Origin of the sequence: Nocardia bovistercoris, from assembly GCF_015674855.1 — a bacterium.
GTDB classification, from domain to species: Bacteria; Actinomycetota; Actinomycetes; order Mycobacteriales; family Mycobacteriaceae; genus Nocardia; species Nocardia bovistercoris.
On record NZ_JADMLG010000014.1, the window covers coordinates 1 to 112811 of the forward strand.

Here is a 112811-nt window from a genome sequence, read left to right on the forward strand (position 1 = left end):
GATGGGGTTGATAGGCCAGAACTGGAAGTCCGGTAACGGGTGTAGGTGACTGGTACTAATAGGCCGAGGGCTTACCAAGACAAAGAATGTGCGTCCACTGTGTGGTATCTGAAACAACACACGATCACCCCTTTCCCCGACCGGGGGGAGTGCGGGTCCGAGGAGTAGATCCGAGGTCCTGTACCGTTCCTGGTGTCGTGGTGGTGGGGTGGTGGTTGGTTTCACAGTGTTACGGCGGCTATAGCGGTAGGGAAACGCCCGGTCCCATTCCGAACCCGGAAGCTAAGCCTGCCAGCGCCGATGGTACTGCACTCGACAGGGTGTGGGAGAGTAGGACACCGCCGGAACATCATTCGAGTGTGGCCCCCGACCTTCTGGTCGGGGGCCACACCCATTTCAAGACCATTTCCGCCGCTCCCAGCGCGATTCGTCGATGCTGGTCGGTTCTCGTTCCCTTCCCTTCGCCCGCTGTTTCCGGGACGAATCGAGCAGTGCGCTCTCCCACGGCAGATCCTTCGCCTACCCACGATTCAGCCGCGTCGCGATGGGTATCGCGGCAGATGTTGTGTTCCGCGCGTCCCGAGTGTGATCGGAGTCCGGACTACCGGCCCGCTCCTTCGGGAGGCGGTGGCAGTGGGAAGGAGGCACAGTGGAGTGATGTCGCCGTGGGAGGAACGGCACCCGTCCACGGTCTCGGACTGGGACGACGCCCGTCGCAGGGCCCGACTGCGGGATACCCGCCGCGGGCCCGATCGCACGGCGTGGCGCCGGACCGGGACGATACTGGTGCGGGCGGCCGCGCTGCTCGTCGTCGTGCTCGTCGTCTTCGTCCAGTACTGGTCGATCGACGTGGCGCCCGAACGCGCTCGGTTGGCCAGAACCGAGCCGTCGGTGCTGCCTGTCGCGACACCGGCGGACGACAGGAACTGGGACACCGTCGTCGTCGACATGGTCGGGCTCGGCGGGCTCAATGCCAGTGACACCGCCGCGTCGTTGCCGTCGCTGCGCCGGATGGGTGTGGTGTGGGCGATCAGGTACGACAATCGCGGTATCGACACCAAGGTGATCGCGGAGTTGATCACCCGCGCGGCCGTGATGTCGGGCATGAAGAACGTGATCCTGGTCGGGCACAGCATGGGCGGGGTGATCGCCCTGGAGGTGGGCAAGCATATTCACACCGACGGTGACCGGCGACTGGTCGCGGTGCTGTTGGACTGCACGCCGATGGATTTGAACGCGGTCAGGACCGAGAGTCGCGGACGCGGCGAGGACATGGTGCGGTGGATGCGCTGGCTGCCGGGAGCGCGGGAGAGTCGCGGGCTGCGGATCGTGGTCGAGTCCTACGCGCGCAGAGAGCAATTCATGGATGTCTCGGAGTGGGGGCTGCCCGGTGTGCGCGGCGATCGGCTCGAGGGGGTGGTCGAGGAGGTCGTGCGGGAGAAGATCCTGTCCGAGGACGTGGCAAGCAACGGGTTGATCGAGGCGCAGTTCCTCGCGATCGTCGCGGGCGGCGCGGTCAACGATCTGCGCGCGCTGTCGGAGCCGGTGCACGGAAAGCCGCGTCCGGCCATCGTTTTCCTGCGTCCGCGCGATCCGTCGGCCGACAATGTCGTTGACGTCGCCTATTCGCACCGGGTGCTGGTCGATCAGGTCGGTGGCGAGGACGGTTCGCTGCTCGTGGCCTTCCCGCGCAATACCGGGCACGCCAATCCGCGGCAGCGACCTGCCGAATACAACCGGGTGATCACCGAGCAGGTATTGCCGTTCGTCCAGCGCTATCAGAACCAAGCGAGGGCGACGGGAACCTCCGCAGCACCGCGCTGAGCGGAAGCTTTCGCGGCTTCGAGCAACCCCACAGTTCGAATCAGCGGAAATCAAACGGTATTACGGACCGGGCGGTTTTGATTCAATCGCGCCTATGTATCGACCACGCTCTTTCCCGGGCGGCCTCCGCGGCCGCGCTATCGCCGCGTTGCTCACCGTGGCCACCGTCGCGAGCCTCGGGCTCGCCGGGTGCGCGAGCAATGACGACCCGGTCGGTACCGGATCCGCCGATGCCCCGCTGCCGACCGAGGTCCCGGCGGGCACCACCCTGACCGTGGCCGACCAGTCCGAACGGCTCCAGCAGGCGCTGCGGCTGTCCGGCGAGCTGGACAAACTGCCGTTCAAGGTCGAATTCGCCAATTTCATCGGCGGACCGGCGATTCTCGAGGCGTTCCGCGCCGAGGCCGCCGACGTGGCACCGGTCGGCGACGTACCGCCCATCCACGCGCTGGCGGCCAAGCAGGACGTGCCGATCATCGCCGCCTACCAGACCGCGCCCGAGGCGATGAAACTCGCGGTGGCGCCGGGGCGTTCGATCACCCGATTGGCGGATCTGAAGGGCAAGAAGATCGCCTACGCCGAGGGCACCGCCCAGCAGGCCGCGGTGCTGCGCGCGCTGGACAAGGCGGGCTTGAAGACCGGCGACGTGGAACTGATCCGCTTGCAGCTCGCGGAGTTCCTCGACGCCGTGCGCACCGGACAGGTCGACGTCGCACCGCTGCTCGAGCCGAACGTCACGCGGTTCCTGCGCACTCAGGGAACCACGCTGATCCCGGATGCCGAGACCACGGGGATCTATCCCGGCCTGGCGTATCTGTACGCGCGGCGCGCGGTGGTGCAGGACCCGGCCAAGGCCGCGGCGACCCGGCTGCTCGTGGCGGCCTACGTGCGCGCGTACCAGTGGGTGAACACGCATCCGCAGGAGTTCGCGCAGCGGTACTACGTGGACAACCAGAAGGTGAGTCCGGAGGACGCCAAGCGGATCGTGGAATCCTTCGGCGTCTTCACCTTCCCGCATCTGGATCAGGCGCTGGTGGATCGTCAGCAGTCCACCATCGATCTGATCGACGCGGCCGGTGAACTGCCCCGCAAGATCAAGGCCACCGACGGATTCGACCTGCGCTTCGACGCGGTCATCACGCAGACGGTGACCGAGATAGGCGCCTCGTTCGAACGGAAGAAGAGCTGATGGCCATTCGCACCGTCGAGGCGGGATTCCTCGGCAGACTGCCCGTGTTGCGCCGCGCGGAGGCTGATCCGGTGCTCGCGCAGCGCAAACCGGGCCGTCGTCGGCTCGGGCCCGGGCGTCCGATCCCGTTCGGCATCGGGATCGGTCCCGTGCTGCTGGTGCTGGCCTGGGTGATCGGGTCGGCCACGGGCAGTATCGACGCCGAGACGTTGCCCGCGCCGTGGACGGTGGCCGAGACCGCAGGCGACCTGATCGCCGACGGTCGCCTGCAATCGAATCTGCTCACCTCGCTGCAGCGGGCCGGGCTCGGGCTCGGCATCGGTGTGCTCGTCGGTCTGGTGCTCGCCCTGGTCGCGGGCCTGAGCCGGATCGGTGAGGCGCTGGTGGACGGGCCGATCCAGATCAAGCGCGCGATTCCGACGCTGGCGCTGATCCCGCTGTTCATCGTGTGGTTCGGCATCGGCGAGGAGATGAAACTCATCGTCATCACCACCAGCGTTGCGATCCCGATCTACATCAACACCCACGCCCAACTGCGCAGCGTGGACGCCCGCTATGTGGAATTGGCGCAGACCGTTGGACTTTCGCGTTGGGAGTTCGTCCGGCGGGTGGCGCTGCCCGGTTCGCTGCCCGGCTTCTTCACCGGCCTGCGGCTTGCGGTGACCATCGCGTGGCTGGCGCTTGTCGTGGTCGAGCAGGTCAACGCCACCAGCGGCATCGGCTATCTCATGACGCAGGCGCGCACCTACGGCCAGATCGATGTGATCGTGGTCGGCCTGGTGATCTACGGCCTGCTCGGACTGTTCGGCGATATCGCCGTTCGGGTGTCGGAGAGGAGGGCGCTGTCGTGGCGACAGACGTTGGGAGGCTGAGCGATTCCGGCAGCGTCGTGCGGCTGCGCAAGCTGAGCCGCGGCTTCGGTGAGCGGGTGGTGTTGCGTGACATCGACATCGATATCGCGCGCGGCGAGTTCGTCGCGCTGCTCGGGCGCAGTGGTTCCGGTAAGAGCACGCTGCTGCGGGCGCTGGCCGAACTCGACCACGACGTACCGGGTTCCGGTGAACTGACGGTGCCCGCCGAACGCGCCGTGGTGTTCCAGGATTCGCGGTTGCTGCCGTGGTCGCGGGTGCTGGAGAACGTGACGCTCGGGCTGCGCGGTTCCGACGCGGACGCCAGGGGGCGCACCGCGTTGGCCGAGGTCGGTCTCGCGGGGCGGGAGCGGGCCTGGCCCAAGGAGTTGTCCGGTGGTGAACAGCAGCGGGTCGCGTTGGCGCGCTCGCTGGTCAGGGAACCGCGACTGCTGCTCGCCGACGAACCCTTCGGCGCACTCGACGCGCTGACGCGGATCAAGATGCATGCCCTGTTGCAGGTGTTGTGCGCCGAACACAAGCCCGCCGTCCTGCTGGTCACCCACGATGTCGACGAGGCCGTGCTGCTCGCCGACCGGGTGCTGGTCCTCGACGAGGGCCGCATCACCCTCGACCGGCGCGTCGACCTGCCGCGCCCGCGCCGCCACGGCGACCCCGAATTCGTCCGGCTGCGCGAAGCGCTGCTGGCCGGGCTCGGCGTCGACACCGTGCCATCGAACTCTCGCGAGGAAGCGAAGACCGCCTCATGACCGAGCTACGTCAGCTCAGCCTCAATGCCTTCATCTACCCCTCCGGACACCACGAGGCCGCCTGGCGGCACCCGTGGAGCAGGCCGGACCGGATCTACGATGTGCGCTACTACCAGGAGATCGGGCGCACCGCGGAAGCCGCGAAACTGGACGCGGTGTTCTTCGCCGACGGTCCGGCGCTGCGCACCGAGGTCAAGCACAACGCCGCCTCCGGACTCGAGCCGATTACGCTGCTGACCGCGATCGCCACCGCCACAACCCATCTCGGGTTGATCGCGACCGCGTCCACCACCTATTACGAGCCGTACAACCTGGCGCGGCTGTTCTCCACGCTCGACCACATCTCGGGCGGACGCGCGGGCTGGAACATCGTCACCACCGGAACCGATCTGGCGGCGGCGAACTTCGGGCTCGACAGCCACCCCGACCACGCCGAACGTTACGCCAGGGCACGGGAATTCGTGGACGCGGTGGTCGCGCTGTGGGACAGCTGGGAGGACGACGCGATCGTGCTCGACCGCGAGTCCGGCGTGTACGCGGACACCGACAAGATCCACCGGATCGATTTCGCCGGTGCGTATTTGAAGGTGCGCGGGCCGTTCAACGCGCCGCGCACGCCGCAGGGGCGGCCGGTGCTCGTGCAGGCGGGCGCCTCCAACGAGGGGCGGGCGTTCGCGGGCAAGTACGCCGAGGCGATCTTCACCGCGCATCAGCGGCTCGAGGACGCGCAGGCGTTCTATGCCGACATCAAAGCCAAGGCGCGGGAATTCGGTCGCACGCCCGACCAGGTCAAGATCCTGCCCGGCATCAGTCCGTTCATCGCCGACACCGAGGCGGGCGCCAAGCGGCTCGAACGCGAGTTCAACGAGCTCACGGTGCCGGAATACGGGCTGAAGCAGCTCGAGGGACTGGCGAACACGAGTCTGCGGCATCTGGATCTCGACGAGCCGATTCCACTCGAATTGTTCAGTGACGCGGGCGATGTCACCGACAACGACCGCAGTCGCCGTCAGGTGGTCGCCGGTATCGTGCAGCGTGAGCGGCCCACCGTGCGCGGACTGCTGCACCGGCTCGCGGGTGCGCGCGGGCATCGGGTGTTCGCGGGGACCCCGGAGCAGGTGGCCGACACCATCGAGGAATGGTTCCGCGACGGCGCCGCCGACGGATTCAATGTCATGCCGCCCTACTATCCCGGCGGGCTCGAGGTGTTCGCCGAGTCGGTGGTGCCGATTCTGCAGCGGCGCGGCATCTTCCGCACCGAATACACCGGGACCACCCTGCGCGACCATTTCGGTCTCACCCGCCCGGAGAGCGGTTTCGCGCAGCAGCCCGCGCTGGCTCGGTGAGTGCCGGAGCGTGCTGTAATGCCATGGTCGGTGACCGGTCTTCCGTGCCGGGATCGGTCACCGACCGTGTGGTGAGCAGCCGATGAGCGGGTCCGCCCGCGTCGATCCCGAACTGTCGGAACCGTTTCCGCTGCGCAGGCTGACGTGGACGGTGTTCGTGCCGATGGCGGTCTACAGCACCGGGTACGGCGCGGCGGCGCCGATGTACGTGCTGCGCGCGCTCGACCTGGGCGTTTCGGCGGCCGCGGCGGGCATCATCGTGGCGCTCACCGGGTTGGGGATGGTGCTCGCGGATCTGCCCGCCGGTTCGATCGTGGCGCGCATCGGGGAACGCGGGGCGGTCGCGGCGGGGTCGCTGGTCGGCGTGGTCGGTGTGGTGGCGGCCGCTTGCGCGCCGAATATCGGGATGTTCGCGGTCGGGATGGTGTTGATCGGGGTGTCCGGGGCTGTGTGGGGGCTGGCGCGGCAGTCGTATCTGGTTGCGGTGGTGCCGCGTGCGCGACGCGGTCGCGCGTTGTCGTTGATGGCGGGGGCCTCGCGGTTCGGTACGTTCTGCGGTCCGTTTCTCGGGGCGGGGCCGGTGCACGCGGTCGGGCCGAACGGTGCGCTGTGGTTGCAGCTCGGTGCGACGGTGGTGTCGGCGGCCGCCATGATGTCGATCGCTACGCCCGACGGGGAGCGTGCCGATGCCTCGGAACGGTCCATGTCGGTGGTGATCGCCGAGAACCGCAGGGTGCTGGGGACTTTGGGGGCGGCGGCGTTGGTGACCGGTGCGGCTCGGGCGGCTCGGGTGACGTTGCTGCCGTTGTGGGCCGCGCATGTCGGGGTCGGTGCGGCTACCACCAGTCTGATCTTCGGCGTGGCCGGTGCGGTGGACGTGGTGATGTCGTATCCGGCGGGGGTGTGGATCGATCGGTATGGCAGGCGGGCGACCGGTGTTCCCGCGATGGTCCTGTTCGCGGTCGGGTACGGGCTGCTGCCGCTGACCTCGACCGCGGTGACGGTCGGTGCGGCGGCGGTGGTGCTCGGTGTCGCCAACGGACTCAGCAACGGGTTGATCATGACCGTTGGGGCCGATGTGGCGCCGGTGGGGAAGCGGGCCGAATTTCTCGGGGCGTGGCGGTTGGCCCACGATCTCGGCTATCTCTTCGGGCCGGTCGCCGTGGGGGTTGTCGGGGCGGTGGCACTCGGAGGCGCGGCGGTTGTGGTGGCGGTGGTGTCGGTTGCGGGGGCGGAGGCGATGCGGCGGTGGTTCCCCGGGGTGCCCGCGGGTGGGGATGTGGTGTCGCGGAAGTTGTGATGGTGGTCGTGTTCGAGTGGACGGGTCAGCGGGCGTGGGTGCCGAGGAGGTGGCGGATGCCGCCTACGAACAGGTTCAGGGCGAAGTCGAATCGGGCTGTGGGGTTGGTGGTTTCGTCCAGGGGGGAGGTGGTCTCGGGGAGGGCGCCCGCGGAGTCCATTTGGATGCGGGACTGTTCGTCCACGGTGTGGCCCAGTACGTAGTAGAGGAGGGTGTAGGCGGTGGATTCGGCTTCCTGGCGCGGCATTCCGGCGCGGAGTACGGCGCTGACCATGCGTTCGCGGCCTTTGCTCGTGGTCAGGCGGGAGGCGTAGGTGGCCGAGACGAGTTCGGCGCCGTCTCGGTAGGCCAGTAGGCAGTCGCGGAGGCGGTGGGCCAGTTCGGTGAGCTGGTCGGGCCAGTCGGCGGTGGTGACCGGGTCGTCCATGGGGGTGAGGATTCGGTCGGCCACGGCGCCGAGGAGGGCCTGTTTGTTGGGGAAGTGCCAGTAGAGGGCGCCGGGTTGGACCTGGAGTGAGGCGGCGAGGCGCCGCATCGTCAGGTCGGCCAGTCCGTATCCGTCGAGTATGGCGATCGCGCCATCGACGACGTCCGCTCTGTGCAACTGCACGAGTCGCCTCCCGGTGTTTGACTCCCTGTCCGGCGCTACCCTAGCCTGAACACCGTTCAAGTTGCACGGCCACCTCGGCCGGACGAAGGGATTCGCACCGTGACGCAGGCATCCGTGACCCCCGCGCGGCCCACCTCGGCCGACGCCGACATTCTCGCCGTCGCCCGTGAGCAGGTGCTCGAGGGCGGCGAAGGGCTGAGCCAGGAGCAGACCCTAGAGGTGCTGCGCCTCGGGGACGACCGGCTCGAGGAACTGCTCGCGCTCGCCCACGAGGTCCGGATGCGGTGGTGCGGTCCCGAGGTCGAGGTCGAGGGCATCATCTCGCTCAAGACGGGCGGTTGCCCGGAGGACTGCCATTTCTGCTCGCAGTCGGGGCTCTTCCAGTCGCCGGTGCGCGCCGCTTGGCTCGACATTCCGAGCCTGGTCGAGGCCGCCAAGCAGACCGCGAAGACCGGCGCGACCGAGTTCTGCATCGTCGCCGCCGTGCGCGGTCCCGACGAGCGGCTGATGGCGCAGGTCGCCGCGGGTGTCGAGGCGATTCGCAACGAGGTCGACATCCAGGTCGCCTGCTCGCTCGGCATGCTCACGCAGGAGCAGGTCGAACAGCTCGCCGCGATGGGTGTGCACCGGTACAACCACAACCTGGAGACCGCCGAGTCGTACTTCCCGAACGTGGTCACCACCCACACCTGGGCCGAACGCTGGGACACCCTGCGCATGGTGCGCGAGGCCGGTATGGAGGTCTGCTGCGGCGGCATCCTCGGGATGGGCGAAACGCTGGAGCAGCGCGCGGAATTCGCCGCGAACCTGGCCGCGCTCGACCCGGACGAGGTGCCGCTGAACTTCCTCAACCCGCGCCCAGGCACCCCCTTCGGCGACCTCGAGGTCCTGCCCGCCGCCGACGCGCTGCGCGCGGTCGCCGCCTTCCGACTCGCGTTGCCGCGCACCATGTTGCGGTTCGCGGGCGGTCGTGAGATCACCCTCGGCGATCTGGGCGCGCGGCAGGGCATCCTCGGCGGCATCAACGCCGTCATCGTCGGCAACTACCTCACCACCCTCGGGCGGCCCGCCGAAGCCGACCTCGATCTGCTCGGCGAGCTGAAGATGCCGATCAAGGCGCTCAACGAAACGCTGTGAGCGAAGACCATGAGTAATGTCATGGATATGGACGCGCGCTACAACCCGTTCACCGGCGAACCGGTGGTGCCGGGACACGACGAGGCGATCCCGGCCGCCGCGGCACTCGGCCTCGAGCCGCCGCGCTACTGCGAGCAGTGCGGGCGTCGCATGGTGGTGCAGGTGAGCCCGGACGGTTGGTGGGCGCGCTGCTCCCGACACGGGCTGCTCGAGTCGGCGAAGCTGGAACGCCGCTAGTGGGGGCCGCCGAGCGGAGCGGACTGCGGCGCGAGGTGGGGGCGGCACTGCTGGTCGTCGCCGGGGTCGTGTGCACCGGCGTCATCGGCGGAGTGCTCTGGGGGGTCATCGCCCCCGCCGAACAATTGCTGGTCACCCAGCCGGGACGCGGTTCCGCGCTCACCGGCGAGAGCGTGCACCAGTTCGACGCGCTGGCCATCTTCGCCTGCCTCGGCGCGGCCATCGGCGTGGTCTCGGCGGCGGGCGCGTGGCGGTTGCGTACCGCGCGTGGTCCGCTGTTGCAGGTCGGCTTGCTCGTCGGATCGCTGCTCGGCGCGTTCGCGATGCGGCTGTTCGGGGAGGCGGTGGCCGAATGGCAGCATCCGCGACCCGACGACCCGCCGGTGGGGCAGATCATCACGATCGCACCGGTGCTCGGCAGCGCGCTCGCCCTGATCGTACAGCCGCTCATCGCCTCGATCGTGGTGCTTTTCCTGGCCGCGTTGAGTCCGCGCGAGGATCTCGGCACCGGTTACACCGGCGCCTTCGGTGCGCGCGGTCCGGTGCCGCGCTACGGACCGAACGCGCCCGATGGCGCCCCGGGCGGTTTGATCCAGTACGGCCCCTACGAAAGCGATCCGCTGCCGCAGAGCCGTTCCGTGCGCTGAGCCGACGGCCGGGTGATTCCGGTCCGGATATCCGGATGGTGTTCTCGGCGCGCCGCCGCGGATCGGGTCGGCTCAGCAGATCGGTTTCTCCGCCGACGACAGGATCCTGACGGGCACGGGCCCCGACGACGCGATGACGCTGTGGGATGTCGCTTACGACCCCGCCGTGCGACTGAACGCCGAGATCGCGTGCGGGTGCTGCGCGCGGCGAAAAGTCCTGACCGGGCCGCGATGACGGTCGACCGACGACCGACGGGTCGGTGGTCGCTCCGATCGGAGTGACTCGCGGATGGTCGTTCGTTGATGCGCGCGTTGCGAGGGAGGTGGGACGACGTGCAGGCGTGGGGTCGGCCGCCCTGGGTTCGCGAGCGGGGCCCGCGCTCGAAATTCGATGGAATGCTCGCGCGTCGCGAGTTACCGTCGAACGAGGAATTGGAGGCGAGGGAGGGCCGGTGACGAAATCCACGAGAGACGTGCCGGTGGCCGAGAACGCCGGTGAGCGTCCGGATCTGGCGGCGTGGCGGTGGCGTCAGGCGCTGCGGCAGAGCAGTGCCGCGCAGCCGGTGCGCAACAAGCGCAAGTACCGTCGCGGTGCGAAGCATCGCAAGCGGGCGCACGAATCCTGAACGCGGACAGCGGAATTACGCTGCGGCCCTGGGCATCGCGGTGCGCGGGGCCGCATTCGGAACGGTTCAGGTCGGTGGGCGCAGCGCCGCGAATTCGTCGGTGACGCGGATGCCGGTGTCGCTGAAGCGGTAGAGGGCGGCGGGGCGTCCGCCCGCGCGGCCCGGCGCGGCGGTCTCGCCGGTGGGGGTGATCACCTTGCGGCGTGAGAGCACCCGTTGCAGGTTGGTGGTGTCCACGTCGTAACCGAGTGCGGCGCAATAGATCGCCCGCAGTGTGGACATGGTGAAGGTGCCGGGGGCGAGTGCGAAGGCGATATTCGTGTAGGACAGTTTCGCGGCCAGTCGGGTGCGCGCGTGGTTCGCGACGACGCCGTGGTCGAAGGACATGGTCGGCAGCGCCGAGACCGGATGCCAGGTGGTGTCGTCGGGCAGTTTCGGGTCGGCGGTGAGGGGAACGAGGCCGAGGTAGGCCGAGGCGATGCGGCGCGGCGCGGGCACGCGGTCGGGCGCGCTGAACACCGCGAGCTGTTCGAGGTGGGCAAGTTCGCGCACGTCCACCTTCTCGGCGAGTTGGCGGCGCGCGGAGTCGTCGAGGTCCTCGGTGTCGCGCAGGCGGCCCCCGGGTAGGGACCAGGTGTCCTTCTGCGGGTCGAGCGCGCGTTCCCACAGCAGTACCGCCAGTTCGGTGCGCGCGCTGGACCGAGGTGCGGGCGAGCCCGTCTCCGCGGGGTCGGCGACGCTGCTACCTGCGCAGATGTCGGTGCGGAAGCGGCGAACCTGGAACACGGCGGTGAGCGTTTCGTGGATGGTGCTACTATGGGCCACGTTTTCGATTGTAAGTCGAAAACCTGGTTGGGTGCGAATCGGCGAGGTTGCCGATCGCACGAGAGAGGAGCCATCATGGCGACGACAGGTGCGAACACAGCGCCCGCGCTGATGGAACACGTGATCGACGGACCGTTCGGATACGGGGGCGTCGAGGCTTCGCCCGAATGGGCGAACGAGGTCGAGCGGCTCGCGCGGCAGCGCGGCGCCACGATCCTGGCGCACAACTATCAGCTGCCCGAGATCCAGGACGTGGCCGACCACGTCGGCGACTCGCTGGCGCTCTCGCGCATCGCGGCCGAGGCGCCCGAGGACACCATCGTGTTCTGCGGCGTGCACTTCATGGCCGAGACGGCGAAGATCCTCAGCCCGGACAAGACCGTCCTGATCCCGGACCAGCGGGCGGGCTGCTCGCTGGCCGATTCCATCAGCGCCGACGAACTGCGCGCGTGGAAGGCCGAATTCCCGAACGCGGTCGTGGTCTCGTACGTGAACACCACCGCCGAGGTGAAGGCGCTCACCGACATCTGCTGTACGTCCTCGAACGCCGTCGACGTGGTCGCTTCCATCGACCCCGACCGCGAGGTGCTGTTCCTGCCCGACCAGTTTCTCGGCGCGCACGTCAAGCGCGTCACCGGCCGGGAGAACATGCACATCTGGGCGGGCGAATGCCACGTGCACGCGGGCATCAACGGCGACGAACTGACCGAACAGGCCCGCGCCCACCCCGACGCCGAACTGTTCGTGCACCCCGAATGCGGTTGCGCGACATCGGCGCTCTACCTCGCGGGCGAGGGCGCGTTCCCGGCCGAGCGGGTGCACATCCTGTCCACCGGCGGCATGATCGACGCCGCGCGCGCCGCCACCTCGACGCAGGTGCTCGTGGCGACCGAGATCGGCATGCTGCACCAGTTGCGCAAGGCCGCGCCCGGCATCGACTTCAAGGCCGTCAACGATCGCGCGTCCTGCAAGTACATGAAGATGATCACCCCGGCCGCCCTGCTGCGCTGCCTCACCGACGGCGCCGACGAGGTGCACGTGGACCGGGAGACCGCCGCGCGCGGTCGCAGTTCCGTGCAGCGCATGATCGAGATCGGCAATCCCGGTGGAGGCGAGTGATACCCGTCGCGCGGTAGGCGAGGCGAGGAGTGTGACGCCGTGACGGTCCCGGTGTCGATCGAATGGGAGACCGCGGCCGATCTGGTGGTGATCGGCGGCGGCGTCGCGGGACTGACCGCGGCGCGCACCGCGTCCCTGCGCGGCGCGCGGGTGCTCGTGCTGAGCAAGGGCGGACCCACCGACACCGCGACCCAGTACGCGCAGGGCGGTATCGCGGTCGTGGCGCCGGGCGGGGATTCCGTCGAATCCCACGTCATGGACACCGTGGCGGCGGGCGCCGGACTGTGCGAGGTCGAGGCGGTGCGCTCGGTGGTGGCGGGCGGTCGGCAGGCCGTGGCCGCGCTGACCGATCTCGGCGCGGTGTTCGACCTCGGGCGCGACGGCCAGATCTCGCGGACCCGCGAGGGCGGGCACAGCACCCGGCGCATCATCCACGCGGGCGGCGACGCCACCGGCGCTGAGGTGCAGCGCGCGCTCAACGCGGCCGGGCTGCCGGTGCTGTTCGGGGCGGCGGCCTGCGAGGTCGTCACCGGACCGGGTGGCGTGCGCGGGGTGATCGCGGTGTCGGAACAGGGGTTCGGCGTCGTGCACACCCCGGCGGTGCTGTTGGCCACCGGCGGTCTCGGACAGCTCTACGCGCTCAGCACCAATCCGCCGGGCGCGACCGCCGACGGCGTCGCGTTGGCGCTGTGGGCGGGCGCCGCGGTCGCCGACCTGGAATTCGTGCAATTCCATCCGACCGTGCTCTACACCCCCGGCGGCACCGGGCGGCGTCCGCTCATCAGCGAGGCGGTGCGCGGCGAGGGCGCGATACTCGTCGACGCCGATGGCCGGTCGGTGACGGCGGGCGTGCATCCGCGCGGCGACCTCGCACCGCGCGACGTGGTGTCGCGGGCCATCGCGGCGCGCATGCGCGAACTCGGGTCCGACCACGTGTATCTCGACGCGCGCGCCCTCGACGGGTTCGCCCGCCGCTTCCCGACCATCACCGCTTCTTGCCTTGCGGCCGGACTCGACCCGCGCGTCGACCTGATCCCGGTCGCCCCGGCCGCGCACTACCAGTGCGGCGGCGTGGTCACCGATCCGCACGGACGCACCGGCGTGCCCGGCCTGTACGCGGCGGGCGAGGTGGCGCGCACCGGACTGCACGGCGCGAACCGGCTCGCTTCCAACAGTCTGCTGGAAGGACTCGTGATCGGGGAGCGGGTCGGCGCTGCGGTCGCCGAACGGGCCGAGGTGGAGGCCGAGGTCACCGAGGTGCGCGTGCGCAGCATGCCGCGCGTCGCCCGCGCGGCTCTGCAACAGGTGATGACCGCGCACGCCGGGGTGGTCAGGGACCGCGACGGACTCGACGAGGCGACGCAGCGGCTGGAACGCGCCGTGCTGCGCAGCATGTCCACCCGGTTCGCGCAGTCCGTCCGCGACCGCGAGACCGCCGTCGTGCCGCTCGCGCCGGAGATCCGCGCCGCCCAGCGCATCGCCGACCTCGAGGACGGCGCGCTCACCCTGACCGCGCGCGTCATGCTGCTCGCCGCGAGCGTGCGCACCGAGAGTCGCGGCTGCCATACCCGTTCCGATCACCCCGAGGCCGATCCCGCACTGCGTCACAGCATCCCGATCCGCCTCGACAGCGACGGACATCCCGACGTGCGGCCCATGGCGGGCGCGCCGGAAGGTCCGCTGCTGGCCACCCGCCTCGCCGCCGATCCCGACGGCCCCCACCTCTCGGTGGCCGTGCCGTGATCGCGGGCGAACCCGTGAGGAGTGCACCATGACACTGGATTCCACCTTGCGTCCCGAAGAGGTCGGCGCGCTGATCCGCACCGCGCTGGAGGAGGACCTGCGCTACGGCCCCGACGTGACCACCATGGCGACGGTGCCCGCCGACGCGGTGGTCAAGGCGTCGGTGGTCACGCGCGCGCCCGGCGTGGTCGCCGGACTCGACATCGGGCTGCTCGTCTTGGACGAGGTGATCGGCGCGGGGAACTACGAGGTCACCGCGCGTGTCGCCGACGGCGCCCGCCTCGAGCCCGGCGACACCGCGCTCGCCGTGCTCGCGCCGACCCGCGACCTGCTGACCGCCGAACGGACCATGCTGAACCTGATCTGCCACCTGTCCGGAATCGCCACCGCGACCGCGGCCTGGGTCGACGCGGTCGACGGCACCCGGTGCCGGATCCGCGACAGCCGCAAGACCCTGCCCGGCCTGCGCGCCCTGCAGAAGTACGCGGTGCGGGTCGGCGGCGGCGTCAACCACCGCATGGGGCTCGGCGACGCCGCGCTCATCAAGGACAACCACGTGGTCGCCGCCGGGTCGGTGGTCGCGGCGCTGCGTGCGGTGCGCGCGCTCGCCCCCGATATCGCCTGCGAGGTCGAGGTCGACAGCCTGGAACAGCTCGACGCCGTCCTCGCCGAAGGAGCCGAACTCGTTCTACTGGACAATTTCCCGCTCTGGCAGACCCAGGCCGCGGTGCAGCGCCGCAACACCGTCGCCCCCGACACCGAACTCGAATCCTCGGGCGGACTGCGCCTCGCCGACGCCGCCGACTACGCCCGAACCGGCGTCGACTACCTCGCGGTCGGCGCGCTCACCCACTCGGTCCGCGTACTCGACCTCGGCCTGGACATGTGACGAAGCGCGGCTGATTCGGTATGGCTGGTGGCTCGAGCCATTGGTGCACAGGGCCGCTGGTGACCAGAGTCGCTTGTGTTTCGGGGCCGCAGGTTGTTGCCGCGGGGCTGGTGATCGGACCCCGGCTGGTGTCGTTCGTGCCGCTGTTGCTCGGCTAGCTGGTGGTGCGTGCGAGTCGCCCGCGCTCGAGTGGGCGGGCCGTTCGTGATTCGGGGCGGCGCGGTGCATCGTGTCACGCACCGTGGTGGGAGCTGAATCCTAAGCGGTCAGTTCGCGTTCCAGTGGGGTGCGGAAGCGGGGGATCGCGCGGACGGCGCCGTACCAGTCGGTGATGCGGGCCGCTTCGGCTTCGACCGCGGCGGTCGCCTCCGCGCCCGCGTCCTCGAGCAGGCGGTAGACCAGTTCACCGTCCTTGCGTTGCGCCCAGCCGCCGATGATGCGACCCTCCCACCACACGCTCGGGCCGATATTGCCGTTGCGGTCGAACAGTTGTGGGGCGTGCGGGCCGAGGTACCAGTCGCGGGACTGCCAGCCCATGGGGGTCGGGTCGAGGGCGGGTAGCAGGGCGGCGCCGGGGGCGGGCGGTTCGACCGGGTCGAGATCGTCGGCGAGGATCAGGCCAGGGGTGCCGTCGAGGTCGACCTGCGCGACTTCGAGTCCCGACAGTGCGGCCCGCACCTGGGCGAGCGTCCATCCGGTCCACCATTTGATGTCGGTGATCGGCGCCGGACCGAATGCGCGCAGCCAGCGGCGCACCAGTTCCGCGCGCGCGTGTTCCGGCGCGAGCTCGGCCACGCCGTCGGGCAGCCAGGATTCGACCGGCGCCCAACTGTATTGGCTGCTGGTCCAGCTGCCGTTCGGTCGTCCGCGCACGATCCGGCCCTGGCAGCCGAGCGTCACCAGCACCCAGGTGGTGATGTTGCCCGGACGCGAATAGCTCTTCTCCGGTGCGGGATTCACCTGTGTGCGCAGGCGCGGCACAGCCTTGCTCAACTGTGCGCCGGTGGCCGCGCCGCGCGCCAGCAGCGCCGCGTGCGTCTGCTCCTCGACCTCGGCCAACCAGCTCGCGACGTCACCGTCGACCACGCCGGCCTGTTCGATGAACCGGCCGTAGGTGCGTCGCTGTTTGACCGCGAGATCGTGGCCGCACGACGCTTGCAACGCGGGCACCAGATCCAGCGGCGCGACGAACATGGTGCGACGCATGGCGAGCATCCGCAGCAGCGAACGCTCCTCGTACAGCGCGTGTTCCACATCGGCGGGGCGTGCGGTGTGCGAACGCGCGGCGACGGACAGGAATACCGTCGCCGGATCGGTGGCGTGCAGGACGACGAGCGAGCGCACCACATCGGCCACCGCGTCGGGTCGCGTTGCGGCGGCCAGCCGGTGCCGGATGGCGAGCCTGGCCCGCCGTTCGGCGGCGTCGATCGAACGCACAGTCGAATACTAGCCGGGCGCGCGGGTCGGGAGCGCGCGGATCTCTACAGGCCGAACTGGCGTGGATCGAGCCCGAGGGTCTGGCACGCCTCGCGCACCGCGGCCACCTCGGCCTGATCGAAATTCCCGTCCGCGTTGCCGATCATGATGCCGATCTGCACGACCGCCTCGGCCTCGGTCGGCTTGTTCGCGACCTTGGCGATCTGCTGCAGCACGTGCGCGCGGCCGAAGGCCGGGTCGGCGGTGATCCTGGCGCAGTTGTCCTCGAAAAGGGTGCGCAGTTCGTCGGCCGGGAAGTTGCCGAGCGCCGGTTCGCTGCCGACCAGTCCGGCGACCCGCATCCGCTCGTTCGGGTCGATCGCGCCGTCGGCGGCCGCCACCAGCGCGCACATCCCCATCGCCGCGTCGCGGAAGGCGCCGCCGCGCAGGTCGTTCTTCTTGGCCAGTAGTTGTTTACGCCACTGCGTCGCCTTGTCGACGACATCCATCAGCCTGCCGAAGGTGTGCGCGTTGGACACCAGCTTGTTCAAGAAGGCCATCGACTTGCTCCCCGGAGAGTGGGTCGCGCGCGTGCGACCCGAACGATATCGGTACGCGGGCAGGCGAAACGTCCGACCGGCGCGCCTCATTATCGACCGGAAACCGCCCGGTGTTAATCCCTCGGGCAATCGGGTTCCGTCGCGGCGCCGCGATCAGGCGGACGCACCGGATCGCCGGGAGGCGCCGATCGCCACCGTGACCGCTCGCACACGCTCGCACCCGACCCGCGTGTTCGCGACGCGCGGCCCGGTCGCGGCGTCGAGACGGTCCGCGCGGCGGTGACCGAGATGTCGGTGTCCGGGAAGGTGACGAAACGGTCACGGGGATGGTGTCGGTCGTGTCACGATGGTGCGAAGACACAGGTCGGTCACCCGTGTCGTGAGGACGCGCCCGCCCTGACCGAAAATCTTCGAGCTGACGCGTGGGTTGGGCTTCGCGCCCGCTACACTCGTCGGCGGGCCGCGTAAGCGGTCAATATGCGGGATGTCACGATTTCGAGAAGGTTCGGAGTAGGCGCCATCGATACCGGTCAGTTGATCGCGGAGCATTACCGCCTGGTCGAGCGGATTGGTAGCGGCGGCACAGGCGTGGTTTGGCGTGCCGTCGATGAACGTCTGCAACGCTCGGTGGCGGTCAAGCAGATCCATATCCAGCCGAGCCTGCCCGAGGCCGAGCGCGACGTCGTGCGCCAGCGCGCGATCCGCGAGGCCCGCAACGCGGCGCGGTTCCAGCACCCGAACGCCATCGTCGTCTTCGACATCACCGAACACGACGGCGACCCGTGTCTGGTGATGGAGTTCATGAAGTCCAAGAGCCTGGCCGCGGTGCTCTCGGCCCAGGGCACCCTGCCGCTCACCCAGGTCTCGCGCATCGGCGAACAGGTCGCCTCCGCGCTGATCGCCGCGCACCAGGCGGGCATCGTGCACCGCGACGTCAAACCGGGCAACGTGCTGCTCGACGACAACGGCACCGTCAAGATCACCGACTTCGGCATCTCCCGCGCCACCGGCGACGTGACCCTCACCGAGACCGGCCTGATCTGCGGCACCGCCGCCTACCTCGCGCCCGAGGTAGCGCGCGGCGCCGATCCGACGCCCGCCGCCGACGTGTTCGCCCTCGGCGCCACCCTGTTCCACGCGCTGGAGGGCGAACCGCCCTACGGCGCCAGCCCCAACCCGCTCGCGGTGCTCTACGCGGCGGCCAACGGGCAGGTCAGCGAACCGCGCAACGCGGGCGCGGCCACCGACTTCCTGCTGCGGCTGCTGAGTCCGAACCCCGAGGAACGCCCGACCATGCGCGAGTCGCGCGAGCACCTCTCGGCGCTCGCCGATTCGGGCGCCGCGCCGGTGCCAGCGGGTTTCGTGCCCGCCAGCGAGGCGTACGCGCGGCGTCAGGTCGGTGCGTCCGCGGGACCGGCCGCGCCGCCCGACGCAGCCACTCGCGCGCTGCGTTCGCCCGCCCCGCACGCGAACGGCCAGCGCAACGGCCGCCCGCCCGCGCCGCCGAACCGCAACGGTCACGCGGATTCGATGTCCGCGCACCCGAATACCGCCGCGCACCCGCGCACCCAGGCCCAGCCGCGCCCCAAGCCCGCAGCCTCGGGCAAGTCCTCGGGGAAGCGCAGCGCCGTGCTCATCGGCGGCGTGGTCGGCACAGCCGTGGTCTTGGTGGCGCTGCTGATCGGCGCGCTGAGCCAGTCGGATCCGGAACCGCCCGCGCCGCAGGCGACTCCGCCCTCGGCGACAACGACCACCGGCGCGCCGACCACAACGCAGGCCGCGCAGTTGGGCAAGACGCCGAGCAGCGGTTCGGTCGAATGGGGTCCGGCGGGCGAGCTGATCGTCGACTTCTACAGCAGCCCGAGCGGTTCATGGTCGCTGCTGACCCCGGCGGCGCAGCAGGTCTACGGCGGCGAGCAGGCGTTCCGCCAGTACTGGGGTTCGCGCACCATCGACACCTTCGCCGGGATCAACGGCACCAACCGCGGCGCCTTCCCCGACGGCTCGGTGGATATGCGCTTGTCGCAGCTCACCGTTGACGGCTCGACCACTTCGCTGGTGCTGCACGTGGTGAACAGCGGCGGTCGGCTGCTGATCGACAGCGACACCCGCCCGAACGCCACCTGAGAACTGCCACACGGGGATCGACACCGGACCGACGGCGAGGTAGCCGGTGTCGACCGTGCGGCGCGGCGTGCTCAGGCCATCGCGAAACGTAGCAGCGCCTGCTTGTCGCCCTGCTTGATCTTGCCCTTGCGGTTGAGCACCTCGAGCTGCCAGGCGTTGCCGTTGCGAAAGGCCCGCGCGACCGCGTTGGCGTTCTCGTTGCCGAGCAACGACGGCCAGATGTCGGCGACCTGCTGGGACGAGCCGCCGGTGGCGTCGTAGACCTTGAACGAGATGTTGTTGGCCTTGTCGAAGGAACTGCCCTTCTTGAACGCGGCGGCGACGAAGATGATCGCGTCGATGCCGCCTGGCACGTCGGCGAAGGTGACCGTGACGGTCTCGTCGTCGCCGGAGGCCGCGCCGGTCTGCTCGTCGCCGGAGTGCAGCACCGAGCTGTTGCCGAGCGGATCGAGTGAGTCGAGGCCCGCGAAGCGCACCGGTTCGGCGCCCTGCATGAGGATGGCGATCAGATCCAGGTCGACCCCCTTCTTCTTGCGCGCCCACCCGAGCGCTCCGCCACTGGTGCCAGCCGACGGATCCCAGCTCACCCCGACACTCATCTTGCTGATGCCCGCGAGATCCGCGGCGCCGTCTTCTCTTTTGAGCGTGATCATGGCAACAGACTACCGGCGCCGCCGAATTGCCGTGGGGGACAGTATTTTCCCAGTTCAGAGGCATGATTCGCGGAATTTCTGCGCCGCGAGGACGCGGTGCGCGCATCGGTTTCGACGGCGTCGGATCGGGCCGAGCGGGCCGGGCGGGCGGCGGGCGGACGCGGCGCGGGAAATCCGGTGGCGGCGACCGTTTAGGCTGGATGTCGCGCGACCGGCACGATTACCGGCTCCGCGCGCCATCGAAGAAGGGGAGTCCGTGAGCACCACGTCCGTCGCACTGCTCGACTACGGTTCCGGCAACCTGCATTCGGCCGAACGCGCGCTGGTCCGCGCGGGCGCCGCGGTCGAGGTCACGGCGGATCCCCGCGTCGCGCTGGCCGCCGACGGACTCGTCGTGCCCGGCGTCGGCGCCTTCGAGGCGTGCATGGCCGGGCTGCGCGCGGTGCGCGGCGAACGCATCATCGGCCAGCGGCTGGCGGGCGGGCGGCCGGTGCTCGGCATCTGCGTCGGCATGCAGATCCTGTTCGAACGCGGCGTCGAGTTCGGCGTTGAGACCGACGGCTGCGCCGAATGGCCGGGCACCGTGGAGCGGCTTTCCGCGCCGGTGCTGCCGCACATGGGCTGGAACACCGTCTCCGCCCCCACCGACAGCACCCTGTTCGCGGGCATGGACCGCGACACTCGCTTCTACTTCGTGCACTCCTACGCCGCGCAGACCTGGGATCTGCCTCCCGGCGAACACTTCGCGAACCCCCGGCTCACCTGGGCCGAACACGGCGTGCCGTTCCTGGCCGCGGTGGAGAACGGCGCGCTGTCGGCCACCCAGTTCCACCCGGAGAAATCCGGCGACGCGGGCGCGCACCTGCTGCGCAACTGGATCGCCTCGCTGTGATCGCGCGGCGGGTATCGGCGCAGGCCCGAGGCGGGATCGCGGGAGCCCAACCACTAGGATTCCGTGCGTGAGTCTTGTGCTGCTGCCCGCCGTCGATGTCGCCAATGGTGAGGCCGTGCGCCTCGTACAGGGAGAGGCGGGCAGCGAAACCAGTTACGGTTCGCCCCGTGAGGCGGCGTTGACCTGGCAGCGGGCCGGGGCCGAATGGGTGCATCTGGTCGATCTGGACGCCGCTTTCGGGCGCGGGTCGAACCGGGAGCTGCTGGCCGAGGTGGTCGGCGAACTCGATGTCGCGGTCGAACTGTCCGGCGGCATCCGCGACGACGAATCCCTGCGCGCCGCGCTGGCCACCGGCTGCGCGCGCGTCAACCTCGGCACCGCGGCGCTGGAGGATCCGGTGTGGTGCGCCAAGGCCATCGCCGAACACGGCGACCGCATCGCCGTCGGGCTCGACGTGCGACTCGTCGACGGTGAATACCGGCTGCGCGGACGCGGCTGGGTCAGCGACGGCGGCGACCTGTGGGAGGTGCTCGAGCGCCTGGAACGCGACGGCTGCGCCCGCTACGTGGTGACCGACGTGACCAAGGACGGCACCCTGCAGGGCCCGAATCTGGAACTGCTGCGCGAGGTCTGCGCCGCCACCGACGCGCCGGTGATCGCCTCCGGCGGGGTTTCCACCGTGGACGACCTGATCGCCATCGCCGGACTGGTCGACGAGGGCGTCGAGGGCTCGATCGTCGGCAAGGCGCTCTACGCGGGCAGGTTCACCCTGCCCGAGGCGCTGGCCGCGGTCCGCTGACCGGCCCGTGCGTCGGACCCCCGAGCGTTGCTCGCCGTGGTGAGTTCGGCGCCGCCACCGGGTTCGCGCTCGGGCGGTGATGAATCTGTCGGGCGCGGACCGGCATTCAGGTTCTGGGTCGGGGCACTCCACCGCACCGGACGGGCACTGGGAATTGTTGGACATGATCTGCATGGTCGGCATGGCGTGAACCGCGCTTGCGGCCGAAAAACGAAGGGGTGAGTTGCCGATGACACTGGCGGTGCGCGTGATTCCGTGCCTCGACGTGGACGCGGGTCGGGTGGTCAAGGGCGTCAATTTCGAGAACCTGCGCGACGCGGGCGATCCCGTCGAACTGGCCGCGCTCTACGACGCCCAGGGCGCCGACGAACTGACCTTCCTCGACGTCACGGCCTCCACCGGCGACCGGGGCACCATGATCGACGTGGTCACCAGGACCGCCGAGCAGATCTTCATCCCGCTCACCGTCGGCGGCGGGGTGCGCACCGTCGAGGACGTCGACCGGTTGCTGCGCGCGGGCGCGGACAAGGTTTCGGTGAACACGGCGGCCATCGCGCGCCCCGAGGTGCTGCGCGAGATGAGCGTGCGGTTCGGTTCGCAGTGCATCGTGCTCTCGGTGGACGCGCGCACCGTGCCGGACGGGCAGCCCGACACCGACTCGGGCTGGGAGGTCACCACGCACGGCGGCAAGCGCGGCACCGGCATCGACGCCGTCGAATGGGCGGTGCGCGGCGCTGAACTCGGCGTCGGGGAGATCCTGTTGAACTCCATGGACGCCGACGGCACCAAGACCGGCTTCGACCTGCCGATGATCCGCGCGGTGCGCGCCGCGGTCACGGTGCCGGTGATCGCCAGCGGCGGCGCGGGTGCGCTCGACCACTTCGCGCCCGCCGTGCACGCGGGCGCCGACGCGGTGCTCGCGGCCAGCGTCTTCCACTTCGGCGACCTGACCATCGGCGAGGTCAAGGAGTCGCTGCGGTCGGAGAAGGTCGTGGTCCGATGAGCCTCGATCCCGCCATCGCCGCGCGCCTCAAGCGCAACGAGGCCGGTCTGGTGGCCGCGGTCGCGCAGGAGCGCGGCACCGGTGACGTGCTGATGGTCGCGTGGATGGACGACGAGGCGTTGGCCCGCACCCTCACGACCCGCAAGGCCACCTATTTCTCGCGTTCGCGCGGGGAGTACTGGGTCAAGGGCGAGACCTCGGGGCATACCCAGTACGTGCACGAGGTGCGGCTCGACTGCGACGGCGACACGGTGTTGCTCGTGGTGGATCAGCGCGGCGCGGCGTGTCACACGGGAACCCACACCTGTTTCGACACCGACCTGCTGCTCGGCGAACCTGCCTGATCCGGCGGTCAGGTCTGCGGCGGGTCGGTGGCGCCGTCCCGGGTGAGGGTATCGGTCAGTCGGGTGGCGAGGATCTCGGTCAGATCGGCCAGGCTGACCTTCTGATCGGCGTCGAGGCCGTCGAAGATGAATCGGCGCATCGCGTCCAGGTATCCGGGGGCGGCTTCGACGACCTTGAGATATCCGTCGTCGGTGAGCACCGCTTGGACGCCGCGTTTGCCCTGCGTGGTGACCCGCTGCGCGAGTCCGAGGCGTTCGAGTTTGGACACCACGTGCGACAGCCGCGATAGCGAAGCATTTGCTTTGTGGGCGAGGTCACTCATCTGTAATCGATGGCCCGGCTCCTCCGAGAGCAGGGTCAACACCCAGTACTCGAAATGGGTGACACCGGATTCCCGCTGCAACCTGGTATCCAACGCACTCGGCAGGCGCGTCATCAGTGCCACTATCGAGCGCCACGCCCGGTGTTCGACGGGATCGAGCCACTTCGTCACTACATGCCTTCTTTCGAGCCGAGTGACGGGGGTTTCATTCACGGTCACCCGCGAAGTCGAGTTTGCCACGACTTCGCTCGACCGTCATGGAGTTGCCGTATCTCGTGAGTTCATTCACAAGCGTGTTAACGACCGCCGAATGTGCTGGTAGCGGCCCATCCGCCGGCCGCGCCGAGGTGGCCGCTCGGCCCACCGCGCGGCGGGCGAGACCGCCGACGCCCCCGCGAGCGAAGGCTGGGATGATGGGTCCCATGTCTGGCGCGTCGACCCACAGCACAACGACCCGCGAACAATTCCACGCACTGGCTCGCGAGCACCGGGTGGTCCCGGTGACGCGCAAGGTGCTGGCGGATTCGGAGACCCCGCTCTCGGCGTATCGCAAACTCGGCGCCGACCGGGCGGGCACCTTCCTGTTCGAATCCGCCGAGAACGGCCGCTCCTGGTCGCGATGGTCGTTCATCGGCGCGGGCAGCCCATCGGCCCTGACCGTCGTCGACGGCGCCGCCACCTGGCTTGGCGCCATCCCCGCCGACGCGCCGTCGGGCGGCGACCCGCTGGTCGCGCTACGCGAAACCCTGGAACTGCTGCGCACCGAACGCCTGCCGGGACTGCCGCCGCTCACCGGCGGCATGGTCGGCTACCTCGGCTACGACGCGGTGCGCCGCATCGAGCGCCTGCCCGAACTGGCCGCCGACGACCTGCGCCTGCCCGAGATGGTGCTGCTGCTGGCCACCGACCTCGCCGCCTTCGACCACCACGAAGGCGCGATCACACTGATCGCCAACGCGGTCAACTGGAACGGCACCGACGAACGCGTCGACGAGGCATACGACGACGCCGTCGCCCGGCTCGACCGCATGACCGAGGCGCTGGCCGCGCCCGCGCCGTCCACGGTGTCGGTCTTCGACCGGCCCGAACCCGACTACCGGCGCGGGCGGACCACCGAGGAGTTCGGCGCGGGCGTGCGGCGGCTCATCAAGGAGATCGAAGCGGGCGAGGCGTTCCAGGTCGTGCTGTCGCAGCGCTTCGAAATGGACTACGACGGGTCGCCGGTCGACCTGTACCGGATGCTGCGCGCGTCGAACCCCAGCCCGTACATGTACCTCATGCACATCCCCGACGGCGCGGGCGACACCGCCTTCTCCATCGTCGGTTCCAGCCCGGAATCCCTGGTCACCGTGAAGGACGGGATCGCGACCACCCATCCCATCGCGGGCACGAGGTGGCGCGGCGCCACCGAGGAGGACGACCTGCTGCTGGAGAAGGGCCTGCTGGCCGACGAGAAGGAGAACGCCGAACATCTGATGCTGGTCGACCTCGGCCGCAACGATCTCGGCCGGGTGTGCGAACCGGGCACCGTGCGGGTCACCGAATACCGCCACATCGAGCGCTACAGCCACGTCATGCACCTGGTGTCCACGGTGTCGGGCAGGCTGGCCGCCGGGCGCATCGCCCTCGACGCCGTGCGCGCCTGCTTCCCGGCGGGCACCCTGTCCGGCGCGCCCAAGGTCCGCGCCATGGAACTGATCGAGGAACTGGAACCGACCCGCCGCGGCGTCTACGGCGGCGTCGTCGGCTACCTCGACTTCGCGGGCGACGCCGACACCGCCATCGCCATCCGCACCGCCCTGCTCAAGGACGGCATCGCCTACGTCCAGGCGGGCGCGGGCGTGGTCGCCGACTCCGATCCCGACTACGAGGACGTGGAATCCAGGAACAAGGCGATGGCGGTCCTCAAGGCCGTCGCCGCCGCGCGCACGGTCCGGGCCTACGGCGCGGGCGCCACGGGAGACCAGGGGCGCGTGGTCGCCGGGACCGGACAGCGCGGCGCCGTGCGTGACGGGCGCGGTGACACCGTCGACAACGTGCTCGGGGACGGGCACGGGAGCGTTGTCGATGACGGGCGTGGGAGCGCGGACGGCGCGCGATGACCGCGTCCGAGCCCGAGCGGACCCCTGTGCCCGAGCCGACATCCGCGTCCGAACGCGAGTTCGCGCCCGCGAGCGAGTCCGACACCGCATCGGCGGCCGAACCACGCAACCGCCGGTATCCGGTGGGCGCGATCGTGCTGCTCGGCCTGGCCGCCGCGGCCATGTGGGGCGCGTCGCGGCTGACCTGGGTGACGGTCACCTCCACCGACGGCCTCACCCAGCCGAGGACCGACGAACTCGCGGGCGGCGTCTGGTTCGGCGCGCTCACCCCGCTGGCCCTGGTGCTCGTGGCGGCGGTCGCGGCGGTGCTGGCGACCCGAGGTTGGCTGCGGCGGCTGATCGGCGTTCTCATCGGATTGGTCGCCGCCGTCACCGCCGTGCCCGCTTTCGCGCTGGTGACCGGCTCCGGAGCCACCGAGGAACGTGCCGCAACGCTGGCGGAGCTGCCGGGACGCGCCACCGTCACCGAGGTCGTCGCCGCGCCCTTCCCCGCGTGGTTGACCTTGTTCGCGGCGGCGGCGGTCTTCGTCGCGGCCGTCGCGCTGGCCCGCATGCCCGAGCAGACCGCCCGGCTGTCCGGGAAATACGAGAATCCGGCCTTCCGCCGCGCGGCCGCCACCGAACAGGTGAGCCGCCGCAAGAGCGACGCCGAGACCGGCGACGGTCTGAGCGAGCGTGTGCTCTGGGACGCACTCGACGCGGGCGCCGACCCGACCGAGGACACCGCGCCCGCCGCGCCCGACGAGCGGGCCTCCGAAACCTCGCGCCGCGGCCGAAATGCGTCGTGACGCGGTGGCTCGCCAGCTGTTTCGGGCTGCGACGCCGCGCCGCGCCGCGAACGTATCGTGTGCGATCGACACACGAATGTCGCGTCAGCGCAACCCCGGCGCGATCGGAAAACAGCACGCCATTTATTCTTTGTCAGCATCGGTGAGACAGCGCCTGGGGGGATTCTCAGGCAGCAAGTCCGTCTCCCCAGAAAGGATTCGAGCCAGATGACGGTACTCGACTCGATTCTCGACGGGGTCCGCGCGGATGTGGCCGCTCGGGAAGCCGTCCTGGACTTCCAGTCCATCAAGGCCGCCGCGACCCGTGCACCCGCACCCCTCGACGCGCGTGCCGCACTCCTCGAAGACGGCATCGGCGTCATCGCCGAGGTCAAGCGGGCGAGTCCGTCCAAGGGCGCCCTCGCCGACATTCCCGATCCGGCCAGCCTCGCCAAGGCTTACGAGGACGGCGGCGCGCGGATCATCAGCGTGCTCACCGAGGGACGTCGTTTCGGCGGCTCGCTCGACGACCTCGACGCGGTGCGCGCTTCGGTGCACATCCCGATCCTGCGCAAGGATTTCGTCATCGGCCCATATCAGATCCACGAGGCGCGCGCGCACGGCGCCGACGTCATCCTGCTGATCGTGGCCGCGCTGGAACAGGACGTGCTCTCCGGGCTGATCGACCGCACCGAATCGCTCGGCATGACGGCCCTGGTCGAGGTGCACACCGAGGAGGAGGCCGATCGGGCGCTGGAAGCGGGCGCGTCGGTCATCGGCGTGAACGCGCGCAATCTCAAGACGCTCGAGGTCGACCGCGACGTGTTCGCCCGCATCGCGCCCGGACTGCCTACCGAGGTCATCCGCATCGCCGAATCCGGTGTGCGCGGCACCGCCGACCTGCTCGCCTACGCGGGTGCGGGCGCGGATGCCGTCCTGGTCGGCGAGGGCCTGGTGACGAGCGGCGATCCGCGCGCGGCGGTGCTGCAGCTGGTCACAGCGGGCACCCACCCGTCCTGCCCGAAGCCAGCCCGCCGGGGCCGGTGATGACGGCGGACGCGCTGCCAAAGGCCAGCCGCGGCGTACACGAGCGCAGCGCGCACGAACCCGACGCGGGCGGCCACTGGGGCGTCTACGGCGGCAGGCATGTGCCGGAGGCGCTGATGGCGGTGATCGAGGAGGTCACCGCCGAGTACGACAAATGCCGCCTCGACCCGGCCTTCCTCGACGAATTGGACCGGCTGCAACGCGATTACACCGGGCGCCCGTCGCCGGTGTTCGAATGCACGAGGCTGTCCGAGCACGCGGGCGGCGCGCGGGTGCTGCTCAAGCGCGAGGACCTCAACCACACCGGGTCGCACAAGATCAACAATGTGCTCGGCCAGGCGCTGCTCGCCAAGCGCATGGGTAAGACGCGCGTCATCGCCGAGACCGGCGCGGGCCAGCACGGCGTAGCCACCGCGACCGCCTGCGCGCTGCTCGGCCTCGACTGCGTGATCTACATGGGCGCGGTCGACACCGCCCGCCAAGCCCTCAACGTGGCGCGGATGCGGCTGCTCGGCTCCGAGGTGATCTCGGTGACCACCGGCTCGCAGACCCTCAAGGACGCGATCAATGAGGCGCTGCGTGACTGGGTCACCAACGCCGAGGACACCTACTACTGCTTCGGCACCGCCGCGGGACCGCATCCGTTCCCGATGATGGTGCGCGACTTCCAGCGGATCGTCGGCCTCGAGGCGCGCGCCCAGGTGCGCGCGCTCACCGGTCGGCTCCCCGACGCGGTGGCAGCCTGCGTCGGCGGCGGCTCCAACGCCATCGGCATCTTCCACCCCTTCCTCGACGACGCCGACGTGCGCCTGATCGGGTACGAGGCGGCGGGCGACGGCGTCGACACCGGCAGACACGCCGCCACCTTCACCGGCGGCACGCCCGGCGCCTTCCAGGGCGCGTACTCGTACCTGCTGCAGGACGAGGACGGCCAGACCATCGAATCGCACTCGATCTCGGCCGGTCTGGACTATCCCGGCGTCGGCCCCGAGCACGCCTTCCTCAAGGACATCGGCCGCGCCGAATACCGGCCGATCACCGACACCGAGGCGATGGACGCGCTGCTGCTGCTGAGCCGCACCGAGGGCATCATCCCGGCCATCGAATCCGCGCACGCCGTCGCGGGCGCGCTGAAACTGGGGCGCGAACTCGGTCCCGGCGCGATCATCCTGGTCAACCTGTCCGGTCGCGGCGACAAGGACATGGACACCGCAGCCCGCTGGTTCGGGCTGTTCGACGACGAGTCCGAGGAGTCCGCGCCATGAGTCAGCAGTCCCGTCTCGGCGCCACCTTCGCCGCCGCGCGCGCCGAGGACCGCGCCGCGCTCATCGGCTACCTGCCCGCGGGCTACCCGGATCTGGCGGGCTCGATCGAGGTGTGCCGCACCATGGTCGAATCCGGTTGTGACATCGTGGAAGTCGGCGTCGCCTACTCCGATCCGGTGATGGACGGCCCGACCATCCAGGCCGCCGCCGAACAGGCGCTGCGCGGCGGGGTACGGGTGCGCGACGTGTTCTCGGTGGTCGAGGCGATCACCGGCGCGGGCGGCCAAGCCGTGGTCATGAGCTACTGGAATCCCGTGCTGCGCTACGGAATCGACCGTTTCGCCCGCGATCTGGCGGCGGCGGGCGGCGCCGGGATCATCACCCCGAACCTCATCCCGGAGGAAGCCGACGACTGGTTCGTCGCCTCCGCCGCACACGATCTGGATCGCATCTTCCTCGTCGCGCCGTCCTCCACCGAGGAGCGCCTGGTGAAGACTTTGGCGTCCTCGCGCGGATTCATCTACGCGGCCTCGACCATGGGCGTCACCGGCGCGCGCGACGTGGTCTCCTCGGCCGCTCCCGCGCTCTGCGCACGGGTCCGCGCCCACTCCGACATCCCGATCGGCGTCGGACTCGGCGTGCGCTCCGGCGCTCAGGCCGCCGAGATCGCCTCCTACGCCGACGGAGTCATCGTCGGGTCGGCACTGGTGAGCGCCGCCGCCGAAGGACTCGACGCGGTGCGCGCGCTCACCGAGGAACTCGCCGCAGGCGTGCGCTCCGCAGCCGTGCGCTCCTGATCCGGCGTCGGACCGGCAGTGCGCGGCTATCCCGACTCCGGGTCGGGCCGTGCGCTGCTGCTGCGGCTCCCGGTCGGTCACGCCTGGCGCAAGCCGCCGACCGACCCCAACGGTGACATCGCCGGTACTCGCGACCCGCGGGTGCGCCGCGGCGATCTGACCGAGCGACCGTCTATGCGGCTGTCGGTGTGTCGTCGACCTGGGTACGCGCACGTCGCCTGATCCCAGGGTGCGTCCGGATCGCACCTCGAATCGGTCCCGTGCACTGCTGATCCGGTTCCGGTCGGACGGTGCTTTCGGCCCGCCGCTCGGATCGTGGCTGCGCCCGCGCGGCGGGAGGGCGGCGCGTGCGCCCGCGCGGACTCCGCTACCGTGGCGACCGTGACTTTACGAGTCCTGGCAGACAGTGCGGTGGCCGGCGATGTGCTCGCCTACATTCCCAGTCCTTCGCAGGGGGTGTGGCAGCTCGGGCCGTTCCCGTTGCGGGCCTATGCGCTGTGCATCATCATCGGCATCGTCGTCGCCATCTGGTGGGGTGAGCGGCGCTGGCAGGATCGGGGCGGGCGGCAGGGCACCGTACTCGACGTCGCCATGTTCGCGGTGCCGTTCGGACTCGTCGGCGGCAGGCTGTATCACGTCGCCACCGACTGGCAGAAGTATTTCGGCGCCGACGGGCACGCGATCGACGCGCTGAAGATCTATCAGGGCGGACTCGGCATCTGGGGCGCGGTATTCCTCGGCGGCGTCGGCGCGTGGATCGGCTGCCGCATCTACAAGGTCCCGCTGCCCGCCTTCGGCGACGCCATCGCGCCGCCGATCCTGTTGGCGCAGGCCATCGGTCGTCTCGGCAACTACTTCAACCAGGAGCTGTACGGGCGCGAGACCGAACTGCCGTGGGGGCTCGAGATCTACCTGCGGTTCGACGACGACGGCAAACTCGACATGATGAACGGCGTCTCCACCGGCGTCGTGGAGAAGGTCGTGCAGCCGACCTTCCTGTACGAGCTGGTGTGGAATCTGCTCGTCGTGGTGCTGCTGGTGCAGATCGACCGCCGCTTCCGCATCGGGCACGGCCGCCTGTTCGCGCTCTACGTCGCCGGGTACTGCCTCGGCCGTTTCGTGGTCGAACTGCTGCGCGACGACGAGGCGACCAAGATAGCGGGTATCCGAATCAACTCGTTCACCTCGGCCGTGGTGTTCCTGATCGCCGTCGCCTACGTCATCTTCGCCACCAAGGGCCGCGAGGCTCCGGAGACATTGCAGCCCGGCGCCGTGCGGCGCCCGTGGCCGTGGCAGTTCGGCCGATTGCGCGCGGCGGCGGAAGCCGGGGCGGTCGCGGTCGCGGCGAAGTCGGATGCCGACGAATCCACCGACACCGACGATTCCGAGAAGTCCGAGACGAGCGAAAAGTCGGAGACAGGCGAAAAGTCGGAGGCGGGTGAGAAGGTCGAGGCGGGTGAAAAGTCGGAAGTGGCCGAGAAGTCCGACACGACCGACACAGCCGAGAAGTCCGAGACGGCCGAGAAGTCGGGGGAGGGCGAGAAGTCCGAGTCCGCGGAAGCCGGCGCCGAGAAGTCCGATCCGAGCATTGCGGGAGACGAGGGCGATTCGGACCCGAGCACGGCGACCGCGAAATCGGAGAATTCCGCCGAACCGGACGCCGCCGCCTCGCCGTCGAAATCCGGCGGCGCGAAGGACACCGAGGCAACCGACCCGAAAACCGGCGATTCGACCACGTTCGATTCGACCACTCCCGAATCGAACGCCGCGGAATCGAAAGCGACCGATGGCGAGCCGAAGGACTCCGCCGCGGTGCGGGCGACCGATTCGGAATCGACGGACCCCGCGCCGAAGGGCGACGCGGCCGCCGCCGAGAAATCGACCGAAACCGACACCGCTGAGGTGTCCGCAGCGTCCGCAAAGTCCGGACCCGAGTCGGACGAGCCGCGTGCCGAAATCGAAAAGCCCAGCTCGTCGGCCGATTCCGGGGCCCGCGCCGATAAGTCCTGACGCGCGACTCCCGATTCGGAATCGTTGTCGGGCGAAATCCTCGGCCGCCGATCGGCAACGCCCGCGCGGCGGTGCGCGATAACGATTGGGAAGATCGATTCGGCGTTCGCCGGATACGGTATCGACCGAGGTCGGCGTCGGGCAGCGCGAGACAGTAGAGTCTGGCGATGTCACCGGCGGCCGGCCGAATTCGACCATCGCGGCAACCGCAGGCGACACGCCACGAGGCGGGGGAGCCCGCACAAATGAGGAGGACATTTCGTGACCGACCCCTACCAGCAGAACCCCGGCGGCGGACCCCAGTACGGCCCGCCCGGTACGGGTCCCGATCTGAACAAGCCGGGCGCCGCGCCGGGCCAGCCGTACGGCCAGACTTCCGACCCGTACGCCCAGCAGCAGCCCTACGGCCAGCCGTCCGATCCGTACGGCCAGCAGCAGTACGGCCAGCAGCCGGGTGGCTACCCGCCTGCGCAGTACGGTGCGCCGCAGCCGACCGGCTACAACCCCGGCGATCCCGACGCGCCGTACGGCCGTGACATGTACGGCGCGCCGTTCTCGGACAAGCAGAAGCTGACGGCGGGTCTGCTGCAGATCTTCCTCGGCGCCTTCGGCGTCGGTCGCTTCTACCTCGGCTACACCGGCCTCGGCATCGCCCAGATCGCCGTGGTGTGGCTGACCTGCGGTATCGGTGGCATCTGGCCGCTGATCGACGGCATCATGATGCTGACCGGCAAGGTTCCCGACGCCACGGGTCGCCCGCTGCGGGACTGAGCTGCACGAGAAGAACCGGACAGGGCGCTCCGCATCGGCGGGGCGCCCTGTCGCGTTCCGACCTCACGGCCCGGCCTGCGACGCATGTGCATTTTCTTCACCCAGGTTTCACCGAGGCCTGCGGGGGGCCCGCTACCCCAACGGGATTAGGCTTTACCCGTGATGCGACGGACGAAGATTGTGTGCACACTCGGCCCGGCCACTGCCACCGAGGACCGTATCCGCGAACTCGTCGAGAGCGGCATGGACGTGGCCCGGCTGAACTTCAGCCACGGCGAGCACGCCGACCATGCCGAGAACTACAAGAAGGTGCGTCAGGCTTCCGACCACCTCGGTAGGGCGGTCGGCATCCTAGCCGACCTACAGGGCCCCAAGATCCGGCTCGGCCGGTTCATCGAGGGCCGCACCGTCTGGGCGACCGGCGAAGAGGTCCGCATCACCGTCGACGACGTCGACGGAACCCACGACCGCGTCTCCACCACGTACAAGGAATTGGCCAAGGATGCCAAGCCGGGCGACCGGCTGCTCGTCGACGACGGCAAGGTCGGTCTGAGCGTCACCGGCGTCGAGGGCAACGATGTGATCTGCCGGGTCACCGAGGGCGGCCCGGTCTCCAACAACAAGGGTGTCTCGCTGCCGGGCATGGACGTCTCGGTGCCCGCGCTGTCGGAGAAGGACATCGAGGATCTGGAATTCGCCCTGAAGCTGGGCGTCGATTTCATCGCGCTGTCGTTCGTGCGTTCGCCTTCGGATGTCGAACTCGTGCACGACGTGATGGATCGGGTCGGGCGCCGGGTGCCGGTGATCGGCAAGTTGGAGAAGCCCGAGGCCATCGACAATCTGGAGGCCGTCGTGCTTGCCTTCGACGCCGTCATGGTCGCGCGCGGCGACCTCGGCGTCGAATTGCCGCTGGAGCAGGTGCCGATCGTGCAGAAGCGCGCCATCCAGATGGCGCGGGAGAACGCCAAGCCGGTCATCGTGGCCACCCAGATGCTCGAGTCGATGATCGAGAATTCGCGACCGACCCGCGCGGAGGCCTCGGATGTGGCCAACGCGGTCCTCGACGGCGCGGACGCGGTGATGCTGTCCGGCGAGACCTCGGTCGGCGCGTACCCGATCGAGACGGTGCGCACCATGGCGCGCATCGTGCACGCGGTGGAGACCGAATCCACCAGCGTGCCACCGCTGACCCACGTGCCGCGCACCAAGCGTGGCGTGATCTCCTACGCGGCGCGCGACATCGGCGAGCGGCTCAACGCGAAGGCGCTCGTTGCCTTCACCCAGTCCGGTGACACGGTGCGGCGGCTGGCCCGCCTGCACACGCCGCTGCCGCTGCTCGCCTTCACCCCGTTGCCCGAGGTGCGCAGCCAGTTGGCGCTGACCTGGGGCACGGAGACCTTCATCGTGCCGATGGTGGAGAGCACCGACGCGATGATCCACCAGGTCGATGTGGCGCTGCTGTCGATGGGGCGATACGCGAAGGGCGATCTGGTGGTGATCGTTGCGGGCTCGCCGCCGGGTACTGTCGGTTCCACCAACCTGATCCACGTGCACCGCATCGGCGAGGAGGACCATTAAATGTCTGCTGCCCTAGGTGGCTCCGTCGATTTCGACCCGACTCCGGGTTCCGATCTCGACGTCCTGCTCGGCCTGCTCGATCTGGAGCAGATGGATGAGGACGTCTTCGTCGGACAGCATCCGGAGAAGGTATGGAGCCGTACCTTCGGCGGCCAACTCGTCGCGCAAGCGATCATCGCGGCCGGTCGTACCGCGGGCGACCGGCCGCTGCACGTCGTCAACGCGCATTTCGTGCGCGGCGGCGATGTGAAGCAGCCGATCGAATACCGTGTCGATCGGCACCGCGACGGCCGCTCCCTGGCGAATCGAACGGTCACCGCCTACCAGGACGGCCAGGAGCTTTTCGTGATGCTCGCGGCCTTCCAGGAGTGGGGTAAGGGCCTCGAGCACGCGCACGACAAGCCCGAGGTGCCCGATCCCGAGTTGCTGCCTCGCGTCGAGGAGCATTTCGCGGGTTTCGAGGACAAGTTGGCGATGTTCGTGAAGGCGCCGCATCCGATCGATATGCGGTACACGAACGATCCGGCCTGGATCATGAAGGGCACCGGCGAACAGCTCAACCACAATCGGGTCTGGATGAAGGCCGACGGCGTGCTGCCCGACGATCCGCTGATCCACGTGGCGACCCTTGGCTATTCGTCGGACACCACGATCCTGGATTCGATCATCACCACGCACGGCCTGTCGTGGGGGCACGATCGCATCGTCGCGGCGACGGTGAACCATTCCATCTGGTTCCACCGCCCGTTCCGCTTCGACGATTGGGCGCTCTACGCCACCGAATCACCGGTGGCGGCGAATTCGCGCGGTCTGGCGACCGGCCGGTTCTACTCGCGCAACGGCGAATTGCTGGCCACCACGGTGCAGGAAGGCATGATCCGGCACTTCCCGCCGCGCCGCTGAGGCTGCTGGGGTCGCGACGGCCCCGCTGTCGGATCCGGCGGCGGGGCCCGTGCGTATCGGGTTCGGTTACAGGCTTTCCCGCTCGGTCTCGAAGTCGAAGCTGTCACGCCGCCGCACCCGGATGGTGCGCGGTATCTCCAGGTCCGTCGCGCCGCCCGCCGTTTCCATCATGAGGCGGCGTTCCAGCGCGGCCAGTCCCGGCGCGGTGAGATCACGCGGCGCGCCGACCAGGCTGAGGGCGATCTCGTAGGTGCGTCTCGCGCCCGGTTCCTGTCCGGGATGGTCGACGCGCCACTGGGTTTCGAGCAGGATGTGGGCGGGGTCGTCGGGGTCGACGGGCAGGGTGAAACGCCACGCGAAGACCTCGCGGTCCTGGAGGTGGTCATCGACGACGCCGCGCACGGTCTCCACGATGTGGTCGAGGGTTTCCGGTGTCACATACACATGGAGCGAGCAATCCGAAATGCGTTTCGGCATGTCTGATTCCTGTCGTGTGTCGGACCAGCAAACGGCGGAAGTCTGTCCGCGGGGAGTGTAGACCCTCGATGTGGTCCGGCGACACAGCCGGGGGCGAAATGTCGTGCGCGTCCCAATTCAGTGGTTCCGCCCGATTCACCTGATCCGCTGGGCGGCCAGGAAGGAGGCCATCGGCGCGGGCGCCGCTCCCGGCTGCACCACGAGCCCGCGGCGTTCGTCCTGGATCGGCCGAACCGGCGCCAACGGCGCCAGCGCGAGCAGCAACGGCACCAGCGCTTCGGCGATCCGATCGCCGACCTCGCAGAAAGCGGCCTCCGACAGCCCGATCGGGTCGGCGATGTTCTCCCGGCCGACCAGAGAGAGGTCGTTGCGCGCCCGGTGCAGTTCGGCGATGGTGCGCGCGCCGGTGACCTTGGCGATGCGCCGCGCCTCGAGCAGGGCGAAGGTGCGCGGCCACGCACCGAAGGCCATGGCCGCGGCCTGATCCCGGATCTGCTCGGTCATGGCGAGCACCAAGTCGGCGCGGTCGATCATCTCCGGTTTGAGTTTGCGGGCGCGGAACCCTTCCGGATCGCCGCCGAGGCCGGTGATGGCCTTGGCGGCCAGCGGTTCCACCGGAAAGCCGACCAGCGCGCGCGTTCCCGCGCTCTCGGCCGTCAACCCCGGGAGACCGTGTTCGGCGGCGACGGCGCGCGTGAGTCGCTCGGCGATCACCGAACGGCAGACATTGCCGTTACAGACGAACAGGACGTGCATGCGCCTACCGTAATCGCCCCGTTATCGGTCCAGAAGTCGGCCGAACGCGAATCACAGGTGCGCACCGATCATTTCATTCGCTGGTCAGCAGCCGTACACATACCGCACCCCGCTATTAGCGTTACCGCCCGCCCACGGTCATCATCACCCGCCCCGCAACCACCCGTATCAATACCTACCCACGAGTTGCCGAGTTCAATCCACACACCCGGCGCGAGTCCATATCGTGGCACCGCTCACATCGATTTGCTTCGGTAATAAGTGGATTCGTCGACCATCGGCTCGACTTCCGTCTCGTCGCCGCGTCCGGTCCTCGGCGCGGACCACGCCCGGAAATCACTGCGGCGCACTCGAACTCGGGTCGACGCCTTCGGAGATCGACGAACTCGCCGATTCGTGAGCCCCGACACCGCGCGTACGTTCTGCGATTCGATTCGCGGGCCGCCCGCGAACCGGTTTGCCGCGCCAGATCCGCGGTGCCGTCGACGCGCCGAATTCGGTGGTGCATCAGCTCTTCGGCGACGATGAGCAACTGCCGCGGCGACCGCCTCCCCCGGGCGGACCGGTCGAACTCACGACGACCAGCGTGATTCCCGCGGTCAGCGAGCTGCTGGCCGAAGGCCTGCGCGAGTGTCCACCGCACCGCGACCCGTATTGCCCAGGCTGTCGTGGCCGGTCAGCGTAAAGAGAACCCACCTCGACACGACGATCTCCGCAAAGAATTCGGCACGTATCGGTTTCCCGGCCCACTCGAATAGCCAAAATGTGACTTCGGACCCCGACTCCCTGTTCGAAAAAGCTACCTCCGCTATTTCGAGGTAGAACTCTGTAGAGCCACTGCCCGCCCGAAGCCTGAAAACGCCCGCCCACACGATCGCAAGCCCCCGAACATACTCACCGTCCGGGACGTCCGTAGCGAAGCACGCATAGCTCAGGCAGGCGCACCCCACGAGCCCGGAAGAAGTCGGGGGCGACAAAGCCCGAAACGCAACCCTCCAGACGACACCAAACCTCTGGAAGAAGTCGGGGCAACAAAGCCAAAACGCGACATCTCGGGCACCACGCGACCACTGGGCGGATACCGAAGGCGACAAAGCCAAACGCGACATCCAGACACGACGCAACTACCGGAGCGTGACGCAACTACCGGAGTGCGACGCAACCACCGGAGCGTGACGCAACCACCGGAGCGTGACGCAACCACCGGAGCGTGACGCAACCACCGGAGCGTGACGCAACCACCGGAGCGTGACGCAACCACCGGAGCGTGACGCAACCACCGGAACGTGACGCAACCACCGGAGCGCGACGCAACCACCGGAGCGCGACGCAACCACCGGAGCGCGACGCAACCACCGGAAGGGGGGTCCGGGGGGCGAAGCCCCGCCGGGTGGGGCCTGGGGGCTTCGCCCCCAGAAGACTGACCAGCGAAAAAGGCCCACGCATTTTGTGGGCATGACTGGCCCAGAGCTGGTGCCGAGTGTGGGACTCGAACCCACACGTCCTTTCGGACAACGGTTTTTGAGACCGTCGCGTCTGCCAGTTCCGCCAACTCGGCGCACCGGTGGTGAACTATAGCGGGTGGGTGGCCTCGGAAGCGAACCGTCGGGGGTTGATGGTGACGTTCGTGTCTTTGCGCAGGGTATATGCGTTGGTGGTGGACCTGAAAGGTACTCTCTACATCACTCGAATGCGTTCTGGGTGGGGGCGAGGGCGAGGGGTGGGTCTCGAGGGGCCCGGTCCGTGCCGTTGCTCCTTTTCCGCGTTTCGGGGACAGGCATCGGAATAGAGGGGTCTACGTATGAGTGAGCGCAGCGAGCGAATCGTGTGCCGGCCCGCCGGCCGCATGCCCGAGCCGGGTGTCGGCGGGGTGTCGGCATGAGCGCGGCAGTCACCCCTTCGGGGGCCGCCAAGCGTGAGGCCGCGGCGAAGCGGGTCGTCGTCGCGGAGGACGAGGCTCTCATTCGGATGGATCTGGTGGAGATGCTGACCGAGGAGGGGTATCAGGTCGTCGGCGAGGCGGGCGACGGTCAGCAGGCGGTGGATCTCGCGGTGGAGCACCGCCCGGATCTGGTGATCATGGATGTGAAGATGCCGCGCCGCGACGGTATCGACGCGGCGGCCGAGATCGCGTCGAAACGGGTTGCGCCGGTGGTGATCCTGACCGCGTTCAGTCAGCGTGACCTGGTGGAGCGTGCTCGCGACGCGGGTGCGATGGCGTATCTGGTGAAGCCGTTCACCAAGTCGGATCTGGTGCCCGCGATCGAGTTGGCGGCGAGCCGTTTCCACGAGATCACGGCGTTGGAGAACGAGGTCGCGAACCTTTCGGACCGGTTGGAGACGCGCAAGTTGGTCGAGCGCGCCAAGGGTGTGTTGATGCAGACGCAGGGCCTATCGGAGCCACAGGCCTTCAAATGGATACAGCGGACGGCGATGGATCGCCGGACGACGATGAAGGCGGTTGCCGAAGTGGTGCTGGAGAATCTGACGCCGAAGTGACTTCGGCGCATCCGGGCTGATTCTGCCTCGTGGAGCGGGATTCGCGGCGCGCGGCGGGCGAATTTACCGGTCGGAAACACAATCGTGAAACAGAATGGGATACCGCACCGTTTGCTGTACGCGAATGTGATGCGAATCCAACGTGCCGACGCTATGTTCTGTCCGGGTCGGCGTGGTCGGCCTCCTCGGACGAGCCGAGGGAGCACGGGACGTAGAGGTGAGACGTTGATTGGTTCGACATGGCGCAGTCGTTCGACGCGTGGCGTGGTGGTGATCGGCGCCGCCGCCGCGCTGGTGTTGTCGGGGTGCAGTGATAAGTCGACCGACAGCGGCGGCGGTGCGGGCGGCGCGAGCCTGTCCATCCAGCCGGTGGTGCAGCTCGACACCGAGGGCAAGGAGGTCGCGGCGGGCGATTCGTCGGGCGCGGCGGATCCGGCCGGTGACGGCAAGGCCACCTGCGCACCGCTGACCTTGGGTATGGCGGGCCCGCTCACCGGCGGCAACGCCGCACTCGGCATCAATGTCGTGATGGGCGTGAAGCTGGCTCTCGACCAGCACAACAAGGCCAATCCGGGCTGCCAGGTGAAGGTCAAGGAGTTCGACACCGAGGGCAAGGCGCAGAACGCGTCGAGCGTGGTGCCCGCGATCATCGCCGACCCGAATATCGTGGCGTTGATCGGTCCGACGTTCTCGGGTGAGACGAAGGCCACCGGCGGTCAGCTCAATCAGGCCGGTCTGCCGTTCCTCACCGCGTCGGCGACCAATCCGACGCTGACCCAGAACGGCTGGAAGACCTTCTTCCGCGGTCTCGGCAACGACAATTCGCAGGGTCCCGCGGTCGCGAGCTATCTGACCGGCAAGCTGGGCTACAAGAAGATCTGCGTCGTGGTCGACAACACCGACTACGGCAAGGGCCTCGCCGACGCGTTCACCGCGGCGGCGGGTTCGGCGGTCGACGCGGGCTGCGGCGTGACGGTCAAGGAAGGCGACAAGGACTTCTCGGCCGCGGTGTCGGCGTTGGCCGCGGCCAAGCCGGACGCGATCTTCTACTCGGGCTACTACGCCGAGTCCGCGCCGTTCGTCCAGCAGTTGCGCACCGGCGGCGTCACCGCGACCTTCGCTTCCGCCGACGGCAGCAACGATCCGGAATTCGTCCGGCAGGCGGGCAACTCGGCGAAGGACGCGTACCTGTCGTGCCCGTGCAGCCCGGCGCCCGCGAAGTTCACCGAGGAGTACAAGGCGTTCAACGGCCAAGCGCCGGGCGTGTACTCGGTGGAGGGCTACGACCTCACCACCATCGTGTTGAAGGCCATCGCTGCGGGTAAGGTGACTCGCGCCGACATCGCCGAGTACGTTCGCACCTACGACGGCGCGGGTGTCGCGCGTCAGTACAAGTGGAACGAAAACGGGGAACTGGCGAACATCCAGATCTGGATGTACCAGGTCAAGTAGTTCACCGACGAGCGTTGGCGGCGTGTGCGGGTCTCCTCGGGGCCCGCACACGCCGTTTCACCGACACGAGAGATACGAATGACTGCAACCGCACTGGTCGGTGTGGACCTGCTCGCCAACGGGTCGATCGACTTCAACATCTCCGGGGTGGTGGACCAGTTCTGGCGCCTCACCGTGGACGGTCTCACCTACGGCTCGATCTATGCCCTTGTGGCCGTGGGGTACACCTTGGTCTACGGCGTGCTGCGTCTGATCAATTTCGCGCACTCGGAAATATTCATGTTGGGTATGTTCGGCACCTACGTGGGGTTGGAGATTCTCGGTTTCGCACCGAGCGGCGACGTGTATTCCCAGGGCGTGGTGATGACGGTGGTCTTCCTCGGTCTCGCCATGCTGTTCGGCATGGCGGTCTCGGGTGCCGCCGCGGTCGGCCTGGAACGGGTGGCCTATCGCCCGCTGCGCAAGCGCGGCGCGAAACCGTTGGCGTTCTTGATCACCGCGATCGGCATGTCGTTCGTGATCCAGGAGTTCGTGCACTACATCCTGCCCAAGATCAAGCCTGGGCTCGGCGGCACCAACGCGCAGACCGGTATTCGGCTGGTCGACCCGAAGGTGCAGTTCAGCTTCCTCGGCGCGGATGTGACCAATGTCGCGATCGTCATCGTGGTCTCGGCGGTGGTGCTTGCGCTGGCGACCGAGTTGTTGATCAACCGCACCAAATTCGGTCGCGGCATCCGCGCGGTCGCACAGGACCCGGACACCGCGACCCTGATGGGTGTCTCGCGGGAGCGGGTCATCATGTTGACCTTCCTCATCGGCGGTGTCCTCGCGGGCGCCGCCGCGCTGCTCTACACGCTGCGGGTACCGACCGGCATCATCTATTCCGGCGGATTCATCCTCGGCATCAAGGCTTTCAGCGCCGCCGTGCTCGGCGGCATCGGCAATCTGCGCGGGGCGCTGCTCGGCGGTCTGATCCTCGGCGTGGCCGAACAGTACGGGCAGATCCTGTTCGGCACGGAATGGCGTGACGTGGTCGCCTTCGTGCTGCTGGTGACCGTGCTGATGTTCCGGCCGACCGGCATTCTGGGGGAGAGCCTCGGGAGGGCACGAGCATGACCGAAACGACGAGCCCCTTGCCGAACGTCGGTTCGGATCCGGCGCCGAAGCAGAACTTCGGCGACTCCGTGCGCGACTGGTGGGGCGGTCTGTCGCGGCCGGGCCAGTGGGCGGTCGGCATTCCGGTGATCATCGCGCTGGCGCTGCTCCCGCTGTTCCCGCCGCCGATCCTGGATACCCCCGGTGTGAGTTTCGGCAATGTGATGGCGCTGTTCTCGATGTACGCGCTGATCGCGATCGGACTCAATGTCGTGGTCGGGCAGGCGGGTCTGCTCGACCTGGGCTATGTCGGCTTCTTCGCGGTCGGCGCGTACACCGTCGGTCTGCTGACCAGCAAGGACAGCCCCTGGAACCAGACCGACGGCTGGCTCGGCTCTAGTTGGGCGTGGTGGGCGTGCGTGCCGCTGGCGATCGTGTTCACGGCGCTGTCGGGTCTGATCCTCGGCACGCCGACGCTGCGGTTGCGCGGTGACTACCTGGCGATCGTGACGCTCGGCTTCGGTGAGATCGTGCGGCACCTGTCGGACAACCTCGGCGAGCTGACCAACGGCAGCCTCGGGCTCTCGGCCATCGCCTATCCGGATGTCGCGGATTCGGCGTCGCATCCGGGCGGGGTGTTCTCGCCGGGCAATCTGGGCGATTCCGACAGCTGGAATCCGTTCGAACGGGCCAGTTACGGCACCTGGTGGTACTGGCTGGGCATGGTGTTGGTGATCATCGTGCTGCTGCTGATCGGCAATCTGGAGCGCAGCCGGGTCGGGCGCGCGTGGGTCGCGATCCGCGAGGACGAGGACGCCGCCGAGATCATGGGCGTGCCGACCTTCAAGTTCAAACTGTGGGCGTTCACGATCGGGGCCGCGGTTGGCGGCGTATCCGGCGCGATGTTCGCGGGCAACGTCACCTACATCAATCCGCGCCAGTTCGACATCATCACCTCGATGCTGTTCCTGTGCGCGGTGGTGCTCGGCGGCAAGGGCAACAAGCTCGGTGTGATCGTCGGCGCGTTCCTCATCGCGTATCTGCCGCTGCGGTTGCAGTCGACGCAGTTGGTGTCCGACGAGGTCACCGGGTATGTACTGCTGGTCATCGACGTGGCGGCCTTCGTCGGCCTGCTGGCCGCGTGGCGGTTGAAGGTGCAGTTCATGGGGCCGTGGCCGCGCCGCGGCGTGATCGTCGGGACGGTGTTCACCGGTGTGATGGGACTGTTGCTGCTCGGCAGCGTGCTGCTGTTCCGCAAGGGCGGCGCGCAGTCCCTCGGTGACCTGAAATATCTGTACTTCGGTATCGCACTGGTGGTGATGATGATTCTGCGGCCGCAAGGTCTGTTCCCGGCTCGGCAGAAACTGCTGGCCTACGGCAGGCAGGTGTACCAGGCGGTGCGCCGTCCGGTCGCGCAGCCGGTGGGAGCGGACCGATGACCGGGCCGGGCGCGGGCGACGCGCTGTTCGACAACGAGGACATGGCCGCCGGGTACGCCGAGCAGGAGCGCATCGAGAGCGCGGGCATGGTGGACGTGACGCAGGTGCTGCCCGTCCTCGCCGATTCGGAGGCGGTGGCCGAGGTGGTCGCGGCGCATCGCGACATCGCCACCGAGGTCGGCGCGCCGCTGCTGCGCACCGAGGGCCTCACCGTCCGATTCGGCGGCCTGACCGCGCTGGACTCGGTGGATTTCGAGATCCGCCGCGGTGAGATCCTCGGGCTCATCGGGCCCAACGGCGCGGGCAAGACCACCTGCTTCAACGCCATCACCGGTGTGTACCAACCGGCGGCGGGCACCGTCTACTTCGACGGCAAACCGCTGACCAAGACCTCGCGCAACGAGATCACCCGGCTCGGCATCGCGCGCACCTTCCAGAACATCCGCCTGTTCGGCGAGATGACCGCGCTGGAGAACGTGGTGGTCGGCACCGACGCCAGGCACCGGACCTCGGTGCTCGGCGCGGTCCTGCGCACCAGCCGCCACCGCCGCGAGGAGCGCGACGCCATCGAACGCGGCATGGCGCTGCTCGAATTCGTCGGCATCGCACCGCACGCGGTGGAGAAGGCGCGCAATCTGTCCTACGGCGATCAGCGCCGCCTCGAGATCGCGCGCGCGTTGGCGACCGAGCCGAAACTGCTGTGCCTGGACGAACCCGCCGCCGGATTCAATCCGAGCGAGAAGGCGGCGCTGATGGATCTGATCCGCAAGATCCGCGACGACGGCTTCACCGTGCTGCTCATCGAACACGACATGCGGCTGGTCATGGGGGTGACCGACCGCATCGTCGTGCTGGAGTTCGGCCGCAAGATCGCCGACGGGCTGCCCGAGGCGATTCGCGAGGATCCGAGCGTGGTCGCGGCCTATCTCGGCGTGCCCGACGAACAGGTCGGCGCGGCGGCCGCGCAGGCAGGCATCGAGATCGCGCCGGAGAAGCCGGGTTCGCCGATGTTCGTCGCGCCCGAGCAGCCGACCGAGAAGCTGCCGCTGCCGCGCCTTGATGGCCTGCCGCCGCTGAGCGAGGTGCGGGCCCGCGCCCGTCCCGAGGCGCCGACCCCGCCTTCCGGCCGCGACTTCTCGGCGGCGCCCGCGCTGCTCGAGGTCGACGGCATGGTCGTCAACTACGGCAGAATTCAAGCGCTGCACGGGATTTCGCTGCGGGTGGCGGAAGGGGAGCTGGTCACGCTGCTCGGCGCGAACGGCGCGGGCAAGACAACGACCATGCGCGCGCTGTCGGGTCTGCTGCCGCTCACCAAGGGCCGCATCATGTTCGAGGGCCGCGACATCACCAAACTCAAGGCGCACGAACGGGTGGGCGACGGGCTGATCCAGGCTCCGGAGGGCCGAGGGGTGTTCCCCGGCATGACGGTGCAGGAGAACCTGGACATGGGCTGCTACGGGCGGACCTTTCCCGGCAAGGGCGAGTACTCGCAGACCTTGGAGTGGGTGTTCGAGCTCTTCCCTCGGCTGAGCGAGCGGCGCAAACAGGTCGGCGGCACCATGTCCGGCGGTGAGCAGCAGATGTTGGCCATCGGGCGGGCGCTGATGGCCAGGCCCCGGCTGCTGCTGTTGGACGAACCGTCGATGGGTCTGGCGCCCATGGTGATCCAGCAGATCTTCCGCATCATCACCGAGATCAACCAGCAGGGCACCACCGTGCTGCTGGTCGAGCAGAACGCGCAGCAGGCGCTTGCCCGCAGTGACCGCGCCTACATTTTGGAGACCGGCGAGGTCACCAAATTCGGCGCGGGCTCGGCGCTGCTCGACGATCCCGCGGTGAAGTCGGCCTACCTCGGCGTCGGCTGAGCGACGGCGGTCCGGCCTGGTTCGCCCGGTCGACCGCTGTTCGCGGGCGTGCGGCGCTTGGACCGGGCCCGGCCCGCGGGTGTCGGCTGATCACACTGTCGGTGGGTGTCCCTAGACTCTGGTGCGTGAGTTCACCCACGACAGCGCAGCGCCACAGCACCGGCACCGGCGAATCGGCCGGCGCCGACCGTCCGACTCTGCTCCTGTTGGACGGGCATTCGATTGCCTACCGGGCGTTCTTCGCGCTACCGGCGGAGAACTTCAAAACGGTCACGGGGCAGACCACCAACGCGGTGTACGGGTTCACCGCGATGTTGATCAACCTGCTGCGCGACGAACAGCCGACCCATATCGCCACGGCCTTCGACGTGTCACGCAAGACCTTCCGCACCGAGGCGTATCCGGAGTACAAGGCCAATCGCGCCCAGACGCCCGACGAGTTCCGCGGTCAGGTCGAACTCACCAAGGACGTGCTCGGCGCGCTCGGCATCCCGGTGATGGCCATCGACGGCTACGAGGCCGACGACGTGATCGCCACCGTCACCACCCAGGCCGTGCCGCAGGGCTTCCGCGTGCTCATCGTCACCGGTGACAGGGACGCCATCCAGTTGGTGAACGACGATGTCACAGTGCTGTACCCGCGCAAGGGCGTCTCGGATCTCACCAGGTTCACCCCCGATGAGGTGATGGCCAAATACGGCCTCACCCCGGCGCAGTACCCGGATTACGCCGCGCTGCGCGGTGATCCGAGCGACAACCTGCCCGGCATTCCCGGGGTCGGGGAGAAGACCGCCGCCAAATGGGTGCGCGAATTCGGCGATCTGGCCACGCTGGTCGACAAGGTCGACGAGGTGAAGGGCAAGGTCGGTGACGCGCTGCGCGCAAATCTGAGCGGCGTGGTGCTCAACCGGCAGCTCACCGAGATGGTCAGGGACGTCCCGGTGCCATACACCCCCGAGCAACTGGCAAAACAGCCGTGGGACCGCAACCGGATCCACCAGCTGTTCGACGACCTGGAATTCCGGGTGCTGCGCGATCGGCTGTTCGAGACGCTCGCGCCGCCGGAACCCGAGGCCGAGGTCGGTTTCGAGATCAGCGGCGGCGCGCTGGAGGTCGGCGCGGTCGCCGACTGGCTCGCCACGCACGCGAAAGCCGGTGCGCGCCACGGTGTCTCGGTGGTCGGCACAGGCACGCCAGGCAACGGCGACGTGCGCGCGATTGCCATCGCGGCGGCCGACGGCGAGGGCGGCTACATCGATGTCACCGTGCTCACCCCCGAGGACGAGGCGGCGCTCGGCGCATGGCTGGCCGATGCCGAGATCCCGAAGGCGTTGCACGAGGCCAAGGCCGCGATGCACGCGCTGCGCGGGCGCGGCTGGAGTCTGCGCGGTCTCACCAGCGACACCGCGCTCGCGGCGTATCTGGTGCGTCCCGGCCAGCGCACCTTCAACCTCGATGATCTGTCGCTGCGCTACCTGCATCGGGAACTGCGCGTGGAGACCGAGGAGGCGCCGCAGCTCTCGCTGCTCGACGAGGAGGACGCCGTCGACGTCGAGGTGGCGCGCGCTGAGTTGTTGCGCGCCAGGGCGGTGGTCGACCTCGCCGAGGCGCTGGACGGCGAACTGCGCGACATCGAGTCGCTGCCGCTGCTCTCGGATATGGAGTTGCCGCTGCTCGGCGTGCTCGCCACGCTCGAGGAGGCGGGTATCGCGGTCGACGTCGCCCAGTTGGAATCCCTGCAGCGCCGGTTCGCCGACAAGGTTTCCGAGGCCGCCGAAGCCGCCTACGGGGTGATCGGCAAGCAGATCAATCTCGGTTCGCCCAAACAGTTGCAGGTCGTCCTGTTCAACGAACTGGACATGCCGAAGACCAAGCGCACCAAGACCGGCTACACCACCGACGCCGACGCGCTGGAATCGCTGTACGAGAAGACCGAACACCCGTTCCTGCGGCATCTGCTCGAACACCGCGACGCCACCCGGCTCAAGGTCACGGTGGACGGCCTGCTCAAGTCGGTGGCCGAGGACGGGCGCATCCACACCACGTTCAACCAGACCATCGCCGCCACCGGGCGGTTGTCCTCCACCGAGCCGAACCTGCAGAACATCCCGATCCGCACCGACACCGGCCGCGAGATCCGCGACACCTTCGTGGTCGGTTCCGGCTTCGCCGAGTTGATGACGGCCGACTACAGCCAGATCGAGATGCGCATCATGGCGCACCTGTCCGGTGACGAGGGCCTGATCGAGGCGTTCAACTCCGGCGAGGACCTGCACAGTTTCGTCGCGTCCAAGGCGTTCGACATCCCGATCACCGAGGTGAGCCCCGAGGTGCGCAGGCGGATCAAGGCGATGTCCTACGGCCTGGCCTACGGCTTGAGTTCCTTCGGCCTCGCGGCGCAGCTCAAGATCAGCACCGCGGAGGCGAAGGAGCAGATGGACGTCTACTTCGCCCGCTTCGGCCGCATCCGCGACTACCTGTACGAGGTGGTCGAGCAGGCACGCAAGGTCGGCTACACCGAAACCCTGTTCGGCCGCCGCCGCTACCTGCCCGATCTGGACGCGGGCAATCGGCAGCGCCGCGAGGCCGCCGAGCGGATGGCGTTGAACGCGCCCATCCAGGGCACCGCCGCCGACATCATCAAGGTCGCGATGATCGAGGTGGGCCGGGCCATCGACGCGGCGGGTCTGCGGTCGCGCATGCTGTTGCAGATCCACGACGAACTCGTCTTCGAGGTCGCCGAGGGGGAACGGGAGCAGTTGGAGCGGTTGGCGCGGGAACGGATGGCCTCGGCCATCGAACTGTCGGTCCCGTTGGACGTGTCGGTCGGCACCGGGCGCAGCTGGGATTCCGCCGCGCACTGAGTGCGGGTGTGCGGGCCGCCGCCTCCGCGCGAGGCAGCGGCCCGTGTCCCGGATTTCCCGCGGGCGCAGGAGGTGAAACCGTAGGAATCACGGTGAGCGGAACCGCGTTGCTCGGGCGTAGCCGCCGTAGGGTGAAGCCCGTCCTATCAACGTTCGTGCATAGATCGTGGAGGGAAATCCACCCATGACCGTCACCGATGAGCTGCTGAAGAACAACGCGGAATACGCGAGCACCTTCCAGGGACCGCTGCCGCTACCGCCGTCGAAGGGGATCGCGGTGGTCGCGTGTATGGACGCCAGGATCAATGTGTACGCGGTGCTCGGTCTCGGCGATGGCGAGGCGCACGTGATCCGCAACGCGGGCGGGGTCATCACCGCCGACGAGATCAGGTCGCTGGCGATCAGCCAGCGACTGCTCGGCACGCGTGAGATCGTCCTCATCCATCACACCGACTGCGGCATGCTCACCTTCACCGACGACGATTTCAAGGCCTCGATCCAGCAGGAGACCGGCATCAAGCCGGAATGGGCCGCCGAGGCGTTCGCGGACCTGGAGGCCGACGTGCGGCAGTCGATCTCCCGCATCGCCGCGAGCCCGTATGTGCCGCACAAGGATTCGATCCGCGGTTTCGTCTTCGACGTGGCGACCGGGAAGTTGAACGAAGTCCTGGTCTGAACGCGTTCGACATACTTCGCGCCCGGTCCCGCGCTCCGGTGGGCCGGGCGCTGTCGTGTGTCGTCGAGGTGCGTGGCTTCAGCGGTCGAGGGCGGTTTCTCGCGCGGGGTTCGATTCGGGCCCGCGTCCGGGTTCCGGTCTGGGGCGCAGGCCGAGCATGACGTGGGTGAGGGTCTCGTCGAGCCATTCGTCCGCGGCGCTCGGCGCTACCAGGCCGGAACCGAGGAAGGTGGCCAGACCCTGGAGTGCCGCGACCCAGGTCAGCGCCAGGCGGCGCGGGTCGCCCGCGATGACCTCGCCGCGCCGCTGCGCCGCCGTGATGAGTTCCACGGGTGTGGCGATGGCTCGATCGGCCGCGTACGCCATGGCGTCGCCCGCCGCCGGGCTGTTGTGCCTGCGCGCGAACATGAGGGCGAGCAGGGCCGGATTCTCGGTGGCGAAGCGCAGGTAGGCGCCCGCGAGCGCGCGCATGGGTCCGGCGAAGCACGCGTCCTCGCCCGGATCCGCGAGGGCGGGCAGGTGTTCGTCGGACGCGAGTTCGGTGGCGGTGGCGAGCTTTTCGAAAGCGGTGGATTTCTCCAAGGCGGTGGATTTTTCCAAGGCGGCGGCGAGGCGTTCGAATCCCGCCACCGCCAGCGCGTCGATGAGTGCCTGTTTGTCCCGGAAGTGCCGGGTGGGCGCGGCGTGGCTGACTCCGATGTCGCGCGCGAGCCGACGCAGCGACAGGCCGTCCACGCCCGATTCGCGCAGCGTCGCCTCGGCGCGCTGGAGTAGTTCGGCGCGCAGGTCGCCGTGGTGGTAGGAGCGTGTTCGGGTGAACGACATGGTAGGAGCAGGATAACAAAATGTAGGCATTGACTACTTTGTTGTCACTGCCTACATTCGGTGCATGACGGTTCGGACCCTCACCGCCCCGGTCGCCCTGCTCGCGGTGTTCGCGGCGCTGCTCGCCACCATGTATCTCGGCTACGCCGCCAATACCGAGCGCAATCTGCACGACTTCCCCGTCGCGCTGGTGGATCAGGACCTCGGCGACGTGATCGACGGCGCCCCCGCCGATTTCGGCGCCGAGATCACCGACGCGCTGCGGCGCGGCATCCCCGCCGACAAGGTCGACCTGCGGGTGGTCGGGATCGCCGAAGCCCGTGCGCAATTGCGTACCGGGCAGGTGTACGGCGCGATCGTCATTCCGTCGGACTTCACCAAACGGCTGGTCATCCTCGGCACGGGCGCGGTGGTTCCGGGCGCGATCGAACGGCCGGTCGTCACCGTGCACACCAATCCGCGCGTCGGGCCGTATACCACCGGGATCATGCAGCGCATCGCCGACCGGGCGCTGACGCAGGTGTCGGCGTCGGTGGGTGCGCGGCTCACCGAACGTGTCGATGCCACGCTGGCCGCGGGCGCGCCCGCGGGGACGGTGGCGGGCGACCAGGTCAGCGGGGCGGCGCGGCTGTTGATCGCCGATCCCATCCGGGTGGTGCAGGCACCGTACCGACCGCTGTCCGACGGCGCGGGACAGGGGCTGGTCGCGTTCTTCTACACGCTCATCCTGCTGCTGGCCGGATTCACCGGAGCGATGATCATCAACACCTTGATCGACGCCGCGCTCGGTTTCACGCCCGCCGAATACGGCCCGTGGTTCGTCCACCCGCCGGACAGCGGGCTGAGCAGATTCCAGACCCTGCTCGTCAAGTGGGGTGTGATAACCGTTGCCGCCCCGCTGCTTTCGGCGATCTTCCTCGGCGTCGCCCGGCTGATCGGCGTGCCGCTACCTGGTGCGCTGCTGCTCTGGCTGTACGGGACGCTGGCCATCGTGGCGGTCGGAGTCACGGCGCTGTCGGTGCTGGCGACCTTCGGGACCGCGGGGCTGATGGTCAATCTGGTGCTGTTCGTGGTGCTCGGCCTGCCGTCATCGGCCGCGACGGTGCCGCTGGAGGCCGTGCCCGGATATATCGCCGTGCTCGCCGAATTCGAGCCGATGCACCAGATCTACCTGGCCGTGCGCGCGATCCTCTTCTTCGACGGACACGCCGACGCTGGACTCGCGGCCGGACTGCGGATGACGGCGGTGGGGCTCGCGATCGGCCTGGTTCTCGGTGCGGTCGCGACCTCGGTCTACGACCGAGTCGGGTTGCGCCGCAGTGCTTCCGGCCGGGAATCGGTCTCGGAACCGGCCGCCGAGAAGGTGGCCGTCGCCGCGGGCTGAGGTGTCGGGCTGAGGTGCGGTGCGCGCGTCCGTTCGGTGGACGAGGCGCGCGGAGCCGGTCGCGAGGTCGATGTCGTCGCGGGGCGGTGCGCCGTCGGCGAGGTCCTCCCGGTGCATGAGCACGGTTCTGCGGTGTTCGAACTCGTGGTGTTTGGAGCCCTGGAACAGGGCGGTGACTTCTTCGAAGCCGATCGCGGAGACCGGGCGGCCGGTGGGTTCGGACCACGGGAGCAAACGGTTGCCGGTGATGCGACGCCAGATGACTTCGAGGAAAGCCAGGACGACGAGCAGGCACGCGAGACCCGGAAGCGTCATGGCCATGACCACACCCATGTGAGCCACGGTACTCGTCGGAGCCGCGGGTTCGCCGCCCGCGGAGGCGTACCGGCTGAGCTGCGGCGATGGTATTCGCGATTAGCGGAAAACGGGCATCGGATGAGGTTGCTATCGGGCGGCGATATGCCTATTCTCGATCGCGTGCCGAATCCCGCCCACCGCCGCAACGCCGCGCGCACCGTCGCAGACCGCGACAGCGCGTCGTTATGCACGCTAACCGCGAGCACGGTGCGGGCGCGACTTCTCGTAGTAGCCCGCCGTAGCGGGGTCTGATTCGGACCAGCCCCCTCGCTGCGGGCTGTTGATTGTTCATGCTGGTCCCCCTCCACCGACATATTCGGGAAGACCTCTACTGCAATGACGATCCTGACTCTCGACTCACAGACTTTCATCGCCGCCGCCCCCAAGGGTCTGCGCGCGGAGACGACCGGGATGACCCCGGCGGAGTTCTACGACCGGTACTGCGCGCAGTCCGGTCCCGTCCGGCTCACCGACTGGGCCTCGGGACAGGGCTCGGAACGTACCGCCACCTTGGAATTCGCCGACCATCTCCGGTCGGTCGCCGCCACCGGTAGCCCGGTGGCGGCGATGACCTCGGCGTTGTACGACGAGGGCTATCCGATCGAGATCCTGCAATTCCATCAGCGCGCCACCGCCGACGGCACCGCCACCTTCGTGCGGTGCGAGTTCAACGGCAGGCGCGGTTGGGGTGCGGCGATGGCCGCCGATGGCGCGGAATCCACTGTCCGCGCGATGATTTCGAGTATCAACCGACTCGGCTCCTGAGCCGGGTCCCGAACCCCACCCCACCGACACGTAGACCGGGCCCGCGAACCGCCGAGGTTCGCGGGCCCGGTCTGGGGTGTACGCGGGACGAACGACGTGCGGGGTTACTCGGCGCTCGCCTGCTGTTCGGCGAGCTGCTTGCGGACCTCGTCCATGTCGAGCGCCTTCACCTGGCTCACCAGGTCCTCCAGCGCGGCGGGCGGCAGTGCGCCCGGCTGCGCGAAGACCAGCACGCCCTCGCGGAACGCCATGATGGTCGGGATGGAGCGGATGTTGGCCGCCGCCGCGAGACCCTGCTCGGCCTCGGTGTCCACCTTGCCGTGCACGACGTCGGGATGGGTTTCCGAGGATGCCTCGAAGGTGGGTGCGAAGTTCCGGCAGGGGCCGCACCAGGAAGCCCAGAAGTCCACGAGTACCACGTCGTTTCCGGTGACTACCTCATCGAAGTTCTTTTGGGTCAGCGTCTGGGTGGCCATGACGTCCTCTCGTCTCGGGTGTCGCAGGCTGTAACGCCGTGCGCACTCTTTATCTTCCACGCCGACCTCGACGGCGGACGCGGGTTGCGCGATGACGGCGGTGATCCGGCTCATATCGCGTTCGCACCGCGATCGGCGGTCATCCGGCCGTTCCAGGCGGGTACCCGAATACCGCGCGCGGAAATCCTCGGGCCGATTCGACGGTGTGCGGCCGGGTATGTCGACCGTCGACAACCGATTCCGAGTACATGGGAGGAAAGAACGTGCCCGAACATGCGAGTGGACCCCGTGCAGCCGTCGAAGGCGTCGTCGAGGACATCAAGGGGCGGGTGAAGAAGGCGGCGGGCGCCGTGACCGGTGACCGTAACCTCGAGGAGGAGGGGCAGGCCCAGGTCGACAAGGCCGAATCGCAGCGCGTCGCCGCGCGCAAGGAGGCCGAAGCCGAGGCCGCCCGCACGGCCGCCGACGTCAACGAGGCGCGACAGGCCGCCAAGCAGAAGGGCGACTGACCTGCCGCGAGGAGTATCGGCCCCGGCGCGGAACCGACCGCCGGGGCCGACCGTCCTTCGTCGCGGAACTGTCGATGGTATGGCGACGTGGTTCCGTATCGCGGCGCTACTGTTGTGACGTGGGTCGCCCAGGTCACGAATCGCAGTCCGAGCAGATCGTCGGCGTGGTGCTCGAACTGCTCGAGTCGCAGGGGTATGACGCGGTTCAGCTCAGGGAAGTGGCGCGCCGCGCGCATGTCTCGCTGGCCACTGTCTACAAGTGGTTTCCCACCCGCAACGAGTTGATCGTCGCGGCGGTGGAGCGCTGGATGGCGGTCAACAGTTACGCGGCGGTGGCCGCGCCCGCTCCCGAGGAGACACTGCGGGAGGGGTTGACGCGTCTGCTCCACACGGTGTTCGAGCCGTGGGAGAACAATCCGCGCATGCTCGAGGCGTATTACCGCGCGCGCGGCGGCGCGGGTGGGCAGCGCTTGGATGTGCAGGGCGTCGAGGCGATTCTGCCGTTCGCGAATCCGTTGATCGAGGGCGCTGATCCATGTTATGTCACCGATATCGGGCTCGTGCTGTCCAATATGACCTACGCGCTGATCGGCCGGTTCGTGGACAAGAGTCTGGACATCACCGAGATCCTGCCGACGCTCGACCGCGTGATCTACCGCTTGACCAGTGACAATGCGCAGGATGCCACGGCCGCGCGCGGTGCGGCGGCCCGTGGCGCCTCGTTCGATCCCGCGCTGGCCGCGCCGTTCGATCGCCGCTGACCCGACCGAGGTCGCACTGTTGCGTTCGCTGTTTCGTGACCTGATCGACGTCGTGTCGAGATCACCGCAATCTTCTTGCATGTGATGTGTATCACATAGAAGCCTTCCGCGTTCCGCGACTACCGGACAGTAACGGAGTTACCGTTCGGGAGGCAGGCTTCGTGAGGCCGGCCCGGAGCTCCACCCCCAGTCCCTGAGCACCGGGCGCACCCTCGGCCTCGGCGGCCCCACCCGATGCGTCACCGACGCGCCCGACCCATGTCGTTCCGATGCGGCATGCGCGTCGCCGCGCGCGTCCGGAATCGGTGGCCGTCCTGTCGCGAAGGGCGCACGAGAACGGATGGTTGTGATGGCTGAACAATTCCCGGAATCCATCGATCGACGTGGCGGTTCGCGCTCGCCAGAGGCGTGGTGGGCCGGTGTCCGTAAACATCCACTGCGCTACCGGGTCCTGGTCGTCGCGCCGTCGGCGCTGGACGCGGTCCGCGGCCTCGGCGGCTGGATGTTCGACATGACCGCGGCGGGCTGGGAGGTGACCGTGCTCGCGCACGAGCACCGCGACCCGCGGGCCCTGGCGATTCTCGGCGTCGACGGTCTCGACCTGGACCGGGCGTTGGCCATGCCGGTCGGTGACGCGAGCCCGGATCTCGTCGCCGTGGCGCACGAGATGTATCGCGGTGATGTCGTCACGCGGGAGCGGGTGCTGCACGGCTGTGGATGTCACCGTGCCGAGACGATGGTGTGGGGCCGTGATCTGCCGATGGCCGCGGCCGATTCGCTCGACGCCACCCGGCATCGGGTGAGTGCCGCCGGGCGGGCTTTCAAGGCGTGCGCACTGCGGGCGGCGGGCATCGCCGCCGATGCGTCGGCCGTCACCGAGACGCTGTGGGTCGAGCGGTCCGCGCTGCGCGGCCGTCGCGGGCGGGTCGCTTCGATGCGCGTCGATCAAGCTGTGCTGGAATCGAATTCGGCGACCGTCGCGCTGCTGCGTTGACCGGTGACCGCATGGACACCGCACGACGGCACGGAGGAGCATCGGGTATCGGCCTGTCGCGCTCCGTGCTCTCGCGCTCGATGCGGGCAGCGGGCGCGGCACGGCAGAATGACGTGATGGACGATTCCCGGAGGTGGCGATGACGTCGGTGACCCGCATTCCGCGGGCGCCGCGCGAGCCGGACGGCGACCGCCGCGCCGGTTTCGAACAGCGCGTGCTGCACGCGGTCGAGGAACTGTTGGCCGACGGCACCCCGTACACCGAGATCGCGGTGCAGAAGATCGCGGCCGCGTCGGGGGCCGCGAGGTCGACGTTCTATCGGTACTTCCCCGACAAGAGCAGTCTGCTGATCCGCATGGCGGAACTGGCCACCGCCGACCTGTTCGCGACCGCCGAGCGCTGGTGGGCGGCCGAACACGGCGACCGCGACGGTGTGGTCCGCGCGATCTCCGCCATGATCGCGAGTTTCCGCGAACACCGCCATCTGCTGCTCGCGCTGAGCGAGGTCGCCGCCTACGACAAGGAGGTCGGCGCCTACTGGCGCAAACGTCTCGCGGTCTTCGCCGATCTGGTGCGCCGTAGGCTCGAGGTCGATCGTGAACGCGGCGCCATCGGGTCCGCGGTCGACCCGGCGACCACCGCTATCGTGCTGACCGCGATGGTGGAGCGGTCCATCACCGCGGTGTTCGCCGATTCCGGGTCCGCCATCGCCGACGACGTCTTGGCCGCCGCGCTCGGGCGGGTCACCTGGCTCGCGGTGTACGGTGACGCGCCCGGCGGGGACGGCGCGGTGTAGACAATTTTCTCAATCTGTTTACTCGGGATCGGAACGCGTTCTAGATTGGGGCCATGGCTGCAACGGTCACCGAACTCCTGCTCGCGCGTTCCGACGACGACACCCTCGCGATCACCCACCGAGGCCGTACGTGGACCTGGCGCGAGCACATCGCCGAATCGCGCCGCGTGGCCGCGGCGATCCTTTCCATCGCCGACCCGGCTCGTCCGCCGCATATCGGCGCCCTGCTCGGCAACGGGCCCGACATGCTCACCGCGATCGCTGCGGGCGCGCTCGGCGGGTACGTCACGGTCGGCGTCAACAACACCCGGCGCGGCACGGCACTCGCCGACGATGTCCGCCGGGCCGACGTCCAGATCCTGATCACCGACGCCGAGCACCGCCCCCTGCTCGACGGACTCGACCTCGACGGCGTCACCGTCCTCGAAACCGGCACGGCGGCGTGGACCGAAATGGTCGGCGGCGCGGGCGAGCTGACCCCGCACCGCGTACCCGAGGCCACCGACACCTTCATGCTCATCTTCACCTCGGGGACCAGTGGCAATCCGAAACCGGTGCAGCTGGCGCACATGATGGTGCCCTTCGCGGGCCCGCCGCTCGTCGACCGGTTCGGCATCGGATCCGACGACGTGTGCTACCTGTCGATGCCGCTGTTCCACTCCGCCGCGATCCTCGGCGGCTACTGCGTCGCACTGGCCTGCGGCGCTGCCATGGCGCCCGCCAAGTTCTCGGCCTCGACCTTCCTCGACGACATCCGGGCCTACGGCGCCACCTACATGAACTATGTCGGCAAACCGCTGGCCTACATCCTGGCCACCGAGCAGCGGCCCGACGACGCCGACAACCCGCTGCGCGTCGCCTTCGGCAACGAGGCCACCGACCGCGACATCGATGAGTTCAGCCGCCGCTTCGGCGCCACGGTGTGGGACGGCTTCGGCTCCACCGAACTCGCCATCATCATCACCAGGGAGCCCGGCACCCCGCCGGGATCCATCGGCAAGGGCTATCCCGGTGTCGCCGTGTACAACTCGACGACCGTGACGGAATGCCCGCTCGCGGTGTTCGACGCCAACGGCGCGCTCGCCAACCCGGACGAGGCCATCGGCGAACTCGTCAACGCCGACGGCACCGGTCTCTTCATGGGCTACTACGGTGACTCGGCGGCCACCGAGGAACGCACCAGAGGCGGCATCTACTGGTCGGGAGACCTGGCGTACAAGGACGCCGACGGGTGGATCTACCTGGCCGGACGCACCGCCGACTGGATGCGCGTCGACGGCGAGAACCTCGCGGCGGGGCCGATCGAACGCATTCTGCAGCGCCTGCCCGAGGTGAGCCGGGTCGCGGTGTACGCGGTGCCCGACGAACGGGTCGGCGACCGGGTGATGGCCGCGATCGTGTTGCGCGACAACGAAACACTCGACCCGGCGCGTTTCGCGGCCTTCCTCGCCGAGCAGCCCGACCTCTCGCCGAAGGCGTGGCCGAGTTTCGTGCGCGTCGCGCACGACCTGCCGACCACGGCCACCAACAAGATCCTCAAGCGCGATCTTGTGCGCGAGGGTGTGGTCGCGGGCGACGGCGTGCTGTGGTTCCGCGCGCCGCGCACCACCGCCTACGAGATCGTCGACGCGCACGCCGACAGCGCGGGCGCCCGTGCCTGAGTAGCCGTCCGCACGCCGAGGTCGCGGGCAGGCAGCGCGCGACCGACGAATCAGCGGGCTCGCCTACCGAGCCCACGACACAGGAGAGATCGCTTGAGTATCGAACCCGGCGCGCCCGCGACGGTATCGGACGAAATCCCCACCGACCCGGCTCATCTCAGCCCCGAATGGCTCACCGCGGTGTTGCGCGCGCACGGCGGCGACGTCGTGGTGGAGCGGGTCACCGCGACGCCGGTCGGGTCGGGGCAGATGGCGGGGTCCTATCGGCTGCGCCTGGACTATCGCGGCGCGAGCGACCTGCCGTCGACCATGATCGCGAAACTGGCCGTCGGCCCCGAGGAGCACCGCAGTTTCGGGTCCGGCGCGTTCCGCAACGAGGTGCGCTTCTACCGGGATCTGGCCGGGACCCTGCGGGTTCCGGTGCCGGGCTGCCACGCCGCGGTGGTCTCGGAGTCCGGCAGCGAATTCGTGCTGCTGCTCGACGATCTCGCGCCCGCGGTGCAGGGCGATCAGATAGCGGGATGCGATGCGGAGCGGGCGCGCGCGGTGGCCGTGGCGGCCGCCGGGCTGCACGCGCCGCGCTGGTGCGACGAGTCGCTGCTCGAGGTGCCTGGCATGGCCTTGCCGACCGACGAGGACCGGGCGCTGATGGAATCGGTGCTCGAGCCGATGGCCGAGGCGTTCCTCGCGCGTTTCGGCGACCGGATCGGCGACCGGGAGCGCGCCGCGGTCGGCTGGCTGGTCGAGCGAGCCGGGCCGTGGCTGGTCACGCCGCCGCGCCGCTACTCGCTGCTGCACGGCGACCTGCGCATCGACAATGTCATGTTCGCCCCCGACGGGAGCGTCACCGTCCTCGACTGGCAGACCATCACGCCGGGACAACCGTTGCGCGACATCGCCTTCCTGCTCGCGACGAGCTTGACGGTGGCCGACCGGCGTGCGGCCGAACGCGAGATCGTGGCCGACTACCATCGCGCGCTGGCCGAACACGGCGTCACCGACTACAGCGCCGAACAGTGCTGGGAAGACTACGTCGCGTCGCTGATCCAGGCCCCGCTGATCATCGTGTTCGGCGCGGGCGCCGCCGCACCCACCGAACGCGGTGACCGGATGTTCCTGACCATGCTCGAACGCGCCGCCACCGCGATCGACGACCTGGTACCCGGCGCGCTGAGCTGAATCCGGCGACACGGCTCGAGTGGAACGGGACGCCTTCCCTTGCGGTAGGCGTCCCGTTCCGGTTCTCGAATGTGCGAGTCGGCGGGATCGGCCCGGGGACGTGCGCGCCGATCGCGGGCACGTGCCGTTCCGAGTGGTGTCGTGCGGTCGCGAGGTGGACGTCGCCGACGACGACATGGTGATCCGAGTGGCGGCGTGCGGTCGCCAGGTCCACGTCGGCGTAATTCGAGGCGCGCATAGGGGAGATGCCGCCGACCATCCGAGGTGGTCTCCGGCGCGGCGGCGAGTCCGGTGGCGGGAGCGGCGGTCATCGCCGTGGGCGCAGCCGGATTCGCCGCCGCGTGGTGGCCTACGTGTCGAGGAGGTGGCGGCGCAGGAAGTGGATCTGGTGGGCGACGGCCGGTTCGAACCACGGGTTGCCCGCGAAGAGGTCGAAGTGGTCGCAGGGGTAGTGCCTGACCTCGGCGCGCGCCTTGAACGCGGCCTTGGCGGCGGCGTGCGGTGGTGCGGCGCGGTCGAAGTCGGCGATCTGCACCAGGACCGGCGCGGTGACGCGGTCGGCGTGCCGAACCGCGTTGTAGCCGCCGAGTTCGAGTCCCACCGCGGCGTCGACCTCGTTGCGCCAGGTCGGGCCCGCAAGCGCCGTGTAGCTCTCGTAGTAGCCTTCCGAGGTCAGCGCCGCGTTCTCGCCGGGCCTGCCGACCAGCGCCATCATCGTCGGCTTGCCGCCGAAGCGCCCGGCCAGCGCGCTGCGCACACCGGTGGCCGCCGACCGCGCGACCGCGCCGAAGCCGATCTGCGCCAACGCGTTACGGCCCGCCGACAGCCCGTCGACCATGGGCACCATGGCGATCACCGCGCGGATGTCGCCGCGATCGGCGGCGACGTTGAGGGCATGTCCGCCGGACTGCGAGATGCCCCACAGCACAACCCGTTTCGGGTCGACTCCGGTCTGCTTCCCGGCCGCGACGATGGCGGCGCGGTAGTCCTGCGCCTGCGCCGTCATCGAAACCCGTTGGCGCGGTTCGCCCGCCGAGGCGCCGAAGCCGCGGTAGTCGAAGGCGAAGACCGCGAGGCCCGCCTCGGCAAGGGCACGGGCGAAGGGTTCGAGCCCGGAATCCTTGGTGCCGCCGAAGCCGTGCGCCATCACCACCACCGGGCAGCCGCGTTCGCCCGCGAAGGGGCTGTCCGCGACGGCTTCGAAGAACCATGCGTCGCACGTGGTTCCGTTCGAATCGAACGAGATCTGTCGGTAGTCGGTGCTCACCTGTGTGCTTCCGTCGTCGCTCATGGTCACGCTCCCGTCGCCGCCGCGTCGGAGACCGGCGCGCGGTCGCCGACCTCGGCCCAGCGCGGCGGACCGTCGGCGGCCGCGCGGCGCGCGCCTTCGGGGATCTCGCGGGTGCGCATATCGTGCTCGTAGAGGAAGTAGTCCACCTGCTGGGTGTGGCGGGGCCGGTCGAGCATGTGTCCGGTGTAGAACCTCTGGTCGTCCACGATCACCTGGCGCATGTCCGCGGCCGATGGCAGGCGGTAGTGGCCGATGGCGTAGGCGCCGATCAGCCTGGCCTGGCATTCCACGAACGGGAACAGGGTGGGCGTCGACTGCGCGAATCCGGCGAAGACCAGGTCGTCGATGCCGGGGTAGAACATGCGCTTGTAGAGGTCGATCCGGTTGTCGGGCGCGCTGATGAAGTCAGGGTCGAAGAACGGGAAGGTGATGTTGTAGCCGGTGGCGTAGATGATGACGTCGAAGTCGTCGCTGCTGCCGTCGGTGAAGTGCACGGTCTTGCCGTCCAGGCGCGCGATGTCGGGCTTGGGAAGCACGTCGCCGGAGCCGAGGCGCAGCGGCAGTTCCACCGACTGGGTGGGGTGCGCTTCGAAGAATTTGTGGTTGGGCGTCGGCAGGCCGAAGTTCTCGGGGCGTCCCGCGGTCAACGGCTGACCCCACTGGGCGAGTTTGCGCTGCCAGGAGTACGGGATGTGCGGGCTCGTGCGGTAGTACTTGTCGGCGGGGCGGCCCGCGATGTACTTGGGCACGATCCAGGCGCCGGAGCGGGTGGACAGGCTCAGGCTGTTGCCGAGCGCCTTGGAGGACAGTTCGACGGCGATGTCGGCGGCGCTGTTGCCGAGTCCGACGACCAGGATGCGCTTGTCGGAGAAGTCCATCGGGGTGCGCGGGTCGATGTAGTGGTGCGCGTGCAGCGAGGTGCCGGCGAATTCGCCGGGAAAGTTCGGGTAGCGCGGATCCCAGTGGTGCCCGTTGGCTACCACGAGCAGGTCGAAGTAGCGGGTTCCGGTGCGCTGGGTGCGCAGTTCCCAGCCGCCGTCGGGCAGCCTGCGCGCGTGTTCGACGCCGTTGGTGAATTCGATGCGGTCGCCGAGTCCGAAGGCGCCGCAGTAGTCGTCGAGGTACTGCTTGATCTGGGTGTGGTGCGGGAAGTCCGGGTAGTGCTCGGGCATCGGGAAGTCGCGGAAGGACAGCTGATGCTTGGAGGTGTCGATGTGCAGCGACCGGTACGCGCTGGAGTGGCCGTTCGGATTGCCGAAGGCCCAGTTGCCGCCCACCCGGTCCGAGGACTCGAAGCAGACGTAGGGCACGCCGTAGTCGCCGAGCATCTTGCCCGCGGTCAGGCCGCTGATGCCCGCACCGATCACCGCGGTCCGCGGTTGGTACATGTCCCGTCCTTTCACCCTTGTAGACACATTACGAATACTGTCTACTAGTAGTCACATTCTCAGATCTGTCCACACATTGCTAGGGTTTTCCGGAAACCCGCCCGATGTTTCCCCGTGGGACGGCTGGAACCGAAAGCGAGACCCGTGACCGAGACACCGACGGTCGGCGTCGTGGATCGCCTGCTCGATGCCGCGCAGAAGCTGTTGGCGAGCAAGGGGATTCGTGCGACAACGGTCAGCGAGGTGGCCGAGGAGGCCGGGGTTTCGCGCGCCTGGCTCTACCGCCATTTCCCGGACAAGTCGGCACTGCTCGGCGCCGCCATCGTGCGGCTGAACGAGGCGTTCTGGGGTGACGCGAGGGCCGAACTGGAGCTGATCGACACCTTCGGCGCGCAGCTCGCGGCCGGGGTGCGCATCGGTCGCGGGGCCTACGACGATCCCGGGGCGCTCCTGCTGCGCTTACGCCTGGCCGAACCCGAGGAATTCGCGGTGTGCGCGGGCGCGGGCGTGTCGGGGTTGGTGCCGGATCTCGCCCTGTTCTGGCGGCCGTACGTGGACGCGGCGGCCGAGCGCGGCGAGATCCACCCCGGCCACGACCGGGCCGAGGTCTCGGAGTGGGTGGCGCGCGTGCTCATAAGTCTCGGCACGGTGCCAGGCGACACCGTCGATCCCGACGACGCCGCCGCGGTGGCACGGCATCTGCGCCGCTTCGTACTGCCCGGCCTCATGGCCGATCCCGCCCGTTCCTGATCGGTACCGGCCGGAATTCGGCCACCTACCGGAATTGGCTCATTTGAGCGCGAGCAGCGCGGCGCGCTCCAGGCGGTCGGCGATATCGGAATACGATTCGTAGCCCATTCCCGCGCGCACCAGCGCCCCCGCGTACAGCAATTCCAGGGATTCGATGACATCCGGATCGGGTTCCGGCTCGAGCGCGCGGGCGATGCGTTCGCGGATCTCGGTGCCGATACGCATGCGCAGATGTTGCACATCGGGGTCACGGCCGAGTAGCGCGCTCGTCACCGCGCCCGACAATTCCTGTTCGTCGGCGACGAGCATGGCGATGCCGCGCAACTCCTCGAGCACCCGCACGGTGGAATCCGGATCCTGGCTCACCGGCGACTGCGCCGAACGCAATCGCCGCCAGAATATTTCCGCGACCAGATGTTCCTTCGAGGAGAAATAGGTGTACGCGGTGGCGGTGCCGACGCCCGCCGCGGTGGCGACCATCCGTATCGTCATCCCGGCGAAACCCTCACGGGACAGCACCTGCACCGCTGCTCTGGTGAGCTTGTCGACGGTGTCGGCCTGTTTTCCCGTCAAGCGTCGACGCGTTGCCTCGACGGTCTTGGAATCACCTCTGGACATGTGTCTGGATCTTACTGTTCCGGAACTACGGGAGCAACAGCTCCGTTTCGTTTTCGCCGGCGGAAGGGCAGTCGAGAGCCGGTGTACAGTGCGCTCATGGTATCGAGTTCCGCACCCTCTTCCGATATCGCGCGATGGGCCGAGGTGGCCGAGCAAGCGCGCGGCTTCATGCCCGCCGACGAGGCGAAAGCCCTGCACGATGCCGTGTCGAAATATGCGAACGGCGGCCCCGTCGTCGAGATCGGAACATATTGCGGAAAATCCGCGATATGGCTCGGCGCGGCCGCGCGTGAACGTAATTCCACGGTCTACACTATCGATCATCATCGCGGTTCGGAAGAACATCAGGTCGGTTGGGAATATCACGACACTTCCCTCGTCGACGAGGTCACCGGACGTTTCGACACCCTGACCGAATTCCGCCGCACGATTGTCCGCGCCGGACTCGACGGCACCGTCGTCGCGATCGTCGGCGATTCCGTGCAGGCCGCCGCCGTCTGGGGCGCGCCGCTGGATCTGCTGTTCATCGACGGCGGGCACACCGAGATCGCCGCCGAGCGCGACTACGAGAGCTGGGCGAAATGGGTCGCCGTCGGCTCGGCGCTGGCCATCCACGACGTGTTCCCCGACCCGAACGACGGCGGCCAAGCGCCCTACGGCATCTACCGCCGGGCGCTGGACAGCGGCGAATTCCGCGAGGTCTCGTGCACCGGGTCGCTGCGGTTGCTGGAACGCGTGAGCGCACCGGCCGAATGACCGGCGCGGCGCCGGATCACACCATCACGTATCCGGCGCCCGACGCGGCCACATCGCGGAAGATCCCGCTCGCGGGCGTCGCGCCCGACAGCGCGTCCGCGGCCAGCACCACCGCGGCGCCGGTCCAGGTGGTGCGTTCCTCGGGCCAGCGCTTGCCGTCGGCGAAGACGAGTCCGGTCCAGTACGAGCCGTCCCGTTCGCGCAGGTGCTGCATGGCCGCGAACAGGTCGACCGCGCGGTCTCGGTCGCCGAGGGTGTCCAGCGCCATCACCAGTTCGCAGGTCTCCGCGCCGGTGACCCACGGCCGGTCGGCGACACAGCGGATGCCGATGTTGCCGACCACGAACTCGCTCCAGCGCGCGGCGATGCGCTCGTGTCCGGCCGCGCCGGTGAGCGCGCCGCACAGCACCGGGTAGTACCAGTCCATCGAGTACCGGTCCTTGGCGGAGAACAGTTCCGGCCGGTGCCGCAGCGCGATCGCGAGCCGGGTGCGCGCGGCCTCCCATTCCGGGCGCCGCTCGCCGAGCCGCTCGCCGAGCGACACCGCGCAGCTGATGCTGTGGTGCATGCTCGCGCATCCGGTCACCAGCGCCTCGGCGAACACCTCGCCGCTCTCGGTGCGCGCCCAGAAGATCTGGCCTTGTTCGTCCTGCATGCCGACGACGAAATCGATCGCGGCGCGCACCGTCGGCCACATCTCGCGCGCGAAAGCCTCGTCGCCGGTGCACAGCAGGTGATGCCAGATCCCGGTGGCGATGTAGGCGCAGAAGTTGGTCTCGGTGTCGGCGTCCTCGATCACGCCGTCGCGGAACTGGCGCGGCCACGACCCGTCGGCGCGCTGGGTCGCGGCCGACCAGCGGTAGGCCGCCTTCGCCTCGTCGTCGAGTCCGGTGGCGCTCAGTGCCATCGCGGATTCCACGTGATCCCACGGGTCGGTGTGCCCGCCGCGGAACCACGGGATCGCGCCCGAGGATTCCTGGTCGGCGGCGATGGATTCGCCGGTCTGGCGAGCCTGGCGCCTACTCAGCGCGCCCGCTACGAACGGAATCCCCCGTGCCGCGGCCTCACGCGGCGGCACGTCGCACCGCGGGCTTGGTGAAGTACAGCGCGACACTCTTGCCGACCAGCGGGTCGAGCATCGCCTCGGCGAGCCGGGTGGCCCGCGGTCTGCCCATCATGTCCCAAACCAGCAGTCGGTGATATGCCTTCACCAACGGGTTGTTCTCGTTGCGCACGCCGACGGCGCACTTGATCCACCAGTAGGGCGCGTGCAGTGCGTGCGCGTGGTGGCGGTGGGTGAAACGCATGCCGCGCGAACCGATCTTGGCGCGCAGTTCGTCGGCGCGGTAGATGCGGACGTGGCCGCCCTCGTTGCTGTGGTACTCGGTCGACAGCGCCCAGCACACCCGCTCGGGCAGCCAACGCGGCACGGTCACCGCGAGCTGGCCGCCCGGCCGCAGGATCCGCACCAGTTCCGCGATGGCGGCGTCGTCGTGCGGGATGTGCTCGAGGATCTCCGAGGCGATCACCACGTCGAAGCTCTCGTCGTCGAAGGGCAGGGCGAGCGCGTCGCCGCGCACCGTCTCCGCCTTGGTGCCCGCGGGCGCCTCGTCCGCCTCGGCCATCGCCTTCAGCATCACCTCGACGTTGGCCAACTCCTCGGCGTCCTGGTCGAAGGCGACGGTGTCCGCGCCGCGCCGGAACGCTTCGAAGGAGTGCCGACCCGCGCCGCAGCCGACGTCGATGACGCGGGTGCCCGGCCCGATTCCGAGCCGATCGAAGTCGACGGTCAGCATGCGGGACCTCCTGCGTGGTCGTGGGGACGCGAGACAGCGGATGGACCGTCGCGTCGTTCGACGGCCCGCTGGTATACCTCGGCGGTCCTGGCCGCCACCGATTCCCAGCTGAAGACGTTGACGGCCCGCTCGCGGCAGGCCGCCCGCATCCGCGCGCGCTGCTGCGGTGCGTCCAGCAACGCGCCGATGGCGTGCGCGAGCGCCGCGGTGTCGCCGGGGGTGATCAGCTCCGCGCAGACCCCGGATTCGCCGACCACCTCGGGCAGCGCGCCGGTGCGGCTCACCACCAGCGGCGTCCCGCTCGCCATCGCCTCGACGGCGGGCAGCGAGAAACCCTCGTACAGCGACGGGATGCAGGCGATCTCCGCCGAGCGCAGCAGTTCGGCCAGTTCCCGGTCGGTGAGTCCGGAGCGGACGGTCACGATGTCGGAGAGGCCGAGTTCGGCGATGGCCTTCTCGGTCGCGCCGTTCGGCTCGAGCTTGGCGACCAGTTGCAGTTCGACGGTGTGGGTTGTCCGCAGCCTGACCAGAGCTTCGAGCAGGTGGTTGATGCCCTTGAGCGGCTTGTCCGCGCTGGCGACCGCGACGATCCGGCCCGCGCGACGCGGCGCGGAGCCCGGTGCGAACAGGGTGGTGTCGACGCCGAGCGGCACGACCTCGAGCTGCGCGGGGTCGACGTCGAAGTCGGTGACGATGTCGGCGGCCGAGGACGACGACACGGTCAGCAGGTCGGGGATCTGCTTGGCCACCCGCTGCTGCATGCCGAGGAAGCCGTACCAGCGCCGCACCAGTGGTTTGCGCCGCCAGATCGCGGCGGCCAGGTCGACCTCGCGGTCCTTGGTGATGGGGTGGTGGATGGTGGCGACCAGCGGCAGGAAGCGCTGGATGTCGAGCAGTCCGCTGCCGAGGCACTGGTTGTCGTGCACGACGTCGAACTCGCTCGCGCGTTCGCGCAGCAGTCGCGCGGCGCGCAGGCTGAACGTGCGCGGCTCCGGGAAGCCCGCGGTCCACATGGTCGCCAGTTCCAGCAGGTCGATCCGGTCGTGGAGTTCACTCGGGCGCGGCGTGCGGAACGGGTCGCTCTCGCGGTAGAGGTCAAGACTCGGCACCTGCGTCAGGCGGACCCGTTCGTCGAGGTCCTCCGGATAGGGCGGGCCGGAGAAGATCTCGACCGAATGCCCCAGCTCGACCAGCCCGGCGCTGAGCCTGCGGATGTACACGCCCTGGCCGCCGCAGTGCGGCTTGCTTCGGTAGGACAACAAAGCAATTCGCACTAGCGGCTTCCTCCATCCACGGACCATTCGATAGTGCGTAGTTTGCCCGATACACGATCAACTTTCGCGCTCACCCCGGCCGGGCCCGGTGCGTCGCCGCGGTGCGGACGGCTCGCGATGGCCGTCCGCACACCGGTTTCGTTCATGATCGGAAGATCTGTCCGCCGTCGACGTTGAAGATCTGTCCGGTGACCCAGCTCGCGTCGTCGGAGAGCAGGTAGAGGCAGGCGCCGACGAGGTCCTGCGGGGTGCCCATGCGCTTGAGTGGCAGGCGCTTGACCATGTCGTCGACCATATTGCCCGGTGTCACCGACTTGGTCGCGTCGGTATTGATCGGCCCGGGCGCGATGGCGTTGACGCGGATGTTGGATCCGCCGAGTTCGGTCGCCAATTGCTGGGTGAGGCCGTTGACGCCGACCTTGGCCAGGCCGTAGAAGCCCGAGTACAGCCACGCCGCCGTCGAGGACTGGTTGACGATAGACCCGCCCTTCTTGGTCATGTGCGGCCACACCGCGCGGGTCACGTTCAGCGCGCCGTCCATGTTCACACTCATGAACTTCTTGTAGTAGTCCCACGGCACGGTCAACAGCAGGTCGAGCTTCATGGTGCCGTAGATGGCGGCGTTGTTGACCAGGTGGTCGATGCCGCCGAATTCCTTGACCGTGAACTCGGCCAGCGCGATGGCGGAATCGGGGTCGGCGACGTCGACCGAGGCGAAGACGGCGGTGCCGCCGTCGGCCACGATCTTCTCCGCGACGGCGTTGCCGAGTTCGGCGTTCAGGTCGGCGACCACGACCTTGGCGCCTTCCGCGGCCAGCGCCTGCGCGTAGGCCGCGCCGATGCCTTGGGCGGCGCCGGTGACGATGACGGATCTTCCGGTGAAACGGGACACGTGAGGTACTCCTGCTGGATCGGTGCGATGTGGGGGAGCGGGCCGAAGCCCGCTCGCGTCGGTCAGCGCGCGGTGGAGATGAGCTTGGACTCGAGGTACTCCTCGAATCCGGCGATGCCCATCTCGCGACCGATGCCGGACTGCTTGTAGCCGCCGAACGGTGCGTCGGCCGAGTACCAGATGCCGCCGTTGACGCTCAGCGTGCCGGTGCGAACGCCCGAGGTGACGTGGTCGATGCGGGCCTGGTCGGTGCCCCATACCGCGCCGGACAGGCCGTAGGGGGAGTCGTTGGCCAGGCGGATGGCGTCGTCGTCGCCGTCGTGCGGGATCACCACGAGCACGGGGCCGAAGATCTCCTCGCGGGCCACGGTCGAGTCGTTGCCGAGGTCGGCGATCAGGGTCGGCTCGATGAAGTAGCCGCGGTCGCGGTCCGGTGCGCGGCCGCCGCCGGTGACGATGCGCCCGCCCTCGGCCCTGGCCAGGTTCAGGTAGTGCTCGATACGGCCGCGCTGGCGATCGGAGATGACCGGGCCGCAGATGGTGCCCGAGTTGGTCGGGTCGCCGGGGCGGATCGAGCCCATGGTCTTGGCGGCGGCGTTGACGGCCTCGTCGTAGTGCGCGCGCGGGACCAGCAGGCGGGTGGTGAGGGCGCAGCCCTGGCCCGCGTGCACGCAGACCGAGAACGCGGCGTAGTTGGCCGCGGCCACCACGTCGGCGTCGTCGATGATGATGAACGCCGATTTGCCGCCGAGTTCGAGGAAGGTCTTCTTCAGCGTCGGCGCGGCATTGGTCATGACGGTGCGACCGGTCGCGGTGGAGCCGGTGAAGCTGATCATGTCCACGCGCGGGTCGGTGGTCAGTTGGGTGCCGAGCGAGTGGTCGGAGGAGGTCACGATGTTGACCACGCCCGGCGGGATGTCGGTGTGCTCGGCGATGACCGCGCCGACCACGGCGGCGACCCACGGGGTGTCGGGGGCGGGCTTGAGGACGATGGTGTTGCCCGCGGCCAGCGCCGGGCCGAGTTTGGCGAAGTTGATCTGGTGCGGGAAGTTCCACGGCGTGATCGCGCCGACCACGCCGATCGCCTCGCGGCGCAGGACGCGGGCGCTGGCGATGCCCATGGGCGAGGCGGTGCCGAGATCGGTCTCCCAGGAGTAGGTCTCGGCGAGGTTCGCGGAGAACTCCAGATCGTCGACCGGTCCCTGGAACTGCGGGCCGTGGGTGAGCATGACGGGCGCGCCGACCTCGGCGACGGTGATGTCGCGGATCTCGTCGGCGTGTTCGGTGAGCGCGGTGCGCAGCTGCCGGATGCAGTGCGCGCGCAGAGCGTGGTCGCGTGACCAGTCGGTGTCGTCGAAGGCGGTGCGCGCGGCGCCGATGGCGGCGTCGAGGTCGGCGGCGTCGGCGTCGGCGGCCTGGCCGAGCGTCTCCTCGGTCGCCGGATTCACCGTCGCGAAGGTGCCGCCGCGTCCCTGGCGCAGTTCGCCGCCGATCAGCAGGGGCGAGCCGTCGGCATCAAGAAGACTCATGGACTACTCCCATAGTGTCTGGACAGGTGTACGGAATATAGTCCGGAAGTTTGACCGTGTGCAAGAACATGTTCTTGTCCGGAAAGTTGTTCGGTGATCGACCGCAAGGGCCATCGGTCCCGTTTGTCGCACGTCCCTCGGGTGTTCTCGAGATTCGCGGGTAGATTCCGTTGTACTGAATCAGCGTCGGTGGTACCGTCCAGACACATGTCCAGCTACGTGTCTCCCGAACGCGCCCCCGCGCCGTTGGCGGGAGAGAACGTGTTATCGAAAACGGGGTGTGCGCGATGACAGCCGCTTCTCTCGAGCCGTTGACGTTCGACCCGTACGACTACCTCTTCCACGAGGATCCGTACCCGACCTACGAGCGGCTGCGCACCGAGGCGCCGCTGTACCACAATCCCGACCTCGGCTTCTACGCGCTGTCCAGGCACGCCGACGTCCTCGGCGCGTTCCGCGACAGCGTACGGCTGTCGAACGCGAACGGCGTCTCACTCGACCCCGCCGCATGGGGTCCGCACGCGCACAAGACGATGTCCTTCCTCGCCATGGACGACCCGCGCCACATGCGCATGCGCAAACTGGTCTTCAAGGGCTTCACCCCGCGCCGCGTCGCCGAGATGGAAGACCGCATCAGGGAACTGACCCTCGAATACCTCGAGCCCGCGCTGGAGCGCGGCACCTTCGACTGGATCGAGGAGTTCGCGGGCAAACTGCCCATGGACGTCATCTCCGAGCTCATGGGCGTGCCCGTGGCCGACCGCGCCGAGATCCGCAGGCTCGCCGACCTGGTCGTGCACCGCGAGGACGGCGTCCTGGACGTACCCGACGCGGCCGTGCACGCCTCCCTCGAACTGATCGTCTACTACTCCGAGATGGTCGCCCAGCGCCGCGAGAACCGCACCGAGGACCTCACCTCCGCGCTGCTCGACGCCGAGATCGAAGGCGACAAGCTCACCGAGGAAGAGATCATCGGGTTCATGTTCCTGATGGTCGTCGCGGGCAACGAGACCACGACCAAACTGCTCGGCAACGCGCTGTACTGGGCCGCGAAGAACCCGGCCGAGTACGCCAAGGTCGTCGCCGATCCCGAACTCGTGCCGAGCTGGGTCGAGGAGACCCTGCGCTACGACACCTCGAGCCAGATGGTCGCGCGCACCGCCACCGTGGACCTGCCGTACCACGACGGTGTGATCCCGGCGGGCGCCAAGGTGCTGCTGCTGATCGGCTCGGCCAACCGCGACTCCGACGCGTTCACCGACGGCGACAGCTTCCGCATCGAACGCAACGAGGGCAGCGGCCTGGCCAGCTTCGGCGCGGGCGTGCACTTCTGCCTCGGCGCGCACCTCGCGCGCCTCGAAGCGGTTGTCGCCCTGCACGAATTCGCCGCGCGCGTCGGCTCTTTCACCGTCGACGACGGCGGGATCGAGCGCGTGCACTCCAGCAATGTCCGCGGCTTCGCCGCACTTCCGATCACGGTGGAGGCCCGCTGATGCCACGTTTCGAACCCAATCCGCAGCGTCGCCCGGTCATCGTGGCGGGCGCGTCCTCCGGCATCGGCGAGGCCAGCGCCGAGGCGCTGGCCGCACTCGGCCACCCCGTGGCGCTCGGCGCGCGCCGTGTCGAGAAGTGCGAGGCGATCGCCGAACGCATCCGCGCCGCGGGCGGTACGGCCTTCGTGTACCCCCTCGACGTCACCAGCACCGAATCGGTGGACGCGTTCGTGCACGCGGCCGAGGAGGCCAACGGCCCCACCGAGATCCTCGTCTCCGGCGCGGGCGACATCGAGTTCGCGCTCATCGACGAGATGGATCCCGAACGGTTCCTGCACCAGGTGCAGGTGCACCTGGTCGGCCAGCACCGCATGACCCACCGGGTGATCGCGGGCATGCTGGAACGCCGTCGCGGCGACATCGTGATCATCAGCTCGGATTGCGCACCGATACCGCGTCCGCGCACCGGCGCCTACAGCGCATCCAAGGCGGGCGTCGAGGCGTTCGGCCAGCAGTTGCGCATGGAACTCGAGGGCACCGGCATCCGCGCGTCGCTGGTGCGGCCCGGCCCGACCCAGACCGCCATGGGCAGCACCGCGCACGCCGAGGTCGTCGGCCCGCTGCTCGACGACTGGGTGCGCTGGGGCTTCGCCCGGCATCCGTACCTGCTGCGCGCCAGTGATATGGCCGCCGCGGTGGTGGCGGTGGCGACCGCGCCGCGCGGGGTGCACATGGCTTTGGTCGAGGTGCAGCCGGAGGCCCCGCTGCGGGAGCGCCCGGCGGCCGAGCCGCCCGTCGACACTGCGGCCGAGCCGCCCGTCGACACTGCGGCCGAGCTGCCTGTCCAGGCCGCGGCCGAACCCGCGGAGGCGGGAGCGGTGTCATGAGGATCGTGCTCGACGCGGACCTGTGCCAGGGGCACGCGGTCTGCCAGGCCGAGGCCCCGAACGTCTTCAAGGTGCCCAAACGCGGTCACGTCGAGATCCTCGATGCCACCCCCGGTGCGGAAGAGCGCGAAGCCGTCGAGAACGCGGTGCGCTACTGCCCGACCCAAGCTCTGTCGCTCGTCGAAGACGACGAGGACCTCCCCTCCCCGAAAGGTACGAACTGATGCCCGATTTCGACCGCGCCGAACTCGACGAGATGGTCCGCCGCTGGGTGGCGGAGAACCAGGCCTGCGAGGAGAAGGGCGACTGGAAGCCGCTCGCGGAGCTCTACGCCGAGGACGCGACCTACGGCTGGAACTACGGTCCCACCCAGGAATTCATGGCCGTCGGCCGTGACGAGATCCGCGACATCGCGCTCGGCCAGGAGATGGAGGGTCTGGAAGGCTGGACCTACCCGTACCAGGAGTTCGTCGTCGACGAGCGCAGCGGCAATGTCATCGGGCTGTGGAAGCAGGTCGCCGACGCCACGCGCGAGGACGGCAGCCACTACCAGGTCGACGGCATCGGCGGCAGCTGGTTCCGCTACGGCGGCAACTTCCAGTGGTCCTGGCAGCGTGACTTCTTCGACTTCGGCAACGTCTCGGCGCTGTTCATGGAGATGATCACCGCCAACGCGCTGACCCCGGGCATGATGAAGCGGATCGAGCGCTCCGGCGCGGGCCCGCTGCCCGGCTGGTACAAGATCAATACGGCGCCCGTCGCGTTGTGGTGAGTTCGATGTCCTCGCAGCCGAGTAGATTCGAGGAGTTCGACCGGGACCAGCTCGCTGTGCTCGTGCCCGAACTCCTGCTGTGCGGTCACCTGATCGACCGGTCCGGGATGGCCCATTCGATCGGCGCGTTCGGCCGCGAAGGCATGGCCGAGATCGCCATCGAGGAATGGCAGCTGGCCAGCCCCGTCTACACCCGCCGGATGCAGCGGGCCCTCGACTTCGTCGGCGACAGCGTCGAGACGATCTTCAAGGGTCTGCAACTCGACATCGGCGCGCCGCCGCAGTTCATGGACTTCCGGTACCGGGTCGACGACCACGACAACGGCGAGTTCTGGCTCGACCACTGCGGCGCGCTCGCCGACGTGGAGCCGATGGGCGAGGACTTCGTGGTCTCCATGTGCCACGACATCGAGGACCCGACCTTCGACGCGACCGCGCTGGCGACCAATCCGCACGCGCAGGTCCGCCCGATCCACCGCCCGCCGCGCAAACCGGCCGACCGGGTTCCGGTGTGCGCGTGGACGGTCAAGATCCACCCGTCCCACGTGCCGCCCGCGGTGCCGAGGAACGCGGCGCTGCTCGCGGATTCGCTCGCGGCGAATGTCGAACTGGCCGAGGTGGATCGAAGCGACGAAGGTATGGGCGACTACAACGGGCCGCTGCTGAGCGATCTGCGCTTCCCCGACTTCTCCCGTTCCGCGCTGATCCGCATGGCCGAAGAGGTCTGCCTGCAACAGCATCTGCTGACGCTCGGCTTCATGGTCGCGGTGCACGAGCGGGCCGACGCCGAGGCGGCGCTGGCCATCGGCCGCAAACAGTTCACCGGCATCGCCGGACTGACCTCGCAGCGGCTGCGTGACGCTCTCGGACTCGGTGACGACCCCGCCGCGCTGGCCACCGTGCTGCGGATACATCCGGCGCTGAACCCGTTGTCCTACACCGGCGCCGAGGTCACCTTGGCCGAGGAGACGGTGTTGCTGCGGCTGCCCGCCGACAGCGACGCGCAGCGCGACCGCTCCTGGCCGTCCATGGTCGGGCCGGATCACCTCGCCCCGATCGAGGCGATGGTGCGCGGGGTCAACCCGCGTTTCGTGCCCGAGGTGCTGACCTCGGACGAGGAGGGCTTCACCCTCGAGATCACCCTCGGCGCGGAGTCCTTCCGCGAAGCGTCGGAGGTGGCGATCACCCGGTTCAGCACCGGCGCGGACTTCGTGTTCGCCGACCGCGGCATCCCACTGCCGTTGACGGTGGTGTGACGGACGGTGGTGTGAGCCGCGATGGCACGCGTGATCCAATGGGCGACAGGCGGTCTCGGGCAGGCCGCGATCGGCGCCGTACTCGACCACCCCGACCTGGAACTGGTCGGGGCATGGGTGCACAGCCCCGCCAAGGTCGGCGTCGATCTCGGTGAGCTGATCGGGCGCGAGCCGGTCGGCGTGCGGGCGAGCGGCGATGTGGAGGCGCTGCTCGCGCTGGACGCCGACTGCGTGCTCTACAGCCCGCTGATGGCCGACACCAGGGTCGTTCGCGCGATCCTCGCCTCGGGAAAGAACGTGGTCACTCCGCTCGGCTGGTTCTATCCGCGCCGCGCCGAGCGCGAACGCTACGACGAGATCTGCCGTGCGGCCGGAGTCACGTTGCACGGCACCGGAATCCATCCCGGCGGCATCACCGAGCGGCTGCCGCTGGTGATCTCGGCGCTGTCCGGGTCGGTGACCTCGGTCCGGGCCGAGGAGTTCTCCGACATCAGGACCTACGCCGCCCCCGAGGTGGTGCGGGACTGGATGCTGTTCGGCGCCACCCCGGAACAGGCGGCGGGCAGCCCCATGGTCAAGATGTTGGAGGGCGGCTACAGCCAGTCGGTGTGGATGGTCGCCGACGAACTCGGCTTCGACCTCGACCCGGACCTGCGGGTCACCCACGACGTCGCGGTCGCGACCGCGCCGATCGATTCCCCGATCGGGCCCATCGCGCCGGGGCACGTCGCGGCGCAACGGTATCGCTGGCAGGGCACCGTGGACGGCGAACCCGTCGTCACCGCGGCCGTGAACTGGTTCATGGGCGAGGAACACCTCGACCCGGCGTGGGCCTTCGGTCCGCTCGGCCAGCGCTACGAGATCGAGATAACCGGCGACCCCGGCTCGATGACGACCTTCACCGGCATGCACGGACACGGCCTCGCCGCAGCGGCGGACCGCAATCCGGGACTCGTGGCGACGGCGATGCACTGCGTCAACGCGATTCCCTACGTCGTCGCCGCCCCACCGGGCGTGCGCACCTATCTCGACCTGCCGCCCGTCGCCGGACGCGCGGCAGCACCACTCCATCGCGCCCGGCGATCGCGCACGGGAACGGCGCCCGTCGCCGACGACACGAAAGGCTTGACATGACCTACGAGGTGCGGGGCGTCGTCGCGCGCGGCAAGGGCGAACCCGTCTCCGTCGAGACGATTCTCGTCCCGGAACCCGGTCCGGGCGAGGCCGTCGTCGACGTCAAGGCGTGCGGCGTCTGCCACACCGACCTGCACTACCGCGAAGGCGGCATCGGCGCGGACTACCCCTACCTGCTCGGCCACGAGGCCGCCGGTGTGGTTTCCGCCGTCGGCCCCGGCGTCACCGATGTGGCGCCCGGCGACTATGTGATCCTGAACTGGCGCGCGGTCTGCGGACAGTGCCGCGCCTGCCGTCGCGGACGGCCCTGGTACTGCTTCGACACCGCCAACGCCACCCAGCGCATGACGCTGGCCGACGGCACCGAACTCAGCCCCGCCCTCGGCATCGGCGCCTTCGCCGAGAAGACGCTGGTCGCCGCGGGCCAGTGCACCAAGGTCGATCCGGCCGCGCCGCCGCAGGTCGCCGGCCTGCTCGGCTGCGGCGTGATGGCCGGTCTCGGCGCCGCGCTGAACACCGGGCACGTCTCGCGCGGCGACACGGTCGCGGTCATCGGCTGCGGCGGCGTCGGCGCCGCAGCGGTGCTCGGCGCCTCGCTGGCCGGTGCGTCCAAGGTGGTCGCGGTGGACGTGGACGAGCGCAAACTGGTGTGGGCCAAGGAGTTCGGCGCCACCGACACCGTGCTCGCGAGCTCGGTCGACGTGATCGAGACCGTCAAGGAACTCACCGGCGGCTTCGGCGCCGACGTGGTCATCGACGCGGTCGGGCGGCCCGAGACCTACAAGCAGGCGTTCTACGCGCGCGACCTCGCGGGCACCGTGGTCCTGGTCGGGGTGCCGACCCCCGAGATGACCCTGGAGATGCCGCTGCTGCACTTCTTCGAGCGCGGCGGCGCGCTGAAGTCCTCGTGGTACGGCGACTGCCTGCCCTCGCGCGACTTCCCGCTGCTCATCGACCTGTTCCTGCAGGGCAGACTGCCGCTGGACGCCTTCGTCACCGAGACCATCGCCCTCGATCAGGTCGAGGCGGCGTTCGCGCGCATGCACCACGGCGACGTGCTGCGTTCGGTGGTGCTGCTGTGACGTCCCTTTCCGCCTGTCCGTCCGTATCCGCCTTCGGCGTAATTCATTTCAGGAGGTTGCCATGACCGCACCGCTGTTGCCGTCCGGTTTCGATTTCACCGATCCGGAGCTGTGGGGAATCCGCAGGCCGGTAGAGGAATTCGCGCTGCTGCGCCGGACCGCCCCGGTGTGGTGGAACGAGCAGTCCGACGAGACCTCGGGCGGCTTCCACGACGGCGGGTACTGGGTGGTCAGCAAACTGGCCGACATCAAGGAGATCTCGCGCAAGCCCGAGTTGTTCTCCTCCGAGCGCAAGGGGTCGGTCATCCGGCTGCCCGGCGACATCACCCCGGAGCAGATGAACTCCACCGGCGCCATGCTGCTGAACATGGACCCGCCCAAGCACTCCAAGGTGCGCCGGATCGTCTCCAAGGGGTTCACCCCGCGCGCGGTGGAGGGATTGCGCGCCGCGCTGGCCGAACGCGCGGCCCGGATCGTGCACGAGGCCAAACGCAACGGCGGCGGCGATTTCGTCGAGCAGGTCGCGATGGAACTGCCGTTGCAGGCCATCGCGGAGCTGATCGGCATTCCGCAGGAGGACCGCCGCAAGGTCTTCGACTGGTCCAACGCGATGCTCAACTACGACGATCCCGAATTCGGCGATCCGACAATGGCATCCGCCGAAGTCCTCGGCTACGCGTGGAACATGGCCGAGCAGCGGCGCGCGAATCCGGTGAACGACATCGTCTCCGAACTCGTGCAGGCCGACCTCGACGGTGAGGGCCTCGACTCCGCGGAGTTCGGATTCTTCGTGATCCTGCTGTCGGTGGCGGGCAACGAGACCACCCGCAACGCGATCACCCACGGGATGAAGGCCTTCGTCGACAACCCCGACCAGTGGGAGCTCTTCAAGGCCGAGCGCCCGCGCACCGCCCCCGACGAGATCGTGCGCTGGGCCACGCCGGTGACGGTGTTCCAGCGCACCGCCACCCAGGATCTGGAACTGGGCGGGCAGCAGATCAAGGAGGGCCAGCGGCTCGGATTGTTCTACGGTTCGGCCAATTTCGACGAGGACGGCTTCGAGAACCCGTTCGCCTTCGACATCACCCGCAACCCCAACCCGCACGTCGGCTTCGGCGGCACCGGCACGCACTACTGTGTCGGCGCGAATCTGGCGCGGCTCGAACTGGATCTGATGTTCAACGCCATCGCCGACGCCATGCCGAATCTGCGCCAGGTCGCCGAACCGCTGCGGCTCAAGAACGGCTGGATCAACGGAATCAAGGAGTGGCAGGTCAGCTACGAGTAATCGCGGCAACCACACGAAGGCGCTCGCTCTGATTTCTCGGGGTGAGCGCCGTCGTCGTCGATGGCCGAGTGCGCCTTCAGGTCGGCGCGTGTGCTTTCGGTATCGGCTGAGTGCATCGGCCGAATACCTTCGGCGTCGGTGGGCGTGGCGCAGGTTCGCAATCCGTTCGCCGTCGACGGTCGGTTCCCCGATGTGGTGGTGACCGCCGAAGCGCTGCCGGATTCGATGGCAGGCGAGTGTCTTCGGTGTCGTTGTGTGCCTTCAGGTGTAGGTGGTCTGGCACTTGCCCACCACATGCCGCTCAGGCAGGTGCCCGCTACACCGCCATCGGGTGGGCGCCTCGGCGTCGTGGGCTCGGCGAGTGCCCTCCGCGTGTCCGGCGGGAGTGCGCCCGCGGCCGTCAGCCTCGCCGAGCGGTGGCGAGCAGCGCTTCGACGCTGGTGAGTTTCACCCTCGGCCTACCCGCAGCCGAGCCCGCGGCGCGCTCGGCGCGGTCGAGGCTCTGCCAGCCCGCCCGATCGATGACCTCCGGTTGGCGCTCCCGTATGAGGGCGGTCAGTGCCTCGCGATTCAGACGCGGGGCGGGCAGCGCGCCCGCGCGGAAGTCGGCTACCAGCGCCGCGACCGTCTGCTGCGAATCTGCGCGGTTGGAGCCGATGACGCCGCGCGGACCGCGCTTGATCCAGCCCGTCACGTACACGCCGGGCAGCGGTGCGTCGCCGTCGAGCACCCGGCCCTCGGCGTTGGGCACCACGGCGCGCGCGTCGTCGAAGGGCAGATCCGGAATCGGGCGGCCTCGGTAGCCGACCGAACGGATGACCAGCGCGGCGGGGATGGTTTCGGTCTCGTCGGTGGCACGCGCGCGCACCGTGCCGTCCGCCTCGGTGACGAGTTCGTTGCGCACGCAGGTCAGCGACTCGACCCGGTCGGTCCCGGTGATCTCGGTGGGGGACGCGCGGTAGCGCAGCACGATTCGCTTGTGGCTCGGATCGGTTTCGGCGCGGGCGAATTCGCCCGCCAGCGTCAGTTTCAGCGCGGTGGCGTGATCGGTGCCGGGATCCTCGGCCAGTGCGGCGTCGGCGGCGAGTTCGGCCGGGTCGACGATCACGTCGACGCCGCGCAGGTGGGCCAGCGCCATGAGTTCGGAGGAGGTGTAGGCCGCTTGCGCCGGACCGCGGCGGCCGAGTACGACCACTTCGCGGATATTGCTGTGCCGTAACGCCTCCAGCGCGTGGTCGGCGATATCGGTGCGGGCCAGGTCCTCGATGTCCATGGTGAGCACGCGGGCGATGTCGAGGGCGACGTTGCCGTTGCCGACGACGACGGCGCGTTCCCCGGTCAGGTCGAACGTCAGCTCTGCGTGATCGGGATGCCCGTTGTACCAGGCCACGAAGTCGGTCGCGGCGTGGCTGCCGGGCAGGTCCTCGCCAGGGATGTCGAGCCTGCGATCGGCCGACGCGCCGACCGCGTAGATGACGCCGTGGTGGCTTTCGAGCAGTTCGGCGTGCGAGATGTGCTTGCCGACTTCGACATTGAGATGCCACTGCACGGCGTCGCGTTTGAAGGCGGCGGTGAACATGTCGGCGACGCCGCGGGTTTCGGCGTGGTCGGGGGCCACGCCGTAGCGCACGAGTCCCCACGGGGTCGGCAGCCGGTCGAACATCTCCACCTCGACCGCGCCGCGCGCGAGCAGTTGTTCGGCGGCATAGCAGGCCGAGGGTCCCGATCCGACGATGGCCACGCGCAACGGCGCGTCGCCCGCGGGCAGCCGGTCGAGCGCGACGGGCGGGCTCAGTTCGCTCTCCAGCGGGTTGCGGCGGAAGTAGGCGGCGTTGACCTCGGTGAAACGCTCGAGCTTCGGGGGCAGTTCGTCCTCGGCGTAGATCGCGCCGACCGGGCACGCTTCGAAGCAGGCGCCGCAGTCGATGCAGGTCTCGGGGTCGATGTAGAGCATCTCCGCGGTCTGGAACTGCGGGTCGTCGGGGCGCGGCCGGATGCAGTCGACCGGGCATTCGGCGACGCAACTGGCGTCGTTGCAGCAGCGTTGGGTGATGACGTATGCCATCAGATGTCCCGTGCCGGTGTGCGCAGAGTCATGACGAGTCCTTCCCCATCAACAGCCGAGAATCTGTGATGGACACGTGTCTGGACAGTACTACGGACTATCTGCGTCCGACAAGGCGGTCGCGAGGAGGCGTGCCACACAGTTGCGCGCGCATTCGGCCGAGACGACCTCGGCCGACCCGCTGACAAGCGCGACCCGGATGCGATACTGTCTGGACAGATGTCTGGAAAAGTGTTCAATCGATGGTCTCGGGGTCTCGCTGCTCCGTCGAAGGCGGCTTCGTCGATGGAACACGGCCGTGAACGGAGTGGAACGGAAACAAATGAGCGGTCGAGGAATACTGTGGGGACGCGGGGCGGTCGTGGTCGGGGGCAGCAGCGGCATCGGCTTCGCGGTGGCCGCCGCGCTGGCCCGCCAGGGCGCCGGGGTCGTGCTCAACGGGCGCAACGAGGCCGCGGTCGAACGAGCGGCCAACACGCTGCGGATGTCGGGACACCGGGTGCTCGGCGTCCCGGGCTCGGCGGCCGACGAATCCGTGGCCGAGAAGCTGATCCAGACGTGCGTCACCACCTACGGCGCGGTCGACGTGCTGGTCAACTGCGCGGGCGCCCCCGAACCGGCGGGCTCGTCCATCCTCTCGATCAAGCCGTGGGAATGGCGCGCGCTGCTGGACTCGCACCTGACCACGGTGTTCAACACCTGCCGCGTCGCCGCGCCGCTGATGGTCGAACGCGGCCGCGGCTCCATCATCAACACCAGTTCCTTCGCCTACCTCGGCGACTTCGGCGGCACCGGATACGCCGCGGGCAAGGGCGCGGTCACCAGCCTGACCCTCGCCATGGCCGCCGAACTGCGCGAACACGGTGTCCGGGCGAATATCGTCTGTCCCGGCGCGAAGACCAGGCTGTCCTCGGGACTGGACTACGAGGCGCGCATCCTCGACCTGTACCGGCGCGGCATCCTCGACAAGGTCAGCATGAGCGGCGCGCTGGACGCACCGCCCGCCGAATACGTCGCCCAGCTCTACCTGTACCTGGCGGGCGACCGCTCCGCCGAGGTCACCGGCCAGATCTTCATCGGCGCGGGCGGTTTCATCGGGCGGTTCAACCGGCCCAAGACCGCCGTGCTCGGCTACCGCGACCACGCCGATGCCGCGCCGTGGACCCTGCCCGAGCTGCACGCGATGATCGGCGAGCCCGCACCGAGCACCGCCGCGGGCTGACCGCCGCGCTACACCGGGATTCGCCGGTGGCGGCGGAACGCGCGCAGATGGCACGCGACGCCCGCGTAGGTCGGGTGGTGCGGCGCCGTCCCGATCTCCTGCCAGCCGGTGCGCAGCGAGTCGTAGAAGATCCGCCCCGCCGCGGTGGACTCGTCGCCCGCGAAGATCAGCAGGTCGCCGTCGTAGAAGTCGAGGGCGGTCTGCGCCATCGCCGAATCCAGCGGCGGGCGGATCAGCGCGAGGGCGCGGTCACCGTGGTCGCAGGCGTCGGCGGTGTTGCCGAAGGGGACCTCGGTCCACAGGTGGGACCGGTTCGCGGTCCCGTCGTCCACCGCGACGACATCGATTCCGGCTTGGCGCAGCTGCCAGGCCCAGTATCCGCTGCCCGCGCCGATCTCCACCACCCCGCGCCCGGTGAGCACGCGTTCGAGCCAGGTGAGATCGGCGGGCGACGGTATCGACGACGAGTAGGTGCGCACGAGCAGATCGCGCACCGCCGCACCGTATTCGACGGACCACTGCTGGGCCGGGTCGACCCCGCCGCGCGGCATCAGCCGCAGGAACCGCCAGTACGGGTTGTCGACGACGCCCTCGCCGTGGCCGTCGTCGACCGGGGTGTCGGCCAGTCGCGGGAACCGCGCGACCTCCCAGTGTTCGGCCAGTTTCCGTCCGATCAGCTCGAGCCGCCGGTCGACCGGCGCGGGGCGGCCCGCGCCTGCCTGCGTTGTGCTCGGCTGACCTGCGGCATTCGACCGAACCGCGGTGTTCGGGTGACGCGGGGTTGCGATGTGGTGCGATTTGCTCGTCATTGTCCCCGTCCTGTGGTGATCGGCTTCGACGACGGTCACACGGATCGGATACGTCCGCGCGGGACCACCACGGGGGAATCTACGCGCACCGCGCCCGTGTCTCGGCGGCGGCGTCCGCGTTCGGCGGTTGCGCGGCGGGCGGGCGCATACCGACGGGCAGCACCTGACGCGCCGTCGGTCCCTTCGCCGTCACCACGACCTCGAAGTCGACCTGGCAGCCTTCCGCGAGCATCGGACGGATCTCCTCGGGCAGGTCGCGCCCTTCGATGAGCAGGTCGGCGCTGCCGTCCGCGGCGGCGATGAACCCGAATTCCTTGACTTCGTCGAACCATTTCACCGTGCCCTGCATGGAATCTCCTGACGTGTTCTCGAAATGCTCTGGTCTCGACATGTTCCGGATATCTGTGCGATCGACCCGTGTGGGGGAGTTCGCTGAGCCCGCCGCCGCGGATGGTTCGGCGCCGCGCCCCCCGTGCGAAGAGTCGAGAACGACCGGGCGCGTCGTTACGGACTGCGGGCGAATAGGGGTGTGCGACCTGCGCTTCCCCCGTGTCGGTCGCCGGATGCGGACCTCAGGTCCGCGAGTTTCCGCAGAAAGTACCGGAAGGTCGGTTGGGTGGCGAACTCCGGTAAGCAGTTTGGGCAAAATTATAGTTACTCCTGCATATATGCATACAAATTTTATTAAGTTCGATCCGGTAAATCCCTGAACAGCTTCGATATCGACGCTAGAGTCCTGGTCGAGACCGACTGGCGCGGCGCACGTGGTGATCTGAATCCAGCGCGCGATCTGTCGGCAACCGGTCGGCGGCATCGTCGAAACACAGCGGGGTCACGGTTCGCCCGGCCGGCTCGCTGAGGCGTTCCTGCTACTTCTCGAAAGGTGCACGATGACAAGTGAGGCGGTGCGAGATCGCCGCGGCGACGTCGAATTCGCGGCGCGGCTGGACGGGCTCATCGGCGAATGGGAGCTCAGCCACGGGCACCAACTGCAATATCGCCATCTGGTCGAGGCGCTGGCTCGCGAGGGGCAGGCGGCCTCGGCGTCTTACATGTCGATGCTGCGGCGCGGGCATCGCAGCAGGCCACGCCCCGAACTCATCGAGGCGTTGGCGGGCTTCTTCGGCGCCGACCCGCACTGGCTGCGGACCGGCACCGCGCGCGGCGAGCGGCGCGCCGACGTGAGCGTCATCGCGACGGTCTCGCACTATCCGCTGCGGCGGCTGCTGCTCGCCGCGACCGGGTTGTCGAGTCCGTCGCTGTCGATGCTCGCCGAACTGGCCGAACGGATCAGGCCCGGTGACGCCGAGCTACCCGGATTGCGCTACACGGCACGGCTGACCGATTCGTCGTGACCGGTGCGCGCGCCGAATCCGGTGGCGCGCGGTGACACAACGGCGCGGTGCCGTGTCCGAATCGTTCTAAACAAACTCGTGGTCGGTGTCGCTCGGGGTTTCCATACATTTGCCGGAGCGGATCACCTAATCATCACGGGATCCTGGTCGGGCCTTCGCGGGCCTGTGGTTTTCTATTGCCTCGAGACGGGCCGTGCGTCGGATGCGACGACACCTGGCCCGTCTCTTACGCCTGCCCAGGGAATCGAAAAGGACAATTCGTGATCGTAACCACGCGTATCGCGGCGATGGGTATCGCAATCGCCGCGGCCGTCGCGCCGGTGACCGCCCGTGCGGAGGCGCTCGCCGAGCCGAATATCGAATACCGGGTAACGTCCGTGGATCGTGGCGTCCTCGCCACGCTGTCGCACGGGAGTTTCGCGATGGACCGGGACAGCCGCACCTTCACCGTGCTCGACGGCGCGGGCGCACCCGTACTCGTCGTGCCGACGCGATTCACCGTGGGGGACAAGGAATTGACGGCCGACGGCGTGATCGGCGCCGACGCGCGGGAACTGCGCCTGACGCCGCGCGCGCTCGAGCCGCTACGCGATCCGGCGGCGCGGCCGATCGCCTCGACCGTGGAAGATCAAGCGGCGCTGTCGGACTTCTCCACTCGATTCGGACTCGCCACGGCCATCGGCACTTTCCTCGGCACCGCCGCCGGCCTCGCGATCGGCGGCGTCGCGGGCTGTATTCTCCTGCTCGCCCCTTTCGCCGGACTCGGCTGCGTTCCGGCGCTCATCGCGGGCGCGGGGATCGGCGGCATTCTCGGCACCATCGTGGTCGGCGGTCCGATATTGATCGTGTCCGCCATGGAATTGGTCGAGACGCTGTCCGCGCCGAAAGGCAGGAGCAAATGGGCGGAGATCTACGAAGTGGACCCGGTGCGCTGACGGGATGCACGATTTCCACCCGGTAACGGGCGCGTCGCGGGACGCGTCCGTTACCGGCGTTCATAGTGATCGGATTCATCAAGTGCGGTCGCAGAGGTCGCAAGTCGAGTAAATCGGAGAGGTTGAGCGTATGCACGGACATCGTGAACCGGCCACCGGCCGGACACTGGCAGCTCGCGCGGCGATCGTCGCGGTCGCGGGGGTGGCCCCGGTCCTCGTCCAGTCCGCGGCGAACGCGGCGCCGATCGAGACCGCCGATGTCGGTGTGTCGATCCCGGTCGACGCGCACGTCGGCGCGGTGGCGCCCATCGCCGAGGTCGACCCGGCCGCACCGCTTTCGGTCGCCGCCGAGCGCAACGACCCGACCCGCAAACGGTCGGGAGCCGTGCAGGCTCCGCTGGTCGGCGTCGATCCCGGCACCCTGCACCTGCCGGACTTCTCGGCCCCCGCGGTGGCCCCGATCCAGGCCCCCGAGGGCAAGATCCGGGTCGGCAGCGTGCAGATGGACGCGCCCGAGTGGTTGCCCGCGGATATCACCGCGCAGGTCAACGACGGCGCGGCGGGCGCCGAGGCCTCGTTGGCGCAGACACTCGACTCCGCCGGATTCGATCCGGCCAGGTCCGATCGCATCGCCGCCGAGGTCGTCGGCAAGGCCGCCATCGGCGCATCGGTCGGCTCGACGCTGGTGAGTCCGCTCGCGGGCACGAGCGCCCTGATCGGCGCGGCCACCGGATTCGTCGCGGGCACCCCGTTCGCCCCCGCGGGGTGGGTGGTCGTGACGGCACTCGGCGCAGGCATCGGCTACGGCGTCATCGCGGCGCCCGCCATGCTGGTCGGCGGCGCGGTCGGCGCGGCCGTCGGCGCGGTCGAGGGCTACAACGCGGTGACTCCGTAGGTATACGAGTCGTCGCGTCGAATCCGTCGGGCGGTGCGTGCTCGTGAATTCGACCGGCCGTGGCGTTCGAGCGGTTCGCGTCGACGCTACGGTCGCCCTCGGTCAGCGGACGGATGCGCAGCCCTGCAGGGTCTGGAAGTCGCCCGCGAAGCCGAGGCCGCCGGTGCAGGTCGGCGCGCTCGTGCCGGTAACGGTCACCGTAGCGCCCGGCCCGGCGATGGCCAGCGACAGGCCGGGGCGGACTCCAGTCGCGGTGACGGTCGCGCCGGGGCCGACGGCGATGGCGGCGGGCCCGGACAGCGGCGAGGACGCCGAGGCCGCGGTGCCGCCATTGCTCGCGATGGCGAGTGCGAGGCTGGTGGGGCCCGCGTCGGCGGAGGCGTCGGCGCCGAGTCCGTACGCGGCGGCGGCGCTGCCATCGACGCTGGTAGCCGAACACGACGCGTCGGCGTCGCCGGTCGCTGCGGCGCCCGCCCCGGGGACCGGGCAGGCGGTATTCGTGGCAGCGGCCTGCGGTGCGGTCGCCGACCAGACGGCAAGCGCCGCCGGGAATGCGGCGGCGAGCGCGAACGCGCGGATACGGGTACGTGAGTCGAACATGGCTGCTCCTTGCCGGTGACCGCCGCGCGTGCGATGGGTCGATACGGACCGGCGACGGCGATCACGGAATCGATCGGTGTCGTTGTGGAGGCCGCTCAGGCGCATCCCGGTGCGGCACAACCTCACGGTAGTCGATATTCGATGCAATTTCGATGCACTGCGGTGAAGTGCGTGGATACTGACGACGTGGCGGGCCGGCGCTCGCAGCGGGTGAGCCCGGCGTGGTTGAGCCTGCAAGTGGTGGGCCTGGTATGGGTGAGCTCAGAGCGGGTGGGCGCGGATCGAGGTGGCGTGGGCGCGTAAGGCGGCGGGGAGTTCGGCCAGGTCGACGGTGTCGGCGCGGTGCTCGATGACGCTGTTGTGGACCCAGGCGGCGAGGCTGTAGCCGATGCGGGGGCGGACCGGGGGCGCGGTGTCGGCGGGCGGGTCGATGTCGACGCGCAGGGCGAGTTCGTCGAGCGCGGCGGCGATCTGGGAGCCCGAACCGCTGTGGCGCGCCCGCCACCACAGGTGGCAGCCGGCGGGCCAGGTCAGTTCCACCAGGCAGTCCACCTGCTGGGTCGAATCTGCTCCCGGCCGTGTGACCATCGTCATGCATTGTGGCCCGAATGTCGCGAATCGGTGGGCGACTCGCGGATTTTCCGGCGCGTTCGACCCTCGCGCGCCGGTCCGGTGTCGGCCGCGCGCGAATCAGGGCTATGCAAACGACAATCGTTATCATTAGTATCGTCTCGGCCGGCCGGGAAACGGTCCGGCTTGTCCGAGTGGGGAATCCGAGACGGAGCGAATGTCGTGGCGCATCTGCTGATGATCGAGAGTTGGGTCGGGTCGATGAGCACCCTGCTGCCCCTGGCCATTCGGGAGCGAGGTCACCACTTCAGCTTCCTCACCCGAGATCTCGGGCACTACCTGCGCGCCCGCGACGACGCGAGGCATCCGCTGCTCGGCGCGGCGAACATCCTCACCGTCGAAACCAACGACCCGGCAGCGGTATCGGCGCGACTCGGCGCGCTGCGTCCAGCGCTGCCCTTCGACGGGGTGCTGTCCTCCTGCGACTACTACCTGCCGCTGGTCGCGGCCGTCGCCGCGGAATTCGGGCTGCCGGGGCCCGAGCGCGCCGCGGTCGCCATCGCCTGCGACAAACAGCGCACCCGCGAGGTGTGCGCGGCGGCGGGCGTGCCGGGCCCGCGCTTCGCCGTCGGCGTCCGATGGACGCAATTGAGCGCCGCCGCAACGGAAATCGGCTATCCGCTGGTGGTCAAGCCGGTCGACCTGTGCGCCGGGATGTTCGTGCGCATGGTGCGCGACGCTCAGGAGTTGCGCGACGCGGTCGAACGGATCACCGGCTTCCCGGTCAATGCCCGCGGGCAGGTGCGTGCGCAGGCGATCCTGCTCGAGGAATGCCTCGACGGACCCGAGTACAGCGTCGAGACCGTCACGCACGGCGGGCGGACCGGCGTCGTCGGCGTCACCGACAAGACCGTCGTCGGCGCGCCGTCGTTCATCGAGTCGGGCCACATGTTCCCCGCCGCACTCGATCCCGGCGCGGCGGCCGGGATCGGCGCGGTTGCGGTCGCGGCCGTCGAGGCGATCGGACTCGACGACACGGTCGCGCACACCGAGATCAAGCTGACGCGCGAAGGGCCGAAACTGATCGAGGTGAACCCGAGGCCCGCGGGCAATCGCATCACCGAATTGGTGCGCCGGGTCACCGGAATCGACCTGCCTGCCGTGCACGCCGAGCTGGCCGCGGGCGGCGATCCCGACCTGACACCGGCGGCCACCGGCGTCGGCAGCGCCGCCGTCGCGTTCGCGGTGCCCACCGCAACCGGCACGTTGACGGGGATCACCGGCGACGAGGGGTGGCCCGCGCACCCGGGGATCGTGGACTACGCGCTGCCCGCACCGGGCGCGGCGACGCGGGCCGCGCGGGACAACAACGGCTATCTCGGCCACGTGCTCGTGACCGACCCGAGACCGGGGGCGGCGGGCGCGACCGCCCGCGCGCTGATCGACGGACTGCGTTTCGACCACGTCGCGACGGAATCGGTCCGATGACCCGCGCCACATCCGCGCCGCCGCGCCCGCGCACGGTGGCCGAACTGTCGGCATGGGCGTCCGCCGCCGCACTCGGCCCCGACCCCGCCGACCTCAGGGTCGCGACCGCGTTCCGCACCGTCTACGGCACCCGCCACGTCGGCCGCGCCCGGGCCTACCGCAACGAAGTGCTCAGCGTCCGCGTCGGTGCGGCGGTCGGTTCCTGTGGGGTCGAGGACGGGGCCGGCGATGATCCCGACGGCCGCGTCGATGGCCGCGTCGGTGCGGCGGTCGGTTCCTGTGGGGTCGAGGACGGGGCCGGCGATGATCCCGACGGCCGCGTCGATGGCCGCGTCGGCGCGGCGGTAGGTTCCCGCGGCGTCGAGGACGGGACGGGCGATGTTCGCGACTGTCTCATCGATGACTGCGTCGGCGCGACCGTCGCCGAACTGCTCGACCATCCGCGCACCGCCGTCCGCATCGCCGCGCTCGACGCCTACCTCATGCACTGCGCACCGCATCCGCGAGCGGGCGGGCTGCGCGCGGAGGCGGTGTCGATCGCGGGCGCCACCTCGCTGGCGAAGTCGCGCAGGCGCGCCGAGACCGTGGTCGATCTGCTCGGACTCGGCCACGGCGGCACGGTACTCGTCATCGGCGTCGTCAATTCCTTACTGGCGCAACTACGTTCGCGCGGGTTGCGCTACGTGCCGTGCGACCGGGCCGGGGGACGCACCGAATGGGGTGATCCGGTGTCGACCGAAGCCGGTACGGCGGTCGAGGACTGCGACGCCATGCTCGTCACCGGAATGACGCTGGGCAACGGCACATTCGACGATCTGCGGTCGGCCGCCGTGCGCCGCGGCATCCCGATGGTGATGTTCGCGCAGAGCGGCAGCGCGATACTGCCGTGGTTCGTCGGCGCGGGCGGCGTGCGCGCGGTCTCGGCCGAACCGTATCCGTTCTTCGCCCTGAACGGCGGTCCGAGCACACTGTTCCGCTACCGCGAGGAGGCGTCGTGTTCGCGGTGACCGGAGACGGCGTGCGCGGCCGCCCCGACCTGCTCCGCTTGATCGGCGCGACACCGGTGGTCGCCCTACCCGCCGGACTCGGCCTCGACTACCTGGCGAAACTCGAATCCCACGGCGTCGGCGGCATGAAGGCGCGCGCCGCGGTGGCGATGCTGACGGCCGCCATCGGGCGCGGCGAACTCGCCCCCGAAGCGCCGGTGATCGAATCGACCAGCGGCACACTGGGAGTGGGACTCGCACTGGCGGGCAAGGCGCTCGGGCATCCGACCGTGCTCGTGGTGGACGACGCGCTCGAACCAGAGATGCGCGCCTTGTTCGCGGCTTACGGCGTGCGGCTCGAGGTGGTGACCCGCCCGCATCCGGTCGGCGGCTGGCAGCAGGCCAGGCTGGACCGGCTCGCGGAACTGCTCGCGGCGACCCCCGGCGCGTATTGGCCCGACCAGTACAACAATCCGGACAACGCGCGCGGCTACGCGGGGATGGCGCTCGAGATCGTGCGACAGGTCGAATCGGTGGACGTCCTCGTGGTCTCGGTCGGCACGGGCGGGCATTCCGCCGGACTCGCCGCGGCGCTGCGCCCGCATTGGCCGCGGCTGCGCATCATCGGCGTGGATTCGGTGGGGTCGCGGATCTTCGGGCAGCCCGCGCGTGCGCGGCTGATGCGCGGGCTCGGCAGCAGCATCCTGCCCCGCAATGTCGCCTACGCGACCTTCGACGAGGTGCACTGGGTCGGGCCGACCGAGGCCGCGGCGTCCTGCCGGGAGTTGGCCGGTGCCACCACGATCGCGGGCGGGTGGAGCACCGGCGCGACCGCGTTGGTCGCGGCGTGGGCCGCCCGCCGGGAGCCGAGCGCGCGCGTGCTCACGGTCTTCCCGGACGGACCGATGCGCTACCTGCGCACCATCTACGACGACCGGTGGTGCGCCGAACAAGGCATCGACGGCGCGCCGGTCACGCATCCGGTGGAGATCGGCAGCTCCGAACGGGTGGAGGTGCGCGGGTGGGCGCGCTGTCGCGCCGTCGCCGATCCGCGCACGTGCGAGGTGCCTGCGTGAGACTCGAGCACACGGTGCGGCGGCTGCGATTGCGTGCGCCGCTGCGTATCTCGCGCGGATCCATGAGCGAGCGCGACGCGGTGTGGGTTCGGCTGTCCGACGAATTCGGCAGCGGGCAGGGCGAAGTGGTGACCAGCGCCCGATTCGGCTTGGACGTGGCGGCGGTGCAGCGCGCGCTGGCGCGGGTGGCTTCGTGGCTGGGCGCCGACGGACCCGAACAGCTGCGGACCCGGCTGCCGGAGCTGCGCGCGGCAATGTCCGACGCGCTGCCGGTGGTGGCCGCCGTCGACTGCGCGCTACACGATCTGCTGGCGCGGGCGGCGGGACTGCCGCTCGGCGACTTCCTCGGTGTGCCACAGCGTGATTCGACGCCGACCGCTTACACCCTGGGCATCATGCCGCCCGACGACGCCGTCGCGATGGCGGTTGACGCGGCGGCCGCAGGCTTCACGGTACTGAAAATAAAAGCGGGACTGCCCGATTCGACCGAGGACATCGACCGGGTCCGCGCGGTGCGCGCCGCGACGCCCGGCGTCGAATTGCTGCTCGACCCGAACGGCGCGTGGGACGCGGACACCGCGACGGCGGTATTGCGTGCGCTCGACGGCGTCGTGGCCGCGGTCGAGCAGCCGGTCGCGGCCGCGCGACCCGAGGAACTCGCGCGCGTGGTCGCCGCGGTGGGGGTGCCGGTGATCGCCGACGAATCCGCCGCGACCGAGGCCGATCTGCGCCGTCTACCCGCCGCAATCGCGGGCGTGAACGTCAAACTCGCCGAATGCGGCGGACTCGACGCCGCGCTGTCCATGATCGCTGCGGCGGCCGAGGCGGGGATGGCGACCATGCTCGGCTGCCAGGTCGGGTCCTCGCTCGGGATCGCGCCCTCGGTGCACCTGACCGGACTCGCCCGGTGGGTCGACCTCGACGGGCACCTGCTGCTGGCCGAGGACCCGTGGCACGGGCTCGGCGGCCACGACGGCCTGCTGCGTCGCCCGACCGGACCCGGACTGGGCGTGGTCGCCCGATGACCACCGCGCGTTCCTTCCTGTCCTTCCCACCGTCGGTGCGGTTGCTCCTGGTCAACCAATTGGCCGGCAATACCGGTTTCTACCTGCTGATTCCCTTCCTCGCCGACTATCTGCTCACCGATCTCGGCCTCTCGGCCGCCGTGGTCGGAACCGTGCTGGGCGTGCGCAATCTCAGCCAGCAGGGCCTGTTCCTGGTCGGCGGTTCGGCCGCGGACCGGCTCGGCGCGCGCGGGGTGATCGTCATCGGCGCCGGGGTGCGCGCGGCGGGCTTCGCCCTGTTCGCGGTGGGCGGTTCGGTGCCGATCGTGCTGCTGGCCTCGATACTCACCGGATTCGCTGGAGCGCTGTTCAATCCGGCCGTGCGCGCCTATATCGCGCGCGACAGCGAGGACCGCGCCGCCGAGGCGTTCGCGCTGTTCACGGTATTCGGCAATGTCGGGTCCGCACTCGGGCCGGTGCTCGGAACCGCGTTGGCGGCGGCGGGATTCCGGATCACCGCGCTCGTCGCGGCGGGCATCTTCGGCGCGCTCACCCTCGCCCAGCTCGTCCTGCTGCCCGCGCGCCCGGCGCCACCACACGCCACCGGTGTATTCGGCGACTTCGCACGGGTTTTCACCCATCGCGCGTTCTGGGCGTTCGCGTTCGCCCTCATGGGCATGTTCGCGTTGCAGAGCCAGATCTATTTCCTGTTCACGATGCAGGCCGAGCGCGCCGCGGGCTCGGCGGGCGCGGCGGCGGTGGCCGCGCTGTTCGTGGCCGAGACCGCGGTCATCCTGCTGTTCCAGGTCCGCATCACCCGCCTGTTCGCGGCCCGCCCGACGCGCGGCCCGGCCATGGCGACCGGAATGGCTGTCATGGGCGCGTCGTTCGTCCTTCCACCCGCCGCCGCGACCCTGATCGAGTCCGAGGCGGCGCCGCGCGCGGTGCGGGTCGCACCGGTGGTACTCGCGGCGATCGGTCTCGCGGTCGGCGTCATGATCACCCAGCCCTTCGTCAACGAACTGATCCCGCGCTTCGCCGGAACCCGGCTGACCGGAACCTATTTCGGCGCCTTCTACCTCGCATCCGGCATCTTCACGGTCACCATGACGACTTGTGGCGGCGCCCTCGTCGACCGCGGCGGCTCGCCCTTGTCCTGGCCTCCCGCCCTACTGTGCGCGGCCACCGGGCTGCTCTCCGCCGCCGCGGTATCGGCACTGCACCGCAGCGGGCTGCTCCCCGAAGGCGGAGCGGCCGCGACGAGTTCACCGAAAGACACGTCGGCGCCACCTGTTCCAGGGCTCGGCGCGTCCGCCGCGGCTGTGCCGTCGAGTGACGCATCGGTGGGCGGTGTCGCGGCAAGCGACGCTTCGGCGGGGGAGGTCGAGGTTCGGGACGTCGCGGCGGAGGCCATCGGCGAGGTTCGACGGGGGACGCGCCGGTGAGAAGCGTCGCGACGCGGAGTGCCGCCGCCGTGGACGCCGCAGGCGATATCGCGGTGCGTGGCGCGCCGAGCGCGGCGAAGGACGGTTGTGATGAAGGGCAGGACGATCGATGACACGCTCGGACAGCGGGCCGGAACTCGTGGGTGAGAATCTGCTCACCGACAACCCGGCGCTCTACGAACACGCCTTTCCCGACACCGGGGAGCGCAATGCGCGCTTCGTCCGCGATCTGGTCGAACGTTTCGCTGAACCATCAGGTCGACGCGCGCTGCTCGATGTGGGGTGCGGTACCGGCCGCGATGCCGCGCGACTCGCCGCGTCCGGGTACGCGGTCACCGCCGTCGATATCTCCGAGCGGATGATCGCCTACGCTCGTGCGCACCGTCCCGGCGTGCGTTTCGAGGTCGGGGACGCGCGCACCGTGCGCACGCCCGTCGCGGTCGACGTCGTTACCTGTCTGGGCAGTACGCTGCTGCATCTGCACGACGACTCCGACATCGTCGCCGCGCTCACGAGTTTCGCGCGGTGCCTACGACCCGGCGGTCTGCTGATCCTCGAAATGCGCAGCGGCGCCTTCCTGCTCACCGAGCGGGGTCGTCGCGAACTGCTGGCCGCGGAATCGGTGCGGCGAGTCGAATGGGAATCGCGCACTTACACGGCCCGTACCGCGCTGCGACTCGACCTGCCCGAGCAGTTGTTGCGTCGACAGCGCGCCTGGACCTGGGACGGGTGCGCCGCGCCGATCGAGGAGCGCACCGCCTGGCGGCTGCTGTTCCCGCGCGAACTGCGATACCTGTTGCGGCTCGGCGGATTCGAGACGCTCGCACTGTTCGACGCGCCGGGTCCGCTCACCGAGCCGCCGTGGCCGGGTGCCGGGAAACTGGCGACGGATCTGGTGGGGGACCGACTGCACGTGGTCGCGCGGCGGGTGCGGTCGTGATCGCGGTCGAGTCGGTGAGTTTCGGGTACGGCGGCGCCGTCGTGCTCGACGGGGTGGGGCTGGTGGCCGAATCCGGTGACACCGTGGGGCTGATCGGTCCCAACGGTTCCGGGAAGTCGACGGTGTTGCGGCTGATCTATCGCGCGCTGCGTCCGCACGACGGCACTGTGGCGATCGACGGCAGGCCGGTGCGCGGGCTGCGCGGTCGCGCGCTCGCGGCCCGGCTGGCCGTGGTCGTGCAGGAATCGCCCGCCGAGACACCGGTCACGGTCGCGGAGACGGTGCTGCTCGGCCGTGCGCCGTGGGCGGGCGCGGTGCGCGGATACACCCGCGAGGACCGGGTGCGGGCCGCGGCGGCGCTGGAACGGGTCGGTGCGCGGCATCTGGCCGACCGCGGATTCGCCGAACTGTCCGGCGGCGAACGGCAGCGCGTGCTGATCGCTCGCGCGCTGGCCCAGTGCGCCGACCATGTGCTGCTCGACGAGCCGACCAACCATCTCGACGTCCGGTATCAGCACGAACTGCTGGCACTGGTCCGCGGACTCGACGCCACCTCGATCGTCGTGCTGCACGACCTCAATCTGGCGGCGCGGTACTGCGACCGACTGGTCCTGCTCGACCGAGGGCGAGTGGTCGCGGCGGGATCCGTGGAAGACGTGCTCACCCCAGAACTCCTCGAACCGGTCTATCAGGTGACCGTGCGGCGCGTCGAAGCCTTCGGCGCGGTCCAACTGCTGTTCGGTCCGCGCGAGCCCGCGGCGGTGGCCTCGTGACCTCGATACGCGAACAGGTGGCGATCGACGACCTCGGGCACAACCGCCACCGGTGGGCGACCTTGCTGTGGCTCGGCGGCTCTGGTTGCGCGCTCGCCGTGGTGATGGTGGTGGCGATCGGCTCCGGTCCGGTCGCGGTCTCGCCGGGCGTGGTCGCGCGCGTCGTCGGCCATCACGTCCTCGGTCTGCCCGCGCGCCCGGACTGGACCGCCGCGCAGGACGCCATCGTGTGGCTCGTCCGCGCGCCGCGCGTGGTGCTCGGCGCACTCGTGGGCGCGGCGCTGGCCGCCTCGGGCGCGGTGCTACAGACCCTCGTGCGCAATGTGCTCGCCGATCCGCACATCCTCGGCGTCACCTCGGGCGCCTCCACCGGCGCGGCGGCCTCACTGCTGTTCGGCGCGGCGGCCTCCGCGGCCACGCTCGCGACCAGCGCGTTCGCCGGTGCGCTCGGGGCGACCGTGCTGCTGTATCTGGTCGCGCGGGTCGACGGGCAGATGACCTCGCTGCGGTTGCTGCTCGGCGGTGTCACCATCGGCTATATCGGTTCCGCGGCAACGAGTTTCCTCGTCTTCGCCTCCGACACCCCCGAAGGCGCGCGTGCCGTGCTGTTCTGGCTGCTCGGTTCACTGGCGTCGGCGGCGTGGTCCTCGGTCGCGATCACCGCGCTGGTCACCCTCGGCTCTCTGCTCGGATTACTCGCGCTGGCAACCCGATTCGACGCGCTCGCGGCGGGTGACGACACCGCGCGCACGCTCGGCCTGCGTCCAGGGCGGTTGCGCATGCTCGCGCTGGCCGTGGTCGCTTTGTGCGTCGGCGCGGTCGTCGCCGTCGCGGGCGCCGTCGGATTCGTCGGCCTGGTCGTCCCCCATGTGGCGCGGCTGTGCGTCGGCGGCGGCCATCGGCGGCTGATCCCGCTCTCGGCGCTGTTCGGCGCGCTGTTCCTGGTGAGCGCGGATGTGGTGGCGCGCATCGCGTTCGCGCCGCGTGAACTGCCGCTCGGCATCGTCACCGCCGTCGTCGGAGCGCCGTTGCTGCTCCTGCTGATTCGGCGTTCGTCTCGCAACGTCCTGTGAAACCCCTTTGGAAAGGACCGATCTCGTGACCAATGGTGCCCATCACCCACCGCGCCTCGTCGTCGGCGCGCTGCTGCTCGCCGCGGCGACCCTCACCGCCTGCGGCGCGTCCGACACCGCGGCCTCCGTCGCGACCGACGGCTTTCCGCTCACCGTCTCCAGTTGTGGCCGCGACGTGCGATTCGACAGCCCGCCACAGCGTGTGGTGACCGTCGGCTCGATCGCGGCCCCTTTGGTGGCGGCGGCGGGCGCACCCGACCGCATCGTGACCCGCACCTTCGAGACCGCGCCGTTCCCCGGCGAATACGCCGACGCCCTGCGCGGCGCGGAGATCATCGCCCCCACCGCGGAATTGGCCCGCGAGGAGATCATCGCCCGCACCCCGGATCTGGTGGTGAGCTTCGAAGGCGCCGCGATCAGCGCCGACGATCTCGCCGCCGCGCGAATCCCGTTGCTGGTCACCAGGGGATACTGCAAACAGGCGAGCGGATCCTACGACGACGTCTTCGCCGACATCGAACTCTACGGCCGCCTGTTCGGCACCGCCGAATCCGCGCGCGCCTCGGTACAGGCACTGCGGCACCGGGTTTCGGCGGTCGCCGCACGCCACGACACCGGCGCGCCCCGACGCAGAGCGGCCGCGCTGATCATCTCCCGCGACGGCACGAAAGTGAACGCCTACGGCAGCACGAGCACCGTCGACGCCCAGATGCGCATGCTCGGCCTGGACAACATCTTCGGCGACGTCGCCAAACGCAGCTTCGAGTCGAACACCGAAACCCTCATCGCCCGCGACCCCGAGGTGATCATCCTCCTCACCCAGGGCGACCAGACCCCGCAGTCCGCCCGCACCGCCCTGCGCGCCCGCCCCGAACTCGCCCCGATCGCCGCGATAGGCGCCGACCGCATAGTCGCGGTCCCCTTCGGCTACACGGGCCCCGGCCCCGTCGCGGTGCAGGGCCTCGAGGTACTCGACACCGAACTCGCAGCGCTGCGCTGACCGACACGAAGATGACCGACACGGCCGATTCGGTCCTGCGCGCGGTTACGACTTCGTGTCGTGACGCTTTCCGGGCAGCGCGAAGCCCGCCCTTCGCTTAGATTCCCAAACGGGCGGTGACGCCCTGGTTTCGTCGAACCGAAATGTGGAGGGCTGCTGTGGCTGTTCGAACGGTGCTCGGCGGGCGAGCCCTGCGGGCGATGTGTGTACTGGTCGGCGGTGCCCTCGTGCTCGCCGGTTGTAGCAACAACACCGAGGAATCCGGCCCCGCCGTGCCGAAGGTTTCGGTGGACAAGGTCGACGCCATCGCGGCGACCGTGCCGGACAAGATCCGGCAGTCCGGCAAGCTGGTGGTCGGCGTGAACATCCCCTACCAGCCCAACGAGTACAAGGACGCGAGCGGCAAGATCGTCGGATTCGACGTCGATCTCATGGACGCCGTCGGCGCGGTGCTCGGCGTGCGCGTCGACTACGTGGAATCCGCGTTCGAGAAGATCATCCCCGCGATCCAGGCGGGCACCTACGACGTCGGCATGTCCTCGATCACCGATTCCAAGGAACGGCAACAGCAGGTCGATTTCACCGACTACTTCAAGGCGGGCATCCAGTGGGCCCAGCAGTCCGGTAAGCCGGTCGACCCGGGCAATGCCTGCGGCAAGAAGGTCGCCGTGCAGGCCACCACGGTGGAGCACACTGACGAGGTGCCGGCCAAGAGCGAGAAATGCGTGGCCGAGGGCAAACCCGCGATCGACATCAAACCCTTCGACGAGCAGAGCGCGGCCACCAACGCGCTGGTCCTCGGCCAGGTCGACGCCATGTCCGCCGACTCGCCGGTGACGGCGTATGCGATCAAGCAGAGCGGCGGCGTCATCGAATCCGCCGGTCCGGTCTTCGATTCCGCGCCCTACGGCTGGGCGGTGCCGAAGAGTTCGCCGCTGGCCGCCGTCCTGCAGGCCGCGTTGAACCACCTCATCGCCAACGGCCAGTACCGAACCATCACGCAGAACTGGGGTGTGCAGGAGGGCGCGGTCAGCGCGGCGGTCATCAACGGCGCCGAGCGCTGAGTCGTGTCGGATCCGGTCGCCGAGCCCGCCGAACCGATCCGCGCGGTCCCGCTGCGCCGCCCTGGCCGGTGGATCGCGGCGGCGGTCATCCTGGTCCTGCTCGGCCTGTTCCTCTACGGCGCGGCGACCAACGACGCCTACCGGTGGGGGACCTACGGGCGCTACCTCTTCGACACCCGCATCCTCGCGGGGGCGGCGATCACCCTCGAGCTGACGGTGATCGCGATGGCCATCGCCGTCGCGCTCGGCACGGTGCTCGCCGTCATGCGGCTGTCGCCGAATCCGGTGCTGCGCGCCGCGGCGTGGGTCTACCTGTGGATCTTCCGAGGCACCCCGGTCTACGTGCAGTTGGTGTTCTGGGGGCTGTTCCCGTCGCTGTACAAGCAGATCGTGCTCGGCGTCCCGTTCGGCCCGCAGTTCTTCCACCTCGACGTGCAGAACCTCCAGGCCGCGTTCGCCTTCGCGGCCATCGGGCTCGGCCTCAACGAGGCGGCCTACATGGCCGAGATCGTCCGCGCGGGCATCAATTCGGTCGGCGAGGGCCAGCGGGAAGCGTCGATCGCGCTCGGCATGTCGTGGGGGCAGACGATGCGCAGAACCGTGCTGCCGCAGGCGATGCGGGTGATCATCCCGCCGACCGGCAACGAATTGATCGGCATGCTCAAGACGACGTCGCTGGTCACCGCGATCCCGCTCACGACCGACCTCTTCGGCCGCGCCCGCGATATCTACGGCGTGAATTTCCAGCCGATTCCGCTGCTCATGGTCACCGCGACCTGGTATCTGGCGATAACCAGCGTGCTGATGGTCGGCCAGTACTACCTGGAGCGGTATTACTCGCGCGGCGTCTCGCGGCAGCTGACCGCACGGCAATTGCGGGAATTGGCGGCCGCGCGAACGGCGGTGACGCCGAAATGAATCCGGCACTCGACAAAGCGGTTGATCCGCCGATGATTCTCGCCGACCGGGTGTGCAAGAGTTTCGGCGCGCTGCGGGTGCTGGAGGGTATCTCGCTGGAGGTCGCGCGGGGTGAGGTGCTGTGCCTGATCGGGCCGTCCGGATCGGGTAAATCCACCTTCCTGCGCTGTATCAACCATCTCGAGAAGATCGACGCGGGACGGTTGTACGTGGACGGCGAACTCGTCGGCTACCGGCAGCAGGGCGACAAACTCTACGAATTGCATCCCCGCGACGCCGCGCGGCAGCGTCGCGATATCGGCATGGTGTTCCAGCATTTCAATCTGTTCCCGCACCGGACCGCTCTGGAGAATATCGTCGAGGCGCCCGTGCAGGTCAAGAAGATCCGGCGCTCGCAGGCCGTGGAACGCGCCCACGAATTGTTGCGGCGGGTCGGGATGGCCGACAAGGCGACCGCGTATCCGGCGCAGCTGTCCGGCGGTCAGCAGCAGCGCGTCGCCATCGCGAGGGCGTTGGCGATGGACCCGAAACTCATGCTGTTCGACGAGCCGACTTCGGCTCTGGACCCGGAACTGGTCGGCGAGGTGCTCGGTGTGATGCGGGAATTGGCGGGGGAGGGAATGACGATGATCGTGGTGACCCACGAAATGGGATTCGCCCGCGAAGTCGCCGATCGGCTGGTTTTCATGGACGGCGGTGTCGTCGTCGAATCCGGTGTGCCCACAGAGGTGTTGACCGATCCCGCGCACGAGCGCACCAAGGCATTCCTGTCCCGGCTACTGTAGATCTGCCGCGGCGCGCGGATCTCACCGTTCCGCCGCGGATTCCGCTTCGGTGTGGTCGCGTCCGGTGTATCGGCGGACGAATCGCACGACCGGGCCCGCGAAGATTCCCGACAGTCGCGTGTAGGGCCAGATTGCCACGATGAGCATGAGAATCGCCCCGCGCGCCTGATAGATGACCGGGGCTTGCGCTATGGCGTCGGCATTCGGGTGCGTGCTGGGCAGCGAACGGATCCAGGCGTACAGGGTTTCGGCCGTGCGGTAGCGATTCCCGGCGGAATTCGGGTCGAAGCGCATCGCGATACCGGAGAACAGTGCCGCGATCAGCACCGGCACCGTGATGCGGTCGAGCGGGGTGACGGGCCGGGACGCGCCGATCAGGTCGGGCAGCAACAACAGCACCCCGCCGACGCCGGTGAGCACGCCGCCGATGCCCTCGACGGTGATCATGATCGCGAAAGCGGGGCCGGTCAGCCTGCTGTCGTGGCCTGCGGTCGCCAGGTCGACCAGGCGCGCGGCGAGCACGAGAGTGAATCCGATCCGTAGCGCGAGCAGTGCGAGCCGGTGCGTGCGAGCGGCGTCGGGCGCCACGGTGAAGCCGCGGAAGCGGTCGCGGCGGTATCGCCACACGTGACCGGTCACGAACGAGGCCGCCGCCAGGTACGGAAGCAGGATCCACAACACGGCGGGCATCGGGCGATATCACTTTCGGTAGGTCGAACGGCCGCCCCACTGTGGCAGGAACAGGGCACGACGCACAGAGCCTAACGGCAGCTACCGATGAGTAGGCATGGGTGGTGTGACCGGGCGATGTCGCCGATTCGTGACCCGCTCGCCCCTTGCGGGCATGCGGGCCTGCGCTATCGTAGTGATATCACCTTGATACCGGGAGGATGTCATGAAGCTCAGGTCCGCCTTCCATGTCAACGGCTTTCTGGTGCTGTTGGCGTGGTTGGTCCTCACTCTCTTCTTCGGCGGGGCGGCCGCGCTCGGCTTCGTCGCCGCGGCCGACGGGGGCAATCCGCCCGCGCTGATCGCCGCGATCGTCGCGACGGTGCTCGTCGTCGTGCTGCTACTGCTTGCGACCGGGCTGACGGTGGTCGATCCGAACGAGGCGAAGGTGGTGCAGTTCTTCGGCCGCTATGTCGGCTCGGTGAGCGAACCCGGCTTCTTCTCGGTGGTTCCGCTGTCGGACCGCAAGAGCATCTCGCTGCGGGTGCGCAACTTCGAGACCCAGAAACTCAAGGTCAACGATGCCGACGGCAATCCGGTCGAGATCGCCGCGGTGGTGGTCTACCGGGTGGTCGACAGCTTCAAGGCCGCCTTCGCCGTCGACGACTACGAGGAGTACGTGGAGACCCAGTCCGAGGCTGCCGTGCGGCATCTGGCCACCTCGCACCCCTACGACGCGCACGACGCCGAGCGCACCAGCCTGCGCGACGGCGCCGAGGTCGCCGAGGAACTCACCGTCGAACTGCGTGAGCGCACCGAGACGGCGGGCGTCGAGGTGCTCGAGGCCCGCATCACCCACCTGGCCTACGCGCCGGAGATCGCCCAGGCCATGCTGGTGCGCCAGCAGGCGGCGCAGGTGGTGGCGGCACGCACGCACATCGTGGAGGGCGCGGTCGGTATGGTCGGTCTCGCGCTGGACCGGCTCACCGCACAGGGGGTCGTCGAACTCGATGAGGAACGAAGGGCCGCAATGGTTTCCAATCTGCTCGTGGTGTTGTGCGGCGACCGCGCGACCCAGCCCGTCGTCAACGCCGGCACGCTCTACAACTGAGCCGATCCCATGGTCGAACGCAAGAAGCTGCTGCTGCGCCTCGACCCGGCCGTCCACGAGGCCATGGCCAAGTGGGCGGCCGATGATCTGCGCAGTATCAACGCCCAGATCGAATACGCGCTGCGATTGGCCCTCGAACAGGTGGGTCGACGGCCAACCCGCTCCGGAGACGACTCGGCGGCGTGAACCGCGGCGGATTCAAGCGGGCTTGACGCTGACGAAGATCGCCGTGCCGGGGAACAGCGCGCCGCGCAGCGGACTCCACTGCCCCCATTCCTGCTCCAACCACTCCGGCCAGTCGGGTTCGACGATGTCCTCGAGGACCAGTCCCGCCGCGACGATCTCGCGAACCCGGTCGCCGACGGTGCGGTGGTGCTCGACGTAGGTCGGCGTGCCGTCGGCGTCCCGCTCGACATAGGGGGAGCGGTCGAAATAGGAGACCGTCGCGGTCAGGCCGCGCTCGCCGGGATCGTCGAGGAAGATCCACCGCATCGGGTGGTTCACCGAGAACACCCACCGCCCGCCCGGCCGCAACACCCGCGCGACCTCGCGCATGACTCGCGCGGAATCGGCGACGAACGGGATCGCGCCGAAGGACGAACAGGCCAGGTCGAAGCTCTCGTCCGCGAACGGCAGATCCTCCGCGCCCGCCTGGACCAGCGGCACCCGAGGCCCGCCCCGATCCATCACCGCCGCGCCGCGCGCGAGCATCGACCGCGAGAGATCGAGTCCGACCGGCAGCGCGCCGCGCGCGGCCAGCCATCGCGAACAGGGCGCCGAACCGCAGCCGACCTCGAGGACGCGGCGTCCGGCGACCTCGCCGAGCAAACCCATGTCGCCCTCGTGCAGGCCCTCGGGGCACCATACGAATTCACCGTCGGGGGTGTCGACGCCGAGGAACTCGGCGTGCTCGGCGTGGTACTGCGCCGCGTCGGCATCCCACCAGCTACGGCTGGCCTTCCGACTCGCGGCGGCATCGACCCGAGTTCGCGCGTGTGTGGCATCGAGGAGCAGGGCGTTTGCCTCGTGGAGGGGATCTTCCGACACGCGCCAAACCTTATCCCGGCGTGGCGGAGACGCCGGTTTGCCCGTCCCGACCAAGGTCGCGTACGCTGATTCAGCGAGTGCCTTCTGTACTGGCGTACCGATGTAAGCGGCACTGTGATCGACTCCAGGATCGGACACGATCGAGCGACGGTTACAGCGTACTCAGTAACAGAGCGCCCGCGCTGGGTTTCACGTGTGGTGAGTGCGGTACGTTCCTTAGGTCCGTCGTCGCATCGTCGCGGTGATCTCGCAGCGTACCGAAAGTTCCAATGTCCGCAACCGACCACAATCCGTCCGGAGCACACCGACACATGCCCACCACCGTCACCTCGCCGCAGGTAGCCGTCAACGACATCGGCTCCGCCGAGGACTTCCTCGCCGCCATCGACGCCACGATCAAGTACTTCAACGACGGCGACATCGTCGAAGGAACCATCGTCAAGGTCGATCGCGACGAGGTCCTGCTCGACATCGGTTACAAGACCGAAGGCGTCATCCCCTCCCGCGAACTCTCGATCAAACACGACGTCGACCCGAACGAGGTCGTTTCCGTGGGTGATGAGGTGGAGGCCCTCGTTCTCACCAAGGAGGACAAGGAAGGCCGCCTGATCCTGTCGAAGAAGCGGGCGCAGTACGAGCGCGCGTGGGGCACCATCGAGGAGCTCAAGGAGAAGGACGAGGCCGTCAAGGGCACCGTGATCGAGGTCGTCAAGGGCGGCCTGATCCTGGATATCGGTCTGCGTGGCTTCCTTCCCGCCTCGCTCGTCGAGATGCGCCGCGTCCGCGACCTCCAGCCGTACGTCGGCAAGGAGATCGAGGCCAAGATCATCGAGCTGGACAAGAACCGCAACAACGTGGTCCTGTCCCGCCGCGCCTGGCTGGAGCAGACCCAGTCCGAGGTGCGTTCGGAGTTCCTGCACCAGCTGCAGAAGGGCCAGGTCCGCAAGGGTGTGGTCTCCTCGATCGTCAACTTCGGCGCGTTCGTCGACCTCGGCGGCGTCGACGGTCTGGTGCACGTCTCGGAGCTGTCCTGGAAGCACATCGACCACCCGTCCGAGGTCGTCGAGGTGGGCAACGAGGTCACCGTCGAGGTGCTCGACGTCGACCTGGATCGCGAGCGGGTGTCCCTGTCGCTGAAGGCGACTCAGGAAGACCCGTGGCGTCAGTTCGCCCGCACCCACGCGATCGGGCAGATCGTGCCGGGCAAGGTCACCAAGCTGGTTCCCTTCGGCGCGTTCGTGCGCGTCGAGGAGGGCATCGAGGGTCTGGTGCACATCTCGGAGCTGGCCGAGCGCCACGTCGAGGTGCCGGACCAGGTCGTCGCCGTCGGCGACGACGCGATGGTCAAGGTCATCGACATCGACCTGGAGCGCCGCCGGATCTCGCTGTCGCTGAAGCAGGCGAACGAGGACTACCACGCCGAGTTCGACCCGTCGAAGTACGGCATGGCCGACAGCTACGACGAGCAGGGCAACTACATCTTCCCCGAGGGCTTCGACCCCGACACCAACGAGTGGCTCGACGGCTTCGACAAGCAGCGCGAAGAGTGGGAAGGCCGCTACGCGGAGGCGGAGCGTCGCCACAAGATGCACACCGCCCAGATGGAGAAGATGGCGGCCGACGCCGCGGCCGAGGCCGCCAACGGTGCGGGCGCGTCCAACTACTCCTCGGAGAGCGGTACGCAGTCCGCCTCGACCCAGGCCGAGCCCGCGGGCGGGTCGCTCGCCAGCGACGCCCAGCTCGCGGCACTGCGGGAGAAGCTCTCCGGCAACGCCTGATCGTTCGGAGCAGTACCCGAGGCCCCGGTCCCGAATGGGATCGGGGCCTCGCCTCGTACGAGGGCCCGGCTCTTGCGCCGGGTACCCTGAGCGGCGATGTCGGATGTCAGCGCGGAGTCCTCGACCGGCGTGTGGGAACGCAGGAAACTCGAGGCGATGAGTCGTATTCAGCGGGTCGCGCTCGACCTGTTCGAGGAGCACGGCTACCGCGCGGTGACGGTGGAGCGGATCGCGAATGTGGCCCGGACCTCGGCTAGTTCGGTGTATCGCTACTTCGGCACCAAGGAGATGCTCGTGCTCTACGACGAGCACGATCTGCGCCTGCTCGAGGAGATCGCGCGCGCGGGCGGTGGTGCGGTGGTGCGGCCCGCGGAGTTGATCGCGGCGGCGCGGGCGCTGGCCCCGGTCTTGATCGAGGCCTTGCTGACCCCGGAATCCGAACTGCGCCTGCGGCGTCGCATGCGTTATGTGACGACCATTCCGGAGATCGCCGACGCGCAGAGCAGGCAGATGCGCGAGACGCAGGGGCAGGTGCTCGCCCTTTTGCTCGCGCGCACCGGTCGCGCCCCGGACGATCTGCGGCTCGGGATGGCGGCGGCGATCGCCGTGTGGGGCACGGTCGCCGCCCTCGACCATTGGGCCGCGGGCGATTTCGCGCGCCCGCTCACCGAGGTCTACACCGAGACGATGGCGGCGGTCTTCGATGCCATCGAACGCATCATCGACTAGCCCGCCTTCGCGAGCGCAAGCGTGGCAGCCACCAGTTCCAGCGGCCGAACAGCTGCATGAACGCCGGAACCAACAGTAGGCGGACGAGTAGCGCGTCGATCGCGATGGCGACCGCGAGCGCGAAACCGATCTGCTGGAGTTCGAGGACGTCCGCGGTGACGAAGCTCGCGAACACCGCCACCATGATGGCGGCGGCCGCGGTGATCGGCCGCGCGGTGTGTCGCAATCCCTCGGCGACCGCGGCGGCATTGTCCCAGCTCTGCTCCCACGCCTCCCGCATCCGCCGGATGAGGAACACCTCGTAGTCCATCGACAGCCCGAACAGGACCGCGAAAACCAGCATGGGTAGGTAGATCTGGAGGAATCCGGTGCTGTGGAATCCGAGGACCGATTCGCCGATGCCGTATTGGAAGACCGCGACCGTGATGCCGAGCGCCGCCCCGGTGGCGAGCAGGTTCAACACGATCGCCTTGAGCGCGAGCACGACGCTGCGGAACGCGTAGATCAGGAATCCCAGCGAGACGGTGAGGACGAGGGCGATCACCAGCGGTAGACGATCGGTGATGCGGACCGAGACGTCGGCGAAGACGGCCGAGGTGCCGCCCACCCGGATCTCGGCGTCGCCTCCGACGCCATCGGCCGCGGTCCTGATGTCGTCGGTCAGCTCCGCGACGGCCGTCGAATCGAAGGCTTCGCGCGGGACGACCGTGGCGAGCACCCGGCCTTCGGAGTGTTGCGGCAGCACCCTGACCACGCGGTCGTCGTCGGCGAGATGCTCGATGAACGCCGAAACCCGCTGCCGGGTCGGCTCTCGCATCGACGTGTCGCCGGGACCGGTGGCCAGCACGGTGATCGGGGCGAGCAGTCCCGGCCCGAAATTCTGTTCGGTCAGCTGCGCGGCGCGCCCGCTCGGGCGTTCGCCGAGCGCGCCGACACCCATATCGATGCCGTAGTCGATGGTGGCGATCGGCAGTGCCGCCGCGACCAGCGCCGCGACGCCGAGTGTGCCGAACAGCACAGGTTTGCCCATGACGAGTCGGGCCCAGCGAGCCCATCCGCCGTGCGCGCGTGTGGATCCAGGAGCCGGGGGACGCAGTCGGGCGGGTAGCGCACCGCGGTGCACGGCCGGTCCGAGGGTCGCGAGCAGCGCGGGCAAGAGGGTGAAGGCGGCGGTGAGGGTGGCCAGTACCGCGGTGACCACGCCGATGGCGATGCCGGTCAGCATGGCCAGTCCCACCGCCGCCAGTGAGCACAGCGAGATCATGACGATCAGGCCCGAGGCGAGCACCGTGCGCCCGGCCGTGTCGAGAGCGGTCGCCAGGGCGGCCTCGATTCCTTCCCGGTCGTCGCGCCGGGTGACGCCGCGCCGGTTCAGTTCCTCGGTGAACCGGCTGACGACGAACATCGCGTAGTCGATGGCGGTGCCGGTGGCGATCATGGTGGCCACCGAGAGCACCAGCGAGTCGAAGGTCAGGAAGGTGGTGAGTCCGAACAGTACGCCGACACCGGCGGCGATGCCCGCGGCGGTGACCGCGATCGGGAGCGTGGCGGCCGCGAGCGCGCCGAGCGCGAGGACGAGCACCGCGGCCGCGACCGGAATGCCGATGGTCTCGGCGCGCTGCATATCCGCGGTTTCGATGGCCATGAGGTCGGCCTGGATCGGCGCGTATCCGGTCATGACGGCCTCGACATCGGGTTCGGCGGCCCGCGCGAGCGCCGCGCGCAGGTCTTCGGCGACCGCGACCCGCCGCGCCATGGCGCCATCGATGCCGACGATGGCGAAGGCGGTGTGCCGGTCGGCGGAGATCTGTATCGAGGACATGCCCTCGTACGGGCCGATCGCGCCCGCGACGCCGTCGGTGGCGCGCACCGCCGACAGTGCGCGGTCGACGGCGGCGCGGAATTCCGGTGAGTCCGCGCCGCGGCGTTCGGAGTGGAAGACGAGCAGGTCCTGTTCGGCGCCGAAGCGGGAGAAGTGTTCGGCCGCGAGTTGTTCCACGCGAGCCGAATCCGATTCGGGGACGGTGTAATCGGGCGCGCCGAGACGGTCGTGCAAGGCCGGGTAGGCCGCGCCGCAACCGATGGCGACGAGCAGCCAGGTCAGCAGGACGACCCCGCGGTGGCGGACGATGAATCGGCCCCACCGGCCGAGCGGGCCCGGTCGGCGGGCATCCCGCGGTCGTTCGGCGGTGGCGCGCGTGGTCATGGTCCCTCCCGATGGCATACCTGAAAGTCACTATCAGATATGTCGCTCAGTGTAGGAAGCTCGACGCGCCGTACGCAAGAGGCAGGGTGAATCGGTCGCCCGGCATTCGCTCGGCGGTCGCGAAATCGTTTCGGGCCGAGCGGAATCGCCGGTAGTCTCCCCGTGCATGGGGACCGATTCGGCCAAGAACACCTATCTCGACCAGGTCGTGGCGCAGCAAGCCGCGCTCGAGGACGACCTGCGCACCCGCAAACCCGCGGCGGCGTCCTTCGGCGCGCCGCCTCCGCCCGGCGCGCCCGCGCCGCGCGGCGCCATCGCCAAGCGGGCCGAACGGGTCGGGGTGGCGCCGCAGGGGTCGGGTCCGGGGCCGGTCGAGGTCAGGATCACCGGATTCTGGCGGTGGCGCACCGTGCTGGTGCCGCCGAACGCGTTCGTGGTGCACACCAGGCGCGGGCGCGGCGAACCGGTGCACATCGGGCTCGGTGTGTCGTTCCGGTTCGACCCGGCCACCGATTCCTTCCTCGTCGTCCCCGGCGCCATGCAGACCATCCTCATCAACGCCTACTGCATCTGCCGCGAACTCCAGGGCGTGCTCGTACAGGGCTACGTGCAGTGGATCATCGAGGATTTCGCCACCGCCTACCGCAAACTCGACTTCTCCGACGCCGAGGATCCGATGCGGCTGGTCAACATCCAGTTGCGCGAACAGGCCGAGGCTGCCATCAAGGACAAGGTCTCCACCATGGGGATGCGCGATGTCCTCAGCGACAAACAGCCCATCATCGAGGAGTTGACGGCGCGGTTGCGGGCGGTCGCGGAGGGAACAGGTTCGGGCGCCGACGGTGACCGCGGGCTCGGCCTGCGCATCGTCACCGTCCAGATCAAGGAAGCGGTGGTCAGCTCCTCCACCCTGTGGGAGAACCTGCAGAAGCCATACCGCAGCGAGCAGGGCCAGATCGCGCGACTCGCGGAACTGTCCGCGCAGGAAGTGATCTCGGCCAGGGAGACGGCGGCGCACCGCGCTTCCGAGGAGCGGCGCATCGAGAACGACCGCGAACTCGCCGAACTCCGCGCCCGCCACGAAGCCTCCACCTTCGACCGCGAAACCGCCGAACAGTTGCGCCGCACCACCCGCGAACACGACGACCAGCGCCAGGTCGCCGACCTCGCCAACGAGACCGCGCTGCACGCGCTGCGCCTGGAACGCGAACAGCACGCCGAACAGGCCGAGAACCAGCGCCGCCGCCAGGAACTGAAGCAACAGGAACTCGACGCCGAACTGGCACTCACCCTGGCCAGACTGCGCGCCGAACACGAAGGCGAACTACTCACCCTTGACCGCGACCAGCGCCGCGTCGACACCGCGAACACCCAGAGCGCCGCGAACATCCAAGCCAGACTGGTCGATTCCCTCCCCGAAGTGGTCTCCCACCTGCCCGCCCCCGCCGAACTCAGAACCTACCAACTCGGCGGCGACGTCTCCGGCCTGACCACCCTGCTCACCCAACTCGGCGGCGTACTCGACGCCTGGACCACCCGCCCCCCGACACCCCGCGACGACATCTGACTCCGCCCGCCCACCGGTTTCCTCAGGCCAGCCCGTTGCGCACCGCGTAGACGGCGAGCAGGACCCGGTTGCGCGCACCGGTTTTCGTCATGGCCGTCGCCAGGTAGGACTTGACCGTTGTGATGCCGAGGTGCAGGGCGACGGCAATCTCCTGGTTGGTGGCGCCGGACCCGACCAGGCGCACCACCTCCCGTTCGCGCGGGGTGAGGGCGGCCGCGGATTCGTCGGCGGTGTCACGGTCGCCGGTGGCGCGGCGCACCACCCGACGCAGGACATCGGGGCCGAACGGACTGTCGCCCGCGGCGGCGCGGCGGATGGCGTCGAGGATGCGCGGCGGACTCGAATCCTTGCCGAGGAAGCCGCAGGCGCCCGCGCGCAAGGCGGGGAAGAGATGTTCGTCGTCGTCGAAGGTGGTCAGGACGACGACCTTGGTCCGCGGTGCGGAGTCGGTGATGCGCCGGGTCGCCTCGATGCCGTCGACGCCGGGCATGCGCAGGTCCATCAATACCACCGACGGCCGCTCGGCCAGCGTCCGGCGCACCGCGCTCGCGCCGCAGGACGCCTCGCCGACGACCTCGATGTCGTCGGCGCTGTCGCACAACATGCGCAGGCCGGAACGGACGAGCGCCTGATCGTCGACGAGCAGCACCCGGATCATCGGCGCGCCCTCGGCGGCACCACAGCGCGCACCCGCCACCCCGCGCCGTGCGGCCCGTGTTCGACGGTGCCGCCGATGGTGTCCAGGCGTTCCCGCATGCCGAGCAGGCCGTGTCCGCCCGGCCGGGCGCGCCGCGCGGTCCTTCGGTCGTTGTCGACGGTCACCGTGGCGGCGCCGCCCGCGTCGACCTCGATGTCGAGTCGCACCTTCGAGCCGTCGCCGGAGTGTTTGACGGCATTGGTGATCGCCTCCTGCGCGGTGCGGTAGAGCACGAGTCCGCGGACGCCGTCCAGCGCCGCGACGGCGGGATCGATACGACCGTCGACGGCGAGTCCGGCGTCGGCCGCCGAGGCCAGCAGGTCGGCCAGCATCGCCGGGAGCGCCGTGCGGTTCTCGACCGGTGCGGAACCCACCGCGCCGCCGCCGCTTTCGTCGCGTAGGACGTGCAGCAGGTCGTGCAGATCGCGCAACGCGGTGTCGGCGGCGGCGTGCACGTCGGCGAGCAGGCGGGCGACCTCCGCGTCGCCGAGTCGGGGCACGTGGCGCGCCGTGCCGACCCTGACCATGATGGCGGAGACGTGGTGTGCCACCACATCGTGCAGGTCACGGGCGATGCTCTCGCGTTCGGCCCGGCGCGCCGCCGCGGCGCGCAGATCCGCGTTCGCCTCGGCGTCGGCCGCGCGTCGGCGCAGCGCGGCGATCTGCGCGCCCGCGAGCAGGGGAGCCGCCACCAGCAGCGCGAGCCGGTACGGCAGCGGCGCCGCATCGTCGGCCGCCCACAACTCGATGCCGACATAGCAGGCGGAAAGTGCGGTGGCGCAGGCGATCTGATCCCGGGGCGGCCGTCGCAACCCGACCTCGAACAGCGCGAGCGCCGCCCACACCTTCACCCCGAGGCCCGCCGACTGCCCGAAAGCGTGGGCGCACACCAGCGCCGCCGTCTGCCCGCAGAGCGCGACCACCGGCCACCGGCTACCCGCCACGACCAACACGCCCGTGACCACCGCCAGTGCCGCGTCAACGCCGTTGCCGTCGCGGGCGAGCACATATCCGAGACCCACCGGAACCGCGAGCGACCGGAGGGCCGCCTGCGCGAGCGGCGTAGCGATCATCCCGGAAGGCCGGGCGGCATCCGCATCGCGGCGCCGCCGAAGGGGCCGCCGCCGACCAGGACGGTGGACCCGGTCATGTAGCCGAAATCGTCGGAGCACAGGCCGAGGATGGCACGGGCGATCTCCTCTGGCGTCGCCATCCGGCCGAGACCGGCGACATTGAGCGGTCCCCACGCGTCGCGGAAGGCGTGCCACAACGGGTCGGGCAGTCCGTCCGGGCGGACCAGCGCCGTGTCCGTGGTGCCGGGCGCGATCGCGTTCACGCGAATCCCCTGTGCGCCGTAGTCCATCGATGCCGCGGCCACCATCGCTTGCAGCGCGGTCTTGCTCGCGCTGTAGGCGACGCCGCCCGGGCGCCGCGACTGCGACGTGGTGCACAGCACGACCCCGCCGCCGGACCGGAGCATCAGCGGCACTTCGTATTTGAGCGCGAGGAACGCACCGCGCACATTGGTGTCGAAGACGTCGTCGAATTCCGCCACCGGCATCTCGTGCGCGGCGCCGGTCCTGGAGATGCCCGCGTTGTTGACGGCGATGTCGAGGCGCCCGAACCGGTGGTCGACCTCGGCGAGCAACTGCTCCACCTCCGCGGCGACCCTGACATCGGTGCGCACGTACACCGATCCGGGCAGCGACCGTTCGATCTCGCGGCCGAGATGCGCGCGGCGACCGCAGAACACGACCGAGGCGCCCTCCGCCGCGAACGCGCGTGCCGTTGCCGCGCCGATGCCCGAGGTCGCGCCGGTGACCAGTACGACCTTGTCCGCGTAGCGGGCGCCGGGCGCGGCGGCGGGCAGCGGCGCGGTCGGCGGGTGGGTGAGGTAGGCGGGCAGGGTGGTGGCCGCGGTCACGGCGGCGGCGCCGGTCGCGGCGGCCGCGAGTCCGACGAAGACGCGGCGGGATCGGCGGGGCGCGATGGCCGACTCGTCGGGATCGGCCGCGGTTGGGGTGTCGGCGGCGGGGGTGTCCGCGTTGGTGGTGGCATCGACTCGCTCGTCGTTCATGACCCGATGGTCACCTGTCGCGGTCGCGCTCCGGTACCTTCTTTCGGCCGCTGTCGTCCCTTTCGGCCGCTGTCGCCCGCGGCGAGGTGTTCATCGACCGGGCGCGCGGGCGGTCAGGGTTTCGGTGTGCCGTAGGTGGTGACGAATCGGTCGCGCACGTAGGTGAGTTCGCGGGCCAGGTCGTAGCCTTCGGGGATGACCGCCCACTGGTAGGCGAGGCCGAAGACCGTGGAGCTGATGTCGTTCACGGCGCGGTCGAGGTCGATGTCGGGGCGCACCGATCCGTCGGCCAGGCCCGTGCGCAGGGCCGAGGCGACCTTGGCTTTGCCGTCGCGGATGTTGCGGCGCACGCGATCGCGCAGGGCCGAGGTGGTTTTCGCGCCTTCGAAGGTGGCAAGGAACATCGCGCGCAGGAAGTCGGCGTTCTCGTGGTAGAGCCGTTCGACGTGGTCGAAGTGGGCTAGGGCCTGGTCGAGGCCGGTGGTGTCCGGGTCGAGGTCGGGGGTGAGTCGGCGCACGTAGTCGTGGTCGAAGAAGGCGTCGAGGATGGCGTCCTTGCTGCCGAAGCGCGCGTGCACCATGGCGCGGCTGTAGCCTGCCCGGCGGCCGATCTCGGCGGCCGTCGTCGCTTCCCACCCTTTTTCGGCGATGAGTTCGGCGGCGGCCTCGACCAGTCGCCGGTGGGAGAGCTCGACGCGCTGCGGTTGGGTGAGGCCCTGGGCGGGGGATGGCACCATTGCATATTAGACAGTGAACAACTAACTTGCTTGTGGACTGTAAAATATCCCACAAGGAAGTGGCCAAGGTGACGTCAGCCACAACTCCGATCCCCGCTACCGTCGCCGATCTGGACGCGCGGTGGCTCACTTCGGTCCTGCGCGAGCACGACGGAATCGCCGACACGGCACGGGTGCTCGACCTGCGCGCCGAACGCATCGCCGAGGACACCGGTTTCTCCTCGGTGCTGTACCGCCTGCATCTCACCGGCGTCGACGTGCCCGCGAGCGTGATCGCGAAACTGCCCGCGACCAACGAGGCCCGCGGCGCCATGCAGATGCTCGGCGGGTATGCCCGCGAGATCGCCTTCTATCGCGACATCGTCGGCCGCGCCCCGATGAACACCGCGCGCGTGTACGCCGCACGCATCGATGACGAGACCGGCGATTTCGTGCTGATCCTGGAGGATCTGCGCGACTGGGACAACGCCGACCACCTCGCGGGCCTGTCCCTGGGCCGGACCCGGCGCTGCCTCGCCGAACTCGCCGGACTGCACGCCTGGTCCGCCGAGCACGCCGACGCGCTCGAGCGGTTCCCGAGCTTCGACATCCCGATGACCCGCGAGATCATGCCGTCGGTGTTCGCGGCGGGCTGGCAGGTCTACCGCAAGCAGACCACCCGGCCGATACCGCCGGTCGTCGCGGCGCACGCCGAGCGCTTCGTGGAACGCTCGGCGGTCGCGGTGCCGGAGCTGGCCCGTCGATCGACGCTCGTGCACGGCGACATCCGCGCCGACAACATGTTCTTCGACGGCGACGACCTCAAGATCGTCGACTTCCAGATGGCGGCGCGCGGCGCGGGCGCGGTCGACGTCGCCTACCTGCTGAGTCAGGGACTGACCACGGCGGATCGGTCCGGCCGCGACGAAGCCCTGCTCCGCGAATACCTCGACGCCCTGGCCGCGCACGGCATGCGCGACTACACCTTCGACGAGGCGTGGCGGCACTACCGCCTGGCGGCCGCCTACATGATCGTGCTCCCGGTCGCGATCCTCATCAGCTGGGACAGCCTGGGGTCGCGGTCCCGCGACCTGTGCGTCACGCTCGCCGACCGAGCGGTCGCCACCATCGACGAAATCGACGCGACGGAGGTCTTCGCATGACCGTGCCGACCCGCTCGGCCCGCGAGGTGGTCGAGCTCTACAACCTGGTGGTCTGGAACGAACACGACCTGGCGCTGGCCGAGGAGCTCTTCGCCGACACCGTGGTGCGGCACGAGGTCGGCGAGGCGCGCACGCTCACCCACGCCGAGGCGGTGCAGCGCGTCGCCGACACCTCGGCGATGTTCGAGAAGCTGCGTTTCGACCTGAACGTCGTCGTCGCGGGCAAGGACGACGAGCACGTCGCGATCGTCTACGACTCGACCATCACCAACAAGGACGGTTCGGAGGTGGCGATCGGGAGCATCGAGGTTTTCCGCGTGGTCGACGGCCGCATCACCGAGGTCTGGAACTGCGGATACGGACAAGGAGTCTGGCAATGACCGAACGAGTACTCGACGAGCTGGGGTACTACCTGCTGGCGGGCGCGGGAGGTGAAGGCCCCGCCGCGCTGCCGAGGGAGGCCAGGCGCGGTGAAGAACTCGGCTTCGGCACCGCGTTCATCTCCGAGCGCTGGAACGTCAAGGAGGCGTCCTCGCTGGTCGGCGCCGCCTGCGCGGTGACCGAGCGCATGCGGATCGCCACCGCGGCGACCAATCACAACACCCGCCATCCACTGATCACCGGATCGTGGGCGACCACCATGCACCGGCTGTCCGGCGGCCGGTTCACCCTCGGCATCGGGCGCGGCGTCGCGGCCATGTACGCGGCGTTCGGGGTGCCCGCGGTGACCACCGCGCAGATGGAGGATTTCGCGCAGGTCATGCGCAAACTGTGGCAGGGGCAGGTGATCCTGAACCACGACGGGCCGATCGGCAAATACCAGGTCCTGTTCCTCGATCCCGATTTCCGCGAGGACATCCGGCTCGGCATCGTCGCGTTCGGGCCGCAGACCCTGGCGCTCGGCGGTCGCGAATTCGATGATGTCATCCTGCACACCTACTTCACGCCCGAGACCTTGAGCCGCGCGGTCACCACCGTCAAGGAGGCCGCGGAGAAGGCGGGCCGCGATCCCGACAAGGTGAAGGTGTGGTCGTGTTTCGCGACCGTCGGCGACCACCTGCCCGAGGAGTTGCGGCTGAAGAAGACGGTCGCGCGCCTGGCCACCTACCTCCAGGGCTACGGCGATCTGCTGGTCAACACCAACGGCTGGGATCCCGCGGTGCTGCGCCGGTTCCGGGAGGATCCGGTGGTGCTTTCGGTGCCGGGCGGCATCGACCACAAGGCGACCGCCGAGCAGATCGAGCACATCGCGGGCCTCATCCCCGACGAATGGCTCGAACCGTCGGCGACCGGTTCGGCGAGCCAGTGCGTCGACCGCATTCGCAAGGAGTTCGACTACGGCGCGGACGCGGTCATCATGCACGGCTGCACGCCCGACGAACTCGAGCCGGTCGTGGCCGAATACCGGATCGCCACCGGGGGCTGATCACGTGGAGTAGGCCCGACTCGGTGGAGTCGGGCCTACGTCCGAATGCGTGACGCGGGAATTCGGGTGACTCAGCTCGCGGTCGCGGGAACCCAGTGCACGGCGGCGACGGTGGAACGTTTTCGCATGGCGGCGAAACTATGTCGGGCCGGGCTGATCAATGCGGTGAACCATGAGCGGCGATGCTCGGCGAGCGCGGCCGCGACAGCGGGGATACGGATGCAGTGCACGCCTCCCGCCATACCCAGGCGGTGGCGACCCGACTGGTTGATTCTGGTACCCAATGATGTTCCTTTGCTAGCTGGTTCTGGCCTGGATCGCCTCGGCGAAGATTAGCCGAAGAAACGGGCGCGGCAGCGTATTTTGCGCCGGCAATTGACCCGGCGTGTCGGAAAGATTTGTCCGGCGCGCCGCATCGCACCGGAAATGTTGCGAATCGGTCTCGGCGTCGTCACGGATCGGGCAAAGGCGGCGGTGCGGGGTGAATTTCGGGTCGGCAGTGGGTAATCGAGTGATTCTGCGCGCTCGACGGCCCGCGCCGGGTGCGGCGCGCCGGAATGCGAGACTGGGAGCATGTTGCGGATCGGCCTCACCGGAGGCATGGGAGCTGGCAAGTCGACGGTGGCGCGGATACTGGCCGAACACGGGGCGGTGATCATCGACGCGGACGCGATCGCCAGGGAAGTGGTCGCGCCCGGCACCGAAGGACTGGCCGCGCTGGCGGCGGCCTTCGGCCCGGAGATCCTCGCCGAGGACGGCAGCCTCGACCGACCGGCGCTCGCGGCCCGCGCCTTCGCCGACGACGAATCGCGCAAGACCCTGAATTCGATCACCCACCCGCTGGTCGGAAAACGCACCGCGGAATTACTCGACGCGGCCGCGCCGGACGCGATTGTCGTGCAGGACATTCCCTTGCTGGTCGAAGGCAATATGGCGCCGTGGATGAATTTGGTGCTCGTCGTCGACGTGGACGCCGAAACTCGAATTCGCCGACTGGTGGAATTCCGCGGCGTCCCCGAGGCCGACGCCCGCGCCCGCATCTCGGCCCAGGCCACCGACGAACAGCGCCGCGCCGTGGCCGACGTGCTGCTGGACAACAGCGGCCCCGACGGCGCGCTG

General features: G+C 69.2%; 109 protein-coding genes, 1 tRNA gene, 1 rRNA gene and 2 pseudogenes (1 of these 113 running past the window's edge). 80 read left to right on the plus strand and 33 right to left on the minus strand.

Annotated features, from left to right (window positions below; all coding sequences use genetic code 11):
* The first annotated feature begins 230 nt into the window (after positions 1–230).
* The 7 genes from rrf (at position 231) to IT779_RS28145 (ending at position 7277) form a co-directional block, all read left to right on the plus strand.
* Positions 231–347: ribosomal RNA gene (gene rrf / locus IT779_RS28115) — 5S ribosomal RNA — on the plus strand.
* Between the two features lie 310 nt (positions 348–657).
* Entirely contained in the window at positions 658–1824 is a 1167-nt protein-coding gene (locus IT779_RS28120; RefSeq protein ID WP_196152466.1) for an alpha/beta fold hydrolase, read from the plus strand.
* A gap of 94 nt (positions 1825–1918) precedes the next feature.
* On the plus strand, positions 1919–3013 hold the full coding sequence (locus IT779_RS28125) for an ABC transporter substrate-binding protein (protein WP_196152467.1): 1095 nt from the start codon (positions 1919–1921) through the stop codon (positions 3011–3013).
* Entirely contained in the window at positions 3013–3885 is an 873-nt protein-coding gene (locus IT779_RS28130; RefSeq protein ID WP_196152468.1) for an ABC transporter permease, read from the plus strand. Before IT779_RS28125 ends, IT779_RS28130 begins: the two co-directional genes overlap by 1 nt.
* Positions 3861–4631, plus strand: a complete 771-nt coding sequence (locus IT779_RS28135) for an ABC transporter ATP-binding protein (RefSeq protein ID WP_196152469.1) — start codon at positions 3861–3863, stop codon at positions 4629–4631. Before IT779_RS28130 ends, IT779_RS28135 begins: the two co-directional genes overlap by 25 nt.
* Complete coding sequence (locus IT779_RS28140) at positions 4628–5977, plus strand: LLM class flavin-dependent oxidoreductase (RefSeq protein ID WP_196152470.1); 1350 nt, start codon at positions 4628–4630, stop codon at positions 5975–5977. The genes IT779_RS28135 and IT779_RS28140 overlap by 4 nt, the downstream gene beginning before the upstream one ends.
* Before the next feature lie 82 nt (positions 5978–6059).
* The gene (locus tag IT779_RS28145; RefSeq protein WP_196152471.1) at positions 6060–7277 is read left to right on the plus strand and encodes an MFS transporter; all 1218 of its coding nucleotides are present in this window, start codon (positions 6060–6062) and stop codon (positions 7275–7277) included.
* Between the two features lie 25 nt (positions 7278–7302).
* Here the strand turns inward: IT779_RS28145 and IT779_RS28150 are convergent, their stop codons facing one another.
* Positions 7303–7887: a TetR/AcrR family transcriptional regulator C-terminal domain-containing protein gene (locus IT779_RS28150; RefSeq protein ID WP_196152472.1), complete on the minus strand. Its 585-nt coding sequence runs from the start codon at positions 7885–7887 to the stop codon at positions 7303–7305.
* Positions 7888–7986: 99 nt separating this feature from the next.
* Here IT779_RS28150 and bioB point away from each other — a divergent pair, with 99 nt between their 5' ends.
* The 4 genes from bioB (at position 7987) to IT779_RS28170 (ending at position 10534) form a co-directional block, all read left to right on the plus strand.
* Positions 7987–9024: a biotin synthase BioB gene (gene bioB / locus IT779_RS28155; protein ID WP_408637805.1), complete on the plus strand. Its 1038-nt coding sequence runs from the start codon at positions 7987–7989 to the stop codon at positions 9022–9024.
* Between the two features lie 9 nt (positions 9025–9033).
* Positions 9034–9261 carry a biotin synthase auxiliary protein BsaP gene (gene bsaP / locus IT779_RS28160; RefSeq protein WP_232542192.1) on the plus strand — a complete coding sequence of 76 codons (228 nt, stop codon included), beginning with the start codon at positions 9034–9036 and terminating at the stop codon, positions 9259–9261.
* The gene (locus IT779_RS28165; protein WP_196152473.1) at positions 9261–9908 is read left to right on the plus strand and encodes a DUF2567 domain-containing protein; all 648 of its coding nucleotides are present in this window, start codon (positions 9261–9263) and stop codon (positions 9906–9908) included. Before bsaP ends, IT779_RS28165 begins: the two co-directional genes overlap by 1 nt.
* A 452-nt stretch (positions 9909–10360) precedes the next feature.
* Positions 10361–10534, plus strand: a complete 174-nt coding sequence (locus IT779_RS28170) for a hypothetical protein (RefSeq protein WP_196152647.1) — start codon at positions 10361–10363, stop codon at positions 10532–10534.
* Positions 10535–10600: 66 nt separating this feature from the next.
* Here IT779_RS28170 and IT779_RS28175 read toward each other — a convergent pair whose 3' ends face one another.
* On the minus strand, positions 10601–11359 hold the full coding sequence (locus IT779_RS28175) for an NUDIX hydrolase (protein ID WP_196152474.1): 759 nt from the start codon (positions 11357–11359) through the stop codon (positions 10601–10603).
* A 75-nt stretch (positions 11360–11434) separates the two neighbouring features.
* Here IT779_RS28175 and nadA point away from each other — a divergent pair, with 75 nt between their 5' ends.
* Genes nadA through nadC form a run of 3 tightly spaced genes read left to right on the plus strand, consistent with a single transcriptional unit; the run spans position 11435 to position 15110 of the window.
* Complete coding sequence (gene nadA / locus IT779_RS28180; protein WP_196152475.1) at positions 11435–12478, plus strand: quinolinate synthase NadA; 1044 nt, start codon at positions 11435–11437, stop codon at positions 12476–12478.
* A gap of 39 nt (positions 12479–12517) precedes the next feature.
* Positions 12518–14221: an L-aspartate oxidase gene (locus IT779_RS28185; RefSeq protein WP_196152476.1), complete on the plus strand. Its 1704-nt coding sequence runs from the start codon at positions 12518–12520 to the stop codon at positions 14219–14221.
* Positions 14222–14249: 28 nt separating this feature from the next.
* A complete protein-coding gene (nadC, locus tag IT779_RS28190; protein ID WP_196152477.1) occupies positions 14250–15110 on the plus strand; it encodes a carboxylating nicotinate-nucleotide diphosphorylase in 861 nt (286 codons plus the stop codon).
* 258 nt (positions 15111–15368) lie between these two features.
* On the opposite strand, the gene IT779_RS28195 is transcribed toward nadC, so the two are convergent.
* The 3 genes from IT779_RS28195 to IT779_RS38135 form a co-directional block, all read right to left on the minus strand.
* Entirely contained in the window at positions 15369–16547 is a 1179-nt protein-coding gene (locus tag IT779_RS28195) for a winged helix DNA-binding domain-containing protein (protein WP_196152478.1), read from the minus strand.
* A gap of 44 nt (positions 16548–16591) precedes the next feature.
* Positions 16592–17086 (minus strand): tellurite resistance TerB family protein, encoded by a 495-nt coding sequence (locus IT779_RS28200; RefSeq protein ID WP_198429027.1) that lies wholly within the window; start codon positions 17084–17086, stop codon positions 16592–16594.
* 318 nt (positions 17087–17404) lie between these two features.
* Positions 17405–17734 (minus strand): hypothetical protein, encoded by a 330-nt coding sequence (locus IT779_RS38135; protein WP_232542218.1) that lies wholly within the window; start codon positions 17732–17734, stop codon positions 17405–17407.
* Here IT779_RS38135 and IT779_RS28205 point away from each other — a divergent pair.
* Positions 17675–19213 carry a serine/threonine-protein kinase gene (locus IT779_RS28205; protein WP_332839009.1) on the plus strand — a complete coding sequence of 513 codons (1539 nt, stop codon included), beginning with the start codon at positions 17675–17677 and terminating at the stop codon, positions 19211–19213. The genes IT779_RS38135 and IT779_RS28205 overlap by 60 nt on opposite strands.
* 71 nt (positions 19214–19284) lie before the next feature.
* Here the strand turns inward: IT779_RS28205 and IT779_RS28210 are convergent, their stop codons facing one another.
* Positions 19285–19866: a TerD family protein gene (locus IT779_RS28210; protein WP_196152480.1), complete on the minus strand. Its 582-nt coding sequence runs from the start codon at positions 19864–19866 to the stop codon at positions 19285–19287.
* A 256-nt stretch (positions 19867–20122) separates the two neighbouring features.
* Between IT779_RS28210 and hisH the strand changes: the two genes are divergently transcribed.
* The 4 genes from hisH to hisI all read left to right on the plus strand — a co-directional run bounded on the left by hisH (position 20123) and on the right by hisI (position 22904).
* The gene (hisH, locus tag IT779_RS28215; RefSeq protein ID WP_196152481.1) at positions 20123–20758 is read left to right on the plus strand and encodes an imidazole glycerol phosphate synthase subunit HisH; all 636 of its coding nucleotides are present in this window, start codon (positions 20123–20125) and stop codon (positions 20756–20758) included.
* A 67-nt stretch (positions 20759–20825) separates the two neighbouring features.
* Positions 20826–21557, plus strand: a complete 732-nt coding sequence (priA, locus tag IT779_RS28220) for a bifunctional 1-(5-phosphoribosyl)-5-((5-phosphoribosylamino)methylideneamino)imidazole-4-carboxamide isomerase/phosphoribosylanthranilate isomerase PriA (protein ID WP_196152482.1) — start codon at positions 20826–20828, stop codon at positions 21555–21557.
* Between the two features lie 229 nt (positions 21558–21786).
* Positions 21787–22560, plus strand: coding sequence for an imidazole glycerol phosphate synthase subunit HisF (hisF, locus tag IT779_RS28225; RefSeq protein WP_196152483.1), 774 nt, complete (start codon positions 21787–21789; stop codon positions 22558–22560).
* The gene (gene hisI, locus IT779_RS28230) at positions 22557–22904 is read left to right on the plus strand and encodes a phosphoribosyl-AMP cyclohydrolase (protein WP_196152484.1); all 348 of its coding nucleotides are present in this window, start codon (positions 22557–22559) and stop codon (positions 22902–22904) included. Before hisF ends, hisI begins: the two co-directional genes overlap by 4 nt.
* 8 nt (positions 22905–22912) lie before the next feature.
* On the opposite strand, the gene IT779_RS28235 is transcribed toward hisI, so the two are convergent.
* Positions 22913–23341 carry a MarR family winged helix-turn-helix transcriptional regulator gene (locus IT779_RS28235; protein WP_196152626.1) on the minus strand — a complete coding sequence of 143 codons (429 nt, stop codon included), beginning with the start codon at positions 23339–23341 and terminating at the stop codon, positions 22913–22915.
* A 308-nt stretch (positions 23342–23649) separates the two neighbouring features.
* Here IT779_RS28235 and IT779_RS28240 point away from each other — a divergent pair.
* The 9 genes and pseudogenes from IT779_RS28240 to IT779_RS28280 form a co-directional block, all read left to right on the plus strand.
* Positions 23650–25179, plus strand: a pseudogene (locus IT779_RS28240) (anthranilate synthase component I); the annotation flags it as partial.
* Positions 25180–25325: 146 nt separating this feature from the next.
* The gene (locus tag IT779_RS28245) at positions 25326–26117 is read left to right on the plus strand and encodes a TIGR02234 family membrane protein (protein WP_196152485.1); all 792 of its coding nucleotides are present in this window, start codon (positions 25326–25328) and stop codon (positions 26115–26117) included.
* A 207-nt stretch (positions 26118–26324) separates the two neighbouring features.
* Positions 26325–27143: an indole-3-glycerol phosphate synthase TrpC gene (gene trpC / locus IT779_RS28250; protein WP_196152486.1), complete on the plus strand. Its 819-nt coding sequence runs from the start codon at positions 26325–26327 to the stop codon at positions 27141–27143.
* A complete protein-coding gene (gene trpB / locus IT779_RS28255; RefSeq protein ID WP_196152487.1) occupies positions 27143–28408 on the plus strand; it encodes a tryptophan synthase subunit beta in 1266 nt (421 codons plus the stop codon). The genes trpC and trpB overlap by 1 nt, the downstream gene beginning before the upstream one ends.
* Positions 28405–29205 (plus strand): tryptophan synthase subunit alpha, encoded by an 801-nt coding sequence (trpA, locus tag IT779_RS28260; RefSeq protein WP_196152488.1) that lies wholly within the window; start codon positions 28405–28407, stop codon positions 29203–29205. The genes trpB and trpA overlap by 4 nt, the downstream gene beginning before the upstream one ends.
* A 381-nt stretch (positions 29206–29586) precedes the next feature.
* Positions 29587–31215 (plus strand): prolipoprotein diacylglyceryl transferase, encoded by a 1629-nt coding sequence (lgt, locus tag IT779_RS28265; RefSeq protein WP_332839010.1) that lies wholly within the window; start codon positions 29587–29589, stop codon positions 31213–31215.
* 261 nt (positions 31216–31476) lie between these two features.
* Positions 31477–31986 carry a TM2 domain-containing protein gene (locus IT779_RS38580; RefSeq protein ID WP_196152489.1) on the plus strand — a complete coding sequence of 170 codons (510 nt, stop codon included), beginning with the start codon at positions 31477–31479 and terminating at the stop codon, positions 31984–31986.
* A gap of 159 nt (positions 31987–32145) precedes the next feature.
* Complete coding sequence (gene pyk, locus IT779_RS28275; protein WP_196152490.1) at positions 32146–33564, plus strand: pyruvate kinase; 1419 nt, start codon at positions 32146–32148, stop codon at positions 33562–33564.
* Positions 33565–34467: an acyl-CoA thioesterase gene (locus IT779_RS28280; protein ID WP_196152491.1), complete on the plus strand. Its 903-nt coding sequence runs from the start codon at positions 33565–33567 to the stop codon at positions 34465–34467.
* A 66-nt stretch (positions 34468–34533) separates the two neighbouring features.
* On the opposite strand, the gene IT779_RS28285 is transcribed toward IT779_RS28280, so the two are convergent.
* The 3 genes from IT779_RS28285 to IT779_RS28295 all read right to left on the minus strand — a co-directional run bounded on the left by IT779_RS28285 (position 34534) and on the right by IT779_RS28295 (position 37258).
* The gene (locus tag IT779_RS28285) at positions 34534–34905 is read right to left on the minus strand and encodes a hypothetical protein (protein WP_332839011.1); all 372 of its coding nucleotides are present in this window, start codon (positions 34903–34905) and stop codon (positions 34534–34536) included.
* 174 nt (positions 34906–35079) lie between these two features.
* The gene (locus IT779_RS28290; RefSeq protein WP_196152493.1) at positions 35080–35700 is read right to left on the minus strand and encodes an arsenate reductase/protein-tyrosine-phosphatase family protein; all 621 of its coding nucleotides are present in this window, start codon (positions 35698–35700) and stop codon (positions 35080–35082) included.
* Positions 35701–37171: 1471 nt separating this feature from the next.
* A tRNA-Leu gene (locus tag IT779_RS28295) sits at positions 37172–37258 on the minus strand.
* Positions 37259–37578: 320 nt separating this feature from the next.
* On the opposite strand from IT779_RS28295, the gene IT779_RS28300 reads away from it, so the two are divergent.
* From IT779_RS28300 to IT779_RS28330, 8 genes and pseudogenes are all read left to right on the plus strand, one after another.
* Positions 37579–38199: an ANTAR domain-containing response regulator gene (locus IT779_RS28300; protein WP_196152494.1), complete on the plus strand. Its 621-nt coding sequence runs from the start codon at positions 37579–37581 to the stop codon at positions 38197–38199.
* A 225-nt stretch (positions 38200–38424) separates the two neighbouring features.
* Positions 38425–39651, plus strand: coding sequence for a branched-chain amino acid ABC transporter substrate-binding protein (locus IT779_RS28305; protein WP_232542194.1), 1227 nt, complete (start codon positions 38425–38427; stop codon positions 39649–39651).
* Positions 39652–39729: 78 nt separating this feature from the next.
* Positions 39730–40767 (plus strand): branched-chain amino acid ABC transporter permease, encoded by a 1038-nt coding sequence (locus tag IT779_RS28310; protein ID WP_196152495.1) that lies wholly within the window; start codon positions 39730–39732, stop codon positions 40765–40767.
* Positions 40764–42185 carry a branched-chain amino acid ABC transporter permease gene (locus tag IT779_RS28315; protein ID WP_196152496.1) on the plus strand — a complete coding sequence of 474 codons (1422 nt, stop codon included), beginning with the start codon at positions 40764–40766 and terminating at the stop codon, positions 42183–42185. The genes IT779_RS28310 and IT779_RS28315 overlap by 4 nt, the downstream gene beginning before the upstream one ends.
* Positions 42182–43135, plus strand: a pseudogene (locus IT779_RS38145) (ABC transporter ATP-binding protein); the annotation flags it as partial. The gene IT779_RS28315 and the pseudogene IT779_RS38145, both read left to right, overlap by 4 nt.
* Before the next feature lie 219 nt (positions 43136–43354).
* A complete protein-coding gene (locus tag IT779_RS38150; protein ID WP_232542202.1) occupies positions 43355–44050 on the plus strand; it encodes an ABC transporter ATP-binding protein in 696 nt (231 codons plus the stop codon).
* Between the two features lie 125 nt (positions 44051–44175).
* On the plus strand, positions 44176–46914 hold the full coding sequence (gene polA, locus IT779_RS28325; protein ID WP_196152498.1) for a DNA polymerase I: 2739 nt from the start codon (positions 44176–44178) through the stop codon (positions 46912–46914).
* A 184-nt stretch (positions 46915–47098) separates the two neighbouring features.
* Positions 47099–47590: a beta-class carbonic anhydrase gene (locus IT779_RS28330; protein WP_196152499.1), complete on the plus strand. Its 492-nt coding sequence runs from the start codon at positions 47099–47101 to the stop codon at positions 47588–47590.
* Positions 47591–47668: 78 nt separating this feature from the next.
* On the opposite strand, the gene IT779_RS28335 is transcribed toward IT779_RS28330, so the two are convergent.
* Positions 47669–48415, minus strand: coding sequence for a TetR/AcrR family transcriptional regulator (locus tag IT779_RS28335; RefSeq protein ID WP_196152500.1), 747 nt, complete (start codon positions 48413–48415; stop codon positions 47669–47671).
* 64 nt (positions 48416–48479) lie between these two features.
* Between IT779_RS28335 and IT779_RS28340 the strand changes: the two genes are divergently transcribed.
* The 3 genes from IT779_RS28340 to IT779_RS28350 all read left to right on the plus strand — a co-directional run bounded on the left by IT779_RS28340 (position 48480) and on the right by IT779_RS28350 (position 50921).
* Positions 48480–49799: a YhgE/Pip domain-containing protein gene (locus IT779_RS28340; protein ID WP_196152501.1), complete on the plus strand. Its 1320-nt coding sequence runs from the start codon at positions 48480–48482 to the stop codon at positions 49797–49799.
* Positions 49800–49931: 132 nt separating this feature from the next.
* Complete coding sequence (locus IT779_RS28345) at positions 49932–50408, plus strand: hypothetical protein (protein ID WP_196152502.1); 477 nt, start codon at positions 49932–49934, stop codon at positions 50406–50408.
* 84 nt (positions 50409–50492) lie between these two features.
* A complete protein-coding gene (locus IT779_RS28350) occupies positions 50493–50921 on the plus strand; it encodes an alpha-isopropylmalate synthase regulatory domain-containing protein (RefSeq protein ID WP_196152503.1) in 429 nt (142 codons plus the stop codon).
* A gap of 104 nt (positions 50922–51025) precedes the next feature.
* Here IT779_RS28350 and trxA read toward each other — a convergent pair whose 3' ends face one another.
* The gene (trxA, locus tag IT779_RS28355; RefSeq protein WP_196152629.1) at positions 51026–51397 is read right to left on the minus strand and encodes a thioredoxin; all 372 of its coding nucleotides are present in this window, start codon (positions 51395–51397) and stop codon (positions 51026–51028) included.
* A 248-nt stretch (positions 51398–51645) separates the two neighbouring features.
* Here trxA and mbp1 point away from each other — a divergent pair, with 248 nt between their 5' ends.
* From mbp1 to IT779_RS28385, 6 genes are all read left to right on the plus strand, one after another.
* Positions 51646–51906, plus strand: coding sequence for a microaggregate-binding protein 1 (mbp1, locus tag IT779_RS28360; RefSeq protein WP_196152504.1), 261 nt, complete (start codon positions 51646–51648; stop codon positions 51904–51906).
* Between the two features lie 119 nt (positions 51907–52025).
* A complete protein-coding gene (locus IT779_RS28365; protein WP_332839012.1) occupies positions 52026–52667 on the plus strand; it encodes a TetR family transcriptional regulator in 642 nt (213 codons plus the stop codon).
* Positions 52668–53016: 349 nt separating this feature from the next.
* Positions 53017–53661, plus strand: a complete 645-nt coding sequence (locus IT779_RS28370) for a hypothetical protein (protein WP_196152506.1) — start codon at positions 53017–53019, stop codon at positions 53659–53661.
* Positions 53662–53800: 139 nt separating this feature from the next.
* Positions 53801–54457 (plus strand): TetR/AcrR family transcriptional regulator, encoded by a 657-nt coding sequence (locus tag IT779_RS28375; protein WP_196152507.1) that lies wholly within the window; start codon positions 53801–53803, stop codon positions 54455–54457.
* Positions 54458–54510: 53 nt separating this feature from the next.
* Positions 54511–56118, plus strand: coding sequence for a fatty-acid--CoA ligase FadD1 (gene fadD1 / locus IT779_RS28380; RefSeq protein ID WP_196152508.1), 1608 nt, complete (start codon positions 54511–54513; stop codon positions 56116–56118).
* Between the two features lie 93 nt (positions 56119–56211).
* Positions 56212–57297 (plus strand): phosphotransferase, encoded by a 1086-nt coding sequence (locus IT779_RS28385; RefSeq protein WP_198429028.1) that lies wholly within the window; start codon positions 56212–56214, stop codon positions 57295–57297.
* Between the two features lie 349 nt (positions 57298–57646).
* On the opposite strand, the gene IT779_RS28390 is transcribed toward IT779_RS28385, so the two are convergent.
* On the minus strand, positions 57647–58588 hold the full coding sequence (locus IT779_RS28390; protein WP_196152509.1) for an alpha/beta hydrolase: 942 nt from the start codon (positions 58586–58588) through the stop codon (positions 57647–57649).
* A 2-nt stretch (positions 58589–58590) separates the two neighbouring features.
* Positions 58591–59976 carry a flavin-containing monooxygenase gene (locus tag IT779_RS28395; protein WP_196152510.1) on the minus strand — a complete coding sequence of 462 codons (1386 nt, stop codon included), beginning with the start codon at positions 59974–59976 and terminating at the stop codon, positions 58591–58593.
* A gap of 144 nt (positions 59977–60120) precedes the next feature.
* On the opposite strand from IT779_RS28395, the gene IT779_RS28400 reads away from it, so the two are divergent.
* On the plus strand, positions 60121–60726 hold the full coding sequence (locus IT779_RS28400) for a TetR/AcrR family transcriptional regulator (RefSeq protein ID WP_196152511.1): 606 nt from the start codon (positions 60121–60123) through the stop codon (positions 60724–60726).
* A gap of 39 nt (positions 60727–60765) precedes the next feature.
* Here the strand turns inward: IT779_RS28400 and IT779_RS28405 are convergent, their stop codons facing one another.
* Positions 60766–61344: a TetR/AcrR family transcriptional regulator gene (locus IT779_RS28405; protein WP_196152512.1), complete on the minus strand. Its 579-nt coding sequence runs from the start codon at positions 61342–61344 to the stop codon at positions 60766–60768.
* A 96-nt stretch (positions 61345–61440) separates the two neighbouring features.
* On the opposite strand from IT779_RS28405, the gene IT779_RS28410 reads away from it, so the two are divergent.
* Positions 61441–62100, plus strand: coding sequence for a class I SAM-dependent methyltransferase (locus IT779_RS28410; protein WP_196152513.1), 660 nt, complete (start codon positions 61441–61443; stop codon positions 62098–62100).
* A gap of 16 nt (positions 62101–62116) precedes the next feature.
* Here IT779_RS28410 and IT779_RS28415 read toward each other — a convergent pair whose 3' ends face one another.
* The 5 genes from IT779_RS28415 to IT779_RS28435 form a co-directional block, all read right to left on the minus strand.
* Positions 62117–63178, minus strand: coding sequence for a glucosidase family protein (locus IT779_RS28415; RefSeq protein ID WP_196152514.1), 1062 nt, complete (start codon positions 63176–63178; stop codon positions 62117–62119).
* A complete protein-coding gene (locus tag IT779_RS28420) occupies positions 63165–63896 on the minus strand; it encodes a class I SAM-dependent methyltransferase (RefSeq protein WP_196152515.1) in 732 nt (243 codons plus the stop codon). The genes IT779_RS28415 and IT779_RS28420 overlap by 14 nt, the downstream gene beginning before the upstream one ends.
* Complete coding sequence (locus IT779_RS28425; protein WP_196152516.1) at positions 63890–65170, minus strand: glycosyltransferase family 4 protein; 1281 nt, start codon at positions 65168–65170, stop codon at positions 63890–63892. The genes IT779_RS28420 and IT779_RS28425 overlap by 7 nt, the downstream gene beginning before the upstream one ends.
* Before the next feature lie 142 nt (positions 65171–65312).
* Positions 65313–66062: an SDR family oxidoreductase gene (locus IT779_RS28430; protein ID WP_196152517.1), complete on the minus strand. Its 750-nt coding sequence runs from the start codon at positions 66060–66062 to the stop codon at positions 65313–65315.
* Between the two features lie 62 nt (positions 66063–66124).
* Positions 66125–67591, minus strand: coding sequence for an aldehyde dehydrogenase (locus tag IT779_RS28435; protein WP_196152518.1), 1467 nt, complete (start codon positions 67589–67591; stop codon positions 66125–66127).
* Positions 67592–67878: 287 nt separating this feature from the next.
* Between IT779_RS28435 and IT779_RS28440 the strand changes: the two genes are divergently transcribed.
* The 8 genes from IT779_RS28440 (at position 67879) to IT779_RS28475 (ending at position 75503) form a co-directional block, all read left to right on the plus strand.
* Positions 67879–69084: a cytochrome P450 gene (locus IT779_RS28440; RefSeq protein WP_196152519.1), complete on the plus strand. Its 1206-nt coding sequence runs from the start codon at positions 67879–67881 to the stop codon at positions 69082–69084.
* Positions 69084–69971, plus strand: coding sequence for an SDR family oxidoreductase (locus IT779_RS28445; protein WP_196152520.1), 888 nt, complete (start codon positions 69084–69086; stop codon positions 69969–69971). The genes IT779_RS28440 and IT779_RS28445 overlap by 1 nt, the downstream gene beginning before the upstream one ends.
* Entirely contained in the window at positions 69968–70195 is a 228-nt protein-coding gene (locus IT779_RS28450) for a ferredoxin (RefSeq protein ID WP_196152521.1), read from the plus strand. Before IT779_RS28445 ends, IT779_RS28450 begins: the two co-directional genes overlap by 4 nt.
* Entirely contained in the window at positions 70195–70743 is a 549-nt protein-coding gene (locus IT779_RS28455) for a nuclear transport factor 2 family protein (protein ID WP_196152522.1), read from the plus strand. The genes IT779_RS28450 and IT779_RS28455 overlap by 1 nt, the downstream gene beginning before the upstream one ends.
* A 5-nt stretch (positions 70744–70748) precedes the next feature.
* Positions 70749–71999: a hypothetical protein gene (locus IT779_RS28460; protein ID WP_196152523.1), complete on the plus strand. Its 1251-nt coding sequence runs from the start codon at positions 70749–70751 to the stop codon at positions 71997–71999.
* 21 nt (positions 72000–72020) lie between these two features.
* Complete coding sequence (locus tag IT779_RS28465) at positions 72021–73133, plus strand: NAD(P)H-dependent amine dehydrogenase family protein (protein WP_196152524.1); 1113 nt, start codon at positions 72021–72023, stop codon at positions 73131–73133.
* Positions 73130–74215: an S-(hydroxymethyl)mycothiol dehydrogenase gene (locus IT779_RS28470; RefSeq protein ID WP_196152525.1), complete on the plus strand. Its 1086-nt coding sequence runs from the start codon at positions 73130–73132 to the stop codon at positions 74213–74215. The genes IT779_RS28465 and IT779_RS28470 overlap by 4 nt, the downstream gene beginning before the upstream one ends.
* A 61-nt stretch (positions 74216–74276) precedes the next feature.
* Positions 74277–75503 (plus strand): cytochrome P450, encoded by a 1227-nt coding sequence (locus tag IT779_RS28475; protein WP_196152526.1) that lies wholly within the window; start codon positions 74277–74279, stop codon positions 75501–75503.
* A 400-nt stretch (positions 75504–75903) separates the two neighbouring features.
* Here IT779_RS28475 and IT779_RS28480 read toward each other — a convergent pair whose 3' ends face one another.
* On the minus strand, positions 75904–77568 hold the full coding sequence (locus IT779_RS28480; protein ID WP_196152527.1) for an FAD-dependent oxidoreductase: 1665 nt from the start codon (positions 77566–77568) through the stop codon (positions 75904–75906).
* Between the two features lie 322 nt (positions 77569–77890).
* Here IT779_RS28480 and IT779_RS28485 point away from each other — a divergent pair, with 322 nt between their 5' ends.
* Positions 77891–78790 carry an SDR family NAD(P)-dependent oxidoreductase gene (locus IT779_RS28485; protein WP_196152528.1) on the plus strand — a complete coding sequence of 300 codons (900 nt, stop codon included), beginning with the start codon at positions 77891–77893 and terminating at the stop codon, positions 78788–78790.
* Positions 78791–78798: 8 nt separating this feature from the next.
* Here the strand turns inward: IT779_RS28485 and IT779_RS28490 are convergent, their stop codons facing one another.
* Together IT779_RS28490 and IT779_RS28495 are read right to left on the minus strand one after the other, a co-directional pair.
* Positions 78799–79599 (minus strand): methyltransferase domain-containing protein, encoded by an 801-nt coding sequence (locus IT779_RS28490; RefSeq protein ID WP_196152529.1) that lies wholly within the window; start codon positions 79597–79599, stop codon positions 78799–78801.
* Between the two features lie 79 nt (positions 79600–79678).
* Complete coding sequence (locus IT779_RS28495) at positions 79679–79948, minus strand: cold-shock protein (RefSeq protein ID WP_196152530.1); 270 nt, start codon at positions 79946–79948, stop codon at positions 79679–79681.
* Between the two features lie 541 nt (positions 79949–80489).
* Between IT779_RS28495 and IT779_RS28500 the strand changes: the two genes are divergently transcribed.
* The 3 genes from IT779_RS28500 (at position 80490) to IT779_RS28510 (ending at position 82784) form a co-directional block, all read left to right on the plus strand.
* Positions 80490–80954 (plus strand): hypothetical protein, encoded by a 465-nt coding sequence (locus IT779_RS28500; RefSeq protein ID WP_196152531.1) that lies wholly within the window; start codon positions 80490–80492, stop codon positions 80952–80954.
* A gap of 260 nt (positions 80955–81214) precedes the next feature.
* Positions 81215–81889 carry a hypothetical protein gene (locus tag IT779_RS28505; RefSeq protein ID WP_196152532.1) on the plus strand — a complete coding sequence of 225 codons (675 nt, stop codon included), beginning with the start codon at positions 81215–81217 and terminating at the stop codon, positions 81887–81889.
* Positions 81890–82019: 130 nt separating this feature from the next.
* Entirely contained in the window at positions 82020–82784 is a 765-nt protein-coding gene (locus IT779_RS28510; RefSeq protein WP_196152533.1) for a hypothetical protein, read from the plus strand.
* Between the two features lie 102 nt (positions 82785–82886).
* Here the strand turns inward: IT779_RS28510 and IT779_RS28515 are convergent, their stop codons facing one another.
* Positions 82887–83384: a DUF6764 family protein gene (locus tag IT779_RS28515; protein ID WP_196152534.1), complete on the minus strand. Its 498-nt coding sequence runs from the start codon at positions 83382–83384 to the stop codon at positions 82887–82889.
* A gap of 261 nt (positions 83385–83645) precedes the next feature.
* Positions 83646–83972 (minus strand): hypothetical protein, encoded by a 327-nt coding sequence (locus IT779_RS28520; RefSeq protein WP_196152535.1) that lies wholly within the window; start codon positions 83970–83972, stop codon positions 83646–83648.
* A gap of 204 nt (positions 83973–84176) precedes the next feature.
* Here IT779_RS28520 and IT779_RS28525 point away from each other — a divergent pair, with 204 nt between their 5' ends.
* From IT779_RS28525 to IT779_RS28575, 12 genes are all read left to right on the plus strand, one after another.
* Positions 84177–85442, plus strand: coding sequence for an ATP-grasp domain-containing protein (locus IT779_RS28525; RefSeq protein ID WP_196152536.1), 1266 nt, complete (start codon positions 84177–84179; stop codon positions 85440–85442).
* Positions 85439–86449, plus strand: a complete 1011-nt coding sequence (locus IT779_RS28530; RefSeq protein WP_196152537.1) for a Rossmann-like domain-containing protein — start codon at positions 85439–85441, stop codon at positions 86447–86449. Before IT779_RS28525 ends, IT779_RS28530 begins: the two co-directional genes overlap by 4 nt.
* The gene (locus IT779_RS28535) at positions 86437–87504 is read left to right on the plus strand and encodes a PLP-dependent cysteine synthase family protein (RefSeq protein ID WP_332839013.1); all 1068 of its coding nucleotides are present in this window, start codon (positions 86437–86439) and stop codon (positions 87502–87504) included. Before IT779_RS28530 ends, IT779_RS28535 begins: the two co-directional genes overlap by 13 nt.
* Entirely contained in the window at positions 87501–88529 is a 1029-nt protein-coding gene (locus IT779_RS37270; RefSeq protein ID WP_198429030.1) for an enolase C-terminal domain-like protein, read from the plus strand. Before IT779_RS28535 ends, IT779_RS37270 begins: the two co-directional genes overlap by 4 nt.
* A complete protein-coding gene (locus IT779_RS28540) occupies positions 88526–89953 on the plus strand; it encodes an MFS transporter (RefSeq protein ID WP_198429031.1) in 1428 nt (475 codons plus the stop codon). Before IT779_RS37270 ends, IT779_RS28540 begins: the two co-directional genes overlap by 4 nt.
* 109 nt (positions 89954–90062) lie before the next feature.
* Positions 90063–90893, plus strand: coding sequence for a class I SAM-dependent methyltransferase (locus tag IT779_RS38160; protein ID WP_196152539.1), 831 nt, complete (start codon positions 90063–90065; stop codon positions 90891–90893).
* A complete protein-coding gene (locus tag IT779_RS38165) occupies positions 90890–91666 on the plus strand; it encodes an ABC transporter ATP-binding protein (protein WP_196152540.1) in 777 nt (258 codons plus the stop codon). Before IT779_RS38160 ends, IT779_RS38165 begins: the two co-directional genes overlap by 4 nt.
* Complete coding sequence (locus IT779_RS28555) at positions 91663–92739, plus strand: FecCD family ABC transporter permease (RefSeq protein ID WP_332839014.1); 1077 nt, start codon at positions 91663–91665, stop codon at positions 92737–92739. Before IT779_RS38165 ends, IT779_RS28555 begins: the two co-directional genes overlap by 4 nt.
* 25 nt (positions 92740–92764) lie before the next feature.
* A complete protein-coding gene (locus tag IT779_RS28560) occupies positions 92765–93739 on the plus strand; it encodes an ABC transporter substrate-binding protein (protein WP_196152541.1) in 975 nt (324 codons plus the stop codon).
* A gap of 143 nt (positions 93740–93882) precedes the next feature.
* Positions 93883–94803 carry an ABC transporter substrate-binding protein gene (locus IT779_RS28565; RefSeq protein WP_196152542.1) on the plus strand — a complete coding sequence of 307 codons (921 nt, stop codon included), beginning with the start codon at positions 93883–93885 and terminating at the stop codon, positions 94801–94803.
* A 3-nt stretch (positions 94804–94806) separates the two neighbouring features.
* Complete coding sequence (locus IT779_RS28570) at positions 94807–95721, plus strand: amino acid ABC transporter permease (RefSeq protein ID WP_196152543.1); 915 nt, start codon at positions 94807–94809, stop codon at positions 95719–95721.
* Complete coding sequence (locus IT779_RS28575) at positions 95718–96506, plus strand: amino acid ABC transporter ATP-binding protein (protein ID WP_269781662.1); 789 nt, start codon at positions 95718–95720, stop codon at positions 96504–96506. The genes IT779_RS28570 and IT779_RS28575 overlap by 4 nt, the downstream gene beginning before the upstream one ends.
* A 21-nt stretch (positions 96507–96527) precedes the next feature.
* On the opposite strand, the gene IT779_RS28580 is transcribed toward IT779_RS28575, so the two are convergent.
* Positions 96528–97196, minus strand: coding sequence for a respiratory nitrate reductase subunit gamma (locus tag IT779_RS28580; RefSeq protein WP_196152544.1), 669 nt, complete (start codon positions 97194–97196; stop codon positions 96528–96530).
* A 205-nt stretch (positions 97197–97401) separates the two neighbouring features.
* On the opposite strand from IT779_RS28580, the gene IT779_RS28585 reads away from it, so the two are divergent.
* Both IT779_RS28585 and IT779_RS28590 read left to right on the plus strand, forming a co-directional pair.
* The gene (locus tag IT779_RS28585) at positions 97402–98286 is read left to right on the plus strand and encodes an SPFH domain-containing protein (protein ID WP_196152545.1); all 885 of its coding nucleotides are present in this window, start codon (positions 97402–97404) and stop codon (positions 98284–98286) included.
* Between the two features lie 9 nt (positions 98287–98295).
* A complete protein-coding gene (locus tag IT779_RS28590) occupies positions 98296–98472 on the plus strand; it encodes a hypothetical protein (protein WP_196152546.1) in 177 nt (58 codons plus the stop codon).
* Positions 98473–98484: 12 nt separating this feature from the next.
* Here IT779_RS28590 and IT779_RS28595 read toward each other — a convergent pair whose 3' ends face one another.
* A complete protein-coding gene (locus IT779_RS28595) occupies positions 98485–99333 on the minus strand; it encodes a class I SAM-dependent methyltransferase (protein WP_196152547.1) in 849 nt (282 codons plus the stop codon).
* A gap of 311 nt (positions 99334–99644) precedes the next feature.
* On the opposite strand from IT779_RS28595, the gene rpsA reads away from it, so the two are divergent.
* Entirely contained in the window at positions 99645–101111 is a 1467-nt protein-coding gene (gene rpsA, locus IT779_RS28600) for a 30S ribosomal protein S1 (protein ID WP_196152548.1), read from the plus strand.
* Between the two features lie 96 nt (positions 101112–101207).
* The gene (locus IT779_RS28605; protein WP_196152549.1) at positions 101208–101840 is read left to right on the plus strand and encodes a TetR/AcrR family transcriptional regulator; all 633 of its coding nucleotides are present in this window, start codon (positions 101208–101210) and stop codon (positions 101838–101840) included.
* Here IT779_RS28605 and IT779_RS28610 read toward each other — a convergent pair.
* Positions 101830–104046 carry an MMPL family transporter gene (locus IT779_RS28610; RefSeq protein ID WP_196152550.1) on the minus strand — a complete coding sequence of 739 codons (2217 nt, stop codon included), beginning with the start codon at positions 104044–104046 and terminating at the stop codon, positions 101830–101832. The two genes, IT779_RS28605 and IT779_RS28610, sit on opposite strands and share 11 nt — an antisense overlap.
* A 166-nt stretch (positions 104047–104212) precedes the next feature.
* On the opposite strand from IT779_RS28610, the gene IT779_RS28615 reads away from it, so the two are divergent.
* On the plus strand, positions 104213–105613 hold the full coding sequence (locus IT779_RS28615) for an SPFH domain-containing protein (protein WP_196152551.1): 1401 nt from the start codon (positions 104213–104215) through the stop codon (positions 105611–105613).
* Between the two features lie 22 nt (positions 105614–105635).
* Here the strand turns inward: IT779_RS28615 and IT779_RS28620 are convergent, their stop codons facing one another.
* From IT779_RS28620 to IT779_RS28635, 4 genes are all read right to left on the minus strand, one after another.
* On the minus strand, positions 105636–106271 hold the full coding sequence (locus IT779_RS28620) for a response regulator transcription factor (protein ID WP_196152552.1): 636 nt from the start codon (positions 106269–106271) through the stop codon (positions 105636–105638).
* Positions 106268–107383 carry a sensor histidine kinase gene (locus tag IT779_RS28625; protein ID WP_196152553.1) on the minus strand — a complete coding sequence of 372 codons (1116 nt, stop codon included), beginning with the start codon at positions 107381–107383 and terminating at the stop codon, positions 106268–106270. Before IT779_RS28625 ends, IT779_RS28620 begins: the two co-directional genes overlap by 4 nt.
* Complete coding sequence (locus IT779_RS28630; protein WP_196152554.1) at positions 107380–108387, minus strand: SDR family NAD(P)-dependent oxidoreductase; 1008 nt, start codon at positions 108385–108387, stop codon at positions 107380–107382. Before IT779_RS28630 ends, IT779_RS28625 begins: the two co-directional genes overlap by 4 nt.
* Before the next feature lie 113 nt (positions 108388–108500).
* Positions 108501–109124, minus strand: a complete 624-nt coding sequence (locus IT779_RS28635) for a TetR/AcrR family transcriptional regulator (RefSeq protein WP_196152555.1) — start codon at positions 109122–109124, stop codon at positions 108501–108503.
* 68 nt (positions 109125–109192) lie between these two features.
* Here IT779_RS28635 and IT779_RS28640 point away from each other — a divergent pair, with 68 nt between their 5' ends.
* From IT779_RS28640 to IT779_RS28650, 3 genes are read left to right on the plus strand one after another with little or no spacing between them, the layout of a single operon-like run.
* Positions 109193–110266 carry a phosphotransferase gene (locus tag IT779_RS28640; RefSeq protein ID WP_196152556.1) on the plus strand — a complete coding sequence of 358 codons (1074 nt, stop codon included), beginning with the start codon at positions 109193–109195 and terminating at the stop codon, positions 110264–110266.
* Positions 110263–110646 (plus strand): nuclear transport factor 2 family protein, encoded by a 384-nt coding sequence (locus IT779_RS28645; RefSeq protein WP_196152557.1) that lies wholly within the window; start codon positions 110263–110265, stop codon positions 110644–110646. The genes IT779_RS28640 and IT779_RS28645 overlap by 4 nt, the downstream gene beginning before the upstream one ends.
* Complete coding sequence (locus IT779_RS28650; RefSeq protein WP_196152558.1) at positions 110643–111692, plus strand: TIGR03857 family LLM class F420-dependent oxidoreductase; 1050 nt, start codon at positions 110643–110645, stop codon at positions 111690–111692. The genes IT779_RS28645 and IT779_RS28650 overlap by 4 nt, the downstream gene beginning before the upstream one ends.
* Positions 111693–111763: 71 nt before the next feature.
* Here IT779_RS28650 and IT779_RS28655 read toward each other — a convergent pair whose 3' ends face one another.
* On the minus strand, positions 111764–111976 hold the full coding sequence (locus IT779_RS28655) for a hypothetical protein (protein WP_196152648.1): 213 nt from the start codon (positions 111974–111976) through the stop codon (positions 111764–111766).
* Between the two features lie 289 nt (positions 111977–112265).
* Between IT779_RS28655 and coaE the strand changes: the two genes are divergently transcribed.
* A protein-coding gene (gene coaE, locus IT779_RS28660; RefSeq protein ID WP_196152559.1) for a dephospho-CoA kinase crosses the window boundary here: on the plus strand, positions 112266–112811 show its 5' end (the start). It continues 612 nt past the right edge of the window; 546 of the gene's 1158 nt are visible here — the first part of the coding sequence; its start codon is at positions 112266–112268; its stop codon lies off the right edge, out of view.

Excerpts from the sequence above, each read along its gene's own strand:
- IT779_RS28120 (WP_196152466.1), top strand. The coding sequence starts at position 658 with ATGTCGCCGTGGGAGGAACGGCACCCGTCCACGGTCTCGGACTGGGAC.
- IT779_RS28125 (WP_196152467.1), top strand. The coding sequence starts at position 1,919 with ATGTATCGACCACGCTCTTTCCCGGGCGGCCTCCGCGGCCGCGCTATC.
- IT779_RS28130 (WP_196152468.1), top strand. The coding sequence starts at position 3,013 with ATGGCCATTCGCACCGTCGAGGCGGGATTCCTCGGCAGACTGCCCGTG.
- IT779_RS28140 (WP_196152470.1), top strand. The coding sequence starts at position 4,628 with ATGACCGAGCTACGTCAGCTCAGCCTCAATGCCTTCATCTACCCCTCC.
- IT779_RS28145 (WP_196152471.1), top strand. The coding sequence starts at position 6,060 with ATGAGCGGGTCCGCCCGCGTCGATCCCGAACTGTCGGAACCGTTTCCG.
- bsaP (WP_232542192.1), top strand. The coding sequence starts at position 9,034 with ATGAGTAATGTCATGGATATGGACGCGCGCTACAACCCGTTCACCGGC.
- nadA (WP_196152475.1), top strand. The coding sequence starts at position 11,435 with ATGGCGACGACAGGTGCGAACACAGCGCCCGCGCTGATGGAACACGTG.
- nadC (WP_196152477.1), top strand. The coding sequence starts at position 14,250 with ATGACACTGGATTCCACCTTGCGTCCCGAAGAGGTCGGCGCGCTGATC.
- IT779_RS28200 (WP_198429027.1), bottom strand. The coding sequence starts at position 17,086 with ATGGCCTTCTTGAACAAGCTGGTGTCCAACGCGCACACCTTCGGCAGG.
- IT779_RS38135 (WP_232542218.1), bottom strand. The coding sequence starts at position 17,734 with ATGGATCTGCTTGACCGCCACCGAGCGTTGCAGACGTTCATCGACGGC.
- IT779_RS28210 (WP_196152480.1), bottom strand. The coding sequence starts at position 19,866 with ATGATCACGCTCAAAAGAGAAGACGGCGCCGCGGATCTCGCGGGCATC.
- hisF (WP_196152483.1), top strand. The coding sequence starts at position 21,787 with ATGACACTGGCGGTGCGCGTGATTCCGTGCCTCGACGTGGACGCGGGT.
- hisI (WP_196152484.1), top strand. The coding sequence starts at position 22,557 with ATGAGCCTCGATCCCGCCATCGCCGCGCGCCTCAAGCGCAACGAGGCC.
- IT779_RS28235 (WP_196152626.1), bottom strand. The coding sequence starts at position 23,341 with ATGACGCGCCTGCCGAGTGCGTTGGATACCAGGTTGCAGCGGGAATCC.
- IT779_RS28245 (WP_196152485.1), top strand. The coding sequence starts at position 25,326 with ATGACCGCGTCCGAGCCCGAGCGGACCCCTGTGCCCGAGCCGACATCC.
- trpC (WP_196152486.1), top strand. The coding sequence starts at position 26,325 with ATGACGGTACTCGACTCGATTCTCGACGGGGTCCGCGCGGATGTGGCC.
- trpB (WP_196152487.1), top strand. The coding sequence starts at position 27,143 with ATGACGGCGGACGCGCTGCCAAAGGCCAGCCGCGGCGTACACGAGCGC.
- trpA (WP_196152488.1), top strand. The coding sequence starts at position 28,405 with ATGAGTCAGCAGTCCCGTCTCGGCGCCACCTTCGCCGCCGCGCGCGCC.
- IT779_RS28280 (WP_196152491.1), top strand. The coding sequence starts at position 33,565 with ATGTCTGCTGCCCTAGGTGGCTCCGTCGATTTCGACCCGACTCCGGGT.
- IT779_RS28290 (WP_196152493.1), bottom strand. The coding sequence starts at position 35,700 with ATGCACGTCCTGTTCGTCTGTAACGGCAATGTCTGCCGTTCGGTGATC.
- IT779_RS28300 (WP_196152494.1), top strand. The coding sequence starts at position 37,579 with ATGAGCGCGGCAGTCACCCCTTCGGGGGCCGCCAAGCGTGAGGCCGCG.
- IT779_RS28310 (WP_196152495.1), top strand. The coding sequence starts at position 39,730 with ATGACTGCAACCGCACTGGTCGGTGTGGACCTGCTCGCCAACGGGTCG.
- IT779_RS28315 (WP_196152496.1), top strand. The coding sequence starts at position 40,764 with ATGACCGAAACGACGAGCCCCTTGCCGAACGTCGGTTCGGATCCGGCG.
- IT779_RS38150 (WP_232542202.1), top strand. The coding sequence starts at position 43,355 with ATGGTCGTCAACTACGGCAGAATTCAAGCGCTGCACGGGATTTCGCTG.
- IT779_RS28330 (WP_196152499.1), top strand. The coding sequence starts at position 47,099 with ATGACCGTCACCGATGAGCTGCTGAAGAACAACGCGGAATACGCGAGC.
- IT779_RS28335 (WP_196152500.1), bottom strand. The coding sequence starts at position 48,415 with ATGTCGTTCACCCGAACACGCTCCTACCACCACGGCGACCTGCGCGCC.
- IT779_RS28340 (WP_196152501.1), top strand. The coding sequence starts at position 48,480 with ATGACGGTTCGGACCCTCACCGCCCCGGTCGCCCTGCTCGCGGTGTTC.
- IT779_RS28350 (WP_196152503.1), top strand. The coding sequence starts at position 50,493 with ATGACGATCCTGACTCTCGACTCACAGACTTTCATCGCCGCCGCCCCC.
- trxA (WP_196152629.1), bottom strand. The coding sequence starts at position 51,397 with ATGGCCACCCAGACGCTGACCCAAAAGAACTTCGATGAGGTAGTCACC.
- mbp1 (WP_196152504.1), top strand. The coding sequence starts at position 51,646 with ATGGGAGGAAAGAACGTGCCCGAACATGCGAGTGGACCCCGTGCAGCC.
- IT779_RS28370 (WP_196152506.1), top strand. The coding sequence starts at position 53,017 with ATGGCTGAACAATTCCCGGAATCCATCGATCGACGTGGCGGTTCGCGC.
- IT779_RS28375 (WP_196152507.1), top strand. The coding sequence starts at position 53,801 with ATGACGTCGGTGACCCGCATTCCGCGGGCGCCGCGCGAGCCGGACGGC.
- fadD1 (WP_196152508.1), top strand. The coding sequence starts at position 54,511 with ATGGCTGCAACGGTCACCGAACTCCTGCTCGCGCGTTCCGACGACGAC.
- IT779_RS28390 (WP_196152509.1), bottom strand. The coding sequence starts at position 58,588 with ATGAGCGACGACGGAAGCACACAGGTGAGCACCGACTACCGACAGATC.
- IT779_RS28395 (WP_196152510.1), bottom strand. The coding sequence starts at position 59,976 with ATGTACCAACCGCGGACCGCGGTGATCGGTGCGGGCATCAGCGGCCTG.
- IT779_RS28405 (WP_196152512.1), bottom strand. The coding sequence starts at position 61,344 with ATGTCCAGAGGTGATTCCAAGACCGTCGAGGCAACGCGTCGACGCTTG.
- IT779_RS28410 (WP_196152513.1), top strand. The coding sequence starts at position 61,441 with ATGGTATCGAGTTCCGCACCCTCTTCCGATATCGCGCGATGGGCCGAG.
- IT779_RS28420 (WP_196152515.1), bottom strand. The coding sequence starts at position 63,896 with ATGCTGACCGTCGACTTCGATCGGCTCGGAATCGGGCCGGGCACCCGC.
- IT779_RS28435 (WP_196152518.1), bottom strand. The coding sequence starts at position 67,591 with ATGAGTCTTCTTGATGCCGACGGCTCGCCCCTGCTGATCGGCGGCGAA.
- IT779_RS28440 (WP_196152519.1), top strand. The coding sequence starts at position 67,879 with ATGACAGCCGCTTCTCTCGAGCCGTTGACGTTCGACCCGTACGACTAC.
- IT779_RS28445 (WP_196152520.1), top strand. The coding sequence starts at position 69,084 with ATGCCACGTTTCGAACCCAATCCGCAGCGTCGCCCGGTCATCGTGGCG.
- IT779_RS28450 (WP_196152521.1), top strand. The coding sequence starts at position 69,968 with ATGAGGATCGTGCTCGACGCGGACCTGTGCCAGGGGCACGCGGTCTGC.
- IT779_RS28455 (WP_196152522.1), top strand. The coding sequence starts at position 70,195 with ATGCCCGATTTCGACCGCGCCGAACTCGACGAGATGGTCCGCCGCTGG.
- IT779_RS28460 (WP_196152523.1), top strand. The coding sequence starts at position 70,749 with ATGTCCTCGCAGCCGAGTAGATTCGAGGAGTTCGACCGGGACCAGCTC.
- IT779_RS28465 (WP_196152524.1), top strand. The coding sequence starts at position 72,021 with ATGGCACGCGTGATCCAATGGGCGACAGGCGGTCTCGGGCAGGCCGCG.
- IT779_RS28470 (WP_196152525.1), top strand. The coding sequence starts at position 73,130 with ATGACCTACGAGGTGCGGGGCGTCGTCGCGCGCGGCAAGGGCGAACCC.
- IT779_RS28475 (WP_196152526.1), top strand. The coding sequence starts at position 74,277 with ATGACCGCACCGCTGTTGCCGTCCGGTTTCGATTTCACCGATCCGGAG.
- IT779_RS28480 (WP_196152527.1), bottom strand. The coding sequence starts at position 77,568 with ATGGCATACGTCATCACCCAACGCTGCTGCAACGACGCCAGTTGCGTC.
- IT779_RS28485 (WP_196152528.1), top strand. The coding sequence starts at position 77,891 with ATGAGCGGTCGAGGAATACTGTGGGGACGCGGGGCGGTCGTGGTCGGG.
- IT779_RS28490 (WP_196152529.1), bottom strand. The coding sequence starts at position 79,599 with ATGACGAGCAAATCGCACCACATCGCAACCCCGCGTCACCCGAACACC.
- IT779_RS28495 (WP_196152530.1), bottom strand. The coding sequence starts at position 79,948 with ATGCAGGGCACGGTGAAATGGTTCGACGAAGTCAAGGAATTCGGGTTC.
- IT779_RS28500 (WP_196152531.1), top strand. The coding sequence starts at position 80,490 with ATGACAAGTGAGGCGGTGCGAGATCGCCGCGGCGACGTCGAATTCGCG.
- IT779_RS28510 (WP_196152533.1), top strand. The coding sequence starts at position 82,020 with ATGCACGGACATCGTGAACCGGCCACCGGCCGGACACTGGCAGCTCGC.
- IT779_RS28515 (WP_196152534.1), bottom strand. The coding sequence starts at position 83,384 with ATGTTCGACTCACGTACCCGTATCCGCGCGTTCGCGCTCGCCGCCGCA.
- IT779_RS28520 (WP_196152535.1), bottom strand. The coding sequence starts at position 83,972 with ATGGTCACACGGCCGGGAGCAGATTCGACCCAGCAGGTGGACTGCCTG.
- IT779_RS28530 (WP_196152537.1), top strand. The coding sequence starts at position 85,439 with ATGACCCGCGCCACATCCGCGCCGCCGCGCCCGCGCACGGTGGCCGAA.
- IT779_RS28540 (WP_198429031.1), top strand. The coding sequence starts at position 88,526 with ATGACCACCGCGCGTTCCTTCCTGTCCTTCCCACCGTCGGTGCGGTTG.
- IT779_RS38160 (WP_196152539.1), top strand. The coding sequence starts at position 90,063 with ATGACACGCTCGGACAGCGGGCCGGAACTCGTGGGTGAGAATCTGCTC.
- IT779_RS28565 (WP_196152542.1), top strand. The coding sequence starts at position 93,883 with ATGTGGAGGGCTGCTGTGGCTGTTCGAACGGTGCTCGGCGGGCGAGCC.
- IT779_RS28575 (WP_269781662.1), top strand. The coding sequence starts at position 95,718 with ATGAATCCGGCACTCGACAAAGCGGTTGATCCGCCGATGATTCTCGCC.
- IT779_RS28580 (WP_196152544.1), bottom strand. The coding sequence starts at position 97,196 with ATGCCCGCCGTGTTGTGGATCCTGCTTCCGTACCTGGCGGCGGCCTCG.
- IT779_RS28585 (WP_196152545.1), top strand. The coding sequence starts at position 97,402 with ATGAAGCTCAGGTCCGCCTTCCATGTCAACGGCTTTCTGGTGCTGTTG.
- IT779_RS28590 (WP_196152546.1), top strand. The coding sequence starts at position 98,296 with ATGGTCGAACGCAAGAAGCTGCTGCTGCGCCTCGACCCGGCCGTCCAC.
- rpsA (WP_196152548.1), top strand. The coding sequence starts at position 99,645 with ATGCCCACCACCGTCACCTCGCCGCAGGTAGCCGTCAACGACATCGGC.
- IT779_RS28605 (WP_196152549.1), top strand. The coding sequence starts at position 101,208 with ATGTCGGATGTCAGCGCGGAGTCCTCGACCGGCGTGTGGGAACGCAGG.
- IT779_RS28610 (WP_196152550.1), bottom strand. The coding sequence starts at position 104,046 with ATGACCACGCGCGCCACCGCCGAACGACCGCGGGATGCCCGCCGACCG.
- IT779_RS28615 (WP_196152551.1), top strand. The coding sequence starts at position 104,213 with ATGGGGACCGATTCGGCCAAGAACACCTATCTCGACCAGGTCGTGGCG.
- IT779_RS28620 (WP_196152552.1), bottom strand. The coding sequence starts at position 106,271 with ATGATCCGGGTGCTGCTCGTCGACGATCAGGCGCTCGTCCGTTCCGGC.
- IT779_RS28625 (WP_196152553.1), bottom strand. The coding sequence starts at position 107,383 with ATGATCGCTACGCCGCTCGCGCAGGCGGCCCTCCGGTCGCTCGCGGTT.
- IT779_RS28630 (WP_196152554.1), bottom strand. The coding sequence starts at position 108,387 with ATGAACGACGAGCGAGTCGATGCCACCACCAACGCGGACACCCCCGCC.
- IT779_RS28635 (WP_196152555.1), bottom strand. The coding sequence starts at position 109,124 with ATGGTGCCATCCCCCGCCCAGGGCCTCACCCAACCGCAGCGCGTCGAG.
- IT779_RS28645 (WP_196152557.1), top strand. The coding sequence starts at position 110,263 with ATGACCGTGCCGACCCGCTCGGCCCGCGAGGTGGTCGAGCTCTACAAC.
- IT779_RS28650 (WP_196152558.1), top strand. The coding sequence starts at position 110,643 with ATGACCGAACGAGTACTCGACGAGCTGGGGTACTACCTGCTGGCGGGC.